The following is a 113,631-nucleotide window of genomic DNA, read 5'->3' as shown; positions in this document are numbered from 1 at the left end:
GAGCCCGCGCGGCGACGATCCGGTTTTTCTCAATACCCTCTGGACCGTGCAGATCGTGCGCGGCTTTGTGCTGTTTGCCTTGACCTTGTTTCTCGCCGTCGCTGCCTGGTATGCGCAATCCATCGATTTCTGGTCGCACAGCTCCACCTACGCCGCACCGGAGTTGCCGATGGTATTGGCCTGGACCGGTCTTACCGCGATCATCTACGGGTTCCAGTCGACGAAAGTCGACCTGGCGGTTCGCGCTTTCCAGCAAAAGAAAGTGGTGATCGCCGAATTTCTTTCCCAGGTGGTCGGCCTGCTGGTGATGTTGGCCATCGGTTACTTCACCCGCTCCATCTGGTCGCTGGTGGCTGCCGGCCTGGCCGCGGCCCTGGCCAGCACGCTGCTTGGGCATCTCTGGTTCGAGGGGCCGTCCAACCGTCTGAAGTGGGAACGTGCCGCGCTCGACGAACTGGTGGTCTTCGGTCGCTGGATACTGTTGTCTTCGGCCGTGGGCGTACTGTCCATGCAGGGGGACCGGATCATTTTCGGCGGCAGCATGACCGTCACCGAAATGGGCGTGTATTCCATTGCCGGACTGATCCTGGGCGCGCTTCAGACCGGTGTATTGAAAGTGGTCGGGTCCGTGGCCCTGCCGGCCTTCGGTGAGGCCTCGAGAACCAACGACCTCGAGCGGCTGCGCAGGTTGTATTACCGCTTCAAGATGATGGTGGACGTTGCGCTGCTGTTTCTTTGCGGATTCCTCTGGGTCACCAGTCCACTCATCATCAAGGTGTTGTACGACGACCGTTACGCCCAGGCAGGCCACATGATGGCCGTGCTTTCGACGTCGTTTTTCGTGATGCGCTACATCGTGGCCAATCAAGTCTGGATCGCCTTGGGGCTCACTAAGTACCAGGCCATCGACAACATCATTCGGGTTGTTTCGTTGTGGGTGCTGGTGCCACTGTTATTGGCTATCGGCGGGGTCGATTACGCGATCTGGGGTGTCGCCCTGCATACGTTGCCGACCTTGGTGCTGGTTGTGTATGTCAATCGTCGCGTGGGTATCCTCGATATCAAGCGTGAACTGATCGTGTTGCCTATGCTGGTGGTGGGGGCCTTGTGTGGTGAGCTGGTGCTGGTCGTTTCCAGGTGGCTTTTCGGTTGAAGCGGTTGGCCAGGGTTTCTTGACGTTGAAGCACCCTTTGAATCTCAGATGCAATCTCGATGCCGTGGAGCCGTGAACGATGAGTGAACGCGAGTTGAATGCCTCTGTCATTAGTCGCAGAGGTCTCATTCGGGCATTTGCCCTGTTAAGCCTGGGGGGGCTGGCGATGAAATTCACCGGGGTTGGGGCCCGGCCTCCTGCAGGAAAATCGAAGTTTGTCGTTATCAACGGGTGGGTGTTACCTGCCGCGCATTTCCGGTAACTGCAAATATGATCAAAGACTACCAAACGCAGAAAGACCTGCGCGATCACTATGATTTCTGCATCGTTGGTGCAGGCCCGGCCGGCATTACGCTGGCCTTGCGTTTGGCCGGCAATGGCTGGCGCGTAGTGCTTCTCGAGGGCGGGGGGCGCGAATATGCGCCGTATTCGCAAAACCTCTACAAGTGTCCTTCCACGGGGCTGGATGTCTTCGCTGAAGAAACCCGCCTGCGCTACCTGGGGGGTACTTCCAACCACTGGGCCGGTCGTTGCCGTCCCTTCGAGCCTTCGGATTTTACCCTGTCCCCTCCGGTGAATTTGCCCGGCTGGCCCATCGCGTTTTCCGAGATGGAGCGCAATCTACCGGCGGCCATGGCCATTCTGGACCTGCCGCTGGACTCGGGATTCAAGACCGTCAACGCGGCCTTTCACAGCGACGAATTCGAAGCCGACCGTTTCCTGCTCAGTCCGCCGACTCGATTTGCACAAAAATATGCCAAGGAGCTCGAGGAGGCCGAGGGCCTGGACGTCTTCATCAATTGCAATTGCGTCGACTTGGATTTCGACAGCAACACAGGTCGCATCACCGCCGTCGTAGTGTCCGATTACGAACGCAATCAAGCGCACATCTCGGCCAGGCAATTCATCCTGGCCACCGGCGCGATTGAGAATGCCAGGCAGTTGCTCAACAGCAAATCCTTGGCCGCCGCTGGCGTTGTCAGCGAGGATGGCCTGGTCGGTCGATGCTTCATGGAACACCTGAACATCGCCCTCGGTACCTTCATCCTCAACAACGGCGAAAGCCGGGAGGCCAGGCAGTTCTACACCAAGGATGCGTTTGTGATCGAGCATCACTCCGGTAAAGGCAATGTCACGGCTTCACTGTTGACGGCCGTGGAAACCTATGGGCGCATGGCGGCAATCAAGGGCTTTTTCGAAAACCTGGCTTGCAAGGCTGGCATGGCGCACAAGATCGAATTCATTGCCAAGTTCAACTGTCCCGGTGACGGCGAGCTCGCCACGATGATCGAGCAGTTTCCCAGCCGCAAGAGTCGCGTCGCGTTGACCGAAGAGCACGATGAGCTGGGGATGAGAAAGGCCAACATCCACTGGGAGCTCGCCCCTGAAGACAGGGAGACGATAAAAAGCATAGGCCTGGAGGTGGCAAAGTGTTTTGCCGAAGAGGGGCTTGGCTATGTCAAGTTGGAGGAAGCGGTGTATGACGTTTCCTTGCCACTGAAGGTCGTGCCGCATGCCCATCACATGGGGACGACCCGGATGGCGACCTCCCCTGAATTCGGGGTGGTCGATGAGAACTGCAAAGTGTTCGGCACCAATAATCTGTACGTCGCTGGCAGCAGTGTGTTTTCAACCGCTGGCGCGAGCAATCCAACCATGCCGCTGTTGCAGCTGACGCTGCGGTTGGCGGATTACCTCAACCATCAAATGGGCCCTGCGACAGGCAGGTATTCTTGAATTTAAAAGTCTTAGGGAGAGCAACCAAATCGGGGTGCCACAAAAACAACAAAACCATGGTGCATCTGGTCTTGGAACCGATGTGAAACGCTGACTTTTGTGAGGCTGACAGGATGATTGGGCTAGCAAGGCGTGCAATAAGTTACTACGCATGGAAAACAGGTCGGGGGAAGGGTTTATACAAGAGGTTTTGTCACCCCACAGGCTTCGAATGGGCAGAGTTCCTGGCGCGCTGGGGAGGAATACACTCGGTCGGCAAGGGCGTGTGGATCAATCCCGGCTGCAACATCCCCGACCCTTCGCTGCTGCGCCTGGGCAACAACGTCGGCTTGTCCGATTGCACAGTGTTCGGGCACGACGGAATCATTGGCCTGTTCGAGGTCAGCGCGGGCAAAACACTCGACTCCGTCGGTGCGGTCGATATCCTTGACAACAGCTTCGTCGGTTATGGCGCTATCGTCATGCCGCGCGTCACAATCGGTCCGAATTCAATCGTCGCCGCCGGTGCCGTGATCACCAAGGATGTTCCGCCCGGAGTCGTGGTGGGGGGTAACCCGGCGAAGGTGCTCTGCACCGTTGAAGATCTGCTCAAGAAAATCGAAGAGCGTTGCGAAGCCTATCCGTGGATAGATCTCATCCGCCACCGCGGCACTCACTTTGATCCGGATTACGAGCCCAAGCTCAGGGCCATGAGAACGCAGTACTTCTTTGGCGAGAAAGCCAATGAGTAACGCGCCACTGGATGTGCTCGTGGTCAACTACAACACGGCGGGACTGTTGCAGCCCATGTTCAATGCGCTGCGCCAGTCCAAGAGTGCCGACCCGGCGCGCTACCTGGTAGTGGACAATGCCTCGGCGGACAATTCGCTGGATTGCCTGGGCAGTATTTGTCCAGAGGCCGTGTTGCTGGCCAATAAAGACAATGTCGGTTTTGGTCGGGCCAATAATCAATTGGTTGAACACCTGGAGGGCAAGTACGCGTTGCTGCTCAACACCGACGCTTTTGTGTCCGACGACACACTGGCCAAGACCCTGGAGTACATGGAGGCTCATCCCGATTGCGGGATCCTCGGTGTACGCCTGGTCGGTCGGGACGGCGAGCTGCAACCCTCCTGCCGCTACTTTCCGACGCCGCTGAATGTGTTCCTCGTGACTGCCGGGCTTGAGCGCTTTTTCCCTTGGGTGAAACTGGTCGACGACCTGGCCTGGGATCATGCCTCGGTGCGCGAGTGCGACTGGGTGCCTGGTTGCTATTACCTGATCCGCCGTGAAGTGATCGACAAGGTCGGCTTGTTCGATCCGCGTTATTTCCTCTACTACGAGGAAGTCGATCACTGCCGGCGCGTGAAGCAGGCGGGGTGGAAGGTGGTCTACTACCCCCATACGACGGTGGTGCATATCGGTGGCGAGAGCGCCAAGTCGGTCGACAAGCTGAATATGGACGGCCGACAGCTACAGACGCTGCAGATCGAAAGCGAGCTGTTGTACTTCCGCAAGCATCACGGTTTGCCGGGGTTGGCCTTGCACATGCTGCTGGTCGGCCTGTGTGACCTGATCCTGGGGCTCAAGGCTTTGTTGAGAGGTCGCGGTCGGGCCGCCATCAAGGCGTGTTGGCAACACACACGTGTGACCTGGGCACTGCTGCGTAAAACCAAACTCGGTAGCCAACCCACACGGTAGGTCAGTCCATGTTCGAAAACATACGTGCGGACTTGCGAGCATACGAGGGTGATTGGGGCGCCCAGGGTTTCTGGGTGATGCTGGTGTATCGCTTCGGGCGTTGGCGCTACGGCGTGCGCCCGGCGCTGTTACGCAAATTGCTCTCGTTTATCTACAAAGTGCTGTTCAAGCTGGTGCAGATCGTGACGGGCATCGAGCTGCCGTGCGAGGTGGTGGTCGGGCGCAATTTCGTCATCGATCATTTCGGCGGCATCGTTATCAGTGGTTATGCGCAGTTCGGCGATGACTGCCGGATCCGCAATGGCGTGGTCGTGGGGCTCAAGAACGTGAAGGAGCCGATCGCCCCGGTGATGGGCAACAACGTCGATATCGGCACCGGCGCCAAGGTGCTGGGCAACATCCGCATCGGCAACAATGTGGTGATCGGCGCCAATGCCGTGGTGTTGACCGATGTGCCTGACAACTCGGTGGCCGTTGGCGTGCCGGCGACCATCAAGCAGCGCAAGCTCGCTGATGCCGAGCAATACTCATGAGCACGGTGGCGACGGGGGTTGGCGTTGTGGTCATCGGTCGCAACGAAGGCCAGCGCCTGGAGCGCTGCCTGGCGTCGCTGGTGGGGGCGGCGCAGCAGATCGTCTATGTCGACTCTGGCTCCACCGATGGTTCGGGACAGATGGCACAAAGGCTTGGCGTCGAAGTGGTCGAACTGGACATGAGCATTGCCTTCACGGCCGCACGTGCGCGCAATGAAGGTTTTGCCCGACTGCAACGCCTGTTGCCGTCGATGCGTCATGTGCAGTTCGTCGACGGCGATTGCGAGGTGGTCGCCAGCTGGCTGCCCCATGCACAGGCCTTTCTTGAAGCCCACCCTGAGGTGGCGGTGGTGTGCGGGCGCCGCCGCGAACGTTTTCCGCAACGTTCCATTTATAACCTGATGTGCGATCTCGAATGGGATACACCAACCGGTGCGACCAGCGCCTGTGGTGGCGATGCACTGATGCGCGTGGACGCCTTCGTCACCGCGGGCGGGTACCGGCCGGACCTGATTGCCGGGGAAGAGCCGGAGCTTTGCGTGCGCCTGCGCGCCAAGGGCTGGAAGGTCTGGCGCCTGGGCGAGGAAATGACCTTGCACGATGCGAGCATGACCCGCTTCGGCCAATGGTGGCGGCGTACCCTGCGCGGCGGTTATGCCTTTGCCGAAGGCGCGTTTTTACACGGGGGCGCACCGGAGCGCCATTGGCGCCGCGAGTCGCGTCGGGCCTGGTTCTGGGGCTTGGGTGTGCCGCTGGCAACAGTGATTGCCACGCTGATGCTGGGCTGGCCCGGGCTGCTGGTGCTGTTGGTCTATCCGCTGCAGGTCGCGCGCCTGGCGAGGCGGGGCGCTGGCCCTGCACGGCAAAACTGGCTACTGGCGTTCTTCCTCGTGCTGGGCAAATTTCCCGAGATGTTCGGGCAGGTCAAGTTTCTTTTGAACAGGTTCGGTGCCGGCAAATCCGCATTGATCGAATACAAGTGAGACTTCGATGGACTATTGGATAATCGTCAAAAGCGTCTTCTCCCTGCACGCTGGCTATTCCCTGAGGGCCTTGAAGAACAAACTCAAGTTTGCGCTGTTGGTGGGCAAGAACTGGGCCGAGTTGAATGTGTTTTTCGGGCGTATGTCCAACGCGCTGGGCGATACCGGTATCGAGAAACTCGGCGGCGATTGCCTGGGCGTCATCCACTGGCCCTACATCAGCAAAAGCTGGAGCTCCCAGGACAAATTGGGCGTCATGGCCTCGCATTACGAGGTGGTCACGAAAAGCTGCCCGCAGCTACTGCTGTTCGGACGCGACGACAGTCTGGTCTTGAGCGACCTGACGGCGTGGTCCGCCGGCTGTACCCTGGTGCTGGACCGCCCGTTCTGGTTCATGCGTGAAGGCGAGCTGGTGCTGAACCTGTTCCAGGGCGATTTGCGCATTGCCTCGATCGCCTTCACCTTGTGTTGCACGGACGGTGAGCTTTGCATCTTCATTGGTGCCGTGCAGGGCATACACAAAGGTATCGAGAGCGACCGATCGCTGGGCATCTACAGGGATGTCACCAAGGACTTCGAAGGCCTGCGGCCCAGGAGTTTTCTGATTGAAGTGATCAAGTACATCGCCGGCAATATCGGTGTCGGAAAAATCTACGCGGTAGGGGATGTCTATCGTCATCATCGCCACCCGTATTTTGGCGCGCATAAAGCCCAGGAGCTGGCCGCCAATTATGATTCGATCTGGCTTGAGCATGGGGCGACACCTTCTGCGCGCGAAGATTTTTTTGAAATTCCCATGGCATCGTCCAGAAAGCCACTGGACACCATTGCTTCAAAAAAACGCGCCATGTATCGCCGGCGCTATGAGTTGCTGGACGATACCTTTGCCAGGATCGACCAGGTGTTGATCGGCAGCTACGCAGTGAATTGACGTGACCGGTTACTGGACTACTGTGGGGGTACCTGCAGTAATAACTTCGACGACATTCAAGCCGGGTGCCCATGCGTATCGCTTATTTCATCAATCAGTACCCGAAGGTCAGCCATAGCTTCATTCGTCGCGAGATCCTGGCGTTGGAGCGCCAGGGCTTTGAGGTTCAACGCATCGCGCTGAGAGGCTGGGATGCCGAGTTGGTGGACGCCGAGGACGAGTCCGAACGCAGCAAGACCCGCTATGTGCTGGAGGGTGGCGTCAAAGCGCTGTTGCGACCTGCGCTGCAGGTGCTGCGTGCCCAGCCGCGGCGGTTCTTTTCGACGCTGTGGCTGGCGTTGCGCATGGGCCGGCGTGCCGATCGGTCCTGGCCGTACCATCTGATCTATTTGCTCGAGGCATGTCGCGTGCTGTCATGGGTACAGGCGTTCGGCGCCCGGCACGTGCATGCCCATTTCGGCACCAACTCGACCGAAGTGGTGATGCTGGTCAACGCACTCGGCGGCCCGACCTACAGCTTTACCGTGCATGGCCCGGAAGAGTTCGACAAGGCGCAGTTCATCCACCTGGGCGAGAAAGTCCGGCGCTCGGCGTTTGTCGCGGCTATCAGCGCCTATGGGCGCAGCCAGCTGTATCGCTGGGTCGAACATGCGCACTGGGCGCGGGTCAAGGTCGTGCATTGTGGCCTGGAGCGGGCCTTCCACGATGTGCCGGCGGTGGCGGTGCCGTCCGCGCCGCGGTTGGTCTGCGTGGGGCGCTTGTGTGAGCAGAAAGGCCAATTGCTGTTGCTTGAGGCCGCGCGCCGCTTGGCCGAGCAGGGCGTGGCGTTCGAGATAGTCCTGGCCGGTGACGGCGAAATGCGCCCGCAAATCGAAGAACTGATTGCCCGGCATGGCCTGCAATCGCGTGTGCGAATCACCGGATGGATCAGCAGCGAACAGGTGCGCACGGAGATTCTCGCCGCCCGGGCCCTGGTCTTGCCGAGCTTCGCCGAAGGTTTGCCGGTGGTCATCATGGAAGCCATGGCGTTGCGCCGGCCGGTGCTGACGACTTATGTGGCGGGCATTCCCGAACTGGTGCGCCAGGGCGAGAACGGCTGGCTGTTTCCCGCCGGCGCGGTGGAAGAGTTGGCGGCGGCGCTGGCGGACTGCCTGGCACAGCCTGTCGAGCAGTTGCAGCGCATGGGCGAGGCGGCTTATCAGCGGGTGCTGGAGCGCCACGATATCGATACGGAAGCGACCAAGTTGGCTCATCTGTTCAAGGCGCAAGCATGATCACATTCCTCAATTGGCTACTCGGCGTAGCGCTGGCGATCATCCTCCTGCCGGTGTTGGTGCTGTTCGTGCAAGTGCTGCTGGCGGGCTTGCCGGTGCGCACACAAGCGCTCGCGCAACGCCCGCGACCTCGGGTCGCAGTGCTGGTGCCGGCCCACAATGAGTCCTCGATTATCCAGGCCACATTGAATTCCCTGCGCCCGCAATTGCAGGAGGGCGACCGCCTGTTGGTGGTCGCCGACAACTGTTCTGACGATACCGCCGCGATGGCCCGTGCGGCCGGCGCCGAGGTTGTGGAGCGCAGCAATGCCCAGCAGCGTGGCAAGGGCTATGCCCTGGATTTTGGCGCGCGTCACCTGGCCAGCGATGCGCCGGACGTGCTGATCATCGTCGATGCCGATTGCCAGGTGAACGAGGGCTTCATCGAGCGCCTGGCCATACAATGCATCGACTCGGGGCGGCCGACCCAGGCGCTTGACCTGATGCGTGCCCCGGCGGGTTCCGGGCTGAAGGTGCAGATCGCCGAGTTTGCCTGGTGCGTGAAGAATCGGGTGCGGCCACAAGGCTGGGCCCGGCTGGGGTTGCCCTGCCAGCTGATGGGCACGGGCATGGCGTTCGTCTGGCGCGACCTGCCCTTGATCACCCTTGCCAGTGGCCACATCGTTGAAGACCTGAAAATGGGCCTGGATTTCTGTCGCAGCGGCAAGCCGCCGTTGTTTTGCCCCGATGCCCTGGTGACCAGCTATTTCCCGCGCAGTGACGAAGGCCTCACGACCCAGCGTACGCGCTGGGAGCATGGTCACCTGGGCGTGATCCTGGGGGACGCGCCAAAATTGCTCGTGGAGTCGCTTGCCCGACGCAACTTCAACCTGCTGGCCATGACCCTGGATCTATTGGTACCGCCGCTGGCCTTGCTGACGTTGTTGTTGGGCGCGGCGTTTACCCTGTCCTGGTTGGTGTTCTGGCTGTTCGGCGCATGGCTGCCGGCGTTGATCGCATCGGTCGGGGTGGGCCTGTTGATGGTGACCATCTTGCTGGCGTGGAGCCAGTTCGGTCGCGCCATCATCGCCTTTTCCGCCTTGCTGTATGCACCATTCTACGCACTGAAGAAAATCCCCCTGTACCTCGGCTTCCTGGTTAAACGCCAGGTTGAATGGGTGCGTTCCAAGCGAGATGACTCCTGATGCGCGCATTGGCCTGGCAGCACAATTGGCAAACGATCATCCAGACACTCAGGGTCATCGCCGATGCCGATCAAGAGCAGCGCCTGATCGAGGCGTTGTCCAGGCCGCAACGGGCGACGGTGCTTGGATTCGTCAATGCCCATGCCATGAACCTGGTTGCCAAGGACAACGCCTACTACCAGGCACTGTCGGCCGCCGACGTGTTGCTGCGCGATGGCTCCGGCATGTCGATCCTGTTTCGCCGAATGGGCAGGGAGCCGGGGCTGAACATGAACGGCACGGATTTCATCCCCAAAATACTGTCAGCCTACCATGGACGGCGCGTGGCTCTGTGGGGCACGCAAGAGCCTTTTCTGGCCAATGCGGCAAAGCATTGCGAGGCTGCATTGGCGGTCGATGTCGTGTCTGTTCACCATGGTTTCGCCGACGTCGAGACCTACCTGGAACTCGCCCGGCAACATCAGCCGGAACTGGTGGTGTTGGGCATGGGCATGCCCAGGCAGGAAGTCGTTGCTGCCCGGCTGGCGGCCAGCGGCGTGCCTTGCCTGATCGTGTGTGGGGGGGCGATCCTGGACTTTCTCGGTGGCAAGGTGAACCGCGCTCCGCAATGGATGCGGGGCCTGGGTTGCGAATGGGTGTTCAGGCTGGTCAGTGAGCCCAAGCGCCTGTTCAGTCGCTACGTGGTCGGTAACCCGATGTTCATATTGAGAACGCTTGCCTGCACAGCGCCGACTGGCGGGTGAGGTCGGGGCGTATGAGCAGGGTTGGCTCTGCAATATCTTGCAAAACTCTGGCATAGCATCTTTACTGCTCATGTAAGCGACGACTTGCTGGCGCGGTAGAGATTTGTTTCGCCTTTTATGCGAATGGCGACGAAAGTTTGACGTCAAGCGCCTTCGAATCGAAGCCTGGTTTTCCGTCTGTTATTCCTTGATTCGAACTTCCGAATAATCTTTCTTTAATTAATTAGTGTTAATACAAAATGAAAGAATATGTAAAGGCACAGTTGCGTCAGTTGATCACGCCGTCGGTACGCTTTGAACTGAGGAAAGCCCACGCCTGGCTGCACGATATTGCCGGCCGAGCCTGTTTCTGGCGCTGGGAATTTGTCAGGTTCAAGCTGCGCGAAGACAGCGCTTACGACATTCTCTATATGGGCCGCAAGGCACAGCGCGAATTTGTGAAAGTTCTCATGGGGGCTGAACCTCAGGTAGCCAATCAGCAAGTCAAGGCGGATAAATCAGGCCGGACGGTGTTTGTCAGTGAAATACCGACGCCGGGCGCACTCTGCGTGCCCCAGTATCTTAGCGCTGTAGTACCTCTGGGCCGGTCGATCGAGGACATCACCGCAAGATACAACTCCGAGTTGCGCCGCAATCTTCGCAAGAATCGCTTGCGCTATCGCCTTAAACAGGCGTTGAACGACGACGAAATCGAAAGTGCCGACCAGGGCATGCTGCAGCCCTATGCCAGTGCAAGGCATGGCACGTCTGCTTCGCAAATCGAGCAGCAGGAAGTGCGAAGGGTGGCGAAAACCGCCGGCCGACTGGACCTGGTGTTGCTGGAAGACGAAGTGGTTGCTTGTCACCTTGGCTGCGTGATTACCCGCGCGGGCAAGCGCTACTGGAGCACGATCCGTTTCGGCTACCCCGAAACTGTCTATTCGGATGCGAAAAAACTACGGGAAATCAACTCGATCACCACCTTCATGGCGCTGGAATGGGCGTTGGAAAACGGCTTTGACTATTACGATATCGGCACCTGCCTGGCGCGCCCGGACGATGGCTTGCTGGAATGGAAAAGACGGCGCGGTGGCGATGTCGATACGCTGAACAACCACGGTTATCTATTTGTCCGGCTGCCCAAGGTGGGTGTGGCGCAATTTCTCTGGGAAACCCCCTTGTTCGCTGTAGAGGGTAAAAAACTGACCCTGCATCTGGGTTTGCCGGACGGGCAAAGTGATGAGGAAGTTGCCGAGCGCTATCGCGAAATGGGATTTGGTGGGCTCGCCAAGGTCTATCTTCATAGCGCCACAGCGCCACAGGAACAATTGCTTGAGACTTTACGCGGTCGCTATGGTCATTTGAAGTCGCCCCCTGTCATGGAAACCATCATTTGCAACTGACTGGAGTTTGATTCTGCGCACAGGGATGACAAGCGCTATTTATATTTAAACGTATTAGAGTGGTAATCCTTATGTCGCAATCGAATATGTTGGTGAGCGGCGCTGGGGCGAAATGGAGTTTTGCTGCGTATAAACACATTTTCAAGGAGCAACTTGCCAGGAAACCGCCGCTGAACCTGCAAAGTGTCGCGTTGAAAACCTGGGAAGTGGCTCCCGCGGATGTATCGATTGCTCCGCCTGCTTTTTACCTGCCCAACCAGCTTGAACGCGTGACCGGGTGGCAGTTTTATCCCTTCGAACATCCCCGTCGCACCATGGAGGGCAACGGTCCCGTCCAGCACGGTCCGACTCGCGCCTTTCTGCTCAAGGACGCCTGGTTGATCGACGGCGCGCTTTACAAAGGTGACGCCAAAACCTGGTTATCGCCCAGGGCCCATTGGTTGCCGAAGATTCGCATAGAAAACGAAATCGACCGCGGGGCGATGTATTGCACCGTGGGTGGCAACACCTGGTTTGGCTCGTGGATGGTGGATGATTGCATCACCTATCCAATGGCCTGCGAGGAGGGCGTGCCGGTGACCACGGCGCTCGCTGAAACCGAGGTTAGCGCCACCAGGCACGGGATACTTCACGCCCCCGGTTATGAAAAGTGGCTGGGCATGAATCCGCTTCGTTTGCGCAACGCATTTTTTCGTGAGCTGGTGATCTTTGACGACATCCCTCAGAACCGCCACAAGCACCTGCGCTTTCGCGCCATGTCTGAAAAGTTGCTGTCACATGTCGATGTCAGCCCGCATCCCGGGGTATTCGTGCTGCGGGGCAACAAAGGCGAGTTGCGCTTGTTGCTCAATGAACTGGAGCTGGCTGAGCGTCTGCGTGAGCGCCGGGGCTTTCGCATCATCGACCCGTCGAAAATGGATGTGGCGAGCATCGTCGCCGCCTGTGCCGGGGCCAGGACTGTGATCGGCATCGAAGGCAGCCAACTCATACACGGCGTCAATGTCCTTGCACCCGGCGGTTCGCTGCTGATCCTGCAACCCCCTGATCGTTTCGTCTGCTTCTTCAAGTACCTGACGGATCGCGACCGGCAAAATTTCGGTTTTGTAGTGGGCACGCCGGACGGCGAAGGTTTCAGGATCGACCCCGATGAGGTCGAGCGCACCCTCGACCTGTTTCCGGCCTGATGCTTCTCAAGGGTTTTCCTTTCTTGTTGATAACCCGGTAACGCTAATCGTCAGCGCTACCGGGTGTTGGATATCGTGCAATACACGACTAGTAGGCATGCTTGCCAGAGAAGGCCGTCACCGTTCGGGCAAGGATGACGAAGTCGAGCCACAGCGACCAGTTGTTGATGTATTCGATGTCCGAATCCACCCGGCGAATCATCTGTTCGATATCCTTGGTTTCACCGCGATAACCACGCACTTGAGCCAGGCCAGTAATGCCTGGCTTGATGTTGTGGCGTGCAAAGTAGTCGGCGATATCGGGTGAATACTGCGCATCGTGCTGGATGGCATGTGGGCGAGGCCCGACCAGGGACATTTCGCCCATCAGCACGTTGAACAGCTGCGGCAGTTCATCCAGGCTGGTGCGTCGAATGAAGGCGCCGACCCGGGTCATGCGCGGATCATTCCTTTGTGCTTGCTTGACCACACCGTCTTCGGGCTGATGGACGACCATGCTCCTGAACTTCCAGATGCGAAAAGGCCCACCACTCCAGCCCATCCGTTGCTGGCGAAAGAACACCGGCCCCGGGCTGTCGAGCTTGATGGCAATGGCGACGATGGCCAGCACTGGCGCGGCCAAAAGCAACAGGAGAAACGCCAGCACGCGGTCTTCAAGGTTCTTGAGCAGCAGGCGCATGCCCATCAGTGGCGTTTCGGACAAGGTCAGCACGGGAATGCCGGCAATCTCGCGAACGCTGTGATTGATCAAGCGCAGGGAAAAGATGTCCGGCACCCAGTTGACCGAGATGTGCTTGTCGAACAACTTCAAATACACATCCTTGATCACCTGCGACCCGTCCAATGGCGTGACGAAGTAGACGGTGCGGATGGAGTGCTGCACGACCAGGTCGTCAAGATCGGAAATATGACCCAGTATCGCCAGGCGGTTGGGGTTTTCCGACCCATCCTTGCCCTGGTCATCGGCCGCCCCGATCAACACGGAGCCGACGACCCGTTCACCCAGCCAGGGATTGTTGCTGATTTTCTGGTGGAGGAAGTCCGCCAGCTCGCCCGAGCCGATGATCAGTGCGTTGTCCCGTTGGGTGGGGTGCGCCAGGAACTTCTTTTGCAGTTCACGCGTCCCGAGGTGCAACAGTAGTTGTGCAAAATAACCAATGACGAACAACTCACCGACCAACAGACGTGAGTACTGTTCGCTCTGTTTCGTAAGAAAGGCCATGGCGACGAGAAAACAAAAGGCGGCGGTCCATGCCTTGAACAGTTTGAAGGCCTTGACGGCGAACCCGACGTTGCTTCGATAAATGGCGTAGTGGTCGTAGACGACGGCCAGTGCCCCCAGCAACAGCAGGACCATGATCACATAGGCCTGCGTGATATAGCCGATGTGATAATCAATCAGGTACCACGCGACACTGGTTACAGCAAGGCTATCGAGACCGGCCTGGATAAAGATACTGGTACTGCTTCTTCGCTGGAGTACGGAACGGCTACTGCTCGGCTCAAAAATCATGATCAGATCCCATTTTTGCTGCCCCCTCGCGCCCAACCCGAACGCGATCCAGGTCAAAACCACCTTCGTTTCAGAGCTTTAGCCTCAACGGCAAGCTACTTATAGTCGAGAAATCCACCGTCCACCGAAATTTGCAGGCAGGGGAAAAAGCGGCATCCCGTGCTATCACTTTAGCAGCAGCGTGGATTCATTCACGCAATGGACGAAGTTTAGTCTGCAGCATTGACGCAGGCGCCGGCCGGCCTGCTTTTGGGGGGATTGGACGACCATCGGTAGCACTTGGATTGCCTGGGCGGGAAGAGCGGATGAGCAGCGCATGGGCAGCGCTGTCAGTTATTCATCCCGTCTTCGATGGCGATGCCTTGGGCGCGCATCTTGCTGATCAGTTCGGCGCGGGTGCCAGGCAGGTTGAGCATGGTTTTGGCGCGCAGTGCCGCCACTTCGTCTGCGCTGTAGGGCTGGTAATCGGCGGGGCGGCTTTTGCCGGCCATGCCGTCTTCGCGCATCAGCCAGTTGAGCAGGTCTGCCAGTTGCGCGTTGTTCAACGCCGATTGCGACATGCCCGGCACGCGTACCAGGAATTCGCGACCGCCGGGGACTTTCAGGAAGTTACCGACAAATCCGGTCATTCGCGGCGTGTCATTGGCCGCCGAGCCCATGCCATTGCCCAGATGGCAGCCGGCGCATTGCAACTGGTAGTTCACACCCACGCTGTAGCCAGCCTCGGCGATGGGCTTTTGCAGTTCCTCGTTGCCCGGCGCGTGACGCTGCGTCGGGTCCGGGATGGCCCGGGCATGGGCGAGTGGGGCGCTCAGGGTGCAGACGAGACCGAGGACCAGCAGCTTGCGCATGAGATGTCTCCATAGAGGGGACCTGTAGGAGCTGGCTTGCCAGCGAAGGCGCCGGGTCAGTCGACAAAAAATGTCACATGTCAGACCGCATTCGCTGGCAAGCCAGCTCCTACAGGGGACCGATGCCGGTGCCAGGGCAATCGGCGGTGGTGCGTGTCAGACCGCCACGCCACGGATGATCGAAACGGTGCAGTGATAGATGTGCGATTTGGCGGCCAGGCACCAGTTCACATCGTTGTTGTTGAACGGGCGGTAGGCCGGTTCTTCACTGTCGTTACGGGTACAGGCGCACTGGGCGCAGCTTTGCTTACCGCAGCAGTCGTTGTACGAAATGATGTAGTCCTTGCCGTCGGCCGGGTTGCGGCAGGTACCGATCCAGGTCACTTGCGAGGCTTCGGTGCCTGGCGGGCAGGAGGTCACCGAACCGCCGCAGCAGCTGCACAGAAAGCCGTCGATGGAGCAGTAGCGCCAGTAGTCGCAGCTGTTCGGATCGCCAGGGTCGCCAGCTTTCGGGTCAGTGGCGGCCAGCGCCTTGCTGGTGCGATCCAGCGGCAGCAGCACGGGCAGGGCGGCACCGGCAACGATCAGCGAGCCCATGCGTGCCAGCAGTTTGCGGCGCGAAGTAGTGTCGGCAACACGGCGCGAGGAGCGCTCGAACAACAGATCCAGCAGTTTCATGAAGGTCTCCCTGCCTTATCAGTGGCTATGGCCGTGGCTGTGGTCATGATTGTGAGAAGGGTTATGGTCGTGGGGCTGGGCATTGAGGTACTGCTGCAGCGTGGCATGCTTCAAGTGCTCGACTTCGAACAGGCTGTCAAGGTGCTCACGGGAATTGACCAGGCCTTTGGCGCGCAGGGTGCCGGACTTGTCGATCAGCGCGGCGTACGGCAGCTTGCCGATCTGGTAGGTCATGCCCACTTCCGGGCCGACTACATAAGTGGCGTCTTCCAGTTTGTGTTCGCGGATCAGTGCTTGCTGGGCGTCCATGTCGCCATCACTGACGAACACCACGTCGAGGGTATTGGCTTGTTCCTTGGCGATGGACTTGATCGCCGGCAGCAGCGATTTGCAGATCGGGCAGGTCGGCGAGAGGAAGAACAGCAGTTGCGATTTCTCACCGGCGTAGCCGAAGTTCACCGGGCGACCATTACGGTCGGCAGCGGTCACTTGCGGTGCGGCCTCGTTCACGGCCACGCCTTTGTCCATCATCAGCGCGCCAGCCGGGGCCAGACGGCCGTGCAGCACGCCAATCTGACGGACCAGGCCCATGACGACAAACGCCACGGCCACCAGCAATACCCAGAGCAGAACGTTGGAAACTATCAAGCCTTCCATTTTGATTACCTACCAATCAATTTGAGCAGAAGAGGGGAGTTCGCCGCCAGGCCATCGGCCGCGGCGTAGATGAGCAGCGCGACGGCGGCAGAGGCCAGGGTCACGAAGCCATCGAACACAGTCATGTCGCGGACAATCGGTGCCACGCAGGCCACCAGCGCCAGCGCCACCAGCACGCTGTTGCGCAGCAGCAGGACCGGGCGCAGCGGTTGCGCCTGGTCGGGACCAGCACAGCCGCAGTCGATGTCGCGACGACCGCGCCACAGGTTGATGCCGATGGCGGCGGTGTACAGCGCCAACAGGCCCGCCGCGCTCAACGCCGCCCAGGGACGGCTGACCGGCACCAACAACGCGAAGGCGATGGCCAGTTCCAGCAGCGCGATCAACCGCGCGCTCGGGCGCACCAGTGCGTCGGGCAGCAGTTGATAATCGGCAAGCTGTTTGCGAAAGCGCGCCGGCGCCCGCACCTTGTGGGTTGCGGCACTGGCCAGCAGCACCGCAATGGCGATGGCGCTGGCAAGGATGAAGATCGGATCTGATTGCATGGCCGAACCTCGTTTAGTAGCTCATGACCTGAGTCGCGGTTTTCGCGACCTTGGCCATGCTGCCGGTGTGCTGGTTGGTCTTGAGGTCGAAGATCTGCAAGCCGCCTTCAACGTCGGTGCCCAGCAGCAGCGGCTTGTCATCGCCGGTGGCCTGCATGCTCCAAACCGGAACCGGTGCTTGCAGGGTGCCGATTTTCTTGCCGGTCTTCAGGTCGAAGGCCCAGATCAGGGTGCTTGGGTCTTCCCACTTCATCGGTTCATGGGCGTCGTGCATCAGCACGTACAAGCGGTTCAGCTTCGGCGCGACTGCCATCAGCTGCCAGCCGCCCGGTGCCCAACCGGCTTTCTTCTCTTCGTCGGTGACCAGCGACCAGCTCGGCAGGATTTTTGGCGTGTCAGCCGAGAAATCCACGGCGCGCACGGTGCCGGTGGTGGTGGTGAAGTAGTAGGTGTCGCCGACGTTGACCGCGCGCTCCACCAGTTTTTCCGCGTTCGGGTCGAAGAACGGCGTGCGATTGCGCGCGGTTTCCTGGCCCTGATCGTTGAGGGTCACCACCTGCAGGCTGCCGTCGCCGCACAGCGAGGCGAAACGACGCTTGCCCACCGGGTAGTTGAGTACGCAACCGGGAATCGCGATTTCCGTGGCAACCGCTTTGGTCTGGGTGTCGACCACGGTCACCGAGGTCGACGGGGTGAAGTTGTAGACGTAGACGAAACGGTCATCGCCGCTGGTCTTCAGGCCGTAGCGCTGGGTCAGCGACTCGGCGCGCTTGTTCGGGATCAATACTTCCCAGGCCGGCGACAGGGTCGAGCTGTCCCACGCGGTCAGCACGTCAGTGCGGGTGCCACGGGTACCGCGCGAATACCAAATGTCGGCGCTGTAGATCAGCTTGCCGTCATGGCTCAGGGCCGAAGGCGCGGCAAAGCCGGTCGGGACCATGCCGAGCACGCGTTTCTGGTCGGGGTCGACCACGGTGACACGCCCGACGACGAAGCTTTCGAACTCGACATCGACGACGAATGCCCGGTGCGGTTCAGCGGGGAAGGCCAAGGTGGTCTGGCCAATGCCGGTGTCGGCGGGCAGGTCCGCGCGGGCACTGTTCAAGCCGAGTACAAGCAGGCTCAGGCCTAGCGCTGACTGTACGGAGATCCTGTTTGTTCGCATAAGGGGAACTTCCTGAATTATTGGTAACGCGGATCGCGGGTGAGTGGGCAGATGACCATCGAATAGTGCCTCGCCCGGCAATCGCGGGAATTGCCCTGCCTGCCAAGTGTTTGTGTATCTGTGCCAGTGTGTGGGGGGGCCTGATCGTTCCCACGCTCTGCGTGGGAATGCCTCAACGGACGCTCTGCGTTCGGCTTTGGATGGGACGCGGAGCGTCCCGGGCTGCGTTCCCACGCAGAGCGTGGGAACGATCAGACTGGGGGAGTTGCCAGGGGAAGGGAAAAGCTGAACACCGCGCCGCAAGGCTCCAGGTTTTGCGCCCAGATATCGCCCCGATGACGGCCGATGATGTTCTTGCACAACGCCAGGCCGATGCCGTTGCCGCTGACTTTGGACGAGAAGAAACCATCGAACAGCTTCTCTTGTGCCTGGGCCTGGATGCCGCGACCGCAGTCCTCGATCCGCACCAGCGCCACGCCGTCGCCGGCGCTGGCATGAATGCGCAAAACCCGGCGTTCGACTGGCAGGTCGGCCATCTCTTCTATGGCGTTGAACGCCAGGTTGAGGATCACCTGGCCAATCAACACCTTCTCGCAACTGACCCGTAGCGGCATGGGTGAGGTCACGACGTCCACGCGTACCAGGCTTGGGTCAGCCCGCAGGCTGATGAAATAGCGGGTTTCGCGCAGCAGCTCGTTGAGATCGATCAGCTCTTCACTTTGCTCCAGCTTCACCACGTAATCGCGCACGCTCTTGATGATCACCGAGGCGTGCTCGATCTGCCGCACGGCGCTCTGCAAACCCCAGGTGACGCCTTGATCGGCGGCGGCCACGGTGCCCAGGCGAATCACCGCGCCCTCGATGAAATTGCGGGTGGCGGCCAGCGGCTGGCTCAGTTCATGGGCGATGGCCACGGCCATTTCACCCATGGCGTTGTAGCGCGCCAGGTATTCGAGTTTCTGCTCGCTGACGCGCCGCGCTTCTTCGGCCTGCACCTGCTCGGTGACGTCGCGAAACAGCAGCAGATGGCCAACCAGGTCATCCTCAATCTCTATATAGCGGCACGTCGCATCATGCCAGCGCCATTCGCCGTCGCGCCGCTGCACTTGGTAATGCACGTTGAACGGCGTGTGTTCCGGGGTCTCATGGGCGAACCGTTGCAACAGGCGCTGGCGCGAAGCTTTATCGCACCAGTCCAGGAAGTTCTTGCCCATCAACGGATGGACTTCACTGCCGAGCAAGTGCGCGCCGGAGTCGCTGATAAAACCGATTTCGCCCTCGGGTCCGAGCACGGCCACGCCCTCGGCCAAATCCTGCATGAACGCCTTGAGCCTGCTTTCGAAACGCTTGAGGTCGCGCTTGACCTTGTCCTCCTTGGAGATGTCGCGGAACTGCACCATCAGCACATCGCGGCCGTCCAGGTGCACCAGGGTCGCCACGGCCTCGGAAAGAATCTCCACACCTTGCTTGGAGCGATAGCACCACTCGATGGCGCGCTGACCGGTGCGCGCGGCACCTTCCAGCCAGCGCAGGCCCACTGAGCGCCGGTACTTCGGTGCGTCGCGGGTCATGTCCGGGGCTTTGAGCGGCGTCAGTTCTTCCAGGGTAAAACCCAGCGCCGCCAGGGCGGCAGCGTTGGCCCAGAGAATTTCCTTGGTGTGCGCATCGTGAAGAATGATGCACAGCGGCATGGCTTCGATCAGCGCATGGAAGTCGTTCGGTTTTGGCAAGTACATCGCAAAGCCCTGTACGGCAGAGGGTTCCAGTATGGCGCTTTATACCCGCTCGCACAGGAGGACGCGCTCAGAGGTAACCGGTGTGCAACTAGGGGATTTCTTTAGCCGGGGGGCTGCACGCACCAATGGTTGCGCTTCGCAGCGGTTTTTACACTGGACCGCATTGTAGGAGCGAGGCTTGCCCGCGAACCAGGCGCTGCGGTCTGTCAGGCAGACCGCGTCATCGTTCTTCGCGGGCAAGTCGGATCGCCGCACCGCTCGCTCCTACAGGTAGAACGGTGCGGTGTCGCCCCACTAACAATAATCAAAACGGAGAATGCCCATGCTGCGTTCAGCGGTTGCGCAACAAGACGCATCGATCGGCGTTGACGAGAATGTCGTCGACAGCCAGGCCTTTGCACAGGTTCTGGATGAAGTGCGCCAGCGCCGCGACGAGTTCGACGCCGGCTCCCATGTGCCTCGGGACATGATCGAGCGTTTCAAGCAAGTGGGTATCTACCGTGCCGCCACGCCAAAATGCTTCGGTGGTGACGCCCTGGCGCCGGCCCTGTTCCTGCAAATGATCGAGCGCATCTCCGAAGCCGACGGCTCGGCGGGCTGGGTCGCCAGCTTCGGCAGCGCCGGTGTCTACCTGGCGGCTTTGCCACGCGAAACACTGGCTGAACTCTATGCGCAAAATCCTGATCTGGTGTTCGCCGGCGGCCTGTTTCCATTGCAGCCGGCCGAAGCGGTTGAGGGCGGCTATCAAGTCAACGGCACCTGGAAATTCGCCAGCGGCTGCAAGGGCGCTGACTTGCTGGGCGTGGGCATTGGCGCTGCGGGCGGCAAGCCACGCACCGCCGTGTTCCGCCCGGAGCAGGTAGAGATCGTCGAAAACTGGGACGTGGTTGGCCTCAAAGGCACCGGCAGCCACGACCTGCGCGTGTCCGACAAGCGTGTGGACGAGCGCTGGACCTTCATTCGCGGTGGCGCCTCGACCATCGACGAACCGCTGTTCCGTTACCCCTCGATTGCCTATGCCGCGCAAGTGCTGGCGGTGGTCAACCTCGGCCTGGCCCGCGCTGCCCTCGATGAAATCAGCCGCATGGCTGGCGGCAGTGGCATCACCGGTGCGCCGAAACTGTCCGACCGCGCCTACGTGCGCATCGAAATCGCCAAGGCCGAAGCCAAGCTCACTGCCGCCCGCGGTTTCTTCTACAACGCCACCGAACAGGTGTGGAACTCGATCCTCGCTGGCAATCCGGTCACCCCGGAGCAGACCAGCCTGTTGCGCTTGTCTGCCATTCACGTGTCCCAGGCCGGCGCCGAGGTGGTGCAAAGCGCCTACAGCCTGGCCGGTACCACGGCCATTTACCTGCGCCATCCGCTGCAACGCTACCTGCGCGACTCGATGGTGGTGACCCAGCACGCCTTCCTCAGCGAAGGGCTGTATGACGGCGCCGGCTCGGTGTTCCTCGGCGTGCAGCCGTTCCCGGGCTACATCTGAAACCTTTCTTTCAAGGATCAATACTCATGACCCAAACCACTCAAGAACCATTGCGCGTCGTCTTCTGCATCGGCATCACCCAGAACTTTTTCGACCTGCCCACCGGCGAAGGCCTGAGCGTGTGGAAAGGCTTCAGCCGGATGATGGGCGACCTGGGCGCGATGCCCGGCATCACCGTGCTCGGAGCGATGGATGACGACCGCCTGATGGTCGGCCCGTCCACTACCTCGCCCTGGACCGTGTACATCATGGCCGACGTCGACTGCCACCAGTCGGTGATCGACGCCTGCAACCTGTTCCGCACCACGCCGGTGAACGAATACAGCCTGTGGCGCTACGCCAAGGTCGAGGCGCGCATCGGTCGCCCACTGACCATCCCTGACGCGGCCAAGGTGTAAGCCATGAACGAGGCTTTGCTGCAGCGTCTGGCAACGCTCGAAGGGGAAAGCGCGGTGCGTCGCCTGATGGCGCGCTACATGGATCTCTGCGACGTGCCGAGGGCGCTGACCCAGGTCAGCGAACTGGCCGAGCTGTTCTGCGTCGATGCGATCTGGGAAGGCGTTGGCCGCGAGACCGCACAAACCTTCGGCCAGCATCGTGGACGCGAGGCCGTGGCAGCGTTTGTCGGCGGTTACCTGCCGCCGTCGGACCACTTCCAGCTGAACCTGCATTACCTCACCAGCGAGTCGATCGTGGTCGACGGCAGCACGGCGCAAGGGCAGTGGATCATGCAGCAGATTTCCACCTATGCCGATCAGCACAGCGAACTGTTCGGCACTCGACTGAACATCGATTTCCGCTGTGTCGACGGCGTGTGGTTGATCGCGCATTTGCGCACACAACGCTTGTTCAGCACTTGTTTGTACAAAAAGGAGCTGGGTGCATGAGTACTTTCATCAGCGAATTTCTCCTCGGTGGCAATGGCAAACGCGTGGCCATCAAGGATTCCATCGACATCGCCGGCTACCCGACCCGCTCCGGCAGCCGTGCCTTTGCCGATGCACCGGTGGCGACGAAAAACGCCGAAGTGGTGGACGCGATTCTCAACGCTGGCTGGCAGATCGTCGGCAAGACCAACCTGCATGAACTGGCGTTTGGTGTCACCGGCATCAACGACTGGACCGGCACGCCAGTCAATCCTCAAGCACCTGATCGGGTGCCGGGCGGTTCCTCCAGTGGTTCGGCATCGGCCGTCGCCGCCGGTTTGGCGGACATCGCCATCGGCACCGACACCGGTGGTTCGGTGCGGGTGCCGGCAGCCTGCTGCGGCATCGCAGGATTGAAGCCGACTTACGGCCGTGTCAGTCGCATCGGCGCGCATCCGCTGCAGTCCAGCCTCGATTGCGTCGGGCCGTTCGCCAAGAGCATGGACGACCTGATCGCCGCCATGCAGGTGATTTGCCCGGGTTTCAACGTGCAAGGCTTGCCAGGTGACGGCGCCAAGGTCGGCTTCCTCGACGTGGCCTGTGACGCGCATCTGCAAGCCAGCCTCGGTGCTGCCGCGGACCGTGCGGGCTGGCGTCGCAGCCACCTGCAATTGAGCGAATTCGAAGCCGCGTTCGCCGCCGGCCTGACCGTGATCAATTTCGAAAACTGGGTCGTGTTTGGTCACCTCACCGGCAAAGGCCTGATCGGCACCGATGTCGAACAGCGCCTGCTGGCGGCGAGTCGCACCACTCGCGATGAGCTGGCTCAGGCGCAAGCCGTGCGCAGCCGTTTCACCCAACAGGTCGACGCGGCGCTCGAAGAGTTCGCGGTGCTGTTACTACCGACCATGCCGAGCCTGCCGCCGACCCTGAGCGAAGCGCGTAGCGGCAGCAAGGCCGTGGCCGGCATGACCCCGCTGGTGCGTCCCTTCAACCTCAGCGGCCATCCGGCGTTGACGGTGCCGGTGGAACTCGATTGCGGCGGGCTGAAAGTCGGCCTGCAGATTGTCGGTCGCAAAGGTCAGGACGAACGGGTCTGCGCCTTTGGTGCGCAGCTGCAAGCCTCAACCCTTTAAATCTAACAAGAAGCCATGAGGAGAACCGCATGAGCACTCATGAATACCGGCTGATCGCAACGTCGAAAAGCCCCGAAGAGCTGGTCCAGCACGACCGTGTCGACGTCTCGCTGTACAACGACCCGGCGCTGTTCGAAGCCGAGTTCGAGAAGATTTTCTACCGCACCTGGGTGTGGGTTGCCCACGAAAGCGAAGTGCGCAACAGCGGCGACTTCAAGACCGCCACCATCGGCCGTCGCCCGGTGATCGTCGTTCGCGACAAGAAGAACAACATCAACGTGCTGGAAAACCGTTGCCGCCACCGCGGTGCGACTGTGTGCGAGAAGCACAAGGGCAACGCCACCGGCTTCACCTGCCCGTACCACAGCTGGTCCTATGGCCTGGACGGCAAGCTGCGTGCGCTGCCGTATCCGGACGGCTACGAAGGCATCCTGGAAAAGTCGGAACTGCCGCTGACCAGCCTGCGCGTCGAGAGCTATGCCGGCATGGTCTTCGCCAGCTACAACGACGAGATCGAACCGCTGGAAGATTTCCTGGGCGGCGCCAAGCACTGGATGGACCTGTTCATGAAGCAGGGCGCCGGTTACCCGATCAAGACCCAGGGCGAACACAAGTTCAGCTTCAAGGGCAACTGGAAGATCCAGCTGGAAAACACCACCGACGGTTACCACTTCCCGATCGTGCACAAGTCGTTCATGTCGTCGGTGGATGAAGAAACCTCGGAAATGCTTTCGTTCATGACCGACGAGCAGGCCGTCACGCACTCGCTGGGCAACGGCCACAGCGTGATGGTGATGGTGCCGGAGCACGTCGATCTCGATCACGATGACGGCACCGAACAGTTGCAGGAGCGCTTTGCCCACGTCACCGAGGAACTGTCGAAAACCCTGCCGGCCGATCAGGTGCGCCGCATCGTGCGCTCGCTGCACGGCGCGGGTTTCAACCTGAACCTGTTCCCCAATGTGGCGATGTCGATGTCGTTCTTCCGCGTGCTGCGTCCGGTGTCGGTCACCGAGACCGAGATCCGCCACGTGGCCCTCGGTATGGACGGCGGCCCGGAAATCGCCAACCGCGAACGCATGCGTATCCACGAACACTTCCAGGGCCCGTTCGGTTTCGGCAGCCCCGACGATGCCGAAGCCTGGGACCGCGTGCAGCGCGGCTCGTACGCCGGCGTCGACGCGCCAATCCTGGTCAACCGCGGCCTGAACCGCGAAATCACCGCTGAAAACGGCGACAAGGTCTCCCACGCCACCGACGAGGGCGGCATGCGCGGAGCCTACGACATGTGGAAAAGGATGATGAGCCAATGAGCAATCAAGACACCCTGAACGGTTTTTCCGGCCCGTTGGCCCAGGCCATCGAATTCATCTGGCGCGAAGCCGAACTGCTCGACCACAAGAACTACGCCGAGTGGGCGACCTTGTGGAGCGAAAGCGGCAAGTACATCGTGCCGATCGACCCGGACACCGAAGACTTCGAAGCGACGCTGAACTACGCCTACGACGACGCACGCATGCGTGACCTGCGTATCGAACGCCTGACCGCCGGTTACTCACCGTCGGCGGTGGACGCGGCGAAAACCATTCGCACGGTCTCGCGTTTCCGCCTGGTCGAAGCCGCTGGCGACATCGTCGAAGTCAACTCGGCGCAATTGCTGTACGCCTACAAGCGCGGCGTGCACACACCGTTCGTGGCCGACCTGAACCACCGCATCCGTTTCACCGATGGCGTGCCGACCCTGGAGCGCAAAGTGGTGCGGCTGATCAACTCCACCGACAGCCTGAGCGCGCTCGGCTTCCTTCTGTGAGGGCAACATCATGAGTCGAGTAGCCCTTGTAACGGGTGCCTCGCGCGGACTGGGCGAGTGCATCGCCCGCCGTCTGCACAGGGCGGGTTATCGCGTTGCCCTGGCGGACGTGCGCCTCGATGGGGTGCGTCGACTGGCTGCCGAGCTGGATGCCAGCGGTGCCAGTGCTGTCGCCATTGAGCTGGATGTACGCAGCAAGTCCGACTTCCAGCATGCCCGTGACGTGCTGGTCGAGCGCTGGGGCGGCTGCGACATCCTGGTGAACAACGCCGGGGTGTCGAAAGTCGCGGCGCTGATGGACATCACGCCCGAAGAGTTCGACGAGTCAATGGCGATCAACCTGCGCGGCACTTTCGTCGCCTGCCAGGTGTTCGGCGCGCACTTCGCCGAGCGTGGTTTTGGCCGCATCGTCAACATTGCTTCCCTGGCCGGGCAGAACGGCGGCACCGCCACCGGCGCGCATTACGCAGCGGCCAAGGGCGGCGTGGCGACCCTGACCAAAGTCTTTGCCCGTGAACTGGCGCCGCAAGGGGTGACGGTCAACAGCATCTCGCCAGGCCCGCTGGACTTGCCGGTGGTGCGCGAAACCGTGGCCCCGGAACGCCTGGAGCAGATTCTGAAAATGATCCCGGCCGGCACCCTCGGCGACCCGGCGTTTATCGCCGACAGTGTGCTGTTGTTGATTGCCGACAACGCCACCTCCGTGACAGGCGCGTGCCTGGACATCAACGGCGGCCTGTTCATGCGCTAAGCCCGAAATAACCCCTACAAATCGAAACAACAGTATTCAGGTGATGCCATGATGAAGGTGAAAATCGAAAGGATCGTCGACGAAGCGCTGGATATCCGTTCCTTTCGCCTCGTGCGCAGTGACGGCCAGCCGCTCGACACCTATGAACCGGGTGCCCACGTCGACCTGACCGGGCCGACCGGGGTGACCCGCCAGTACTCGCTGTGCAGCCCGCCGCAGGATCGCCGCGCCTACCTGGTGGCGGTGAAGAAAGAGCCACAGTCGCGCGGTGGCTCGCAGGCCTTGCATGAGCAAGTGGAAGAGGGCATGGAGCTGGAAATGGGGGCGCCGCGCAACCTGTTCCGTCTCGACCCGATTGCTAGCGAACACGTGCTGTTCGCCGCCGGCATCGGCGTGACGCCGCTGTTGAGCATGGCCTATCGACTGACGGAAAGCGGCCAGCCGTACCGCCTGCATTATTTCGCCCGCTCGGCGCAGTACGCCGCGTTTACCGAACTGCTGGCGACGAATTTCGGCGATCACGTGGAGTTCCATTACGGCGTCGAACCGGGGGATCTGGACCAAGCTTTGAGCGCCTGCCTGGACCGCGCCAACCCGGCGGCCCACGTCTACACCTGCGGCCCGGCACCGTTCATGAACAAAGTGGTGGAAGTGGCCGCGCGCAGTCGCGCCGATGAGGCCATTCACCTTGAACACTTCGCTGCGGACCCGGCGGCCAACAGCGCCCCGGCCGGCAGTTTCGAAGTGCAGCTGGCCAGTTCCGGCGTGGTGCTGCAAGTGCCGGCCAACACCAGCCTGGTGGACGTATTGCAGGCCCACGGCTGCGACATCGACACCGAGTGCCGCGAAGGCATCTGCGGCACCTGCATCGTCGAGGTGCTGGAAGGCGTGCCGGAGCACCGCGACAACTGCCTTTCCAACAAGGAAAAGGCCTCCAATCAGCAGATTTGCGCCTGCGTTTCACGGGCACTTTCCGCTCGTCTGGTATTGGACATTTGACTTAAAGGACGCTGGAAAGCGTGCGCCGGAGCCTGTTGAATGGGCGCCCGGCGCCACCAGGGAGGAGATGGCTGGAAAACCAAACATTTTTACCGAACCGCTCGACGAAGCGGTCGAAAAATAACAACAAAAACGTGAGGCTTTGCGGACATGATTACAGCATCGACGGTGCGCAACGAGGCGTTCGAAAGTTGGTTGAGCCAGGTGAACCAGGCCTGCGGGCGTTTCGACGCCCGGGCGCTGGACACCGACTTCTACGGCCAACTGACAGAATTTCGCAGCGGCGCGATCAACCTCAGTGTGGTCGACATGGCGCACGTGCATCTGTATCGCACCAGCAAGGACGTCAGCACCAGCAGCGACGGCCACTATTACGCGGTGTTCCAGCTGCGCGGCAGCTCGCACCTGGAACAGGGCGACAACCGCACGCAACTGGGCTGTGGCGACATCGCCCTGATCGACGCCAGCCGCCCGAGCGACATGACCTACAACGATGACTCGCGCCAGTTGTCGCTGATCCTGCCGCGTCAGGTGGTGGAGCGGGGTTCGCACTTCACTGCCGTCAACTGCGCCACGCGCATCGGCGCCAACAGCCCCCTGGCGGCGATGGCCAACAAGCTCGTGCTGGAGACGCGTCAGCAGGAAGGGCTGGACATGCAGGAAAGCGAGGCGGTGCTCGACGCCCTGGCCAGCCTGTTGCTGCCGGGGATCAGCGCCCGTGACGGCGCTGCCGATTCCCATGAGCGGCAGTTCCGCAAAATCATCGCCTTCATCGACGCGCACCTCAGCGACGAAGAACTGTGCCCCGAACTGATCGCCCGGGAAGTGGGCATTTCCGTGCGTGGCCTGTACCGGATGTTCTCCAAGCGCGGCCTGGTGGTGGCGCAATACATCAAGCACCGGCGCCTTGATTTTTGCGCGCAAAACCTGCGCCGTGCCGATGTCGAGCAGAAGCTTTCGGCGCTGTGTTACGCCTGGGGCTTCTCGGATTCGAGCTACTTCTCGTCGGCGTTCAAATCGCGCTTTGGCGTGTCGCCGGGTGCCTATCGCAAGCGCTATAGCCAGCACTGACCCCCGCTATTGATGTTGAATGTGCTGGCCCCATCGCGGGCAAGCCCGCTCCCACAGTATCTGCGTCGTACACAGTAGTCGTGCACGCTGGAGATTCCTGTGGGGGCGGGCTTGCCCGCGATGGCGGCCTGACGGCGACTGGAGGAGGTTCAGTGCCGCGCCGGCTCATCCACCGGCAGATGCAGCACCTCGCGCACCAGCATGGCAATGCTGGTCACGCCCATCTTTTCCTTGATCTTGGTGCGGTGCACGTCAACGGTCTTCACGCTGATGTTCAGCTCCCGGGCGATCACCTTGCTGGCCTTGCCATCGATCACCAGCATCAACACTTCACGCTCGCGGCTGGTCAGCAGCGCCAGCTTGCCCTGCAGGTTCTGGCGCTGCTGCTGATCGGCCTGGGCGTGCACGGCGGTCTTGAGCGCCGCCTGGATGCGGTCGATCATCTGCTGCGGGTTGTAGGGCTTCTCGACGAAGTCCAGCGCGCCGTTCTTCATCGCCGTGACCGACATCGGGATGTCGCCATGGGCCGAGACGAAAATGGTCGGCAAGGTGCTGCCGCGCTGGTTGAGGATCTCCTGCAACTGGAAACCGCTGGTTTCCGGCATGCGCACATCCAGCACCAGGCAGGCGGGCTGCCTGGGGTCGTACTGGCTGAGAAATTCTTCGGCGCCGGCGAAGCACTGCGCCTGCACGCTGACCGACTCCAGCAGCCAGGCCAACGAGGTGCGCAGGTCTTTGTCGTCATCAACGATGTAAACAATCGGTTTGCGGGTTTCCATCAGGGGCTGCCACGAAAATTCTAATTATTGTTTTCGCACGCGAACGCGCGGCACGCATCGGCTGTGTTTCTTCCAGCCTGTAAGCAGGATACCCACTGTCGCCGGCCCTTGCGATAAAGAAACCACCTAGTCGACTAGCGGAAACCTAACCTCGCCATGGGGATCGTCAGAATGGTTGCGCCGTGCCCACAGCCTTAGTCTTGTTCCATCACCTACGGGCCGTTTCAAAGCGGTCCTCCTGAAGGAAGGGGCATCGACATGGCCGACCTGAGCCAGCAGCAAATCGACTTTCGCAACGCCATGGCGCAGCTGCCTGCTGCGGTAAACATCATCACCACCAACGGCCCGGGCGGGCGCTGTGGCATCACCGCCAGCGCCGTGTGCTCGGTGACCGACTCGCCGCCCACGGTACTGGTGTGCGTCAACCGCAACAGCGCCACCCACGACGTCTTCCGCAGCAACGGCCGCCTGTGCGTCAACGTGCTGTGTGGCGAACAGGAAGAACTGGCCCGCCACTTCGCCGGCATGACCCAGGTGCCGATGGCCGAGCGTTTTGCCTGGGACCTGTGGGACGACGGCGCAGCCGCCGTGCCGGTGCTGCGCGATGCCCTGGTGCAACTGCAAGGGCGCATCAGCGAGTGCAAGGAAGTGGGCTCGCACTCGGTGATGTTCGTGGAGCTGGACAAGGTTGGCGTGCGCGAACCGCGCGATAGCCTGGTGTATTTCAACCGGTTGTTCCATCGGTTGGAGCATGCTGGGGCGCATTGCTGACAGACCGCGTTATCATTCTTCGCCTGTAGGCGCCAGGCTTGCCGGCGAACCAGGCACCGCGGTGCATCTGTTGCACCGCGTTATCGTTCTTCGCCGGCAAGCCTGGCTCCTACAGATATTCCCGGGCCAACCGACAAGCCCGCTCTATCAACATCGGCGCCATTTCAATCGCCGTCGGCGTGCCCTGGCGGGTATGAATCCAGCCCAGGTAAGTTGTGCCGCGCAGCATCAGGAACAACGCCAGCGTCTTGCGATCCGCCTCGGTCAACGGCTTGACCCTGTGATAACCCTCCAGCAGCGCCGCCTTGATCTGCTCATAACGTGGATCATCCAGGCAGAAATACAGCGCGGTAGCCAGCTCGAACATGTGCCAGCCAAACCCCGCGTCGTCGAAGTCGATCAAGCGCAGGCGCGGGCCTTCGATCAGCAGGTTTTCCGGGACGAGGTCGGCATGGATCATGCCGAAGTTGCCCAGGTGCCGACCGTACTGGCGCAGGTCTTTGCGCGCCGTACGCCGGGCCTGTTGCAGCAGGTCCCGTTGCTCATCGCTGAGCTGTTTCAGCTCCCAGAAACGCCCCCAGAACGGATTGGCCCCGATCAAGCCTTCCTCGTCCCAGGCATGCCGGACAAACTCGTCCGGCTGCTGCCAATCCGTCGAATGCAAATGAATGCGCGCGGCAATCGCGCCGGCCTCGGCAAACAGGAAATCGATTTCGGTATCAGCCTGCACCCCGGACTCCGAGGTGCCGGCCGTGGTGCCCGGCAACCAGGCGAGCATGTCGACATGGCGTTTGCCGATATCGGCGTGGCTCACTTCAATCAGATGGCGCCGGTCCCGGGCGCGAATGATCTGCGGCACGGTAATCCCGGCGCTCTCAAGGGCTTCCATCCATTGCAATTCGGAACGCAGCGCCGCTTCGCAGTGATACCCATTGCGATGAATGCGCAGGGCCACCCGCTGGCCGTCGTGGCGGCGGGCAGAGAACACGGCGTTCTCGCGGAATTTCACCAGTTCGATGTCGCCGAAATCGCCGTCCCAGTGTTGCAGGGCGTGGCGCGCCAGGTCGTGCAACCTTGCGACTTGTTGATCGTGGCTCAGGGTGTGGAATTGAGTCATGGCAGGTCCTCAAATCGCGCTCAGGGCGTGGTCCAGGGTGTCGACGAACAGGTCGGCGTGATCGCGGCTGAACACCAGCGGCGGGCGCAGCTTGAGAATGTTGTCGCCGGCGCCGATCTTGCTGATCAGCACGCCGTTTTCGCGCATGTCATTGACCACCTTGCGCGCTTCCAGCCCGGCCGGTTCCTTGCTGGCGCGATCACGCACCAGCTCCATGGCGAAGAACAGGCCCTTGCCGCGTACATCGCCGATGATCGAGTGCTTGCCTGCCAGTACCTGCAAACGCTGCTGCACATAAGCACCGACGCTTTGCGCGTTTTGCAGTAGCTGCTTTTGTTCAATCTCGTCCAGCACCGCCATGCCGACCGCCGCCGCTACGGGCGAGCCGCCGAAGGTGTTGAAGTACATGGCGTTGCGCCCGAACGATTCCACCAGCGCCTTGTGGGTGATTAGCCCGGCCAGCGGGTAGCCGTTACCCATGGGTTTGCCGAGGGTGACGATGTCCGGCACGACGCCGTGGGCCTGATGACCCCAGAGGTGATCGCCGGTACGGCCGAAGCCCGATTGCACTTCATCGGCGATGAACAGGCCACCGGCGGCGCGGATCAACTCGGCAGCCTTGGCGACGAAACTGGCCGGCACCCGGGGCAAGCCTTCGTTGGCGAACAAGGTGTCGATCAGCAGCGCGGCGGGGCGAATGCCCTGGGCCTGCATCGAGGCGATGGCGGCCGCGATGTTGGCCGTGTATCGCTCGGCCAGCTGCGCCTCGCGGGTGCCCAGCGGCGCCCGGTACAGGCACGGGATCGGCACGGCACGGGCATGGGCGGCGAAGGGTTCCGGCGAGGGCAGGGCGGTGGTGACCTGCGCCAGCGACGCGGAATTACCATGGTAGTTGTAATCGCTGACGATGATGCCGGTGCCGCCGCTGGCGTAGCGTGCCAGGCGTAGCGCCAGTTCGTTGGCCTCGGTGCCGGTGCAGGTGAACATCGCGGTGTCCAGGGGCTGGCCGAAGGTCGCGGTCAGGCGTTCGGCATAGCGCACCACCTGCTCATCGAGGTAGCGGGTGTGAATGTTCAGCGTGGTGGCCTGGCGGTGCATGGCCTCGGTCACGTGAGGGTTGCAGTGACCGACGCAGGGCACGTTGTTGTACACGTCCAGGTAGCGTCGACCGTCGACGTCGAACAGCCATACACCTTCGCCGCGCACCAGGTGCAGGGGCTTGTCGTAGAACAGCGGCGAGGCGCTGCCGAGTACGCGGTGACGGCGTTGCAGGAGAGTGTCAGGCATGGTCTGGAACCTCGATGGGGGCGGTGCGGCGAGTGCGCAGAAGGAAGTTGAAAATACACAGGGCGAACGTCACGCCGAGGGCGATCAGCATGCTCAGGTCAAGCTGGAAGCAGGCGGCGACCACCACCAGCGTCAGGGCCAGGCCCAGCCAGGCGACCAGCTTGCCGCCGATCAGGCGGAAGGGGCGTGGCAGGTCGGGCTGGCGACTCTTGATGCGCAGGTACGCGCCGAAAATGCACAGGTAGCAAACGTTGAGCAGCAGCACGACCGCGAGCATCACCGTGGCCGGATCGACAGTGGACAACGGCAAGCCGATGGCGCCGATCAGCAGCAATGCCGGATACGGCGTGCCGCGTTTGCCGGTCTTGCCCAGCCACTGCGGGAACAGGCCGTCGCGAGCCATCGCGAACAGTTGCCGGGAGGCCGCGTACACCAGGGAGAAGAAAGTGGCGATCAAGCCGAACACGCCACCGCAGCCGATCACCTTGGCCAGCCACGAGCCTTCACCGAACGCGCTGTTGCTGGACATCGCCGCGTACAGCGGGTCGCCCGCCGAGCCCACCAGTTCAACACCGCCGGCGCCCGGTGCGCATACCAGCACCACCAACGCGGTGACCAACAAGGTGCCGATGGCCGCCAGAATGCCGCGGGGCATGGTGCGCCCCGGGTTTTCAGCTTCTTCCGCCGCCGAACCGGTTTGTTCGACGGTGATGAACAGCCAGATCGCGAACGGCACGCAGGCGAAGATGCCGCCGAGGCTGACGGGAGTGGTGACATTGGCCGGCAACACCAGCAGGTTGGCCAGTTCGACATGTGGTGCCATGGCCACGCCGAACGTCAGCAAGGCGACGACGGCAATCACGCCGGCAATGAACGTCAGGCCCATGGCCTCACCTACGCCGCGCAGGTGAATGCCAATGATCACCGCGAACAGGGCGATCTTCACCGGCCAGCCGCCAAGGCCGAAAATCGACTCGGTATAGGCACAAATGAACGTCGCCGCCGCCCCGGTGCCGATGGTCAGGGCCAACGCACAAGCCACCCCGACGAGGTAACCCACGAACGGCCCGAATGCACTTTGCGCATAAACGAACACACCACCGGCGCTGGGCAACGCGGTGGACAGTTCCGCCACGCATAACGCCAGCCCACCGCACAGCAGCGCCATCAACAAGGTGGCGATCAGCATGTTCAGCCAGCCACCGGCCGCCAGGCCAAAGTTCCAGCCGGAAAACTGCCCGGCCACCACCAACGCAATTCCAAGGCCGGCGATCTTTGGCCAGCCCAACGCACTTTTCTTGAGCACAGAAGTCTCCCGCGACCCGAAGGTCGATTTATTGTTTTTAGTGAGAAATGGAGGGGGCAGGCGTTGCACTGCACACTGCCGCTCAAAGGCACCCGCCAAGGTTTTGTGGGGGGTACCCTGAGGTCGGCTTTGATACTACGCCCGGGGGTGCATCAGAGCATGTTGCACGCATGCCATGTGCTTGATTGTGGGTGCCAGAGTTCTTCTGGTTTCGGTGGCTGCAGGAGAGTTCCTTGCGAGCCTGCACGGATTGCAACTTGTGCCAGGCAGGCGTTCCGGTGCTGCCGTCATAGGCTTGGAATCCGTGCCAAGCGGTCATCAAGGTTACCGTCTGTCGTTTTTTTTCGACTGGAAAAGGGCTAGTTCAAAAAGTTCTCATGGAAAAAGCAAGTATCTTCTTACTCCGTCCTACAGCTCGCTGAGCTCAGCACCGCTCGGCTTGTTTCAGTTTTGCAGAAGCTATGTGACGATTTTTTAAAGATTTTAAAAGTATAGTAATTAGATTCATTTTTTTAAACTATAACTCAACAAAAAAACAGCGCCTCCGGCCCCTGTGCGAAACTTCTCGTAAAGTCGAGTGAATTCTCCTACACGTAAAAAATACAGTCTCTTGCGTTCAATACTCGAAGCTATTAGATATAAAGGCGCCACTGAATTCCCGGTGGCACTTTCTCTAACAGTGAGTGTTAGTTATGAACACTGAAAATCTTGGTGAGATTCTTTACTTTGGAGATGAGTCTGATTTTGGCTCATGCCCACACATGGCTGGAGGATCCGGAAGTCAAGGCGGATGTGGGGGAAGCGGCGGATGCGGAGGTGGCGGCGGTTGTAAGGGGGGGAGTGGAGGTAGCGGCGGGTGTGGGGGGAACGCTATAACCGCACCAATATCATCCGATAACGATTAAAGAACCAAAGTGCTATGGATTTTCTGGTATTTGCCAGAAAAGCCAACTGTGAGGGTTTTTATGATGATAAATATACAAAACTATGAAATATTAAATTTTCCTACTGATAATTTGATCGTCTCAAAAAGGGGGGTGTCAAGGATAAACTCACCTGCCTTATTGGCAGCGTTGACGAAACTAAAAAATTATAAAAATATTTCAAAAGTTGCATTCGATGAGATATTGTCGGATCACGGATTAAATCCGGAATGTGCTTATGGGTTCTTAGAAAAAGCACTTTCCATTACGGAGGATTTCAGTGGCTCGTATTTTGAGAAAACCATAGTAGCTCATGACTGGGGAAGAAATACCGAACTAGAAAATTTACTGAGAAGTGAAATAAATACACCTTTGGAATTAAGTGAGATATCAGGTTCGCTCGTAGATATCGTTTCGAATAAGAAATACTACATTGTTATCATGTGCATGTATTACGATTATGATTTTATAAAGAAAACATACTTTGATCTGGTAAGTGCGGCTCCTGAAAGTGCAATCAGTGTTTGTTATTCTGTCGGGAATTCTTATTGCATAAGTCAACCCTATTTGCCGAAGGTCGGGAACCCGTGTCATTTTTGCAGTGTGGATAGGCTGATAAACTATGAGGGATATCAAAGCAGCAGGAATGCTTGGTCAAAGCTCCTACAGTTCTGCAGAAGTAAACATATTGCAGTGCCTGCAAGCCCGTTGAATGTTCTTCAACGCTCATTGTTGGTTGGGGCGTTGATCAGGAAAATAAAGCTGCTGACGAGTTCCGATAGTGAGCTTCGCTATCAGGATAATATCCTCCAGGAAACCCATGTTGATTTTGCAAGTACTTTGGTGAGAGATGCTTCGGTTGCCCATTGGTATATGTGTGACTGCTTGAGGCTGCAAAAATGAAATACATTCCTCATGATTATTATCTTAAGTTCATGGATTCCAATGTTCATGCAGAGACTGTAGGTTTTCATGCAAGGGGGAACTATACAATTCATGACGCTTTCGCGCATGCTACCCGTCTGCACAGTATCAGTGATAAGGATCTTTCCCAGTTGACTGGGAATGAATTACGACTTTATCCAGACATGGACATAACTTTCCCTATTGATCCCAAGGTGAAACCGAATTCGGCTATCTGTCGAAATGAGTCATGTGGAACGTTCTCTAAGGAAAGTATAGAGTTCTCTAGAGTCGAAAAATTGGTATCCCCACTTCTGTGTTCAAGAGAAGATGGCTATAAGAGAGGGTACCCAAGTGGTGGCGCGCTATACCCTGCTGAAGTGTTTATTTGTTCGCTAATGGACGATGACAAAAATTGGCCGTGCCCTGAGAAAATTTTACATCTACTACCTCAGTCAAAAAAGTTTGAAATAGTGCAGGGTACACAGGACGTAGAGGACTTAAAAAAGGCAGTCTTGTCTGCACCGGGTAGCATTGGGTCGCCTAGTGTCGCAATAATTTATGCTGTCTACATACCTAAAACATTATTCAAATATAGATATCGAGGATATAGACTTGCGTTAATGGAAGTTGGCTCAATTTATATGTTGATCGAATTGCAAGCGAAAACCCTGGGTTTGCGGTGTAGGTTGTGGTCAGCATATACCGATACGATGCTGAGCAAAGCAATAGGTCTTAACCCTACACTTTTCTTTCCGGTATGTGTCCACTTTATTGGTGAGCAGCATGATCCTATATAATTCCATTCACGAGTCAGTGTTGCCTGGTGCACTGATTTGTCAACCGTCGTGTTTAGTGTCTTTTCCATCCTCGGTCGAAGTGGAGGATTCTTGGCTAAATGGAGGGTCGGGCATAGGGGATGGTTCCTCATCTATAAAGGCGGCGCTAGGGGAGTATTTTGAGAGGCGACACTTCTATATGGAAGTGATGTCAAATGTTGTTGGAAATATCAATCATTCGCTGACGAGGGTGGAGGCCGAGAAATTTATCGAGGCTTTCTCTCAAACCAATGAAAATGACCTGACATCCGCACAACTTTTTAGCCATTCATATAACTTAACGAAAGTGTTTTGTGCGTCAGATTTTTCTGTTTGTCACATTCCAACTGCATGTATCTCTCTAAATTACCATAAGATCGAAAGCGAAAGCGCAATATACCCCCTGCGAGATACCTGTGGTTGTAGCTTTCATTGGTGTTTTGAAGAAGCGGGTTTTGGCGCGATTAAAGAATATTTGGAAAGGCAATTTCTAGTTAGGTTTTGGCTCACAAGAAAATGCCAAGTTTTAATTGCCAGCGAGAATGTCCTAGAAGCTTTGTGTGAAAGTCGTGCTAAAGCTCTGTATCAGGCGCTTCATAAATCAGGTGAGCTCGCGGTCATAGATATATCTGATGCTGATTATCCCGGCTCATGCATATTGACAGTTTATGGTCAAAAAAATAGAAAGCGACATGTTCAGTATTGCGCAGGGATGTCGTATGCAAAAACACGTGCTGCCGCAATTGAAAAATCAATATACGAGCTGTGGCAAACTTACAGGTTTGTTGATTTATTTTTGGCGACTGAACGTGATATCGACGAGGTAAAGGACCCGTACTTGAAGCATTTTCTGAACTGCAATACCTATGATACATACAAGGAGATAATCCGTATTAATCCTTGCAGTATGTTCGCCTCAGAATCTTGTCCTGATTTTAGCTTCTCAGGTCTTTTAGCTACCCTCAAGGCTCAGCAAGTTGATGGCTATTTGTATGTTGATTCATTGACCATAAATAATGACTCATACTTCTTTTGTAAATTTGTTTCTCCAGATTTTTTTCTGCACATGAATAACTCCAGGGGGATAAATACTCGCAATAAGTACTCTCAAATTTTTAGCGCTCAGATCGTTGCTGAGCGAAAAAACATGATGGTTCCATTTCCATAAAAGGAGATAGCTATGCCAATGTGTACTATGTCAAGATCCCTTGCACTCTCGGGGCTGTTTATAAAGGAGCAGTTAAAAGAACCTGTCGCGCTTTTTTGGATGATTATTTCTCCCGTAGTGACCTATTATTTGCTTGCGTATTCTAGAGGGGGGGGTTCTGCCTCAGAAGTAAGCTACATGGAAAGTACATCCTGGTTTTATGCATATATCTCTTCAAGTGTCGCTTTTTTTGGATTTTCTTTTTACATCGTAGGGAGGAGGGAAAGCGGTTATATCAGATCGTTTGTTTACACGCTCGACGCAAAGATGGTATTTATGGCGGCGCAGTTTTTAGCGTACTCACTGATTGCCTTGATTTACAGCATCACTTTCTATGCTCTGACATATTTTTCTTTCGGGTCCTTTGATGTGTCCGATCTCTGGAGGGTTATTTCTCGTTTTTATATATGCTACATCCTCTTTATCATTCCAGGGATTTTGTTGGGGTTTCTGCCATTAAGTTTTCAGAATACTAGTACGGTTTTCTCAATTGCGTCATTTATAATGCTTGTGCTGGGAATTCTAAGTGTTGGTGACTCGTACCCTGTATTCGACGCTGTTAATGAATTCAACCTTCTATCTGTTGCGAATCAGGTCATGGTTGGAGGTTGCGAAAAATACAGTGTTTTAATTTTATGGATTATTGGCTCGTTTGTAGCGGTCTTTTTATTGTCATTGCGATTCTTGCGTATAAATCCTGTGTGGAGTCGATATTGATGAGTATGTTAGAAACTAAATCCCTTTGTTTTGGTTACTCTGACAAAGTGATATTCAATGACGCGTCTATCAATGTGATTCCTGGGGCCATCACCGGATTGCTGGGGCCAAACGGATCTGGAAAAACTACTTTTTTCGATATCGTTTGCGGGCTCCGAAAAGTGAATGAAGGACAGCTTCTCAACAGGTTTGCCACACAGCTTTATTTATCGCAGACAGTCATGACGCCACCCGTATTTCGTATGTCCGATATTTTTCGAATGACGACGTTGTTGTGCTCACGGACCCGAATCTCGCAAGAGCAAGCCTTGAGGAAACTCACTGCCTGGAGTCCAGAAATAGTTCAACGATATAAAGAAATCTGGTCAAAAAAATCTTCTGTTTGCAGTTACGGTGAAAAGCGTTGGTTTTTTACTCTTTCCTTGCTGGCCATAGAGGCGAGTCTGGTAATACTGGATGAGCCAACCGCTGGAGTGGATCCTGAATTCAGGCATTATATTTGGAAATGCCTGCGGGGAGCGGCAAATGAGGGAACGGCAATTCTGGTGTCGTCTCACAATGTAGAAGAGATTGCAGGTAACTGTGACATCTTTTACATGATCAGTCAGCAACAGTTCAAACCATTCAATTCAGGTGGCGAGTTCGTGAGGCGCTATGGCGCAAGCAGCTTGGACGAAGCTTTTATCCGTGCAGCTGCCGAGCCCGTACGTAAAGCTCTGTAGATGTCCATGCATAAATGCCGATGACTTCGTGCCCGATCAACTGATCGATTCAAATGTCCACCAAGCCCGTTTTCAGTCATGCACTAGCCATGAGGACGCTTTCACTGGCTCGCTCCCGCAGGGATCTACGACGAACACCGGACACGTGTTCGACGATGATCAAATGCAGGTGGCTTGCCAGCGAAGACGATTTGTCAGGAACTCCTCAGTTAAATACGAAAACTCCCCACCAACTGATTCAACCGCGCCGCCTGCTGCTCCAGTTCGGTACAAGCCCGCAACGTCGCCTGCAAATTCTCCACCCCTTGCTGGTTCAGCGTGTTGATCCGGGTGATGTCGACGTTCAAGGCTTCCACCACGGCGGTCTGTTCTTCGGTGGCGGCGGCGACGGACTGGTTGACGTTGTCGATCTCACCGATGCGCTGGGTCACGCTGCTCAAGCGGCTGCCGGCGAGGTTGGCGATGGTGACGCTTTCTTCGCTGTGCTGCTGGCTTTCGGTCATGGTGGTGACCGAGTCGCGGGCGCCCACTTGCAGCTCCTCGATCATCTGCTGGATCTCCAGTGCCGAGGACTGGGTGCGGCCGGCCAGGCTGCGCACCTCGTCGGCGACCACGGCAAAGCCGCGACCGGCTTCACCGGCCCGTGCCGCTTCGATGGCGGCATTGAGCGCCAGCAGGTTGGTCTGCTGGGAGATGCCCTTGATCACTTCGAGGATCTGCCCGATGTTCACGGTCTTGTCGTTGAGCACTTCGATGTTGGCGCACGACGCGCTGATTTTTCCCGACAATTCCTGCATCACGTCAATGGTACGTTGCACCACCTGGCGACCGTCTTCGGCCTGTTGCCGCGCACTGGACGCCTGATGCGAGGCATCGGAGGCGTTGTTGGCGATTTCCTGGGCGGCAGCGCCCAACTGGTTGATCGCGGCGGCCACGCTGGTGGTGCGGGTGGCTTGAGCGTCGAAATTGCCCAGCGATGAATTGGAGGCCTCCAGCACCCGGCGCGCGCCTTCGTTGACGCCATGGGCCGCTGACGACACTTCGCGGATCGACTGGTGGATGCGCTCGACAAAACGGTTGAACGCGGTAGCCAACTGGCCGATTTCATCCCGTGACTGCACTTGCAGGCGCCGGGTCAAATCACCCTCACCGAGGGAGATGTCTTCCATGACCCGAGTCAGCATCTGCAACGGCCGAGTGATGCGCCTTGCGGTGTACCCGATCAGCAACAGGCCAAGCAGGGCCGAGCCGCCACCGAGCAGCAGCTCCAGCGCAGTGCTTTGCACGCCTTGGGCATCGAGTTGCTTTTGCAGGGTGGCGACCGGTGCCAGCAAGACTTCCTGGGGCACGCCGACCAGCACGCCCCAGGGCGCGGCACCGGTAATCGGTGGCAACGGTTCGAGGACCTTGATTTGCTGCGGGTCGACAAACACCTTCGGCTGACCCTGGCGCAAGGCGTCCATCACCTGGGCACTGTCCATCGGTTGCCCGAGGCGGCTGACGTCCTGGCTGTTGGCGGAAATCACGCCGCGGGGGCTGACGATGCTGATCTGGCCATGGCCGTCGAACAGCTGCAGCGCACTGGTTTCGCTGTTCTTCTGCAAGGCGGCGAGGTTGATGTCGAGACCGACCACGGCGATGACGTTGCCGTTGTCCAGCAGCGGGAAAGCGACGCTGGTCACCAGTTTGCGACTGCCCGATGCCTCGTCGAAGTAGGGCTCCAACACGCAGGCCTGGCGAGTGTCGCGGGCGCAGGTGTAGAAGGCGTTGTAGGGGGCGCCGCTGGGCCCCGGCTCGGTGTTGGCCAGCAGGCCTTCATCACCGATCACCGCTTGCAGTTCGCCGGGTTTGTTTTGCACCCAGTACAGGGAGAAGCGTCCGGTCTCGTTGCTGCCCAGCTCAGGCTTGTTGGCGAAGCCGGCATCGGCACCGTCCAGCGCGTCAGGCTCAAAAACGACGTAAAGCCCGAGCAGGTCGGGCTTGTCGATCAGGGCGTGTTGAAGCTGGGTGCTCAGCGCCTGGCGCAGTTGTTGGCGGGTCAGATTGCCCTGATGCTGGAGTTGCCTGAGGTACAGCAAATAACGCGACAATCCCTGGCCGAATTCGTGGGTCTGCATGAAGGTGCGTTGCACTTGCATGGCCTGCACTTTACCCAGGGCCTGCATGTGTTCCCTGGCCGCGTCGGCAAGCATGTCACTGCTGGCCCGGGCCACTTGCTGGCTGCTCTTGTGCGTCTGGTAAAGCGACAGGCCCATCAGCAAACCCACCACCAACACCAGGCAGAGGCCGGCGAGCAGGGTGATCTTGCTCTGGATCGTGAGGAATCTTCTGTGCATGGGAAAGGCCTTTTTCCACGGGGGCAGCGGATGCGCCACTGCCCCGGCATGACTTAGAAAGAGCTGGCGAAAATCAGCTGGCTGTAGAGGTTCTTGTCGTTGTTGCCCAACTGCGTACCACCCTGGTCGGCGCTCTTGTCCGGCTGGAACAGACCGATCAGCGGCATCACCGTGAGGTGGTCGTTGAGGTGCCATTCGGCGTACAGGTCGACTTCGTGGCCATCGGTGTTGCCCAGGTCGCGGTCGATGGTGTCGAAGTTGAAGTACATCGCGCCGACGGTCAGGTTCTCCAGTGGCGAGACGGTGAACTTGAGTTGCTGGATGCGCGAGTTGGTGTTGAACGGGCCGGCGTAGTTGCCCGCCACTTCACCCTGGAACCAGGTGCCGAAGCCACGGCTGAAACCGTAGAACAGAGTGTCGTAGCCTTCCGAGAAACGGCTGTAGCGGTAGCCGGCGTACGGCGTCCATGGCGCCTCGGAAAAGGTCCAGCCGGCTTCCAGGTACCAGGCGTCTTCGGTGGCCGTGTGGGGTTTGTCCTGCTTGGCGTATTCACCGGAGAGGAACAGGTCCTTGACCCCGGCGTTGCCAGTGGCGCGCAGGCTGTAGGTCTTCATGCCATCGCGCTCGAGTTGCGCGGGGGAGGCGAACTGCTCATCGACGTCCGTGGTGTCGATGTAGGTCAAGCCGACGGTCCCGGCCTCGGACACGTGCTCCAGGGTGCCGACGTACATTTCGGTCTTGGCCTGGGCGCGGTTGTTGGATTTCAACCACATCAGGTCACTGCGCCAGCCTTCCTTGCCGCCGATACGCAACACCGCGGTTTCGTCGAAGGCCTTGCGCGCCGCCAGCCAGTAGGCGCCGCCGCGGTTGAACTCGCCGTCGGCCAGGCCTTTGCCCAGGTTCAGTGCATCACCGTTGATCAGGAAGCCGTCGCCGACCATGATGTTCTGGCGGCCGAAAGACAGGTCGATGCCGTCAGCGCCCAGCACGGGAAACAGATCGTTCGAGCGCCAGCCGAGGTAGGCGTCTTCGAACTTGGTGGTGCGTTCCGAACCGTCGGTGAAGCCGGCGGCGTCACCGTCGCCCCAAGTACCGGAGCTGAGCATATTCGCCGCGCCATAGGCGGTGCCGACACCCGCCAGGCCCTGATCGAAGCTCAGGCCGTACTTGATGTAGCCCTCGCGCCACGACGACGAACCTTCGTCGAGACGACCCGACAGGGCGTAGTTTTCCTGGCTGTGGAACACGCCGAAAACCGCTTCCAGGGTGGCGTTCAGATGACTGTCGTCACTGGCGTAGAGTTCGTAGGCGCTCGCCTGGCCGGCACTGATCATCAACGCCAGCGTAGAGAGGCGAAGCAAGGGGGACTTGAGCATGGTGTGGCATCCGTTCTTGTTCTTGAGCGCAGGGTTGCGGTCGCTCCAGATACTAATGCCGGGATTTTTTGCGCCTTGTTGCCTCGGTGCCAAAGAGTTGGTTGTGCTTGCCAGATTGCATGGCAGGGTGACAGTGCACACGTGGGTGCACTGATTGAGAAGGGAAGGTGGCGTTTTTGCGGTTAAAGAGAGCGGGGGCAGAGCACTATCGAATTCTTCTCAGGTTCATGGCCTTCAACTTCCTGAGCATGCCCATGACATCGCGCAGGACAGGCGTCCTGTCGAACAGGGACAGCGCATGCAAGTCCGTGCGCGAGGGTCTTTGATAGCCCAGGTTCCAGGTGAAGTAGTAGGCCTGAACGTCTTTGTTCGAATGAATAAGCGTATTGAGGGCGGCGTCATAGTGCATTGGCCCACCGTCAGGATGCCCTGGCGGGCGCTCCAGGATTTGCAGCAGGAAATCGCGCAACCGGGTAATGCATTTGCCGTTTACCGCATAGAAATGCGACAGATGTATAGGCTGGTCGACGGCTTTCCAGGTGGGCGAGCTTGAGTCGCCTTCAAACGGATGGCCAAAGTAGGCGATGTCCCACTCCATGCCTTCCAGGGACTCGATGGCCTGTTTTCCATAGTGGGAAATGCGCCTGGAAAACTGTATGTCATCCTCCAGGATCAGGATGTTTTTGACATTCAGGCGGATCGCTTCTTCCAGGATTCCCAAGTGACTCATGAAGCAGCCCCTGGCCCCGATGCTCGGGAAGCCGTTTTCTTCACTGGGCGTCACCGCCTGGAAAAAGCTGACTTTTTCATGATCAAAGGGAAAACCGTTGCGCGCGAATTCTTGTACCGTTTCTACGCGGCGATCCTTTCTAGACGCAATGTTGATGATTCTTGCTCGATCGAAATAGTCGGTCACATTCATCCAGCAGTTCCTCGGCGCAGTTGATCAGGGCGGCTGGATTGCAGTATAGGCAGAACTTTGGATCAAGCCTGGCTATCGCTGACCGTGCCGGTGCAGCAGTTTGGCAGAACCGCCAACACAACTGGCAGGCAGGGCAAAACCTGCGTGTCACCGACCACCGACAATCGCGCTCAACCTGCCGAAGCACCAAAACCTCGGCACTTTCAGTGTTGGCGTTCGCCTTGCTTGCGAACCCGCGGATTCTCAAGGTCGTTTCCCATGTTCTCCACCCTGCGTTTGTCCCTCGTTGCTGTGTTGTCCGTCACTCTGGCGCAGGCTGCCGTCGCTGCCGATTGCGCACCGCAGCAGCAGCGTGGCGCCGAAGTGTTCGCCAATGAGTGCGGGGTCTGCCATGCGGTGAGCAAAGGCACGACCGGCATGATGGGGCCGAACCTGGCAGGTGTGGTGGGGCGCAAGTCCGGCTCGCTGGAAGGCTTCAACTACTCGCAAGCCATGCGCAACAAGAACATCGACTGGCAAGCCGAGAACATTGCGCAACTGATCATGCAACCCCAGGCCTATGTGCCTGGCACCTATATGCCCTACATGGGCATGGCCTCGGCAGATGATCGCCAGGCGGTGGTGTGCTTCCTCAAAGAACAACACTAATTGACGCTTTCGCCGGCCAGCCGGCTCGTCCATCTGAATGAAAGGTGATTTATGAGCAACGTTGAAATCCTGCCGCAGGTTGCTGCATTCCTCGATCGCCAACACGGCTGCTTTATCGATGGCCAGTGGGTGTTTGCCGAAGGTCAACACATTGCCGTGGTCAACCCGGCCACCGGGCAAACCCTGTGCGAAACCCTCGACGCGCCCCTGGAAATCGTCGAGCGCGCCGTGCAATCGTCGCATCAGGCTTTCAAGTCCGGCGTGTGGTCGGGCCTGCGCCCGGCGGACCGTGAGCGCATCCTGCTGAACTTCACCCGCCTGGTGGAAGAGCATGCCGAAGAGCTGGCACAGCTGGAAACCCTGAGCCAGGGCAAGTCAATCAACATGGCCCGCGCGCTGGACCTGAACGCCACCGTGGAATTCATGCGCTACATGTCCGGCTGGGCGACCAAGATCGAAGGGCAGACCTTCGATGTGTCGATCCCGCTGCCGCCGGGTGCCAAGTTCACGGCGTTCACCAAGCGTGAGCCGGTGGGTGTCGTGGTCGGTATCGTGCCGTGGAACTTCCCGCTGCTGATCGCCGCCTGGAAACTGATGCCGGCGCTGGCCACCGGTTGCACGGTGATCATCAAGCCGGCGATGGAAACCCCATTGACCGCCATGCGCCTGGCCGAGCTGGCCCTTGAAGCGGGCATTCCGGCCGGTGTGTTCAACGTGGTGACCGGGGGTGGTGCCTCGGTCGGCGGCGTGCTGACTGCGCACCCACTGGTGAGCAAAGTGTCGTTCACCGGCTCCACCGCCGTGGGCAAGAGCGTGGGCGTGGCGTGCATGGAAAACATGACGCGCTTCTCCCTGGAGCTGGGCGGCAAGAACCCGATGATCGTGCTCGCCGATGCCGACATCGAAAAAGCCGTGCAGGGCGCGATCCTCGGTGGCCTGCTGAACAATGGCCAGGTGTGCGCGGCGGCTTCGCGCTTCTACGTGCATCGCTCGATCCACGACAAATTCGTCGAGGCCCTGGCGGCGGCGGTCTCGGCGATGCCGATTGGCGCGGGCATGAACTGCGCGGCGGCGATCAACCCCCTGGTGTCGCGTAAGCAACAGCAGAGCGTGCTCAAGCATATCGAGCTGGCCCGCCAGGAAGGTGCGCGAGTAGTGGCTGGCGGCGAGTTGCTGGAAGGCGAGGGTTTCTTTGTCCAGCCGACCATCCTCGCCGACATCGACCACAGCATGGCCGTGGCGCGCGAAGAGGTGTTCGGCCCGGTGCTGGGCGTGATGCCGTTCGACGATGAAGACGCCGTCATCGCGCTGGCCAACGACAACCGTTACGGGTTGGCCGCCAGCTTGTGGACCAACGACCTGGGCAAGGCGATGAACCTGGTGCCGCGCATCGAAGCGGGTACGGTGTGGGTCAACGCCCACGTGTTGCTCGACCCGGCGATGCCGTTTGGTGGCGTCAAGCAGTCGGGCATGGGGCGCGAGTTCGGGCGTGCGGTGATCGAGGCCTACACTGAGCTCAAGTCGGTGTGCATCGCCCACTGATGCATGAAACGGCCTGGGGCGTGACGCCAATCACGCCACTCACGCCACTGGCGGTTTCGCCAGTTCTATCCCGGCGGCACCCAGCCGCTTGAGAATCTCGAACAGCAGCTCGCTCTTGATCGCGGTGACCATGCGCGGGCTGTTGACGTAACCGGTGACGGTCAGGGTAATGCCTTCAGGCTTGAGTTGGCTGAAACGCACCACCGGTGCCGGCTTTTCCAGAATGGTCTCGTGCTCGCTGAAGGTGTCGTACAGCAGGCTGCGCACTTGCTCGGGGTCGATGTCCAGCGGGAACATCAGTTCAAGGGTTGCCACCCCTTGGGCACTGCCGCCGAGGGTGACGTTGCGCAGGTTCTGCGAGATCAATTGCGAATTGGGTACGATCACGATCGAGCGGTCGGCCAGCTGTATTTCGGTGGCTCGCACGTTGATCCGGCGAATGTCGCCTTCGACCCCGCTGATGCTGATCAGGTCGCCGACTTTCACCGGGCGTTCGGTCAACAGGATGATGCCGGAGACGAAGTTCTTGACGATCTCCTGCAGGCCGAAGCCGATACCCACCGACAGGGCGCTGACGATCCAGGCCAGGTTGGTCCACTTGACCCCCAGCGATGACAGCATCAACAGCAGCACCAGTGCGTAGCCGATGTTGGAGAACAGCGTGCTGAGCGAGGCACACATGCCAGGGTCCATTTCGGTTTTCGGCAGGAACTCGTCGTCCAGCCAGCGCCGTAGCGAACGAATCAGGTAGATGCCGATGATCACGGCGAGTACCGCTTGCAACAGGTTGGCCGGGACGATATTCAGTTTGCGCAGGCCGTCGCCGCCAAGGATGGCGAGGATGTTGGTGGCCAGTTGTGAGAGCGTCGATCCGATCCCACCCACCACCAGGGTAATCAGCGCGATGAGCAACAGGGTGGCGCGGCCGGCACCGGACAGGATGATCGAAATCTGTTCCAGCCGCGTATCACCAATGCCCAGTAACTGTTTCAGGGCCTTGCCGGAGGAGGTGCGGGGGGAAAACAGGTGCTCGCAGCCGTCTTTGAGCAACTGGGTCAGCAAGTAGAAGCCGGCAAATATGATGGAAAACCACACCAGTTCGTAGGTGATGAAGCGCGACAGTGACACGTAGCCGGCGAGCAAGGCCAGGAGTGAAATCACGATCGCAAGGCTGGCGAGCGAATAAATCACCCCGGCCAGCGTCCGGCCACCTTCGGGAGCTATGCCCGCGATTACCATGGCCCGGCGGGTTTTGCTTACGCGCAGCAGCAATGTCGCGATCAATACCGAAACGACCAGTGCGGCCAGACCTCGGACAGCGATCACCAATTCCGGGCTCATGCCGGTGGCATTGGTCATCTGTGCCAGCGACACCATTACCAGTAGTGCGAAGGCCAGGCGTGTGGAGTAGGGTTTGATCGCCAGGGCAAGCGGATCGGCAATGGCCGGCAGGCGCCATGAAGGGTGTTGCGTGGACAGCAGCGCGCGACTCAGGCCAGTAATCAGCACGCAGGTATAGATGACCTTTTCGAAGTCCTGGGAAAACCCCGCCAGTTGTGGCGTCAGCGGCAGGCCGCGGGTGACGGCAAAGAACAGCAACTGCAAGGCGCACCAGGCCGCCAACACTGTGGCCAGTGCCGAAGCCAGGGCCAGGGCGCTACGCCGCAGGCGACCTTCAGGCATGCGATGGACGCACAACCAGGTCAGTCCGCGTTCGGCCAGTTGCCGCCCTACGAACCAAAGCACCAGGGCCATGGCGAGCAACAGGTTGGTCAGCAGGCGATTGCCCGGTTGCCAGGTGGCATTGAGGGTGTCGCCAATCTGTCGCAGGAAGGCGCGGAATTTTTGCCGGTCTTGCTCTGGCGGATTGAGCAGGGGGGCCCAGTACCATGGATTGAGGATGCTCCTGGTCTGCTGGGTCACTTCGGTTTCCAGCAGGCTGCGGCGGATAGCGGCTATCTGGGTCAGCAGTTCGGTGGCGCTGCCTTTGAGCGATGCCAGGGCTTTGAGTTTGGAGTCGACCCGGACTTTTTGTTCGGTCAGTGTGGTTCTTTGCAGGGCGATATCGGGTTGTTCAGTCACGGCATCGGGTGGTGCGGGGCCCAGCACACCCAATTGAGCCTGCAGTTGAGCTTGCTCGGGCAACAGCAGTGCCGACAGGCGATCGACCTCGCGGACCAGCGCCTGAACCAGATCCTGCGGCTCTTCGAGCTGGCTGTAGTTGCTGGCCTGTGATACCTGCTGTTTGAAAGTGCTGAGTTGGCTCTGCAGCGCCTCCAGTTCGCTGTCGGAAACGCTGACGGACGGGGATGTCGTGGCGGGGGTATCGGGTATGGGCGCCGCCGCCAGCCATCCGGCGCTCGGTCCCGACAGCGCGAAAGCGATGAGGATCACTAACTTCAATGCATAACGCATGGGCGTGCTCGACTGGTTGTGTGTCATTGCGCCTATGAGGTTAGGTCATGACTCACGTTATCGAGGCTTTTTTGGACGGATGTGCAACGGTGCAGACGCAACTTAATGGCAAGCCTGTAATGCATCGGATCGTTCAGGTGTAGGCCAGCAATCGGCCGCAGAGGATCACGCTGACCCAGAGCGCGATGGAACACAGGGCCTGCAACCTGGCCACGCCCGGTGCCGGGTGGCCGGTATCCCACGCTGTCACGGAACGGTACACGCCAACATGGAACAACACGGCGTTGAGACCCGCCGTGGCAATCAGGCACAGCTTGAGGATGAATATGTCATTGGAGGCGAAGTCGTGGGGGTGAGCGGAAAACATCATCAGCCCGGCCGGAACGATCAACAGCAGAGCCGCAACGGACCATGGCAGGAGATGGCGGGCGAGGGCCGTCACCTGAATATTGCGCGATACGCCCAGTACCCGCAGATCGAACATCACCACTGAACCTACCAGTATCGCGAAGCCGAGGATGTGCACCACCTCCACCAACGGGTATAGCCACAGATCACCGCGCATGGCTGACCCGAGTGACGAATCATTCAGCCAGTCCATCCAGCCCTGGTTGCTTTCCATTAGCGCAATTCTGTGGTTTTGTCGCCGATCGTGATGCGTTCTGCACGTAACTCATCGGGTTTGTTGCGGTTCTGATAACCGACTACGCTGGCTTGGGTGCCGACCGCCAGCATGTCCTTGGACAGCCCACGGTTCTCCATGCGCGAGGGCGGTGCGAGCACCACGTTCCAGGTCTTGTCAGCCGTCTTGAGGTTTATGAAGCCGTGGGGGTGGGAGTAACCGGACGCTTCGATGGTGCCGCTCAGTTGCAAGGGTTTGCTGGAGTCGTACTCGCTCCAGCCGTGATGGGCGAACGCCGCCGTAGCCACCGACAACAATGTCACGCCAAAGCCCTTGAGCATGATGTTCATGGCGGGGTTCTCCTGTTGCAGAGGTTGCGGGTCGATGTTTTTCAGGATAGTTGGCGCATTTCGGCCGCTGGAACGCCCCGACCAAAAGAATGTTTCAGTCTGTGACGCAGGACTCGCAATGCTCGGAAGGCCTTCGACGGAACCATGTTCTACGCTTACCGCAGATGGCACCCATAAAAACAACGTAAAAGGGAGAGACACCATGTCTGCTTTGTTCCGCCGCGCCAGTCATTGCCTGGCTATGGGCCTTGTCGCCGCCGCATTCACGACGTCGGCGCTGGCGCTGGATACCGTGAAGTTCATGGCCCCCGGTTCCGTCGGCGGCGGCTATGATCAGACGGCCCGGGTGCTCGGCAAAGCCCTGATCGAGGCCAATGCTGCCAAGGCCGTCACCTTTGAGAACAAGGGCGGTGCCGGCGGTACGCTGGGGCTGGCGCAGTTCGCCAACAGCACCAAGGGCGACCCGAATGCGTTGCTGGTGGTGGGTGCGATCATGGTCGCGGGCATCGAACAGAACAAGCCGCAGATCAGCTTGAAAGACGTGACGCCGATCGCCCGGCTGTTCACCGAATACAACGTGATCGCGGTGCGCAAGGACTCGCCGTACAAGACCCTCGACGACCTGATCAAGGACTTCAAGGCCAAGCCGACCAGCGTTACCTGGGGGGGCGGTTCCAAAGGTTCAATCGACCATATCGGCATCGCCGAGCTGGCCGGCAAGCTCGATGTGCCGGTCAACAAGGTCAATTACATCGCCACCGGCGGTGGGGGTGAAATCGTCGCCCAGACCCTGGGCGGTCAGATCAAAGTGCTGACCGGTGGATATGCCGAACTGGGCCAATACATCAAGAATGGCCAGATCCGCGTGCTCGCCATCGGCGCACCCGAGCGCGTGCCCGGGATCGATGCGCCCACCATCAAGGAAAGTGGCTACGACGTGATCATCGGCAACTGGCGTGGGGTCTATGGCGCAGCCGGCCTCACGCCAGAGCAGCGCAAGCAAGTGACCGACGCCGTGCTGGCCGCCAGCAAAAGCAAAGTCTGGCAAGACAACCTTCGAATCAATGCCTGGACGGAGAGCGTGCTGACCGGTGAGGATTTCGGCAAATTCGTCGACGAAGAACACGTGCGGTTGCGCGCGATGCTGGTCAAGGTCGGGTTGCTTTGAAATGACCGGATCGCGCACTGTCGTGCCGACCCAATTGGCCATCGGCGTTGGCCTGATTGTCCTCAGCCTCGTGCTGGCGGTAGGCGCCTGGCGTTTTCCGCCGGAAATGGGCTTCGTCATTCTGCCGGCCTATGTCTACCCCTTCCTGGTCGCGGGGTTTGTTGGGGGGGTGGGCCTGTTGTTGAGCTATCAGGCGGTCAGCGGCGGTTTTCGCGAACTGGATGACGAACCGGCCCCCACCGTGGCGGGCGGCAAGGCCGGCGCAGCCTGGGTCACCGCAGGTTTAATCGGCGTGGCCTTGCTCATCAATCTCATCGGTTTCGTGCTGGCGGCCGGCTTGCTGTTTGCCTGTTCGGCGCGGGGCTTTGGCAGTCGTCATCCGCTGCGCGACCTGGCCATCGGCATGGCCCTGACCCTGCCGATCTACTGGTTGTTCAACACCGGGCTGGGGGTTTCCCTGCCGCCGCTGGTCAACGCCTGGATCTGATCCAAGGAGATCGACAGCATGGACATTCTCGCCAACCTGGCGATGGGTTTTTCCGCGGCGCTGACGCCGATCAATCTGTTGTGGGGCTTCATCGGTTGCCTGCTGGGCACCGCCATCGGCGTGTTGCCGGGGATCGGGCCGGCGCTGACGGTGGCCTTGCTGCTGCCGATCACCGCCAAGGTCGATCCCACGGGCGCCCTGATCATGTTCGCCGGGATCTACTACGGCGCGCAGTTCGGCGGCTCCACCACCTCGATCCTGCTCAATACGCCCGGTGAGTCGTCCTCCATGGTCACGGCCCTGGAAGGTAACCTCATGGCGCGCAATGGCCGGGCAGGGCCGGCGCTGGCCACGGCGGCGATCGGCTCCTTTGTCGCTGGCACCATCGCGACCATACTGCTGACCCTGTTCGCACCGGTCGTGGCCAGGCTGGCGCTGAATTTCGGGCCGGCGGAGTATTTCGCGATCCTGGTGCTGTCCTTCACCACGGTGTCGGCGGTACTCGGCGCCTCGATGCTGCGTGGCTTTGCTTCACTGGGGATCGGATTGACCATTGGCCTGATCGGCCTGGACTCCACGTCGGGCATTGCCCGCTACACCCTGGGCGTGCCGGAAATGGTGGATGGTATCGAGGTGGTGCTGGTGGCGGTCGGTTTGTTCGCAGTCGGCGAAGCGCTGTACAGCCTGCTTTATCAACCTGAGCAAGCGGAGGGCCGGCATCGCCTGACGTCGTTGTGGATGACCCGCGCCGACTGGAAACGCTCGGTGCCTGCCTGGTTGCGCGGTACGTTGATCGGTTTCCCGTTCGGTTCGATTCCGGCTGGCGGCGCCGAGATCCCGACCTTTCTGTCCTATTCCACCGAACGCAAGCTGAGCAAGCACCCGAAAGAGTTTTCGGCCAACAAAGGCCAGGGCGCCATCGAAGGGGTGGCCGGCCCGGAAGCGGCCAACAACGCGAGCGCCACGGGCTCTTTGGTGCCATTGCTGACCCTGGGTATACCGACGTCCGCCACGGCGGCGATCCTGTTGGCAGCGTTCCAGAACTACAACCTGCAACCGGGGCCGATGCTCTTCGAAACCTCCGCCGAACTGGTCTGGACCCTGGTGGCTTCGCTGTACATCGGCAACGTCATCCTGTTGGTATTGAACCTGCCGTTGGTGGGCTTGTGGGTCAAGCTGCTGCAGATCCCCCGGCCGTACCTCAACGCCGGGATCCTGGTGTTCGCCACCATTGGCGTCTACGGCATGCGCCATTCTTCCTTCGACCTGCTGCTGATGCTGGGCATCGGTTGGGCTGGCGTGCTGATGCGGCGCTTCGACTTCCCGGTGGCGCCGGTGATCGTCGGCATGCTGCTCGGCCCGATGGCTGAGAAACAGCTGCGCAATGCCCTGTCCATCAGCGAAGGCGACTGGACGGTGTTTTTGACCCAGCCCATTTCGGCGGTGTTCATGGCCCTGACGCTGTTGGTGCTGGTGGTGCCGTATCTGCTGCATGCCCGTGGTATCAAGTTGCACGAAGACGATTGAGTGCTGCAGCTTTTTTGGGGGGAGGGCGTAGTTGTGCCAGGCGACAACTGTCTTGAAAAACGCCGGAAGCAATCTATGGTGAATTCAATAAAGGCTGATGTCCGACGGGGCCCTTGAGGTGAAAGCGTGCGAAATGAGCTTTTTCGATTTCGACTTTGCCGGCAAGCGCAAGCAAACGCGCAGCGAACGACTCCTTGCCGATGTTGATTGAGCCGTATTGCCCAAAGGCTGGCGGTGGCCGCAAGCCGTATCCGCTGGAAACCATGCTGTTCGCCCTGTCAAAAGGATTTATGTCAAATGTCTAATTCTTTAAATTCAGATCGGCAGGTGTTTGATGCGCAGGTTTCAACGCCATCGATTTCGTTTGTTTGTTGTATTGAAAGTGGTCGGCTTGAAAGTCAAACTCTCCTTATGATCAAAACGCTCAGAAAGTTTGGCGGTCGGTTGGCAAATTGTACAGTGTTTGCAGTAAAGGCGCGTCTGGGTGCACCCCTTTCGCAAGCAACGTTGCGCGCAATGCGCGAGTTGAACGTAACTTACGTCGATGACAGTGCCTATAATGTAGCGCCTTGGTTCAACTATTCAAACAAGCCGGCAGCCGTATATTGGGCGCAATGTAATGCAACCACTGATTTAATTTCCTGGCTTGATAGTGACATTTTGATCGCGTCGGAGCCGTCGGGGCTGCTGTTGGATTCAGGCGTTGATTTTGCCGCCCGTGCAGAATATCTTCCGCCTGCTATTCATGAGGGGGATGCAAAAAATACGCCTTACTGGCAATCGCTGTGCAAGTTATTAGGTGCCAATTTCGATGAGCTTCCCTGGATATCACTGGATAGCCCGGTGGTAAAAATGCGCGCTTTCTTCAACTCAGGTGCCTTTGTCTGGCGTAGAAGCAGTTGTTTTGCTGAAAACTATGTTTCAGCATTCGAAAAGCTACTGAAAAGTAAATTGGCCAGTAGTTCAGGGTCTGCATGGTATGCCGACCAGGTTGTTATTTCTCCCGTGCTGGTAAAGCATAATATCAGCTGGCGCCACTTGAGCCTTGTGGAGCATCACATGGTGTTTCCTGGACATATCGTCGGTCCATCAGCGACACCGTCCATGAAAAATTCAAGCATCATTCATTATTCCGGGTCGCTTTCGGGTGACTCGGAGCCTGCAATGTTGGAGCGACTCATTAATGAAATACCCCATGTCCATAAAGAACTGATGGCGCACAGGGTAGGCAGTGAAGCGCCCAGGAAAAATGTTATTTGGTTCCCGTTACGTGTCTTGAGGAAAATCAGGCTTTGGTATTTCTTGAAATCCCTTGATGTTTCGCAAGCGGGTGTATGACGAAGCGTCGCTGACTTTCAAATGCGTGCTTACAGGTTGTGGGGTGTTACAACCTGCCCGGAAAACCACTGCATAACCTGCGTGCAAGAAGGATGCGCAGCCGCCGAAGGCTGCAGGCACAGCGAATAAATCCCGCGAGTCTTCAATGGCTCGCCAAACGGAATGACCAGCACGCCGCGCTCAATCGACTCGCCGGCCAGGGTCATGTCGGTCATGGCCACGCCCAAACCCCGCGCGGCGGCATCGAGGGCCAGTTCGTCGAGGTTGAAGGGGATATGGCGAAAATTCTCCAGAGTCTTGCCGCCATTGGCGTCCAACCAATGCTTCCAGTCGTTCCTGTCGGCTGAGCGATGCAGCAAGGCGAAGCCCGACAGTTCCTCCAGCGATGCCAGTGCCAGCCCTGGCGCGCACACCGGCACCAGCGCTTCCTCGAACAGCGTCACGCAATCCGCGGCACCGGACGGTTCGGGCAGATAGAGGATGTAGGCGTCGCAGTCGTTGTCCGGTTCCACCACCTCCGTGGCGACGGTCTCGATCGCCAGGGATACCTGCGGGTGATGCCGGTAAAAGTCACTCAGCCTGGGCAGCAGCCAGCGCACGGCCAGTGACACGTGCATGCGGATGCGGAACGGGCGTTTTTGCGGGGCGATCCGGTCCTCGAGGGCCTTTAGGTGTTCAAGGATATGCCGCGCACTGGCGAGCACCTGTTCGCCTTGCGCTGTCAGCTGCAGGCTGCGGCTGGTCCTTTGGAACAGCGAGGCGCCGTAGTGGCTCTCCAATTGCTGGATTTTGCGGCTCACGGCGCTTTGGGTCAGGCACAGCGTTTGCGCCGCCTGGGTGAAGCTGCCCGAATCAGCAACTTCGACCAAGGCCTGCAGGCCCTGGAGCGAGGGAACGTGGCGAATGTTATCCATGCGTTTTCAGAATACCAGGATGATTTAATAACGTTGGTTGTCGTTGCGGTGTCCCTTTAGATTCTAGTCATGGCGGTCACCATCTCCAACCACTCATGCGAATGCTGCATGCGTGGTTGTGAAAGGGGGGCTGCACCACGACAGTCAACGAGGTGACGCATGGAAAACGTATGTGGCTGGATTGCACAAGCCGGGGACAGCCCGTTGCGCGATCCGCTCAAGGGCACGCAGCAGGCTGATTGGCTGGTGATCGGTGCCGGCATCACGGGGTTGTGTGCCGCTCATTCACTGGCGCAATTGCATCCCAGGGCACGCATTGTGCTGGTTGACCGCCAGCGCGCCGCGCAAGGGGCGTCGGCGCGCAATTCGGGGTTCGTGGTCGCCCACGAACACCCCACCCATGCCGAGTTGCAAGGCCGCCCCGGTTTCGCCGGCTTCCAGGTCGACACCTCGATTGCCCGAGCCGCCAGCGACGAGGTGCGCCAGCGCATAACCCGGCATGGTATCGAATGTGATTTCCGTGAATCGGGCTATTTCTTTGCGGTCAGCGATCCGCGCAAGTTGACCGAGGTCGAGGCCAAGTTGCAGACATTGCGCGCGGTGGGAGCCTCTGCCGAGTTTCTGCAAGGTAATGCGTTGAGCCAGAGGCTGGGAACCCGGCACTACGAGGCGGCGATCTGGTGCGGCAATGGTAATGCGTTGCTGCAACCGGCGAAATACGTCAAAGGGCTGCTCGATGCACTGCCGCCGCAGGTCACCCTGTTCGAAAACACCGAAATCAGCGGCCTGCAGCGCCTGGGTAATGGTCGCATCCGCGCCAGCGGCGTGGATGGCTGCGTCGAGGCCAGCAAAGTGCTGGTGTGCCTCAATGCCTTCATTCCCCGTTCCGGTATCCGTGACAGCGGCACCTTCGCCATGGAACTCAGCGCCAGCCTCACCCGGCCCCTGAGCGACGAAGAATTCCAGGCCCTTGGCGCCGTCGAACCCTGGGGCGTGCTGTCGACCCGTCCCCTGGGGGCCACGGTGCGCCTGACCCCGGATCGCCGGGTGATGATTCGCAATACCGCCGAGTACCGCGCCCACGACTTGTCGCCCGGCGAGCTGGCGACCCGGCGCCAGCACCATGTACTGGGCTTGCAGCGTCGATTTCCGCTGTTGGGTGCGCAGGACATTCAATACACCTGGACCGGCCACCTCAGCGCTTCGCGCTCCGGGCAGCCGTATTTCGCCAAGGTCGAGGAGGGCGTGTTCGCCGTGGCCGGGTGCAACGGCTCCGGCGTGGCGCGCGGCACGCTGTGGGGGCGGCTGCTGGCGGAGTTGGCATCGGGTATTGACTCACCCGTTCTGCAACTGGTCATCCAGCGCGCCCAGCCCGGCTGGCTGCCGCCCAAGCCCTTGCTGGATATCGGTGCCATGCTGCGTATGCGCGTAGAGACGGCCCGGGCCAGAAGCGAAATCTAAAACTCCGCCCTTCACTCACAACAAAAGCACTTCAACACGAAGGTGATCGAACATGCGCGTCAATAACGTTTCCCTGGTGGCACTGCTCTCTGCGTTTTGCACCGCCGCCTACGCCGATGAAACCGTGAACATTTCCAACTGGAACGGCTACATCGCCGACGACACCCTGGCCACGTTCACCCGGGAAACCGGGATCAAGGCCACCTACGACATCCATGACAGCAACGAAGTGCTGGAATCGAAGTTGATGACGGGCAATACCGGGTATGACGTGGTCAGCCCGTCGAACCATTTCCTGTCTCGCCTGATCAAGGCCGGTGCGATCCAGAAGCTCGACAGGAGCCAGTTGCCGGGCTGGAGCAACCTTGATCCGGTGCTGATGAAAAAGCTCGAGGTCAACGACCCCGGCAACCAGTACGGTTATCCCTACATGTGGGGCACCGCGGGCATTGGCTATAACGTCGAGAAGATCAAGGCGATCTTCGGCAACACCGACGTCACCCGTTCCTGGAGCCTGTTTTTCGATGAGGCCAATATCAAAAAACTCAGCGAATGTGGCGTGGCGATCATCGACAACCCGACGCAAGTGCTGCCGATCACCCTCAACTACCTGGGCTTGCCACCCCACAGCCATGACCCGGCCGACTACAAGAAAGCCGAACAGGCGCTGCTGAAGATCCGGCCTTACGTCCAGTATTTCCACGCCTCCAAGTACATCAGCGACTTGGCCAACGGCAACGTCTGCGCGGTGATCGGCTTCAATGGCGACATCGTGCAGGCGGCTGCCAGCGCCAGGGAAGCGAAAAACGGCATCGACATCGCCTATTCGATCCCGCAAGAGGGCTCCACGTTGTGGTTCGACATGGTGGTCATGCCCAAGAGCGCACCGCACCCGAAGAACGGCTACACCTACATGAACTACCTGCTGCAGCCCCAGGTGATTGCCAACATCAGCAACAGCATCCACTACGCCAATCCCAATCGCGTAGCGGATGCCGATGTGGTGCCGGCGGTGAAACAGGACCTGGCGATCTACCCGCCCAAATCGGTGATGGACAAGTTGTTCACGGTAGAGGACTTGCCAGCTTCCATCGCCCGCTTGACCACGCGACTGTGGACCAAGTTGAAGACCAATACGTAGGAGGTAGGAGCGAGCATGCTCCGGGCGGCGTTCCGACGATGGTTGTTAACGAAAACGCGTGTTTCCTGGCTGAACGCGGCGCGCTTGAGTCTTTCGCGAGCGTGCTCGCTCCTACAGGGGGTCAGGCCAGCATCGACAGCAAGGCGCCCTGGCGATCCAGTCTGGCCAGGTCGTCGAAGCCGCCGATGTGCGTGTCGTCGATGAAAATCTGCGGCACGCTGCGCCGGCCGCTGCGGCTGAGCATTTCTTCAAGTTTGCCGGGCGTGCGCTGAATGTCGATCTCCTGGGGCGCGACGCCTTTGCCGGCCAGCAGTGCCTTGGCGCTGCGGCAGAAAGGGCAGGTGTCGGTGGTGTACAGGGTTACCGTTTTCATGAAATTTTTCCTCGGCAGCAGGATGGGTCAGGCGTCGATGGCCGGAAAGTCGATCTCGGTCAGGGCGACGTTGTTCAGGTAGTTGGTCAGCGTTTGCGAAGCGACATGGGCGACCACTTCGATGATTTTCCCGTCATCGATTCCAGCGGCGCGGGCCGCGGCAATTTGCTCGCTACTCAAGTGGCCTCGGCTTTCGGTGATTTGCCGGGCGAGCAACGCGTAGGCATCGAGCTGGCCTTCGCGGGCGCTAAGGATCTCCTGGCCGGAAAGCCCCGCCTTGCCGGCAAATAGCGTGTGCGCCGCCAGGCAGTAGTCGCAGCCGTTGACCTGGGAGGTAGCGAGGAAAATCGCTTCCTTCTGTGTGGCGCTCAAGGACGTCTTGCCCAATGCCACCGAGTTCTGCAGGTAGGAGGCCAGTACGGTGGGGGCATGGGCCAGGACCCGGAACACGTTGGGCAGGAAGCCAATTTTCTTCTGCACGCCTTCGAGCAATGGGCGGGTGGTCTCGGTGGCGTGTTCAAGGCTGACAGGGGTAATACGTGGCATGGTGATTCTCCGTAGTCAATGCGCGACAAGCGCTGGGTACGGAGTGGATGCTAGTGAATCGGGCTGGTCTATTGGATGCAAATCGTCGACGATATGCGACAGATCGTCCAGAACTTCCGTCGGAGCTCATTCATGGATCGCTTGTCCACATTGCTTGCGCATTTCGGCGTCAATGCCGGGACCTTTCACAGCGGTGCGTTTTGCGGCACGACGGTGTTCGATGGCAGCCAGACCTGCGGTCATTTGCATTTGCTCCAGGCGGGCGAGTTGGCCCTCAGGCTCGCGGACGAGCGTGAGCTGCACATCACCGAACCGACGCTGATCTTTTTCCCCCGGCCGTATCGCCACCGCCTGCTTGCCGCACAAGACAGCGATACACAGCTGGTGTGCGCGTCCCTGGACTTCGACGGCGGCGCGGGCAACGCCCTCGCTACGGCGCTGCCGGATTACCTGGTGCTGAAGCTGGATGAAATCCCGACCCTGGCCAGCACGCTGCAATGGTTGTTCAACGAAGCCTTCGACGGTACCTGTGGTCGTGAGGCGGTGATGGACCGGCTGTTCGAGCTGGTGGTGATCCTGTTGTTGCGGCACATCCTGAACAGCAGCAATCAGTCGCCGGGCATGATGGCCGGCCTGGCCGATCCTCGCCTGGCGCGCCCCTTGAGCCTCATGCACGAGTCGCCCGGCAAGGCCTGGAGCGTGGCCGAACTGTCGTTAGCGGCCAACATGTCCCGGGCCAGTTTCGCCGAGCACTTCAAGCGGGTGGTCGGGCAGGCCCCGGTTGATTATCTGGTGAGCTGGCGCATCAGCCTGGCGCAAAAACGCCTGCGTGAAGGCAAGCCCATTGCCTTGATCGCCGAGGAGGTTGGTTATGAAAGCCCTTCGGCACTGGCCCGGGCTTTTCGCCGCAAGACCGGGGTCAGCCCCCGGCAATGGCGGGGATAACGGCAAAGGCTCCAGCGCATGTTGGCCGACGGACTGGCGGGCAGCGGGAGCTGTGCTAGCGTCTTGAGGGGGGAATCTCTCGTTTGCGGGCGTCCCGTCGTGTCTACGTCCTACAGGCCATGGGGAGTCAATCAATCAAATGCAGGAAGCGCGCCCAAACCCGACGCTTGATCTGGAGTATTGTGTCGAACGTCCGATATTCATGGACTTCCTGCAGCACGCTGGACGCACGCCCGAAGCCGTTGCCGTGGTTTCTCAAGACGCCACGTGCAGCTACGGCGAACTTGAAGCTATAAGCCAGCGCCTTGCCTGTTTTCTGCTTGAACAGGGCGCGAGAGCATCCGACCGGGTCGTGATCGTCTCCAGTCGCTGCGCCGGCCTGGTCTACGCCATGCTCGGTGCCTCGCGCGCCGGCTTGACGTTTAGCGTTGCCGACATGGCCTATCCCCGTGTGCGCATCGAACAGATCATCCAGGTGCTCAAGCCGACCTTTGTCCTGGTATGTGGCGAGGCCGCCTTCGAGCTCGATCCCCAGCATTCGTCCGTACGCGTGGTCAACATACCGCAGATGCCCGGCGACGCGCTGAAGGCGTTCGCCGTCGAGCCAAGGGCCTTGCCCGAGGTCAACCCTGGAGACCCGGCCTATATCACCTTCACCTCGGGCAGTACCGGCGAGCCGAAGGGGATTGTCACCCATCACGCGCCCTTGGTTCATTTCATCGAATGGCATAGCCAACGTCATTCTTTGACCAGGGACAGTTGCTTTTCCCTGCTGTCGGGGCTCGGCCACGACCCGGTCTACAGGGACGTGTTCACGCCGCTCTCCATTGGCGCGAAAGTCATCATCCCGGCCCAATCGACCGTGATCGATCCAGCGGCATTGGCGAGGTGGATACACCAGCACGGGATCTCCATCATTCACCTCACGCCGCCCCTGGGCAAACTCATCGAAACCGGGGCGAAGATCAGTGGATTGCAGTTCAATGAGCTGCGCTATCTATTCTGGGGGGGTGATGCCTTGAGCAGCACCCTTTACCAGCAAATACGCGCCATCGCCCCCAACGCCGTCAGCGTCAACTTCTACGGCACGACCGAAACGCCACAGGCAATGGCTTACCATCAAGTCGATCCCACGTTCGACAACGCCAAGATCCCGCTGGGTAAGGGGATCGAGGGCGCGCAACTGTTGCTGGTCAATGAAGCCAATCAGTTGGTTGGAGAAGGCGAAGTCGGGGAAATCCTGATCCGCAGCCCGTTTCTGTCCCTGGGTTACTACGGTGACGCGGCAATGACCCGGGAAAAATTCGTGGTCAATCCCTTCACCCGTGCCGAGGGTGATATCTGCTACCGGACCGGCGACCTGGGCACTTATCTCGCCGATGGCAGTGTCATGTTCCACGGGCGCGGCGATAGCCAGGTGAAGATCCGCGGCCATCGCATCGAACTGGCTGAAATCGAAGCCTCGATCTCAAGGCATCCGCGAATCAAACAGTGCGTGGTGCTGGCCAACAACGACCGATCGAACGTGAAACTGGTGGCCTGTTGCGTTTGCGCCAAGCCTGTCTCAGCGGTTGAGTTGCGTGATCACGTAGGACAACAGCTGCCCGACTACATGGTGCCGGCGTTGTTCGTGCACGTGGAGGCGATTCCTCTGACGCCGAACGGCAAAATCGACAAGCGGGCGTTGCAGGCGCTTGTCGACAAGCAGGCGGCACCGCTCAGCGCGAGCCAGAATCTGTCGCCGCTGGCGCTCAAGTTGACGCAGGCCTGGGCCGAGATCCTGGAAGTGCCGCGCATCGATCCAGCGTTGACGTTCGTGGAGCTGGGCGGGGATTCACTCTCGTTCGTCCAGGCTTCGATGGTGCTGGAAGAGCTGATCGGTCATCTGCCCGATCAATGGGAAATGATCCCGGTACTCGAGTTGTGTGAACTGGCAAGCGACACCAAGGCCTCGAGGTTTTCGATCCGGGCAATGGAAGTGCCGGTGTTTATACGCGTGGTTTCCATCGTGTTGATTGTGATGGGGCATTTTCAGGTATCTGCACATTGGCCGATGTTCGGCGAAACAATGGCCCTGTTCCTGGTTTCCGGGTTCAGCCTGGCAAGGTTTCAATTAAAGGCCATCAATGAGTCCGGTAGCGTGCGAACGTTGGTCAAGTCCGTAGCCACTATCGCGGTGCCCACGGTCCTGTACACGGTGTTGGTGCAGGTGGTGTTCGACACGGTGCATTGGCAATCATTGTTGCTGATTTCCAATTGGTATTCGCCCAACCAGATCGGTAACTTCGTCTACTGGTACATAGAAGTACTGGTGCAGATGCTGTTGATCATCGGGTTCGCACTGTCGTTCGAGCGCATCAGGAACATCATCAGTGCAGACCCGTTTCGTTGTTTTGTCATTGCGACATGCGCGTTGGCGCTGGTTGATGTGCTGATCAGTACCTATGTGTTCGATGCGAGCGCGCTGTTCAATCGGGTGCCACAGCATTACCTGCCGATCATGGTGCTCGGCATGGCCATTCACAGTGCCAGTTCAACCAGCCAGAAGTGGATCGTCACTGCCCTTGCCGTCATGGTGGTGGGTTGGCAGGACATGGTAGCGATGATGGGCTTTGGACCGCTGGCCTCCGTCATCTGGAATCATATCGATGTCGCCGTGCCGGCCACGCTCCTGGTGATCTGGGTCCGGTCCATTCCAGTACCCGGTCTGATGGCGCGGGGCATGGCATTGATTGCCTCCTCGACCCTGTATATCTACTTGACGCACTTCCAGTTCCACTCGGTGGCCCGGCGCATCGGCGATTATCCGCTACTCGGGGTGATTTTCGCCGTCATCGGTGGCGTTGCGGTGGCTTATGCCTGGAACAAGGTTGTGCGTTGGGTGTTGTTGCGCGGGAACGGCGACGGCAAGAAGCGTCGCGCGGATAAAATCGAGCGGGTGGCGTGACGGTTCCGTAAACTGGTGTCGCAACAGGCGTTGCTGCATGAATGCCTCGGCTGACATGTTGCGACGCCGCCTTACCACCTCAAGCAAGAGACCCCCATGGCAAACCAAGACCTGACCTTCGTTCCCGATCCCGATGCGGACTCCATCTCTTCCGACGTCGCCGGTTTCGCCGGCATGCTGGTCTCCACCCAGATCCCGACCCGTGCCGATGGCAGCCTTGAACTGGGCGATATCACCCTGCAAAGCGAGTGCACCCTGCAAGCGCTGAAAGTGGCGCTCGAGCGCGCCGGCAGCTCCATGGACCGAGTGCTGCATTTGACCATCTACCTCACCGACATGGCCGACCGCGCTGCTTTCAACGAGGTCTACAAGCGTTTCTTCGCCAAGCCGTGGCCCGTGCGCGCGGCTGTGGGCGTGGCGTCGCTGGCGGTCGAGGGTATGCGGGTGGAAGTTACTGCGATGGCTGCCAAGGCCTGATCATCAAAAGGTCTATGGATGCTTGCGCTTTGATCGTTCCCACGCTCTGCGTGGGAATGCATCCTGTGACGCTCCGCGTCACCGTTGCGCACGGCTCATGTCAGTCAGCGGAACGCAGAGTGTCCCTGGCGGCATTCCTTTGCGGCGCATGGGAACGATCACATCAGGTACATCCGGGAGCCACCTGGCAGTACACGGATGCCCCCCGCTCATTTCACCGCTACAATGCGCGCCTCGACCGTGACAGCCTGACTAAAAAATATTATGTCCCTGCCCAAACATCACCTGGAATTGCTCAGCCCCGCCCGTGACGTGGCTATCGCCCGCGAGGCCATCCTGCATGGCGCCGACGCCGTTTACCTCGGTGGCCCGAGTTTCGGCGCTCGCCACAACGCCTGCAACGAGGTGAGCGATATCGCCGCGCTGGTGGAGTTCGCCCATCGCTACCACGCCCGGGTGTTCACCACGATCAATACGATCCTGCACGACAATGAACTGGAGCCGGCCCGCCAGCTGATCCATCAACTGTACGATGCCGGTGTCGACGCGCTGATCGTCCAGGACCTGGGTGTGATGGAACTGGACATCCCGCCGATCGAGCTGCACGCCAGCACCCAGACCGACATCCGCACCCTGGAGCGGGCGAAGTTCCTCGACCAGGCCGGTTTTTCGCAACTGGTACTGGCCCGCGAGCTGAACCTGCAGGAAATCCGCGCCATCGCCGACGAAACCGAGGCGGCGATCGAGTTCTTCATTCACGGCGCGTTGTGTGTGGCGTTTTCCGGCCAGTGCAATATTTCCCACGCGCAGACCGGCCGTAGCGCCAACCGCGGCGACTGCTCCCAGGCCTGCCGCCTGCCGTACACCCTCAAGGACGAGAAGGGCGGGGTGATTGCCTACGAGAAGCACCTGCTGTCCATGAAGGACAACAACCAGAGCGCCAACATCCGCGCCCTGGTGGAAGCTGGCGTGCGCTCGTTCAAGATCGAGGGGCGCTACAAGGACATGGGCTACGTGAAGAACATCACCGCCTACTACCGTCAGCGCCTGGACGATGTGCTCGAAGACCGCCCGGACCTGGCCCGCGCCTCCAGCGGCCGCACTGCGCATTTCTTCCTGCCCGATCCGGACAAGACTTTCCACCGTGGCAGTACCGACTACTTCGTCAGCGAACGCAAGATCGACATCGGCGCCTTCGACTCGCCAACCTTTACCGGCCTGCCAGTGGGCGTAGTGGAAAAAGTTGGCAAGCGCGATCTGCTGGTGGTCACCCATGAGCCACTGTCCAACGGTGATGGCCTCAACGTACTGGTCAAGCGTGAGGTGGTGGGCTGGCGGACCAACATCGCCGAGCCCAAAGGCGAGTTCGAGGAGGACGGCGAGAAACGCTATCGCTACCGCGTCGAGCCGAACGAGATGCCCAAGGGCTTGCACCAGTTGCGCCCGAATCACCCGCTGAGCCGCAACCTGGATCACAACTGGGCCCAGGCGCTGCAAAAAACCTCGGCCGAGCGCCGGATCGGTCTGTCCTGGTTCGCCCGCTTGCGCGAGGAGCGCCTGGAACTGACCGCCACCAGCGAAGAGGGCATCAGCGCCAGTGTCGCCCTGGACGGTCCGTTCGGCGTGGCCAACAAGCCGCAGCAGGCCCTTGAGCAGCTGCATGACCTGCTGGGTCAGTTGGGCACCACCGAATACCACGCCACCGACATCAAGCTGGATGCACCCCAGGCGTTCTTCATTCCCAACTCGCAGCTCAAGGCTCTGCGTCGCGAAGTGATCGAAGCGTTGACCGTCGCCCGCATCCAGGCCCATCCACGGGGTGGCCGCAAGGCCGAGACCAGTCCGCCGCCGGTGTACCCGGAGTCGCACCTGTCGTTCCTGGCCAACGTCTACAACCAGAAGGCCCGTGACTTCTATCACCGTCACGGGGTCAAGCTGATCGATGCGGCCTACGAGGCCCATGAAGAGACCGGCGAAGTCCCGGTGATGATCACCAAGCACTGCCTGCGGTTCTCCTTCAACCTGTGCCCCAAGCAGGCCAAGGGCGTGACGGGCGTGCGCACCAAGGTCGCGCCGATGCAGTTGATCCATGGCGACGAAGTGCTGACGTTGAAATTCGATTGCAAGCCGTGCGAGATGCACGTGATCGGCAAGATGAAGGGGCACATCCTCGATTTGCCGCAACCGGGCAGCGTGCAGCAGGTCGTCGGGCACATCAGCCCCGAAGACCTGCTCAAGACCATCCATCGCGCGCCCCATTGAGTGACCTTCGAGCGCGCAGTCAAGGCTGCGCGCTCGTCAACTCACCCGGCAGGTCCGCTCACCTCAGGTCGAAGCGGTCAAGGTTCATCACCTTGGTCCAGGCCGCCACAAAGTCCTTAACGAACTTCTCCTCACTGTTACTGGCATAGAATTCCGACAGCGCGCGCAATTGCGAGTTGGAACCGAAGACCAGATCGACTCGCGTGCCCGTCCACTTTTTCTGGCCGGTCTTGCGGTCGACCGCTTCAAACTCTTCCTGGGCCTCCGACACCGGTTTCCATTCCACGCCCATGTCCAGCAGGTTGGTGAAGAAATCCTTGGTCAACGCCTCGGGCCGTGTGGTGAAGACGCCGTGGGCAGTCTGTCCGACGTTGGTCTTGAGCACGCGCATGCCGCCAATCAGCGCGGTCATTTCCGGCGCGGTGAGGGTCAGCAACTGTGCTTTGTCGATCAACAGCGACTCCGCCGATACGCGGTACCTGCCCTTGAGGTAATTGCGGAAGCCATCGGCGATCGGTTCGAGAAAACCGAAAGACTCGACATCGGTCTGTTCCTGGGAAGCGTCCGTGCGCCCCGGCGAGAAAGGCACCGTGATCGTATGCCCGGCATTTTTCGCCGCCTGTTCAACGCCTGCACAACCGGCGAGGACGATCAGGTCGGCCAGGGAGATCTTTTTGCCGCCGGCGTTGAATTCCTGCTGGATGCCCTCCAGTTTCGTCAGGACCCCCGCCAGTTGGTCGGGCTGGTTGGCCTGCCAGAACTTCTGCGGGGCCAGGCGCAAGCGACCGCCGTTGGCACCGCCGCGTTTGTCCGAACCACGGAAACTGGAAGCTGCGGCCCAAGCCGTCGTGACCAGTTGCGAGACCGACAGGCCCGAGGCCAGCACCTTGCTTTTCAGGGCCGCGACGTCGCTGTCGTTGACCAGCGGATGATCGACTTCAGGTATCGGGTCTTGCCACAACAGTTCTTCATTGGGCATTTCCGGGCCGAGGTAGCGCGAGAGCGGGCCCATGTCGCGGTGAAGCAGCTTGTACCAGGCACGGGCGAACGCGTCGGCCAGTTGATCGGGGTTCTGCAGGAAGCGCCGTGCAATCGGCTCATAGATCGGGTCGAAGCGTAGCGCCAGGTCGGTGGTCAGCATGGTTGGGTTGCGACGTTTGGACGGGTCGTGCGCGTCCGGAATGATCCCGGCGCCAGCACCGTTCTTCGGCGTCCATTGATGGGCGCCCGCCGGGCTTTTGGTGAGTTCCCATTCGAAGCCGAACACGTTCTCCAGGAAGTTGTTGCTCCATTTCGTGGGTGTGGTGGTCCAGGTCACTTCCAGGCCACTGGTGATGGTGTCGGGGCCTTTGCCGGTGCCGAACTTGTTCTTCCAGCCCAGGCCCTGTTCTTCGAGGCCAGCGGCTTCGGGCTCGGCACCGACATTGTCGGCGGGGCCGGCGCCATGGGTCTTGCCGAAGGCGTGGCCGCCGGCAATCAGCGCCACGGTTTCCTCATCATTCATGGCCATGCGGCCGAAGGTCTCGCGGATGTCCTTGCCAGCGGCCACCGGGTCCGGGTTGCCTTCCGGGCCTTCCGGGTTCACATAGATCAGGCCCATTTGCACGGCCGCCAGGGGGTTCTCCAGATTGCGTCCTTGCTCGGTACGGCTCTCCTCATTTTCCCCGGGTTCTGCGACGAGCGGGCCTTCGCCGGGTTCTTGCATGGCTTTTTGCGCTTTGTCGTAGCGCACGTCGCCACCCAGCCATTTGTTTTCCGAGCCCCAGTAGACATCCTCGTCCGGTTCCCAGACGTCAGGCCGGCCGCCGGAAAAACCGAAGGTCTTGAAGCCCATGGTTTCGAGCGCGACGTTACCGGTCAGGACGATCAGGTCGGCCCAGGAAATGCTGTTGCCGTACTTTTGCTTGATCGGCCACAGCAGGCGGCGCGCCTTGTCCAGGCTGACGTTGTCGGGCCAACTGTTGAGCGGTGCAAAGCGCTGCTGGCCAGAACCGGCACCGCCCCGGCCATCGCCGGTACGGTAGGTGCCCGCGGCGTGCCAGGACATGCGGATGAACAGCGGTCCGTAGTGTCCGAAGTCCGCAGGCCACCAGTCTTGGGAATCGGTCATCAGGGCGGTCAGGTCACGCTTGAGCGCGGCAAAGTCCAGGCTCTTGAACGCCTTGGCGTAGTTGAAGCCCTCGTCCGCGGGGGTGGACAGGGACGAGTGCTGGTGCAGGATCTTCAGATTCAGCTGGTTCGGCCACCAATCGCGGTTCGTGGTGCCACCACCCGCTGCGTGATTGAACGGGCATTTCGTTTCAGTTCCCATCTGTGAGCTACCTTTGGTCGTGTTCATTCAGCCAGCGTCCCTACAGGTTCGATGGCGGTGAGTGAAATCAATGACTCAGGCTGTTGGCCCAGCAAGTCGATCAACTGATCATCGTGGCCAAATGGGCATCACCGGCACTGGCAAGCGTATTGCCAACGGGATGACCCACGGTGCGCCTAGTCGGTTTCTGACTCCTGCTTTATCTTCTTATCAGGTCTAGGCCGGCCAGACGGCACCGGCGTTAGATAAGGCTAGACCGCCCTTGGGCAGACGGCTAATAGCTGGAGTATTTGTAGCCGATAGGCGGAATCTTTCAAGGCGTCTTTTGGGTCTCATTTTCCTGGTGTCGACCCGGGCGGCCGGGCGCCGCGTTCAAACGACCACCGGCATGGCGAAAGCCGGATCTGTCTGAATCAATTATTTACGTCTGGGCAGTGTCCAGTTCGGTCGTATGAAGTGGCAGGTGTAGCCGTTGGGGTAGTGTTCGAGGTAATCCTGATGCTCAGGCTCCGCTTCCCAGAACGGTCCGGCGGGCTCTATTTCAGTGACCACCTTGCCAGGCCAGAGACCGGAGGCGTCAACGTCGGCTACGGTATCCTCGGCTATGCGTTTCTGTTCATCATCGAAGTAATAGAGCGCAGAGCGATAGCTCGTCCCCAGGTCATTGCCCTGACGGTTTTGAGTGCTTGGGTCATGGATCTGGAAGAAAAACTCGAGGATCTGGCGATAGCTGATCTGCTCCGGGTCGAAGACAATTTCGATCGCTTCGGCGTGGGAGCCATGGTTGCGGTAGGTGGCATTGGGCACATCGCCGCCCGAGTAACCGACCCGGGTGGAGATCACGCCCGGGTAGCGTCGAAACAGGTCCTGCATGCCCCAGAAGCAGCCGCCAGCCAGGATGGCGGTTTCGGTGTTCGTCGTCATCGTTGCGCACCTCCCATCAAAGAGCGGCCTCCATCGGGGAGGCCGTCAGACTCTCAATGCATCTTGCTGTGATCCATGTTGCCGTGATCCATCGTACCAAGTGCCCGGGCCTCGGCGTCTACCGTGATCGATTCTTTCTCGCCCTTGGCGTTTTCCACGGTCAGGGTCAATGGCACTTTGCTGCCTTCCTTGATCTGGCCAGTCAGGTCCATGAGCATGATGTGGTAGCCATGGGGATCGAAGCTCACCGGCTTGCCGGCCGGCAACGCCACGGACTCGACCTGCTGCATGCTCATCACATCGTCTTTCATGCTCGACTGGTGAATCTGCACCATCTTCGCTACCGGCGACTGCACACCGAGCAGCTTGCTATCGGTGTCGGCCTGCAAGGTCATGAAGGCGCCGCTCGAAGGCTGGCCGGCCACCGTCGCCCTGACCCAGGCGTCGTTGACCCGGGTTTGCGCAGACACCTGCCACGCCATGCCGATCAGGGCCATTCCCAGTACAAGCTGCTTGATACGTGGTGCGCAAAACGAAGTCATCAGCAAACCTCCATGACGGTGAGCAGGTCTTCTGCGCACTCTTGAGCGGTAAGGGACGCGGACAGGCCGAGGCGCAAATTGCCACGGGAGTCGAACACGAAGCTGGTCGCGGTATGGGACAGGGTGTAGGTATCGCCGCTTGGGACTTTCTCGAAGAATACGCCGAACTCCTTGGCGGTGGCGGCGGTTTCTTCCAGCGTGCCATACAGCGCCTCGAAACTCGGATCGAAGGCCTTGACGTATTTGTCGAGCATTTGTGGGGTATCGCGCTCGGGGTCCAGGGTGATGAAGACCACTTGCAGGCGCTCGCCATCGCGGCCCATCAGTTTTTTCGCCTGGGCGGCGCGGGCCAGCGTGGTCGGGCAGACCGCCGGGCATTGGGTGAAGCCGAAGAAGATCATCGGCATCATGCCCTGGTAGCTGCCGAGCATCCGGGTTTCGCCCTCGGTGTCCTTGAGCTTGAAGGAGCGGCCCATGATCTTGTCGCTCAGGTCCTTGCCGTACTTGAACGACAGCTTGCTGCTGTCATCGCAGCCAGCAAGCAGGCCGAGGCTCAACAGGCTCATGCCTTGCAGGACCGAACGGCGGGAATACAACGTACTCATGGAAAAAAGCATCCTGTGTAGCGACTGGATATCTACAGTGGCTGATCAATCAGACGAGAAAAAGCGCAGGGATGTTAACAAACTGTTGCCCGTTGGCGCTCAATCGATGGCCAGCCGGTCATGCGCCAAAAGGTCGCGGGGGCTTGAATACATGAAAATACAAATGACCTGAAAGTGGACACATTGCAGATACATCCGTGGGGTTATATCGGGCTGTCCAAATCTCATTGAGAGCACTGCCATGATCCGCAAATTGCAGCAAGCCGCCAGTTTCCTTAGCCAGAGCGCGCGTTTGATGGTGGGCGTTCCCGATTACGACAACTATGTGGCACAGAGGGCGATCAGCCATCCGGGCGAGCCGGTGATGACCTACGAGGCGTTTTTCCGTGAGCGTCAGGACGCGCGTTTTGGGCGTGGGAAATGTAATACGCGGTGTTGCTGAAGTACTCTGCCATATCGCCCTCTGAGCTGCGGGTGTACCCGATCCTCTGTGGGAGCTGGCTTGCCAGCGATGGCGGCCTGATAGCCGACCTGACCTTTATGGATGTACACAGCCCCCTGTAGGAGCCAGGCTTGCCGGCGAAGGCGTCCTGACATTCGATGATTGTCTTACTGGCGTACATATCCATTCCTGCGGTAACGACCACCTAGGGTTTCGCTCTTACAGCGAGTCACTTGGAAGAGCCCCAAGTAACCAAGGGCTCTTGCCCCTGACGTTCGGTGCCTCGCTAAGGCTCGGCATGCCCTCGCTCCGGTCCTGCTCCGTGGGTCGCCGCGATGGGCCATTCATGGCCCAGCGCGGCTAAACCGGCATCCTTGCCGGTTTACCCACTACGCAGAACCGGAACGAAGCCTCTCGATGTGGCAAGAAAATCAAAAGCCAAAGCGAGGCGGCCTGACAGCCGACCTGACCTTTATGGATGTACGCATATCCCCGTAGGAGCCAGGCAACACCCATCAAGGCGGATCAATCTGATCCAGCACCCGATTCGCCGTAATCTCCGCCAGCATCACGCTGTTTGAAATGCCCAGCAGGGCATTGCGCGACCCACCGTCAAGAAGATCCACCAACTGATGAACCATCACATCCACCGAAGCCAGGGTCTCGACCAGATAGACCATCAGGGTTTCGCTGGTGGCATGCGGGTCGACGGTAAACAGCGAGCTTGGTGTACGCGGCGTGGCTTTGATGTCGGCAGACGACGGGAAGTGGAAATCGAGGGCGCGCTCGGCAGCCTCGTTGAGTTTTTTTGAATCGGGTTCGTACGGAGAGGTGGGATCGGTGTCCGGGGGGTTCGGTGACGGCTTTATCATTAGCTAGATCCTTACATGGAGTGCCGCCACTCTTGCTGCTAAACGAAAGTGGAGGCAGCTGTACGCAGGTTAGCAGACCGGGGATCTAGCAAGCCGGCGCGCCCGAAGGCGCCCTGCGCACAGCTACCATCGAGCGCAGACATGGGAATGCCTGACTGATAGAGCCTGTACACCTCACTAGATAACCACGGGCTGCTAAACCCGATCACTGATGGGTAGTGACGCGAATCAAGTTACCGAGCGGCCCCGGGGCGCACAAGCCGGCGGATTCTGGCGTAGTCGTAGGCAACGGCGCAAGGTCTTGTAGCTTTCAAGAGGTGAGTTGTAGGGCAGTTAAACAAGCTCCCTTCGATGATGTTTAAACCGACCGCTGCATGCACTTTTTAAGCGCCGTGCCTGACAACGTGCACCAGTGCGAAGCGGTTTGCCGAGTTTCCCCGCCTCGCGCACCATCAGCCGCCAGGCCCACTCAACCCTCCAGAAACCTGCCTGACTCGCAGCCATCAAGGCGTTTCCACGGCCGTGAACGTATCTGCCAGCGATCTGGCACAAACACTGCATCATCCCCATCAAGCCCATCCGAAAAAGATGGGCAGCCCTCTCGGTCAACGACGATCGACTGGCCGCACAGGTCGTGGGCAATATCGGTGGATCAGGCATGGCCGTCTGGTTTTCAACACCGCAAAAGAACAGGCAAAGACGCCTGGAACCGCAAGGTTTCAGGCGTTTTTTTTTGCTTTTTTTCACCGTGATGGGCTTAGGGCAGGTGTCGTTTATGAATTCCAATGTAGCCAGTTTGAACAAGCTGCAAACGCTGATCGTGATCGGCAATGGCATGGCCGGGCATCATTGTGTCGAGCAGTTGATTGAGCGTGGCGCGCTTGACCGCTATCGGCTGCATGTCTTCAGCGAAGAGCCGATGCGTGCCTACGACCGCGTGCATCTGTCCGAATACTTCTCCGGTCGCGACGCCGAGTCGCTGGCACTCAGTGACGCGGCGCTGTACGAGACACCCGGCGTCACCTTGCACCTGGGTGTGCCGGTGCTGGAAATCGACCGCGCCCGGCGCCAGGTGATCACCGCACAAGGCTGCGTTGACTATGACAAGCTGGTCCTGGCCACTGGCTCTTATCCATTTGTGCCGCCGATCGAAGGCGCCGAAGGCGATTCGCGCCTGGTCTATCGCACCCTGGAAGACCTCGATGCCATTCGTGCCGCGGCAGCCAATGCCCGGCGCGGGGTGGTGGTAGGGGGTGGCCTGCTCGGTCTGGAAGCCGCCAACGCCCTGAAAAGCCTTGGGCTCGAGGCGCACGTGGTGGAATTCGCCCCGCGCCTGATGCCGGTGCAACTCGATGACCTGGGTGGGCTGGCGCTCAAGGCGCAGATCGAGCGCCTCGGCGTCGGTGTGCACCTGTCCCGCGCCACGCAGTCGATCAGCGCCGGCGAGCAGTACCGCTACCGGATGAATTTCGCCAACGACGAGTTCCTCGAGACCGACCTGATTGTGTTCTCCGCCGGTATCCGTGCCCAGGACGCGCTGGCCCGGCAATGCGCGCTGGAGATCGGCCCGCGCGGTGGCGTGGTGATCGACGACACCTGCCTGAGCTGTGACCCGAACATCTACGCCATCGGCGAATGCGCATCCTGGAACGGCAGCCTGTTCGGCCTGGTCGCGCCGGGCTACCAGATGGCGCGCAGTGTCGCCGCGCGCCTGTGTGACGACGCCGCCGAGCCGTTCCAGGGCGCCGACATGTCGACCAAGCTCAAGCTGCTGGGGGTCGACGTTGGCTCCATCGGCGATGCCCACGCCAACACGCCGGGTGCGCGCAGCTATCAGTTCATCGACGAAACGACGGCCAGCTACCGGCGCCTGGTGGTGGATGCCAGCGGTAAACACGTGCTCGGTGCCGTGCTGATCGGCGACAACAGCTATTACGACACGCTGCTGCAATACATGCAGAACGCAATCGCCCTGCCGTCCGAACCGGCCGCGTTGATCCTGCCGTCGTCCGAAGGTGCGCCGACCCTCGGCCCTGGCGCCTTGCCGGAAACGGCGACGGTCTGCTCATGCCACAACGTGACCAAGGGCGCCATCTGCTCGGCCATCGACGGCGGTTGCAGCGACCTTGGTCTGCTGAAATCGCAGACTAAGGCCTGCACTGGTTGCGGTGGTTGCGCCGGGTTGCTCAAGCAAGTCTTCGAGCATGAATTGATTGCCCGTGGAGTCAGCGTCGACAAGAGCCTGTGCGAACACTTCGCCTATACCCGCCAGGAACTGTATGCGCTGGTGCGGGTAGAAGGGGTGATCACCTTCGAGGAACTGCTGGCCAAGCATGGCCGTGGCCACACCGGTTGCGATGTGTGCAAGCCGGCGGTGGGTTCGATCCTGGCGTCGTGCTGGAACCAGCCGATCATGGATCCGTCGCTGGTGCCGCTGCAGGACACCAACGACACCTTCATGGCCAACATGCAGAAAAACGGCACCTATTCGGTCGTGCCGCGCATTCCCGGTGGCGAGATTACTGCCGACAAGCTGATTGCCATCGGCGTGGTGGCGAAGAAATACGACCTCTACACCAAGATCACCGGCGGCCAGCGCATCGACCTGTTTGGCGCGCAGCTGCATCAACTGCCGGACATCTGGAGCGAACTGATTGAAGCCGGCTTCGAAACCGGCCACGCCTACGGCAAATCGACCCGCACAGTGAAGTCCTGCGTCGGCAGCACCTGGTGCCGCTATGGAGTACAGGACAGCGTGCAAATGGCCCTGACCATCGAAGACCGCTACAAGGGCCTGCGTTCGCCGCACAAGCTCAAGTTCGCGGTGTCCGGTTGCACCCGTGAATGCGCCGAGGCGCAAAGCAAGGACGTCGGCGTGATCGCCACCGAGAAGGGCTGGAACCTCTACATCGCCGGCAACGGGGGCATGCGCCCGCGCCATGCCGAGCTGTTCGCCACCGATCTCGATGACGCGACCCTGATCCGCTACATCGACCGTTTCCTGATGTTCTACATCCGCACCGCCGACAAGCTGCAGCGCACCTCGGTCTGGCGCGAAAGCCTGGAAGGCGGCCTGGACTACCTCAAGGACGTGATCATCCACGACAGCCTGGGCCTGGGCGCGGAGCTCGAGTCGCAGATGCAGTTGGTGGTCAATCGCTACGAATGCGAGTGGGCCAACGCCCTCAAGGACCCGGAAAAGCTCAAGCGCTTCCGTACCTTCGTCAACGATAAACGCCCGGATCCGGACATCCATTTTGTCCAGGAGCGCGGCCAGCGCCGGCCGATCATGGCGGCCGAACTCAACCTGATCCCTGTTACCGAGGAGAGTGTCTGATGAACCCGTCCAACACCCAACGCGTTGAAACCGCTGCGTCTGCCGTCTGGCAGTCGGTGTGCAGCCAGCAGGACCTGGTCAATGACTCCGGTGTGGTGGTGTGGCTGGACGGTGCCCAGGTGGCGCTGTTCTACCTGCCGGGCATGGAGGGCAAAAACCTCTATGCCATCGACAACCACGACCCGCAGTCCGGGGCCAATGTCATCGGCCGCGGCCTGGTCGGCAGCATCAAGGGGGATCTGGTCGTTGCGTCGCCTATCTACAAGCAGCACTTTCGTCTTGAAGACGGTAGTTGCCTGGAGTACCCGCAACAGCGTTTGCGTGTCTGGCCGGTGCGGCTGAACGAAGGGGTGGTGGAAGTCGGGGTGGCCTGACATTGCACGCCATTCACATCAGGAGACGGATATGAAGACAGCCGCACAGTTGCTCAAGCTCAAGGTCGTGGAAAACCAGCAAGTGCACAGCATCGAACCGGACGCCATGGTGCTGGAGGCCGTGAAGAAAATGGCCGAAAAGAACGTGGGCGCGTTGCCGGTGATCGAGAAGGGCCGGGTCGTCGGGGTGATCAGCGAGCGCGACTATGCGCGCAAGGTGGTGCTGCTGGGACGTTCGTCAGTTGGCACGCCGGTCAGGGCCATCATGAGCTCCCCGGTGGTCACGGCCGACAGCCAACAGAGCATCGAGCATTGCATGGCGGTCATGACGGACAGCCATTTGCGGCATCTGCCGGTGGTGGAGAATGGCGAGCTGATCGGTTTGCTGTCGATTGGCGATCTGGTGAAAGAAGCCATTGTCGAGCAGGCCGACCTGATTCGGCAGTTCGAGCACTACATTCGCGGGCACTGAAACCAGCCTCGAAATCAGTGCAACACGAAAGGGGACGAATGGGCGGGTAGACGCCTATTCATCCCCTTTTTTTCGCGATCACCCAAGCATCAGAACTTGAACGCCTGTCGACCTACCAATAGCCATTTTCCGCTTTGTTTCTGCCAGATCTGCAAGTTGATCCAGAGGCCGCGCAAAAGGAACTCGGCACGTTCAACAGCGCCTTCAGCCAACTGGAAGATCAGATGGCCACTCTCAGCGAGCTGATCGAAAGCCACACCCAACAGACCATCGAGGGCACCCGGCAAGCGATCAGTAACGCCAATTTCGCCCTCGGCGCCGTGCTGATTGCCAGCCTGCTGTTGCTGCTTGTCCAGGGGCGCTGGGTGATCCTGAGCATCGTGGGGCCGTTGCGCACGGCCAGTCGCATCGCCGACAGCATTGCCCACGGCAATTTGAGTGAGCCAATTGTCGAGACTGACCGCAGGGACGAAGCCAGCCTGTTGATTCGCAGCCTGGCGACCATGCAGCGTGATTTACGCGCCATGATCGAAGTGGTGCGCAGCAATGCCCATGGCGTCAGCGGCATGAGCATTCGACTGAGCGATGGCTGTCACCAGGTGGCCGGCAGCAGCCAGCAGCAAAGCACTGCCGCCAGCACCATGGCCGCCGCTGCCAGCGAAATGACCGCGAGCATCGAGGAAATCACCCGGCATGCCGAACGGGCGCTGGACATGGCCAACCAGGCCGAGGCGCTGGCCAAGGATGGCGGGCGGGTGATCCATCAGGTGGTCAGCGACATGGACGGCATCGCCCGTTCGGCACAGCAGTCGGCGCAGGTGATTCGCACGCTGGACAAGGAGTCCGAAGGGATTTTCAGCATCATCCAGGTGATCAAGGGCATCGCCGACCAGACCAACCTGCTGGCGCTCAACGCCGCCATCGAGGCCGCTCGCGCCGGGGAGCAGGGGCGTGGTTTTGCCGTGGTGGCCGACGAGGTGCGCAGCCTGGCGGGCCGCACCAGTGCCTCCACCCAGGAAATCGCCGCCATGGTCTCGCGCATCCAGCAAAGTACCCATCAAGCGGTGATCAGCATGGAGGAGGGTGTGGCCCGGGTCGACAAAGGCATGGCCGTGACCGCCGACGTCGAGCGCGCCATCCGCGAAATCCTCGAGGCCACGCTCAACACCACGCAACTGGTCAACGACATCAGCCGCACCATCGGCGAGCAGAGCCTGGCCAGCAATGAAATCGCCCCTCAGGTGGAGATGATTGCCGGCATGTCCGAAGGCAACAGCAAGGTGATTGTGCAGACGACGTTGACGACGGATGAGTTGTCGTCGCTGGCGGGGAAACTGTCGCAGTCGGTGGATCGCTTCAGGCTCTGATACAGGCTTTCTTTTTTCTGTCGCTGTCAAGGGCCTCATCGCGGGCAAGCCCGCTCCCACAGGTTGCGCGTCGGATGCGCAATTCAGGTCCAACTCGGACCCTGTGGGAGCGGGCTTGCCCGCGATGGCAATGGTTACTGCCTAAAGATACTTATCCGTCACCGCCCCCTCCGAAGCACTGGAAACAGTCTTCGCATACTTGGCCAACACCCCGCGCTTGTACTTCGATTCCGGCCTTACCCAGCGGCTCTTGCGCTCGGCCAGCTCTGCATCGGACACATCAACCGTGATCTGCCGGGTTTGCGCATCGATGGTTATCCGGTCGCCATCTTCAATCAACGCGATAGGCCCGCCTTCAAACGCCTCCGGCGTAATATGCCCCACCACGAAACCATGGGAGCCGCCGGAAAAACGCCCATCGGTGATCAGCGCCACGTCCTTGCCCAACCCCTTGCCCATCACCGCCGACGTCGGCGAGAGCATTTCGCGCATGCCAGGCCCACCCTTGGGTCCTTCGTAGCGAATCACGATCACGTCGCCGGCCTGCACTTCACCGTTGAGAATGCCGGCCAGCGCGCCTTCCTCGCCGTGGTACACACGGGCCTTGCCTTCAAAGCGCAAGCCTTCCTTGCCGGTGATCTTGGCCACGGCGCCGGTGGGCGCGAGGTTGCCGCGCAGGATCACCAGGTGCGAGTCCTTCTTGATCGGTTGGTCGAAGGGCAGGATCACGTCCTGGCCGGCAGGGTAGTCGGGCACGTTTTCGAGGTTTTCCGCCAGGGTCTTGCCGGTCACGGTCAGCACATCGCCGTGCAGCATGCCGGCCGCGAGCATGCGCTTCATCAAGGGCTGGATGCCGCCAATGGCCACCAGTTCGCTCATCATGTACTTGCCACTGGGGCGCAGGTCGGCCACCACCGGGGAAACCTTGCCCAGCTCGACGAAGTCATCCAGGGTCAGCTCGACGTCCACGGCATTGGCCATGGCCAACAGATGCAGCACGGCATTGGTCGAGCCGGCGAGGGCAATCACCACGCGGATGGCGTTTTCGAAGGCCTTGCGGGTCATGATGTCCCGGGGCTTGAGGTCAAGCTTGAGCAATTCCATGACTTGCTGGCCGGCGCGGAAACTGTCCGAAGCCTTGTCGCTGCCCACGGCGTCCTGGGAACTCGAACCGGGCAGGCTCATGCCCAGCGCCTCGATGGCCGAAGCCATGGTGTTGGCGGTGTACATGCCGCCACAGGAACCGGGGCCGGGAATCGCCACTTCCTCGATCTGCTTGACCTGGATCTCGCTGATGTCACCGCGCGCGTGCTGGCCCACGGCTTCGAACACGGAAATGATGTCGGTGTGGCCGGCGCCCGGGCGAATGGTGCCGCCATAGACGAAGATCGAAGGGCGGTTGAGCCGCGCCATGCCGATCAGGCAGCCCGGCATGTTCTTATCGCAACCGCCCACGGTCACCAGCCCGTCGAAGCCTTCGCAACCGACCACCACTTCGATGGAGTCGGCAATCACCTCGCGGGACACCAGTGAATACTTCATGCCTTCGGTGCCGTTGGCGATGCCGTCGGAAATGGTGATGGTGTTGAAAATCACGCCTTTGGCACCTGCGGCGTTCGCACCTTTCTCCGCTTCGATCGCGAGTTTGTCGATGTGCATGTTGCAGGGCGTGACCATCGCCCAGGTGGAGGCGATGCCGATCTGCGGTTTCTTGAAGTCTTCGTCGGTAAAGCCCACGGCACGCAGCATGGCGCGGGCAGGAGCAGCCTCCACGCCGTCGATCACCTGGGAGGAATATTTGCGCAGATCGTCTTTGTCGCTCATGACTGTTCCCCACATGTTTATCTGATGACCTGTGAGTATAGTCACCACCTGTAGGAGCCTTCGCCAACCGATCCATCACCCGCGGGCCGGCCTTGTCGTGATATTCTTGGCAACAACTTGTTTTGATCTATTCAGTTTTCCTGTCCTCGAGACGGGCGAGCAGAATCACTGTCGCTCAAGTAGCTGAAGCCAAAAAAGATAAAAAGTCAGTTCAGTAGGGACATATAACTGGGGTCGATGCAGTCAGTCGGCCTTGTGTGCCCACCTTCCAGCCGTCATGTGCAACCGTCATGTGTGAGTAGCCGCGGCAGACTTGCCTGAATGCCGTGAACCAGCGGCTCGCGAATACAGTTGGAAGGGTGGATGGCGTTTTATCATAGGTGCTACAGATGTTTAAAAAAGTGAACACGGCCCTGCTGGGGCTGGCCTTGTCGTTGGGGATGACGACAGCCCAGGCCGAAGAAGCCAAGAAAGTCGACGTACTGCTGATTGGCGGCGGCATCATGAGCGCGACCCTGGGTGTGTGGCTCAATGAGCTGGAACCCGGCACTTCGATGGAAATGATCGAGCGCCTGGACGGCGTTGCCCAGGAAAGCTCCAACGGCTGGAACAATGCCGGTACCGGTCACTCCGCCCTGGCCGAGTTGAACTACACCCCGGAAGACGACAAGGGCAATGTCTCGATCCCGAAAGCCGTTGAAATCAACGAAGCCTTTCAGATCTCCCGTCAGTTCTGGGCCTGGCAGGTTCAGCAAGGCGTGCTGAAGAACCCGCGTTCGTTCATCAACTCCACGCCGCACATGAGCTTCGTGTGGGGCGATGACAACATCAAGTTCCTGAAAAAGCGCTACGAAGCCCTGCAGGCAAGCCCGCTGTTCGCCGGCATGCAGTACTCCGAAGACCCGGCTGTGATCAAGAAGTGGGTCCCGCTGATGATGGAAGGGCGTGACCCGAACCAGAAAATCGCGGCCACCTGGTCTCCAATCGGTACCGACGTGAACTTTGGCGAAATCACCCGCCAGTTCGTTGCTCACCTGCAAACCACGCCGAAATTCGACTTGAAGCTGTCCAGCGAAGTGCAGGACATCACCAAGAACGCCGACGGCAGCTGGCGCGTGAGCTACAAAAACCTGAAAGACGGCAGCAAGTCCGAAACCGACGCCAAGTTCGTGTTCATCGGTGCCGGCGGCGGTGCCCTGCACCTGCTGCAAAAATCCGGCATCCCTGAAGCCAAGGAATACGCAGGCTTCCCGGTAGGCGGCTCGTTCCTGGTGACCGAGAACCCGACCATCGCCGAACAACACCTGGCCAAGGCCTATGGTAAAGCTTCGGTGGGCGCACCGCCGATGTCGGTACCGCACCTGGACACCCGTGTGCTGGACGGCAAGCGCGTGATCCTGTTTGGCCCATTCGCGACCTTCAGCACCAAGTTCCTCAAGGAAGGTTCGTACCTGGACCTGCTGACCACCACCACCACGCATAACGTGTGGCCAATGACCAAGGTCGGCATCAAGGAATACCCGCTGGTCGAGTACCTTGCCGGTCAACTGATGCTGTCGGACGAAGACCGCCTCAACGCCCTGAAGGAATACTTCCCGAACGCCAAGGCCGAGGACTGGCGCCTGTGGCAAGCCGGCCAGCGCGTGCAGATCATCAAGCGCGATGAAGCCGCCGGTGGCGTGCTGAAACTGGGCACCGAAATCGTCGCTTCGCAAGACGGCACCATCGCCGGCCTGCTGGGCGCGTCCCCAGGCGCTTCGACCGCCGCACCGATCATGCTGACCTTGCTGCAGAAAGTGTTCAAGGACAAGGTCGCGACCCCGGCCTGGCAGGAAAAACTGCACCAAATCGTGCCGAGCTACGGCACCCAGCTGAACGCCAACCCGCAAAAGGTTGCCGAGGAATGGGCCTACACCGCCAAGGTGCTGGAACTGACTCCGCCACCTGCGATCGGCCAGGTTGTTGCTCCGGCTGTCGAGGCTGAGAAAGCCAAGGCACCGAAAGAGAATGCTGCGGCGGACATGGCGCTGTAACTGATCGCCTGATCAAGAAGCCCACTGAGCCAGGGATGGCCAGTGGGCTTTTTTGTATCCCCTGTCTGTTTCATCTGATCCGTATTTTTCATCGCTTTCTGACGCTGTAATGAAATCAGCCCGAGCCCCACAATGACGGACATTGCGTAGCGGTAGCCGCGGTGCACCGCACTTTTCGAAATGTAGGAGGCTCTATGGGCAAGATGGCGATTTTCCTCGGTGGTTTTCTGGTGTTGACCATTCTGATCGGCGTGCTGGCAACAATTTCACCGGTATGAGGCCTGCGGGTACAAGCGCCTACTTCGCCGGCTTGATGTCCCCGCAGAAAATATCGACGTTGCCGTCTGTCGCTGCGGTGCGCACGACGATGTGATAGTCACCGGCCAGCAACACTGGCAGGGCCACAGGTACGCTTCTGGAGAAGGTCCAGCCGCGAATCGGCTGGCGTTCGGTGTTGACCTTGTCATTCATGGCGTACGCGACGGGGCCAGGTTGTTCGCAGCTGCCTTTGTTGATGAAGCTGTAGAGGCGCAGGGGCAGGGCGGCACCGCTTGGAACACCGCTGATGAAGAAACTGAGGCCGGTTTGCTGGTCCCAGTCGGACAACGCGACATTGCCGATCTGACCGGTGTTCTGCCGGGTGGCAACCAGGGTGACCGACACGCTCTCCCTGGATGAGGTGGCGCAGCCGAACAGGCTGGCGCCAATCATTAGCGCCGCCAGTGAATGTCTGAGCTTCATGGCCAAACTCCTGTGATGAATAACGGCAAGAGGAGATTAGCGGTTAAAGCTCATTTATCGAGTGCTGGCGGCTGTCGATTTCGCCGCGCTCGATGCGCACAGTTGAGAAACCGGTTCTAAACTCTGATCGTCAGCCATCTATCGAGAATCGCTGGCCAAGGAGTGATCATGCCTGCGCGCAAAAGCAAGCCAGCCAAAGCCGGCAAATCCACCGCAGTCATTGAAGAGCCGGTCTTTCGCTCGCGCAAGGAGCGCCTTCACGCCGGTGAACGATTAAGCCAGGACCTGCCACATGCGCTGCACGCCGAATGGAAACCACCGCGCAAGCATCGCGACCCGATCGAGCTGCTGGAAGCGTCCAACCGCTATCGGCTGCCCAACCTCATACCGGTGCGCTACGGGCGCATGTTGCGCAGCCCGTTTACTTTTTTGCGTGGTTCAGCGGGCCTGATGGCGTACGACCTGGCCACGACCCCCACCACGGGGTTCGAGGTGCAAGCTTGTGGCGATTGCCACCTGTTGAACTTCGGCTTGTTCGCCACCCCCGAACGCAACCTGATTTTTGACATCAATGATTTTGACGAAACGCTTCCCGCGCCCTGGGAATGGGATGTGAAACGCCTGGCGGTCAGTTTTGTCGTGGCGGCCCGCGATAACCGGATCAGCGATAAATTGGCAAGGGGCATCGCCATGGAATGCGTGCGTGCTTACCGTGAGCGCTTGCGTAAACTCTCGAAGTTGAGCCCGTTGCAGGTCTGGTATGAGCGCCTGGATGCCCAGGCGATCATCGACACAGCACCCACGGCCGAGATCAGGAAGTTTCGCGAACAAGTGGTGGCGAGGGCCCGGGTGCGGGTCGGCGATTACCTCTATCCGAAAATCAGCAGCGAAGTGGCAGGCCGCCGGCGGCTGATTGATCAGCCTCCGATCCTTTTTCATGTGGATGAACAAGACTTCGTGCATCGAGCTCGTGGCGCGCTGCAGGATTATCGGCTCTCGCTACCCCATGAACGGCGTGTGTTGTTTGATCGTTATCGCCTCGAAGACATTGCCGTCAAGGCGGTCGGGATCGGCAGCGTGGGTACTTATTGTTTCGTTGGCCTGTTCTTTAGTGCGGAAAACCAGCCGTTGCTCCTGCAATTCAAGGAAGCCTGCCCCTCGGTACTGGCACCTTACGCCGGCAAGAGTGAATTCGAGAACGAGGGACAGCGCGTTGTCACCGGGCAGCGACTGATGCAGTCCTCCAGCGACATCTTTTTGGGCTGGACCCGTGGCCAGAACGGTCGTGACTTCTTTGTACGCCAGATGCGCGACATGAAAATGTCGGCCCCTATCGAAGGCATCACGGCAGCGCGCTTGAAGCGGTACGCCCAGTGGTGTGGCCAGACGCTTGCCCGGGCCCACGCCAAATCCGGGGACGCTGCGCTCATCAGCGGTTACCTGGGCAAATCGGATACTTTCGACCAGGCCATCGGCAAATTTGCCGTGACCTATGCCGATCAGAATGCCAAGGACTATGCCGCGCTGCTGGCCGCGTACAGGTCCGGGCGGATCACCGCGCTCATGGAAGAAGAGTGATCCGCGACCGGTCTACCTACCGCCCGTGCGCGGTATCTGCCAGTTGCGCGGTATCGACCCGTACGAAAATCGAGTCGCCCACCGCGGTCAGCACGTCCCCGGCGAAGACTTCGCAGATGACCCGCGTCTTGCGTCCGACCTCACCCTCCACCCGCGCCCGCAGGGTGAGCGGGATACCCATGGGGGTCGGCTTGATGAACTTGATGCCGAGGTTGCCGGTGACGCAATTGATGCGCGGCTTGCTCGCGACTTCGCGGTTTTCCGCGCGGTAGTGATAGGCCATTACCGCCCAGTTGGAATGACAATCGACCAACATGGCGATCAGTCCGCCGTAGACCAGGTCCGGCCAGCCGCAGTATTTGGCATCGGGCAGGTGCTCGGCCATGACATGCACGCCGTCCTCATGCCAGTAGCTCTTGATGTGTAGCCCATGGGGATTGCCGCTGCCGCAGCCGTAACACACGCCATCGGGCGCAGCGGCGTCTTGCAGGGAGGTGTCGTGGTTGGACATGTGTCGATTTTCCGAAAAAATTGAAACCAGTGTTTGGTGTTCCTGTGCCGCTAGATCCGGGCCAGCGCCTGCGCCAAGTCTGCACGCAAGTCTTCGATATCCTCAACCCCCACGGACAACCGCACCAGCGCATCGCCAATGCCCAACTGCGCGCGGGTTTCCACGGGGATGGTGGCGTGGGTCATGATCGCCGGGTGTTCGATCAGGCTTTCCACCCCGCCCAGGCTTTCGGCCAGGGCGAAAATCCGCACGTTCTCCAGGAAGCGCCGGGAGCCGGCGAGGTCAGTGTTCAGGTCGACGGAGATCATCCCGCCGTAGCCGCGCATCTGTTGTCGCGCCAGTTCATGTTGCGGGTGCGAGGGCAGGCCAGGGTAGTAGACGCGGGCGACTTGCGGCTGACGTTCCAGCCATTGCGCCAGTTCCAGCGCATTGCTGCAGTGGCGCTCCATGCGCAGCGCCAGGGTCTTGACCCCGCGCAGGGTGAGAAAGGTGTCGAACGGTCCGGCGATGGCGCCCACCGCGTTCTGCAGGAAACCCAGGCGCTCCGCCAGCTCGGCGTTCTGCCCGACCACGGCGATACCGCCGATGACGTCGGAGTGGCCGTTGAGGTACTTGGTGGTTGAATGCAGCACGATGTCGAAGCCCAGCTCCAGCGGGCGTTGAATCCAAGGGCTGGCAAAGGTGTTGTCGGCCACGCAGATGATGCCGCGGTCGCGACAGGAGCGGGCGATGGCGCCAAGGTCGGTGAGGCGCAGCAGGGGGTTGCTCGGCGTCTCGACCATGACCATGCGCGTGTCGTCCTGCAAGGCGGCTTCGAAGGCGGCGAGGTCGGTCAGGTCGACGAAGCTGAAGCGATGCCCGGCGCTGCGCTGGCGAACCTTGTCGAACAGGCGGAACGTGCCGCCGTAAAGGTCGTTACCGGAGACGATGTGCGAACCGGCGTCGAGCAGTTCCAGCACCGTGGAAATGGTCGCCAGACCCGAGGCGAAGGCAAAGCCCCGAGTGCCGCCTTCGAGGTCGGCCACGCAGCGTTCCAGCGCCCAGCGCGTCGGATTGTGCGAACGCCCGTAGTCCAGGCCCTTATGCACCCCGGGGCTCTGCTGCAGGTAGGTGGAGTTGGCGTAGATCGGCGGCATCAGCGCGCCGGTCGAAGGGTCCGGCGTTTGTCCTGCATGGATCACGCGGGTGGCGAAGCCCCGTGGCGGGGCATTTTCATCGTGCTGACTCATGGCAGGGATCTCCGCAGGTGATTGAGCATGTCGGTTCGGGTGATAAGCCCGTGGAAACCCGAGGCATCCTGGATGATCGCCACCAGTCCCCGGCCCAGTTCCGCTTCCAGGTCCGCCAACGAGGCGCCGGGGGACAAGGTTTGCAGTTTGTCGGTCATGGCGCTGGATACGGTCGCGCGAAAGTGCGTAACGTCTTCATGCACGCCCAGCAGGATGTCGGACTCGTCGATCACACCGACCAGTTGTTTGCCGTTCACCAGCACCGGCAGTTGCGAGACGTCCGCCAGGCGCATGCGCTGGAACGCGGTGAGCAGGGTGTCATCGGGGCCGACGCTGATCACCCGGCCGTCCTCGAAGCGCCGTGCAATCAGGTCGCGCAGGTCGCCGTACTGTTTGCTTTTCAGCAGCCCCTGATCGTTCATCCACTGATCGTTGTAGACCTTCGACAGGTAGCGGGTGCCGGTGTCGCAGACAAAACTGACCACCCGTTTCGGTTGGGTCTGTTCGCGGCAGTAGCGCAATGCCGCCGCCAGCAGGGTGCCGGTCGACGAACCGCCGAGAATGCCCTCGGCACGCAGCAATTGGCGGGCATGGTCGAAGCTTTCCTCGTCGCTGATCGAGTAGGCGTGGCGCACGCTGGACAGGTCGGCGATCGACGGAATGAAGTCTTCGCCGATACCTTCGACGGCCCAGGAGCCCGGCGTGCCGAGGGTACCGCTGCGGCTGTATTCGGCCATCACCGAGCCGACCGGGTCGGCCAGGACCATTTCCAGTTCCGGTTGTACGCGGGCGAAGAACCGGGTCAGTCCGGTGAGCGTGCCGGCCGAACCCACGCCGACCACGATGGCATCGACATCATGCTGGGTCTGCGCCCAGATCTCCGGTGCGGTGCTGCACTCATGGGCCAGCGGGTTGGCCGGGTTGTTGAACTGGTCGGCGAAGAAGGCGTCGGGGATTTCACTGGCCAGCCGCCCGGCAACGTCCTGGTAATACTCCGGATGGCCCTTGCCGACATCGGAACGGGTGATGTGCACCTCGGCACCCATGGCCTTGAGGTGCAGGACCTTCTCGGTGGACATCTTGTCCGGCACCACCAGCACCACCCGATAACCCTTGGCACGGCCGACCAGTGCCAGGCCCAGGCCGGTGTTGCCGGCCGTCGCTTCGACGATGGTGCCACCGGGTCGCAGGCGGCCGTCGCGCTCGGCGGCGTCGATCATCGCCAGGCCGATGCGGTCCTTGATCGAACCGCCGGGGTTCTGTGATTCGAGCTTGAGAAACAGCGTGCACGGTCCGGTATCGAAACGGCTGACACGCACCAGGGGCGTGTTGCCGATCAGTTCGAGTACGGCGGGGCGGGAGTCGTTGGGCATGTCTTCACCTCGTTGCGCTAGCACCATGGATGGACAAAAAGCCGGCGTCGGGTTGTCGCGCCGGTCGTGACAATGTTGTGTCTGGACCATAGGCCGGGATCGCCAGACTCGCAACCGTCCGGGTGAAAGTGCCCCCGACATTGGCAATGCTGTTCACTTAAGCATGGGGTTGTGTATAAAAACTTGGGGTGTACAGGCGTTCCAGATACGCAAGCTCGAGTTTGCGCCGGCGATGACGCGATCTGTTTTACCGTTTCAGCGTTTATTTATCGGCATTGGTCGTGCGTATCAGGTTGTTGCGCAACGCCACGATCGCCTGCTGCATCTGAACGAAATCGTCGGGATCGAGGCCGGTTTGCGGAAAGCCGTCTTCCGTCAGTTCTGCGCGTAGTTGGCGACCTGCGTCGGTCAGGCTGATGCGCACCTGGCGCTCGTCTTCCGGGTCGCGTTGTCGCCGCAGGTAACCCATCGCCTCGAGTTTTTTCAGGATCGGGGTGAGGGTGTTGGATTCCAGGAACAGCTTTTCTCCCAGGCTGCCGACGGTCTGGTCGTCCTGCTCCCACAGCGCGACGAGGGTGATGTACTGCGTATAGGTGAGGCCGAGCCGTTCGAGCATCGGCTTGTAGGCCTTGCCGAAAGCGAGGTTGGTGGAATAGACCGCAAAACACAGGAAGTCGGAGAGCTTGAGATCCAGGGCGGATGTCTTGTCGGTGGTTTTCATGGGTTTTCTCTTGGGGCTGGCTGCGAGACTGAGACTATACATCGTATGCGATGGTGTCGGAAGTGCTCGAAACCCCTGGGCACCTGCCCCGTAACGGCCGACAGCCGGCTCTCCAGGGAAATCCCGGGAGAACCGGCCGGGCGATGCGTTACGCGGTCAGGACATTGATGGCGACGTCAATGTTGCCGCGGGTGGCCTTGGAGTACGGGCAGATCGCATCGGCATTGTGGGCCAGTTCGGTCGCGACTTCATGAGACAGGCCCGGCACCCGCAGGGTCAGTCGGGCCTGGAGAAAGTAGGCGGCGCCGGTCTGGCCCAGGTCGACTTCGATGTCCACGGCCGTATCGGCCGGCAGCGTCACCTTCGCCTGTTGGGCGGCCAGGCCCACCGCGGCGATGTAGCAGGCCGACCAGGCCCCGGCGAACAGTTGCTCGGCCTTGGGATGCGGTTGCACGCCGGTGAACACGTGTGCCGGTGTGGCGCTGCCAAGGGACGACAGTTCGATGTCGAGGTTACCGTTGTGGCCGCGCGAGGTGGTGCCGGCGGCGCTCAGGGTGGTGTGGGTCTTGCCGCTGGCCAGGACTTTTTCGATCTTGCTCATGATGATTTCCTCAGGTTTATCGATTATGTTGTTCGTGTGCGCTAACATCGTATGCGATATTAATTACGCCGTAATAACGTTCAGGGCAACGTCGATATTGCCGCGTGTCGCTTTGGAGTAGGGGCAGATGGAGTCGGCAATGTGCGCCAGTTCCGTCGCGACGTCATGTGCCAGCCCCGGCACGCGCAGGGTCAGTCGGGCCTGAAGGAAGTAGGCCGGACCCGTCTGGCCCAGGTCCACTTCGATGTCGACCGCCAGATCCGCCGGCAGCGCGATGTTGCGTTCTGCGGCCACCAGGCCGACGGCGGCGGTGTAGCAGGCTGACCAGGCCCCGGCGAACAGTTGCTCGGCCTTGGGGTGCGGCTGGGTACCGGCGAACACATGGGCTGGCTGGGCGGCCCCGGGTGTCGACAGTTCGATGTCGAGGTTGCCGTTATGGCCGCGCGAAGTGGTTCCGGCGTTGCTCAGGGTGGTGTGGGTCTTGCCGGTGGCCAGGACTTTTTCGATCTTGCTCATGGGGTGGATCCTCAAGGGTGCGGTCAGGTTCGATTTGGTGTCGTGTGCGCTTAGATCGCATCCGATGGAAATAATATTCCTCCTGATCCCAATCGACGTCAAGGGGTATTTTTACACTTGGACGACGAACGGTCGAAGTCCGTGACTTGGGCTGTTCAAAAAAAATGCCCCGAGCTGTTCAGGCTCGGGGCATTTCATTGACGCTTGACCTTGTGGGTGATGATCAGCTTTGCGGCACTACCCGAGCTTCATTACCAGTGCCTTCGATATAAACACTCTGACCTTTGCTGAGTGCGGCATTGACCGGCTGAGTCACCGACACCAGAACGCCGCTTTTCGTGCGCACGATAATCTGCTGGGCTTGTTGCGGTTGATCGTATTTCTTCTTCTCGGCGTAGTTACCGCCCGCCGCTCCCGCGAGGGCGCCAGCGACCATGGCGACATCTCGCCCTGTGCCCGATCCGATCAGACTACCGATTCCCACGCCCGCGAGTCCGCCAAGAATGGCGCCAACGCCGCTGTCGTGATTGGTCTGCATCTGCGTCATGGTGATCTGCTCGATTTTCCCTGAGCGGATTTCCATCTCGCCTGCGCCACCGCTTCCAGCGTCGACGGCGGCGCAGGCGCAAAGCACTAGACTTACAAGCGTGATCGTTAGCCAGGAAGCGGTGTTTTTCATGTTGAACTCCATCAACCAGGGGAAGCGGTTCATTCAAACGCAGCAACACACGTTAGACGAAGGAGACTAGCACAGGACCCTGCGGCTGCCGCCGGTGCTGCGCACGGCGGCATATCGCTGGTCTGACAGCGCCCTCAGAACGTGCAGGAGGCAGCGCAAAACACCACCCGACCGAACTGCGCGTTGGCGTCCAGCGGCGTGATGGCCAGCAAGTGATCCAGGCGGACCTCCTGCTGGCCGTCAGCCGTTTCAATGCGCAGAAACTCTTCCTTGTCGCTGGAGGTGCGCGTGGTCAACGCCCTGGCGACCAGGCGTGCGCCATCGTGCAGTTCGATGTCCAGTCGATAACCACGCAGGCAGGCTATTTCCAGATAGTCATGCAGGTCGCAGTTCATGGGCTTGTAGGTGTTCATGTCGTTACTCCTGACAACCTTGCAGTTTGAGAATGAAGTAATAACCCTGTTTGCCGATCGCCGCCTGTGGATTGATGCGCACGGCTCGCCTGCTGTTTGACGGTTTCGTATGCGTGCCGGATACGCTGTCCTGGTCGTGATATAGACTCATCAAGAGGCTATTTCGACAGGAGTGACACGCGTGGCAGGACTGCAATGGATTCGCTGATCACCGCCGCAGCGCAGGCGTTGGCGGCGGGCGATCCGCTGGGTGCGCTGGACCGGATCGCGTTGCGCGACGATGCGCCCGCGCTGGCACTACGCGGTATCGCCATGGCGCAACTGGGTGATTTGCCGCGGGCCAAGGCGCTGGTACGCAGGGCCGCACGGGCCTTCGGGTCGAAAGAAGTCGTGGCGCGGGCACGCTGCGTCGTTGCCGAAGCCGAGATCGCATTGGCTTCGCGGGATCTCGGCTGGCCGGTGCAGGCGCTGGAGGCGGCGCGGGTCACGCTACAAGCCCACGGTGACCTGGTCAATGCCGCCCACGCGCGGTATCTGGGCATCCGTCGCTTGTTGCTGATCGGGCGACTCGATGAGGCCCATAGGCAACTCGATGAACTGGACCCGGCAACGTTGCCCCCACCTTTGCGGGCGACCCATGAACTGCTCCTGGCGGGGATCGCGATGCGCCAGTTGCATTCCCAAGCCGCACGGTCCGCGCTCGCCAGGGCCAGACTCGCTGCACAACTCGCGGGGATTGCCGCGCTGTCTGCGGAGGTCGACAGTGCATCAGCCATTCTGAACAGCCCCGCCGCACACCAGCTCGTCCGTGGCGAAGAACAGCCTCTGTTGCTCGACGAGGTGGACGCGCTGCTCGCCTCGACGTCACTGGTGGTGGACGCCTGCCGCTATGTCGTGCGTGGCGCGGGCATGTCGGTTTCCCTGTCCAGGCGTCCAATCCTGTTTTCCCTCGTGCGCGCACTCGCCGAAGCCTGGCCGGATGATGTGCCCAGGGAGACCCTCGTCGCCCGGGCTTTTCATTTGAAACTCAGTGATGAGTCCCATCGAGCCCGGCTGCGGGTTGAAATCGGACGCTTGCGCGCGGCGTTGAAACCCCTGGCTACGGTGACCGCCACCCGGCGCGGGTTCGCCCTGGTTACGCAGGTTTCGCCGGACGTGGTGCTGCTCACCCCACCGGTCGAAGAGAAATATGCAGCGGTGTTTGCCCTGCTTGGTGACGGGGAGTCCTGGTCGAGCTCGGCCCTGGCCCTGGCGCTGGGTAACAGCCAGCGCGGGGTGCAACGCGCGCTCGAAGCGCTGGCAGCCAAGGGCAAGGTGCAGTCGTTCGGACAGGGGCGGGCACGGCGCTGGCTAACCCCGCCGGTGCCCGGTTTCGCGACGACCTTGTTACTCCCGGTTCCGCTGCCCGGTGGCTAGGATGACTCCACCAACCCCTTTGGAGGAACACCGAGATGAAACAGTCAGCCGCCCGGATCCTGCGTGAATATGGCCCCTTCGACGATGTCACTGACGTGCACGGCGTGACCTGGGACGGTCAGCAGGTGTGGTTTTCCACCACCGACAAGCTCCACGCCCTGGACCCCGATACGGGTCACCTGGTGCGCTCGCTCGACGTCGCCGCCCATGCCGGCACCGCCTTCGATGGCAAGCATCTGTTCCAGATTGCCGAGGACCGCATCCAGAAAGTCGACCCTCGCACTGGAGAAATCCTGGGCACGATCCCGGCCCCTGGCGGTGGTAATGATTCGGGGCTGACATGGGCCGAAGGTTCGCTGTGGGTGGGCCAGTACCGCGAACGGAAAATCCACCAGATCGACCCTGAGACCGGGAATATCCTGCGTACCTTGCAATCCAACCGTTTTGTCACGGGCGTGACCTGGGTTGAGGGCGCGCTGTGGCATGGCACCTGGGAAGGCGAGGAGAGCGAATTGCGCCGCGTCGACCCGAGTACCGGCGAAGTGCTGGAAAGCCTCAGGCTGCCGGACGGCATCGGAGTGTCGGGGCTGGAATCCGACGGTGGCGAACGGTTTTTCTGTGGGGGTGGCAGCAGCGGGCGGGTGAGGGTGGTGCAGCGGCCTTGAGGGGTTGATTTGGATTGGGTGTATATCCATTCCTGTGGTAACGGCTACCTGGGGTTTCGCCCTTACGGCGAGTCACTTGGAAAAGCCCCAAGTAACCAAGGGCTCTTGCCCCTGGCGTTCGGTGCCTCGCTCCGGTCCTGCTCCGTGGGTCGCCGCGATGTGATCGTTCCCACGCTCTGCGTGGGAATGCCGCCAGGGACGCTCCGCGTTCCGCTGTCGACGCATGACGTGAGCCCTGCGCAACGGTGACGCGGAGCGTCACAGGATGCATTCCCACGCAGAGCGTGGGAACGATCACGTGTTCACTTGAAATCAGGTCGGCTGTCAGGCCGCCTCGCTTTGGCTTTGGATTTGGGGGCCCCGTTAAACTACGATGGACTTCGTTATGGCGTGCCGAGCCTAAGCGAGGCACCGAGTGGTGGGGCAAGAGCCTTTTGCTTACTTGCGGGCTCATCCAAAAGTGAGTCGCCGTAAGGGCGAAACCATTAGTGGCCGTTACCGCAGCAATGGATATCCCCCCAATCCAGTTCCCAAATAAACCCCTTGCGCTTGCTCATGAGGTGCAACTGGCGTAAACAGAGCGCGCATCGATAGCCGCCGCGAAAGAGGGCTATCGATGCGGGAAATATCACATCTTGTTCAACACGAAAGACGAGGCGAACGTTGGTAGAGCGACGTCAGTTCAGCGGTGCCATGAAGGGTAAAAACCTTCGCTACCTCAAAGACCATGAAGGCCAGTCCGTGCGGGCTCGGGCCGGCTTCCTGCTGCTGGAGCATTGATCGTTCCCACGCTCTGCGTGGGAATGCCGCCAGGGACGCTCCGCGTTCCGCTGTCGACGCATGACGTGAGCCCTGCGCAACGGTGACGCGGAGCGTCACAGGATGCATTCCCACGCAGAGCGTGGGAACGATCACGTGTTCACTTGAAATCAGGTCGGCTGTCAGGCCGCCTCGCTTTGGCTTTGGATTTGGGGGCCCCGTTAAACTACGATGGACTTCGTTATGGCGTGCCGAGCCTAAGCGAGGCACCGAGTGGTGGGGCAAGAGCCTTTTGCTTACTTGCGGGCTCATCCAAAAGTGAGTCGCCGTAAGGGCGAAACCATTAGTGGCCGTTACCGCAGCAATGGATATCCCCCCAATCCAGTTCCCAAATAAACCCCTTGCGCTTGCTCATGGGGTGCAACTGGCGTAAACAGAGCGCGCATCGATAGCCGCCGCGAGAGACGGCTATCGATGCGGGAAATATCACATCTTGTTCAACACGAAAGGCGAGGCGAACGTTGGTAGAGCGACGTCAGTTCAGCGGTGCCATGAAGGGCAAAAACCTTCGCTACCTCAAAGACCATGAAGGCCAGTCCGTGCGGGCTCGGGCCGGCTTCCTGCTGCTGGAGCATTTTTCGTTGCCGGCCTTTACCCAGGCGCTCGATACCATCGTCACCGCCAACCTGCTGCGGCCCGAGCTGTTTTCCACGAAAACCTTCGGTTTGTCCGAAGGGGAAGTCATCAGCGATCTGGGGTTGGTGATTCGACCCGATGCGCGCCTTGACCCGGTGGAAATACAAACGCTGGATCTGTTGGTTGTCTGCGGTGGCTACCGCACGGCCCTCAAGGCCGACGAGGGGTTGACCTGCCTGTTGCGCGGCGCGGCCGAACAGGGCGTTACGCTGGCCGGCGTATGGAATGGCGCCTGGTTTCTCGGGCAAGCCGGATTGCTGGACGGCTATCGCTGCGCCATACACCCGGAGCATCGTCCGGCGCTGGCGGAAATCGCCAGGCTCACCCAGGTCACCAGCGAGGCCTATGTGGTGGATCGCGACCGCCTGACAGCGTCCAGCCCAACGGGCACTTTCTACATGGCCCTGGAGTGGATCAGGGGTTTGCATGACAAGGCGTTGACTGACGGTATCGAAGATATCCTGGCGTTCGAAGCGTCCCGATTCCGGCGCATCAAACCCTCCTTGAATGTGTCCGTCAGTGGCCCGCTGAGGGAGGTGGTCAACCTGATGGACGCCAATCTGGAAGAGCCGCTGGAGATGGAGGCGCTCTGTCTGTATGCCGGGAGGTCTCGCCGGCAGATCGAGCGCCTGTTCAAGGAGCAGTTGGGCACGACACCCCAGCGCTACTACATGGACCTGCGCATCACCGAAGCGCGTCGATTGCTGCAGCACACCACGCTGACCATCGTTGAAGTCTCGGTGGCCTGCGGTTTCGTTTCACCGAGCCACTTCAGTAAGTGCTACAGCGCCTATTTCGGTTACCGGCCGTCCCGGGAAACCCGGCTGGTGAAGTAACGGCTTGCGCAAGTACCCGGCATCGCGACGATGCCCGGTGCAGCGGTCATTGCGCGCCGAACACCATCGTCCAGTAGACCCCTTGATCACTGCGTGCGTCCGTCGCATAGGCCGCACCCACCTGGGTGAACATCGGGTTCATCAGGTTGGCGCAATGCCCGGGGCTGGCCAGCCAGCCGGCCATGGCCTTGTTCGGTGAGCCTTGGCCGGCGGCGATGTTTTCGCCGATCTGCCGGCCACGGAAACCCGCGGCGCGCGCGCGGTCGGCGGGCATGTCGCCATCGGGGTCGCGGTGGGCGAAGTAATTGCCATAGGCCATGGCTTTGCTGTGCCCTTGCGCCGCAGCGCCGAGGCTGGCGTTCCAGGCCAGGGGCCGCGCGGCGGCGAAGCGTTGGCGACCGCACAGGCGCGGTTTGGCCCGGGCGGCGTTGATCTGGGCGAGCAAGGTTTTGCCGACACTGCGCGGATCGCTTACCTGATTGTCCAGCACGGGTCGCGCCAGCACCACTTGCCATTCCCCGCGACTGCGACTGACGCCGCGGCGTACTGGTTGTCCAGCAAGGCGGCGCAATGGTCACTCTGCAGCATCTCGAACGCCTCTTCGGCATCTCGCGCACCCACCACGCGGATGGAACGCACCGCCACGGCCTGGTACCCGGACGCTTTCAAGCGGTCGCGCAAGCCGCCACCGTAGCCGATCGGCAAAGCCAGGCTCGACTTCAGGGCCAGCGGCGACAAGCGTTGGGCGGGACGCCGTGCGCAGTCTTGCGGGTGGGCTCGGTAATCGTTGATGGCGTCCACCAATTGTCGCTCCGCGCCAGCATGGGCGGGGGTGGGAATCAGGGGCAGCGAGGTCAACAGGCACAGCGAAGTGAAGCGCAAGGCGAGGGCGGTAGGGCGCATGGTGCAGACAGCTCTGATGAGATGACAACGATTGGGAGGAGGAAAAATGCCCGTCTAAGACTGGCGTCTTGAGACAAGGTTCAAGGCGGCGCAGAGGCGTTTTGCTTGCCGGATCGTGCGTCCGACGAAGGGTATGGGGGCGGGCCGTGAGCGACCCTGGACGGCGAAGGCGTCATCGAGTATTGCGTTGATCTTTCGGGCGCCATCGCTGGCAGGCCAGCTCCCACAGTTGATCGGGTACAGCCACGAGAGATGGGTCGGCTGTCCGACCGCCTTCGCTGGCAAGCCAGCTCCTACAGTTTGGATTGGGTACATCTGCAGGGGCCTGGTCGGCGGTCAGGCCGTCATCGCTGGTAAGCCGGTCTCCTACAGGTCAGAGGCAGGCGTACACCACCAGCTCCACCAACATCTCCTCCCGAGCCAACCCCGCCACGACGATGGCCGCGCGGTTGGGGTAGGGCGCCTGGAAATACTCGCCATAGACCGCGTTCACCGTCGCCAGGTAGCTGCGGTCGGTGACATAGATCAGCACCTGGGTGACCGCGTCCAGGGTGCTGCCGGCGGCTTGCAGGGTATGACGCAGATTGTCCAGGGTCTGCCGGGTTTGCGCCTCGATACCCCCACTGACGACCTGGCCTTCGCGGTCGATGGGGATCTGCGCGGTGTACAGTGTGCCGTTGCCGACCACCGCCCATTCCAGCGGCGCGCGCGAGGCGAAAAGGTCAGTTTTGATCGCGTGTTTCATTCATTTATTCCTGATGCATTGCAAGGTTCTATTGGGCATCGCTGCTTTCGCCGGCACCGCGCCGACGCGACTCCTCGGTGCTTTCCACCAGCACCCGCTCGCCCAGTTTTTTCAAGCGGGCCCAGACCTCGTCGTCGACGACCAGCCCCTCAGCGGGCTGCGGGTGGGTGGCAGGTTCGGCATCCTCGGCACTGAGTCGCGGCAGCAGCGTGAAGTGCCGGGAGATCAGCACATTGATGCTTTGTTCATCGCTCTGCGCCGGTTGCGGCAGGTCATACACCCGCAGGGTCGGGCAGGTTTGCCCAGCACTGAACGTGGCAACCGTTTCCTGGCGCGCATCGCGCCAGTAGACACAAAAATTCAGTGCCTGCGGGGCACAGCGTGCCAAGTACCCGAGCAGCAAAATGCGGTTGTGACAATGACGAATGCGGATCAACGCGCTGCCGCCACGCAAGGCCTTGCCCACACCCAGCTCGACCGCCTGGGCGGCGCAGCGCAAGACACTTTGGCCGTGGGCATCGAGGGTCAACTGCGCGGCGTCTTCGTAGCAGGTTTCGATCGGGCGATCGACTTCGTCGTGGAGGAAGGCCAAGGCCTTTTTCAACGCGCCGATGCCATCGAGGCCTTGCAATTGCAGGCGCGCGATCATCTCGGCGGCGTCGTCGCAGTCACCGGGGGCGAAGCCGATGCCCTCGAAGGCCTTGCGGCAGATCACCTGGATTTCATTGAGCGAGACGCGCATATCAGTGTTCTCCGGCAGCGGTGGGCAGTGTCGGCATCACGGCGAAATTCCAGTCATCGGCGAAAGGCTGGCCAATCTCACTGACCAGCGGAGCCCCCTGGAACAGGGTGATGCGCACCCAACGACTGGACTTGGGGTCGAACTTGCCGGCGCCGAAGAACGCCAGTTTGCAGCGCAGCAGGTGGATCGGCAGCATGTTGCGGTCCATCAGGTTGGCGCGAATTTCCCCGAAGGCGCAACGGGCCATGCCCTGCAACCGGCACACGGTGCCTTTGAACGACGGCTGGGCGAGCAGGAAATGCGCGGTCAATTGCTGTGGATGTCGTTCGCGGTAGGCCAGCAAGGCGCGGTGGCAACGCTGGAGGTTGTGGGCGATGCCCAGCTGCATTTCCTTTTCCGCGCCAGGTTCCATGGCGCGTTCCCCCAGGCGCGGTTCTTCCTTTTCCGCCGAGCGATACCAGAAGAAGTGATTGGCCCCGGCATCGCCAAGGTCGTAGTCGAGCGCCCAGCGGTAGCGGGTCTCGATCAGGTTGCACAGCGCGTCCAGCGGCATCTCGGCGTTCAGGCGAAAGCCCTCGTTGACCGACATCTGCTCGGCCAGCGGATCGACCTGTTCGGGGTACAGCTCCAGCAGCAGGCTGACCAGCAGTTCCTGGCAGCCGAAGCCGGCGTTCAGTTCGGCCCAACCCTGCAGCCGTGACCACAGATCGGCGCTGACGGGTTGGCAGGCGAACCACTGGCTTAGTTGATCCAGATCGGCCAGGGTCTGTTGGTCGATTGCACTTTGCCGTTGGTCCTCGGTGCTGGTTTGTTGCAGGTGCTGCCGAGCCCGCTGCAACAGTGCCTGGAAACGCTGCGCGCGGGGCACGTCAGCCGGTTGATCCACCACCTTCGCCAGTGCGGTTTCACGGGCAAACACCCACTGGTCCACCAGTTGCGGGTGATTGACCAGGAACGGCGCCATGCCCAGCCCCGTGGAGTTGCCGACCCCCAGGTAGCGTTGCAGCTCGATGTCCAGCCCGACCGCCCGTTGCGGATTGCGCGCCCGGGCCATGTGCTCGATCTGCTCGATGCTGAAATGTCGCAGCAGGTACACGGTGAACATCTGTGCGCTGAACGGTTGGGTGAAGTCGGCATTGCCTTGCAGGCAACTGAAGTCGGCGATGCCGAACTTGCCGTTGCCGTACACGGCGGTGGTGCGATACAGGTAGCCGACCTCGGCCAATTGCCGTGGGTCTGGCTGGCAACCTTCCGCCAGCGCCCCGAGGAAGCGCTCGAAGTTGCGCAGGCTGCGGTTGGCCCGTGACAGCACCAGCACCCGCGCATCGAAACGTCCGGCTTCCTGCAACGGCACGTTGCGCCGCAAGTCGGCCAGTTGCGGCTCGTCGACATCGCCGGCCAGCAGCACGAAGCTGACGTCCCACTGATCGGCGATGACCCGGTCACTGCGTTTTTCCGGCGGCAGGTACATCGAGAAAATCACGCAGTGATAGTGGGCACTGGCGGTGTCGATCCGATAGATCGCCGTGCCGAAGCCCTCGGCGTCGAGATCGAAGCGAGTGCGCTCGATACGCCATTGCTCGTTCATCATCTTGCGCATGCTGCTGCGCACGAAACTCAGGCGGCTCTGGAAGTGACTGCCCAGCCGTTCCAGGTCCATGACCCGGGCGGCGGGGCGCAAGGCCGAAGAGGTGTCTGTGTCGGTGTGCGACATCATTGCGATTCCTGGACTGTTCATTATCAGACTGCCTGTTCCCGAGCCATCTGCCGGGCGATGCGCAATGCATCCCAGAGCGACGGCAGGATCAGCAGCGAAACCGGTACGGCAGTGATGACGATAAAGGATTGCAGCGCCGTGACCCCACCCGAGCCGATGGTGATCAGCACCACGGCGGCCAGGCCCATGCCGATCGCCCAGAAGGCGCGCAGCCATGCCTTGGGCTTGTCATTCGCGGACATCGCCATCGCCACGGTGAAGGCCATGGCATCGCCATTGGTGGCTACCGAAATGAAGCTCAGGAACAGGAACAGCGCCGAGATCAATCCACCCAAGGGCAGGTTCTGGGTCACGCCCAGCAGCAGGTCTTCCGGTTGCGCGCCGTGGGCGGTGACGATGCCCGGGGTTTGCAATTCCATGCCGATGCCGGCGCCACCGACAATGGTGAACCAGAACATGGTCACCAACGGGGCGATGATCGACAGGGTCATGATCACTTCACGGATGGTCCGGCCCCGGGAAATCTTCGCCACGTACAGCGCCACCATCGGCGCGTAGCCAATGAACCAGCCCCAGTAGAACACCGTCCACCAGTCCAGCCATTTCGGGTCGGCACGGAACAGGGTCATCGGGATGAACTGTTCAATGTGCAAGGCAAACGCCGTGGGGAAACCGCCGAGGATGAACGCGGTGGGCCCCAGCAGTACCATGAACACCGCCAGGCCAATCATCAGCCAGACGTTGATCCCGCTGACGAAGCGGATGCCCTCGAGCCCGACCAGGCAGGAGATGGTGTACATCACCGTGACCAGCACGATGGTGATGGACTGCACCATCAGGTCGTTGGGAATGCCCCACACCGAATGCAACGCGCTGCTGATCTGCAGGCCGAGGAAACCGATCGGGCCGATGGTGCCGGCGACCACGGCAATAATCGACGTGGCGTCGGCCAGGGTACCAATCGGCCCCTTGAGTGCACGTTCACCGAACAGTGGATAGAGCAAGGTACGCGGTGCCAGTGGCAAGCCTTTGTCGTAGTGCAAGTGCATCAGCACAATGGCCAGCAAGCTGCCCAATACCGCCCAGGCGAGGAAGCCCCAGTGCACGAACGATTGCGCGAGCGCGGCGTGGCCTGCCGCTTCGGTATGCGGTTGCATGCCGGCGAACAGCGGTGGCGGGCTGGCAAAGTGCATCATCGGTTCCGCCGCCGCCCAGAAGGCACCCCCACCGGCGAGCAGGGCGCACATGATCACCGCGATCCAGTTGAAGGTGCTGGTATCGGGACGTCGGTCGACGCCGCCGAGCCTGACGCGACCGCACTTGCTGAAGCAGATGAACAGGCTCATGGCGAAGGTCGCGAGCATCAGGATCTGCCAGTACAAGCCAAAGAACTTCGTCGACCAGGCGAACAGCGTGTTCACCAGTAGCGACACACCGTCGATGTTGACCAGGGCTGCGATCAGGAAGGCGCCGAGGAAGCCGCCACTGATCAGGAACAGTGGCCAGTCGATGTTTGTTTTCGGCGGCGCAAGGTCCAGTGGCTGGACGTCGCCCTGCAGGGTGTCGGATGTTTTCATGATGCCTCCAAAATACGCGCCTGGGGCTGTGCATCGCCGGTTTGGGGGATGAACGGGAGGCTATTGTTGTTATTTTTCATGCTGTGCTGTCCTCACGGTGTGAAACCAGGGTCAGTAGGTCAAGGGTCAGTTGTGCGCGGTGGTCGCGCTTTCCAGCAGGCGCAACCAGTTGAGTCCCATGATGTTGCGTACCTCGTCCTCGGCGAAGCCTCGGTCGCGCAGGCCCTGGGCGATGATCGGGAAATCGCGGCTGTCGCGGAACCATTGCAGCGGTGATGGCCAGTGGGCGTTGTCCTTTGAGCCTTCGCCATAGTCCTTGTCTTTGCTCCAGCGCCCGTTGCGCATCCATTCGAGCACTTGCAGGGGTTGCTGCTGGCACAGGTCGGTGCCGATGCCGATATGCTCCACGCCCATCAGTTCGGCCGTGCTGGCGACCATGTCGCAGAACGATTCCAGGCTGCAGCCCGACGCACCCTTGAGGTGGAACGGGTAGGTGCTGAAACCGAGCAGGCCGCCGGACTCGGCAATCGCGCGCAGCACGGCATCGGACTTGTTGCGTTTGGCGGCGTGGAAACTCGACGGGTTGGCGTGGGAGATGATCACCGGCCGGCTCGACAGCTCAATGGCTTCAAGGGTGCTGCGCTCGGCGCTGTGGGACATGTCGATGAGCATGCCGACGCGGTTCATCTCGGCGATGACCTGGCGGCCGAAGCGGCTGATGCCGTTGTCTTCGTTCTCGTAACAGCCGCTGGCCAGCAGGCTCTGGTTGTTATAGGTCAGTTGCATGATCAATACGCCGAGCTGGCGGAAGACCTCGACCAGGCTGATGTCGTCTTCGATGGGCGAGCAGTTCTGGAAGCCGAAGAAAATCCCGACGCGGCCCTCCTGATGCGCCAGGCGAATGTCCGAGGCCTCACGAACCGGACGGATCAGTTGCGGCCAGGTTTCGAAGCGGCGGTTCCATTCGCCGATGCGCGACAGCGTTTCCCGGGCATTCTCGTGGTAGGCAATGGTGGCGTGGACCGCGCTCAGGCCGCCGGCCTGCATCTGGCGGAAGATGTCTTCGCTCCAGTTGGAATATTGCAGGCCATCGATCATCAATAAATCGTGCATGGTGATCTCCCGTTCAAGGTCGCACGTAGGTGGTCTTGACCACGGTGTAGAACTCGCGGGCGTATTGCCCTTGCTCGCGCGGACCGAAGCTGGAGGCTTTGCGGCCGCCGAACGGCACGTGGTAATCGGTGCCGGCGGTGGGCAGGTTGACCATCACGCAACCGGTGCGGGCGCGGCGTTTGAAATCGCTGGCATAACGCAGCGACTGGGTGATGATCCCGGCGGTCAGGCCGTATTCGGTGTCGTTCAATACGGCCAGGGCCTGATCGTAGTCACTCACCCGGATCACGCAGGCAATCGGTCCGAACACTTCTTCGCGGTTGATGCGCATCTGGTTGGTGGTATGGGTGAACAGCGCGGGGCGCATGTAGTGCCCGGCCGGTTCCAGGGCGAGCAGCTCGCCGCCTTCGACCAGGGTCGCGCCGTCTTCCTTGGCCAGGCGCAGGTAATCAAGGTTCTGTTGCAGTTGTCGGGCTTCGGCAACGGGGCCGATGTGCACCCCTTGTTCAAGGGCATGGCCGACCTTCAGTTGGCGCATGCGTGCGACCAATGCCTCGACAAACCGGTCATGGATACCATCGCAGACGATCAGGCGCGAAGAGGCGGTGCACTTTTGCCCGGTGCCGAAAAAGGCACCGTTCAAGGCGCATTCGACGGCGATGTCCAGGTCGGCATCATCCAGCACAACCAGGGCGTTCTTGCTGCCCATCTCCAGTTGGCAGCGCACCAGGTTGCCGGCGGTGGCCACCGCGACGCGGCGGCCGGTCTGCAGGGAGCCAGTGAATGTCAATGCATCGATATCGGCCGACTGGATCAGGCTTTCGCCCACCACACTGCCGCTGCCCATCACCAGGTTGAAGGTGCCGGCGGGCAAGGGTTGGCGGCTGATGATCTCGGTCAGGGCCCAGGCGCTGGCAGGCACCAGGTTGGCCGGCTTGAACACCACGGCGTTACCGAAGGCCAGGGCCGGGGCGATCTTCCACGCGGCGGTGGCCATCGGGAAGTTCCACGGGGTGATGATGCCGACCACGCCCACCGGTTCGCGCTGGACTTCGATCTCGATCCCGGGGCGTACCGAGGCGGCCGTCTCGCCCATCTGGCGCAACACTTCGGCGGCGTAGTAGTGGAAGAATTGCGCGCTGCGATGGACTTCACCGATGCCCTCGGCCAGCGGCTTGCCCTCTTCGCGCGAGAGCAGTTCGCCGAGCTCCTGCTTGCGCGTCATCAGCTCGTCGCCGATGGCCATCAGGATCTGCTGGCGTTGTTCAAGGCCGCTGGCCGCCCATTGTGGCTGGGCATCACGGGCGGCGGCGATGGCATCCAGGGTCTGTTCGGCGCTGGCCTGGTGGTAGTGACCGATCAGGTCCTCGACATCCGAAGGACTGTGGTTGGCGATAAAACCCTGGCCTTCGCACCAGTTGCCGCCAATGAAATTTTTGTAGGGTTGCAGTGCCATGGGAACCTCCGATTGCGTTGGTCCCATCTTGAGAGTATTACTCTGCAAATTAAAATTAATAATAAATATGAAATGATAAGGAAAACTAACCGTGCTGCCCGAGCTGAAAATCACTCAACTGCGTTATTTCGTGCTCGTCGCGCAGCTCAAAAGCTTCCACGGCGCGGCCAGGCAGGCGTATCGCACGCAACCGGCGTTGTCGTTGGCGGTGCGCGAACTGGAACAGAAGCTCGGCCAGCCACTGTTCGAGAAGGGCGGTAAAACCGAGCTGACGCCGTTTGGCGCGCACTGCCTGCCGCTGTTCCAGGATTTGCTCACCCATCACGATCGCATCGCCCGGGAAGTGAGCCTGCTGGCGCGGCACGAAATCGGCCAGGTGAGCATTGCCACGGTGCCGTCGGTGGCCAGCCGCTTGTTGCCGAACCTGCTCGCACGGTTCGTGAGCGAGCACCCGAAAATGCAGATCAGCATCCAGGACGGCACCGCCGACAGCGTGCAGCAGCTATTGGTCCAGGGGCAGGTGGACTTTGCCATCAGCAGCGTGTGGGTGGCGGATGACAACATCGAGTTCGTGCCGATCCTGAGTGACCGGGTCGGGGTGGTCTGTCGGCATGATCATCCGCTGGTGGCCAACGGCGGGGCGCTGCATTGGTCGAGCCTGCAAGCCTACCCGCTGGTGCGCAACGGCACCTCGCGGCTGCTGGCGGGAACCGACGCGGCGGGCTTGCTCGACAGCAGCCTGCTGTTCGTCTCCAACATGATTTCGCTGATCGCGATGCTCGAAGAGGGCATCGGCATTACCACGCTGCCGTCCCTGGCTTTTCCCAAGGGCAATGAACAGCTTGTGTTCTTGCCTTTGGCCGAGCCCCGGGTGGAACGCCAGATCGGCATCTTGTGCCGCAAGGGTCATAGCCTGTCGCCGGCAGCGGCGGAGTTGATGGGGTTTCTGAAGGCGCAGATGCAGAACGGTAGGAGCGAGCTTGCTCGCGATGGAGGTCAACGATGACGCGGGAAGCCTGACGCACCGCGGCGCTCTCGGGTTTTTCGCGAGCGAGCTCGCTCCTACAACAGGCCATCCTCCAGCGCCTTGAGGTATTCGGGGCTGTTGCCGATCGAGTTGTGCCCGGTGCCCGGGATCACCTGCAGCGTCGCCACGCCCGGGGGGAAATGGCTGTAGAGCCGACGGGTGCTTGCACCTGGAATCACTTCGTCGTGCTCAGCGGCGATCAGGCGCGTCGGCACCGTGATGTGCTCGGCGTAGCGCCAGGATTCGAATTTATCCTTGAGCAGCCATCGTACCGGTAGCCAGCGGAACTGGTGCTCCGCCAGTTCCTCCAGGCTGTTGTACGGCGTGACCAGCAGCAGTCTCGTTGCCGGCCGATAACTGGCCAGGCGCACCGCAACCCCCGAGCCCAGGCTGCGCCCGACCACGGCTATTTGCGGGTGATCGGCGTAGACCTTGTCGAACAAGGTCATGGCATCGCGGGCAAGCGCTTCTTCGGAGGGGGAACCGCTGCTGCCACCGTAGCCACGGTAATGCAGCAGGTACAGGGCATGGTCGGGGAAGGCCCGGTCGAACTCCGGCAGGCTGCGCGAAACGTCCTCGGCATTGCCGCCGAAATAAATCAGCGCCTTGGGGCCGGCATGCGGGCGCACCGACACCAGCACCTGGGCTTCGTCCACGGGCAACATCAGCAAGGTCCCGGGCGCGTCGACCGCGCGGGGCTGCGGGAAGTAGATGAGCGCGCGCTGAAACACGAACAGGGCCGCGCAGAGCGCCAGGTACAGCGCAGCGGCGATGACGACGAGTAACACCAGGGTACGGGACATTCGGCTAACGTTAGTGGGCGACATTGACGGCTCCGGGGTGCCGTCAAAGTGTAGCTGGCGGCAAAGGAGGGCACCGATGCCCATCGCGCTCAAGTGGCTCAACGTGTTGCCTGAGGAAAGAGCGGCCCTGGCCCTGGGTTTTGCGTTCCATTTCTGCGTGCTGGCCAGCTATTACCTGGTACGACCGTTGCGCGATGCCCTGGGCCTTGAAGGGGGTGTCGACCAGTTGCAATGGCTGTTCACCGCCACCTTCGTGGTGATGTTGCTGATGGTGCCGGTGTTCGGCGCCCTGGCGTCGCGGCTGCCGGCCACCCGCTTCGTGCCGTTGATCTACCGAGTGATTGCCGTGTCGATGCTGGTGTTTGGCCTGTTGATCGGCAACCACGTCGCGCCGGTGACGGTCGGGCGGGTGTTTTTTGTCTGGATCAGCCTCTACAACCTGTTCATCGTCTCGATTTTCTGGAGCGTGCTGGTCGACCGCTTCTCCAGCGAGCAAGGGCGCCGGCTGTTCGGCTGCATCGCGGCTGGCGGTACCCTGGGCACCTTCATCGGGCCCTTGCTGGCGGCGACCATGGCCACTCGTCTGGGTCCGCTGGCGTTGACCGTCGGTGCGGCGCTGTTGCTGGAACTGGCCGTACGTTGCTATCGGGGGCTGCTGGCGAAGACGCAATCGCAGCAGGGAAACCGATTATTGGACGAACGGCGTCTGGGTGGCAGCATGCTCGCCGGGATCACGCTGATCCTGCACTCGCCTTATCTATTGGGGTTGGTGGCCTTCATGCTGCTGCACACCAGCGCCGCGACTTTGTTGTATTTCGAGCAGGGACGGATCGTCGCTGGCAGCTACGCTGATGTAGGCAGCAGGACGCAATTTTTCGCCATGGTCGATTTGCTGGTGTCGGCGCTGACCTTGATCTGTCAGTTGCTGCTGACGGCGCCGTTGATTCGTCTGCTGGGCATCGGCGGCGCGCTGCTGGCGTTGCCCCTGGCGACAATCGTGGCGTTTTGCGCCATGGCACTGGCGCCGGTGCCGGCCAGCGTGGCACTGGCCCAGGGGCTGCGCCGCGCAGTGGAGTTCGCCATTGTGCGGCCGGCGCGTGAGGTGCTGTGGACGGTGGTCAGCCGTGAAGAGAAGTACAAGGCCAAGAATGTGATCGAAACCCTGGTCTATCGTGGCGGTGACGCTGCCAGCGGTTGGTTGTCGGCCGGTTTGACGGCCCTGGGCGCAGGCTTCGGCCTGGTCGCGCTGGCGGTCGTGCCGGTGGCGGGAGTGTGGGGCGGGTTGTGCCTGTGGCTGGCCAGGCGCCAGGCGCGAATGGCCGAAGCTGGACCACAGGAGCCGGGCCACCGGTGAGGGAAACGTCATGAGCCATGCGCAAGGTTTGACCCGCAGGCAAATACTCACGCTGGCTGCCGCCGCTTCGGCGGTCTTCACGCTCGGCCCGAGCGGTGCGCAAACCTCGCCAGCGGCGGGAACAGGAGGCAAGACCATGATGACCCGCGTCATTCCTTCCAGCAAAGAGCCTTTGCCCGCTGTCGGCCTGGGCACCTATCGCGGCTTCGATGTGGCGCCTTCTGATCCTGCGTACCGCAGCTTGCCCGCCGTGCTTGACGCGTTGTTCGACAAGGGCGGCAAGGTCATCGACAGCTCGCCCATGTACGGCCGCGCCGAGCAGACCACCGGTGAGCTGTTGTCGATTCACGAGCCACGATCACCGGCATTCCTGGCAACCAAGGTGTGGACCCGTGGCCGCGAGGAAGGCATTGCGCAGATGGAACAATCGTTCAGTCTGCTGCAGACCGACCGCATCGACCTGATGCAGATCCACAACCTGCTGGACTGGCAAACCCACCTGCCGACCCTGCGCCAGTGGAAGGAAGAAGGGCGCATTCGCTACATCGGCATCACCCATTACACCGCGTCGGCCTATGACGAAGTGGAGGCAGTGCTCAAGGCCGAGCCACTGGACTTCCTGCAGATCAACTATGCGCTGGATGACCGCGGCGTGGAGAAACGCATCCTGCCACTGTGTCGCGACCGCGGCGTGGCGGTGATCTGCAACCGGCCGTTCGGCGGCGGTAACTTGATCGCGCGGTTGAAGGGTAAACCGTTGCCCGGCTGGGCCGCCCAAGTCGGGATCAAGAGCTGGCCGCCCCTGGCCCTCAAGTTCCTGTTGTCGCATTCGGCGGTGACCTGCGTCATCCCCGGCACCGGCAACCCGCGCTACATGACGGAAAACGCCAGCGCCGGTTTCGGCCCGATGCTCACCGATGCGCAGCGTCATCAGTTGATCGCCTTGGTGGATTGACGTTAACGCAAGTTTTGCCAGGCAGGTTCCTGACTACACTGATTGAGGTTCGAAAAAACTGAGCATGCAAGACATCCCCGACCATTACACAAAAGGAGATCGAACATGACTATCCGCATTGGCGATGAGGCACCGGATTTCACCGCCGACAGTACCGAAGGGCCGATCCACTTCCATGAATGGATCGGCGACAAATGGGCCATCCTGTTCTCGCACCCGAAAGACTTCACCCCAGTCTGCACCACCGAGCTTGGCTACATGGCCCGATTGAAGCCCGAGTTCGACAAGCGCAACACCAAGATCGTCGGCTTGAGCATCGACCCGGTCAGCGACCACCGCGCCTGGGTCGGCGACATCGAGGAAACCCAGGGCCATGCGGTCAACTATCCGATGATCGGTGACGACAACCTGGTGGTGGCCAAGCTCTACGACATGATTCACCCCAATGCCAGCGGCGGCCAGCGCACCGCCGTGGACAACGCCACGGTGCGTTCGGTGTTCATCATCGGCCCGGACAAGAAGGTCAAGGCGATGCTGATCTACCCGATGAGCGCCGGGCGTAATTTTGACGAGGTGCTGCGCCTGCTCGACTCGCTGCAACTGAACGCCAAGCACACCGTCGCCACGCCGGTGAACTGGCGTCCGGGGGAGGACGTGATCATTCCGACGTCGGTTTCCGATGAGGATGCGAGGAAGAAGTATCCGGATGGGTTCAAGACCCTGAAACCGTATCTACGGGTGGTGCCGCAGCCGAAGTAGGTCCCGGCGGCTGGGCTGTACACCGCTCCTGCGGGGACGGTGTGCAGGGGGTTGTGTTTAAAAACTTGGGGTGTACATATCCATTCCTGCGGTAACGGCCACTTATGGTTTCGCCCTTACGGCGAGTCCCTTTTTCAAACGCCAAAAAGGAACCAAAAGGCTTTGCCCCACCACTCGGAGCCTCGCTTAGGCTCGGCACCGAGCGCCAGGGGCAAGAGCCCTTGGTTACTTGGGGCTTTTCCAAGTGACTCGCTGTAAGAGCGAAACCATAGGTGGCCGTTACCGCAGCAACGGATATACACCCAATCCAAAAGCCTCCAAACCTAAAAGGAGGTGCACAGGACGGCCCTCAATCAAACCAGATATTTACGAAACCACCCCAGCGTCCTCTCCCACGCCAGCTTCGCCGCCGCCTCGTCATAACGCGGCGTGGAGTCGTTGTGAAAGCCATGGTTGGCGCCGGGATAGATATAGGCTTCATAGGTCTTGCCGCCGGCCTTCAGCGCCTGCTCATAGGCGGGCCAGCCTTCGTTGATTCGCGTATCCAGTTCACCGAAGTGCAGCATCACCGGCGCCTTGATCCGGGGCACGTCCTTGGCGTCCGGTTGCCGGCCGTAGAACGACACGGCGGCGCCCAGTTCCGGGTAAGCCACGGCTGCCGCGTTGGTGACGCCACCGCCATAACAGAAACCGGTGATGCCGACTTTTCCACTGGCGTCGGGGTGCTTCATCATCCACTCGACGGCGGCAAAGAAGTCGTTCATGAGCTTTTGCGGGTCGACCTTTTCCTGCAGCGCACGGCCCTTGTCGTCGTTGCCGGGGTAGCCGCCGACCGAGCTCAGGCCATCGGGGGCAAGGGCGATGAAACCGGCCTTGGCCAGGCGCCGCGCGACGTCTTCGATATAAGGGTTGAGTCCACGGTTTTCATGTACAACCACCACCGCCGCGACCTTGCCGGCGGCTTTTGCCGGACGCACCAGATAGGCACGCACCTGCCCGTTGCCCTTGGGTGAGGGGTAGGTGACGTACTCGGCGATGATGTCCGGGTCGGTGAATTCGACCTGTTCGGCGAGGGCGTAGTCCGGGCTCAGGGACGCCAGCAGCGCGCTGGCGGTCAAGCCACCCAGGGTGAACAGCGCGGCGCGGTCGAGAAACTCGCGTCGGTTGATCAGGCCATGGGCGTAGTAGTCATAGAGTTCCAGCAATTGTGGGGAAAAGTCTTTTGCGGTGAGGCGGGTCATAAGGCGCTTCCTCTTCCAAATATCATTACAGGCACTGCGCCCCGGCTTTCGCCACTTGTGCATCCTGTTCGGCCTTGACCCCGGACACCCCGACCGCGCCGATCACCTGGCCGTCGACCGTGATCGGCACCCCGCCTTCGAGGGAGGTCAGCAGTGGGGCCGACAGAAAGGCCGTACGCCCGCCATTGACCATCTCTTCATAGCCTTTGGATTCACGACGGCCCAAGGCCGAGGTGCGGGCTTTTTCAATGGCGATGTAGGCACTGATGGGCGACGCGCCATCGAGGCGTTCGAGGGCCAGGGGATGGCCGCCGTCATCGACTACGACAATGGTCACCGGCCATTGGTTGGCCTGGGCCTCGGTGCGCGCGGCAGCGAGTATCTGACTGACTTCAGCCTGGCTCAGGACGGCTTTATGGTTCATGGCGTTCTCCATTGGGCGCTATTGGGACAGGGCGTCTTCGACCAGTTCGATCCAGTGCCGCACGGGGGTTCTGCCCGCACCGTCGAGGTGCGACTGACAGCCGATGTTGGCGGTGACGATGACTTCAGGGTAGCCGCTTTCCAGGGCATTCATCTTGTTGTCGCGCAGTTGCCGGGCCAGTTCCGGTTGGGTCAGCGAATAGGTGCCCGCCGAACCGCAGCACAAATGGCTGTCCGGAACCGTGGTGAGATTGAATCCCAGGCGGATCAGCAGCTTTTCCACCGCGCCACCGAGTTTTTGCGCGTGCTGCAAGGTGCAGGGGCAATGGAACGCCACGCGGTGGGCGTTGTGGATGCCCAACTGTTCCAGCGGTTCGCCCTGCAACACTTCCACCAGGTCCCGGGCCAGTGAGCTGACCCTCCTGGCTTTGTCGGCATAGGCTGGGTCGCGTTCGAGCAGATGCCCGTAATCCTTGATAAAGGCACCGCAACCGCTGGCGGTTTGCACGATGGCCTCGACGCCTTGTTCAATGCCCGGCCACCAGGCGTCGATGTTGTGCCGGGCGCGATCGAGGCCGGCGGCCTGGGCGTCCAGGTGATAATCCACGGCGCCGCAACACCCGGCCTCGCGGGCCGGCATGACGCTGATGCCCAGCCGGTCCAATACCCTGGCGGCGGCCACGTTGGTATTGGGCGACAGTGCCGGTTGCACGCAACCTTCGAGCATCAGCACCTGCCGGGCATGGCGCGGTGCGGGACGCTGCTTGGGTGCCGGGAGGTTGCGCGGCAGTTTGCTTTGCAGGGTGCCGGGCAGCAGCGCGCGCAATGTCTGGCCGCTGTTGACCAGGTGCTTGAACAGGTCTGGATGCGGCACCAGCGTACGCAGCCCCTCGCGCAACAGGCGCTGGCCGATCGGACGCGGCACCGCCGCATCGACCACGGCCCGGCCGATGTCCAGCAAGTTGTGGTAATCGACCCCCGAAGGGCAGGTGGTCTCGCAGTTGCGGCACGACAGACAGCGATCCAGGTGCTGCTGGGTCTTTTCCGTGACTTCGTTGCCTTCCAGTACCTGTTTGATCAGGTAGATGCGTCCGCGCGGGCCATCGAGTTCATCGCCGAGCAATTGATAGGTCGGGCAGGTGGCGTTGCAGAAACCGCAGTGCACGCAGGTGCGCAGGATGCTGTCGGCTTCTTCGGCACGGGGCAATCGGCGGGCGCGTTCGCTCAAGGTGGTCTGCATGGTTCATAACTCCGCGTACAGGCGTCCGGGGTTGAAGATGCCCTGGGGGTCGAGTTGCTGCTTGAGGCTCTGGTGGTAGCGCAGCAGCGCGTCGGGCAGCGGCTGGAAGGGCGTATCCGTGAGCCCGTGGCTGTAGCAGGTGACGTGCCCGCCAGCCTCGGCGACGACCTGGCGAATGAACCTGGCCTGGGCATCGGACTTGAGCCAGCGCTGGGCGCCGCCCCAGTCGATCAGTTGCCGACCGGGCAGGGACAGGCGCGGTGTGTTGTGGGGCACGGACAGGCGCCACAGTGGCTGGTCTTCGTCGAAGAATGCCAGGCGCTGTTCGTTGAGATCGGCCCAATACGAAGGGTCGAGCACCTCGCCGCCCAGGCGATCATGGGCCGCCGCCACCGAACCTTCTCCGCCCTCGAGCCGCAGGTGCAGGCGCTCACCGTCATGACACGCGGCGCTGATCGGCAACGGTTGCTGGCCCCATTCCGCCAGGCGCAGCAGGGCATGTTCGGCGCTCATCTGCAGGCTAATGCTCAGGGCCCGCCGGGGCTTGGGCAGGACCTTGAGCGAAACCTCGGTGATCAGGCCCAGGGTGCCGTAACTGCCGGCCATCAGGCGCGACAGGTCGTACCCGGCGACGTTCTTCATGACCTTGCCACCGAAGCGCAAATGCTTGCCTAACCCGGTGATCACCCGCGTGCCCAACACGAAATCCCTGACCGACCCCGACCATGGCCGACGCGGCCCGGACAGCCCGCAAGCGATCATGCCGCCGACGGTGGCGTCATCGCCGAAGGCCGGGGGTTCACAGGGCAACATCTGCTGCGCGGCGTCCAGCACGTTGGCCAGTTCCGCCAGTGGCGTGCCGCAGCGCGCCGTGATTACAAGCTCTGTCGGGTCATAGCGCACGATGCCCCGGTGCGCTCGTGTATCGAGTATTTCCCCCGCCGTCACGCGGCCAAGGAACGCCTTGCTGTTGGCGCCCTGAATGCGCAGGGGCGTCGCGTTGGCCAACGCCTGGTTGACCTGCTCAAGCAGCGCAACGCTGTCATCGAGATCAGCAGGTGGGTGCATCAGAAACGCTCCAGGTCAGGGAAGGGCAATTGCCCGGCGTGCACATGCATGGCGCCAAACTCGGCGCAGCGGTGCAGGGTCGGGATGTTCTTGCCGGGATTGAGCAGGCCGCCGGGGTCGAATGCCGCCTTGACCGCATGGAACAGGGTCAGCTCATCGCTGTTGAACTGCGCACACATCTGATTGATTTTTTCCCGGCCTACACCGTGTTCACCGGTAATGCTGCCGCCGACCTTCACGCACAGCTCGAGGATCTTGCCGCCCAGGGCTTCGGCGCGGTCCAGTTCACCCGGTGTATTGGCATCGAACAGGATCAGCGGGTGCATGTTGCCGTCGCCGGCATGGAACACGTTGGCCACCCGCAGGCCGTACTCGGCCGAGAGTTCGGCGATGGCCTTGAGCACCCCCGGCAGTTCACGGCGCGGGATGGTGCCGTCCATGCAGTAGTAATCCGGTGACAGGCGGCCCACCGCCGGAAAGGCGTTCTTGCGTCCGGCCCAGAAGCGCACGCGTTCTGCTTCATCCTTGGCCTGGCGCACTTCAGTGGCGCCGGCCTGTTGCAGTACCTGGCGCACGCGGTCGCAATCGTCACGCACGTCGGCTTCGACACCGTCGAGTTCGCACAGCAGGATGGCTTCGGCCTCCACCGGGTAACCGGCGTGGATAAAGTCTTCGGCGGCGCGGATGGCCAGGTTGTCCATCATCTCCAGGCCGCCCGGGATGATGCCGGCGGCAATGATGTCGCCCACGGCGCGGCCGGCTTTTTCCACAGAGTCGAACGCCGCCAGCAGCACCTTGGCGGACTGCGGCTTGGGCAGCAACTTGACCGTGACCTCGGTAATCACGCCAAGCATGCCTTCGGAGCCGGTGAATAAGGCCAGCAGGTCAAGGCCTGGAGAGTCCAGGGCGTCGGAGCCCAGGGTCAGGTGTTCGCCGTCGACGGTGAGGATGTCGACCTTCAGCAGGTTGTGCACGGTCAGGCCGTATTTCAGGCAATGCACGCCGCCGGCGTTTTCGGCGACATTACCGCCAATCGAGCAGGCGATTTGCGATGACGGGTCTGGCGCGTAGTACAGGCCGAACGGTGCGGCGGCCTGGGAAATCGCCAGGTTGCGCACCCCCGGCTGCACCCTGGCGGTACGGGAGGCGGGGTCGATCTGCAGAATCTGGTTGAAGCGAGCCATCACCAGCAGCACGCCTTTTTCCAGGGGCAATGCGCCGCCGGACAGGCCGGTCCCGGCGCCTCGCGCGACCACCGGGACCCGGCGTTCATGGCACAGGCGCAATACGCCCTGAACCTGGGCAATCTCGCGCGGCAGCACCACCAGCATCGGCGTGGTGCGGTAGGCGCTCAGCCCGTCGCATTCGTATGGCTTGAGTTCTTCGCGCTGGTGCAAGATCTCCAGATCGGGCAGCTGTGTGCGCAAGGCCTGCAACAAGGCGGCCTTGTCGACATCTGGCAGAGCGCCATCAACGCGTTCATCGTAGAGAATATTCATAGTCGTTTTACGATACTCCGTTCATGAAAGCCCGGGAAATCAATGGCCGCCCACCACCATATGACTGAACGGCGCGACGTACGCTTGCAAGGTCACCAGGCCACCGACCAGGATCGCCAGGACGATCGAGTGGAAAAATACATAGCGCAGGATTTCCCCTTCATGGCCGTACCAGCGGGTGGCGGTGGAGGCGACTACGATCGACTGGGCGTCGACCATCTTGCCCATGACCCCGCCGGAACTGTTGGCGGCCGCCATCAACACCGGGCTGAGCCCCAGTTGCTCGGCGGTCACTTTTTGCAGGCCGCCGAACAGCACGTTGGAGGCGGTGTCCGAGCCGGTCAGGGCCACGCCGAGCCAGCCCAGCAGGGTGCCGAACATCGGATAGAAAATCCCTGTCGCGGCAAACGCCAGGCCCATGGTCGCGTCCAGCCCCGAGTAGCGGGTCAGGAAGCCCAGGGCTAGCATCGCGGTAATGGTGATCAGTGAGTAGCGCACCACCCATAGCGTGCGCAGGTACTGGTGAACCAGCTGCGGGATGGAGTAGCCCATCAACAGCCCACCGAGGATCGCCGACAGCAGGATGCCGGTGCCGGTGCTGGTGAACCAGGTGAACTTGTAGATCGCTTCTTCGGTTTTGGGCGCGGGCACCACGGGCGGAACCTTTTCGATCTGCTGGTGAATCGTGGTGAAAGTCAGGATCGGGGCGAAAATCGGGTTCGCTTCGCGCAGCGGTTTACCCTGGGGGTCGAGTTTGGCCGTGCTGGTGGCCGGATCGATCGCGGGGCGGGTATCGAACATGTTCTTGAAGCCTTGGGTGCCCCAGGCGAAAACGAAGACGGTGAGGATGATCCACGGCATCCAGGCGCGCATCACCGCTGGCTTGGCGTCGCTGGCAAAGGTGGCGCTGGCGACTGGTTTTTCGTCGTGCTCTTCGGCGATGGCCGAGTTGTCGACGCGCCCGGACAAGGCGGCGGAGGTATGCACGCTGGCCGGTTTCCACACCTTCAGGAAGCCCGTCAGGCAGGCCATGGAGATGAGGGCGGCGATCACGTCCACCAGCATCGGTCCGTGATAGTTGGACACGATGAACTGCGGAACGGCAAAGCTGATGCCGGTCACCAGGATCGCCGGCCAGATTTCCAGCATCTTGCGCCAGCCGGCGAAGGCCCAGATCAACCAGAAGGGCACGATCACCGAGAAGAACGGCAGTTGCCGACCGACCATCATCGACAGCTCCATTTCATCGAGCCCGGTGACTTTGGCCAGGGTGATGATCGGCGTACCCAGGGCCCCGAAAGCCACGGGTGCGGTGTTGGCGATCAGCGCCAGGCCCGAAGCGGCCAGTGGTGAAAAGCCCAGGCCGATGAGGATCGCCCCGGTCACCGCCACCGGCGTACCGAACCCCGCGGCGCCCTCGAAAAAGGCGCCGAAGCAAAAGGCGATCAGCAGCAGCTGCAGGCGGCGATCGTCGGTGATCCGCGCCAGAGAGTCCTGCAGCACTTTGAAAGAGCCGTTCTCGGTCGTCAGCCGGTGCAGGAAAATGATGTTCAACACAATCCAGCCGATGGGTAGCAAACCGTTGGCGGCGCCGTACAACGCGGCCGACCCGGCCATGCCGGCGGGCATGCCGAAGGCGAAAATCGCGATCACCAGGGCCGAGGCCAGGGCAAGCAGTGCCGCCAGATGTGCCTTGACATGGAAGAACGCGAGGGCTGCCAGCATCACCACCACCGGCACGGCGGCCATGAGGGTCGAAAGCACCGGGTTGTTGAACGGATCGTAGATTTGCTGCCAGACCATGTTCCACCTCTGCTTTTTTGTTGTTGGGAGTGCAGCCCCTTGGGGGGAGGTGGCCTCTAGTATAGGTGGCATTGCGCCGCTGTCAGGGCGCGGTCGCCGTCGCCTCGAACAGCGCTTGGGAGGCGGCTGAGCTAGCATTGCCGATAGGTCGAAACCAGCCGCGGGAGGAGAACAGCAATGACTGAGCGCCATATCGAGCACAAGGAGACGCTTTCGAACGGATGCAAAATCAAGGTCACGGCCGAGATCCTGAAGGACGGCTCGTTGGGCATGTTCATCGGTGTCTACCGACCGGATGGCTCGGTCATTGACGAAAACCACGATCCAAAACCGCATATGCTGGACATGGAAGCGGCGATGGACTGGGGAATTGACATTGCCAAGGGCATCGGCAACAGCCAGAGAACCTTGTAACGCACGGGGATTGGGTGTGCCGCTATCGTTTGCAGGAGCGAGCATGCTCGCTCCTGCAAGGGGGGTTAATGCTTGAACATCACATGCCGAACAACGGTGTAATCCTCCAGCCCATACATCGACATGTCCTTGCCATACCCCGACAGCTTCTGCCCGCCATGGGGCATTTCGCTGACCAGCATGAAGTGCGTGTTGACCCAGGTGCAGCCGTACTGCAAGCGCGCCGACAGGCGATGGGCGCGGCCGACGTCGGCGGTCCATACCGATGACGCCAGGCCGTAGTCCGAATCGTTGGCCCAGCCCAGTACCTGCGCTTCATCGCTGAATCGGGTCACCGACACCACCGGCCCGAACACTTCGCGACGCACGATCTCGTCGTCCTGCTGGGCGTCGGCCAACACGGTGGGTTCGAAGAAGTAGCCGTTGCCCTCCACGGCCTTGCCGCCCGTGATCAGACGAATGTGTGGCTGCGCCACGGCGCGTTCGACGAAACCGGCGACGCGGTCGCGGTGTTGCGCGGTGATCAATGGGCCGAGTTCGGTCGATGGATCGTCCTGCAA

At 60.6% G+C, this 113,631-nt stretch carries 102 protein-coding genes and 5 pseudogenes (1 of these 107 only partly in view); 55 read left to right on the top strand and 52 right to left on the bottom strand.

Translation table 11 applies throughout. The annotated features are described in order from the left end of the window. From ACIO0C_RS09165 to ACIO0C_RS09110, 12 genes are all read left to right on the top strand, one after another. Positions 1–1,153, top strand: partial view of an oligosaccharide flippase family protein gene (locus ACIO0C_RS09165; protein ID WP_401310595.1) — the 3' portion only. Its footprint begins 230 nt before the window's first position; 1,153 of the gene's 1,383 nt are visible here — the last part of the coding sequence; its start codon lies off the left edge, out of view; it ends in the stop codon at positions 1,151–1,153. A 270-nt stretch (positions 1,154–1,423) separates the two neighbouring features. Continuing rightward, on the top strand, positions 1,424–2,890 hold the full coding sequence (locus ACIO0C_RS09160; RefSeq protein WP_401310592.1) for a GMC oxidoreductase: 1,467 nt from the start codon (positions 1,424–1,426) through the stop codon (positions 2,888–2,890). A 113-nt stretch (positions 2,891–3,003) separates the two neighbouring features. Then, complete coding sequence (locus ACIO0C_RS09155; protein WP_008062136.1) at positions 3,004–3,621, top strand: acyltransferase; 618 nt, start codon at positions 3,004–3,006, stop codon at positions 3,619–3,621. Next, positions 3,614–4,570 carry a glycosyltransferase family 2 protein gene (locus tag ACIO0C_RS09150; RefSeq protein ID WP_401310589.1) on the top strand — a complete coding sequence of 319 codons (957 nt, stop codon included), beginning with the start codon at positions 3,614–3,616 and terminating at the stop codon, positions 4,568–4,570. The genes ACIO0C_RS09155 and ACIO0C_RS09150 overlap by 8 nt, the downstream gene beginning before the upstream one ends. An 8-nt stretch (positions 4,571–4,578) precedes the next feature. Next, complete coding sequence (locus ACIO0C_RS09145) at positions 4,579–5,103, top strand: serine O-acetyltransferase (protein WP_008062132.1); 525 nt, start codon at positions 4,579–4,581, stop codon at positions 5,101–5,103. A gap of 5 nt (positions 5,104–5,108) precedes the next feature. Then, positions 5,109–6,086, top strand: coding sequence for a glycosyltransferase (locus tag ACIO0C_RS09140; RefSeq protein ID WP_401310913.1), 978 nt, complete (start codon positions 5,109–5,111; stop codon positions 6,084–6,086). Between the two features lie 7 nt (positions 6,087–6,093). After that, positions 6,094–7,017 carry a DUF535 family protein gene (locus ACIO0C_RS09135; RefSeq protein ID WP_401310585.1) on the top strand — a complete coding sequence of 308 codons (924 nt, stop codon included), beginning with the start codon at positions 6,094–6,096 and terminating at the stop codon, positions 7,015–7,017. Positions 7,018–7,088: 71 nt separating this feature from the next. Beyond that, entirely contained in the window at positions 7,089–8,291 is a 1,203-nt protein-coding gene (locus ACIO0C_RS09130; RefSeq protein ID WP_401310582.1) for a glycosyltransferase, read from the top strand. Beyond that, positions 8,288–9,475 carry a glycosyltransferase family 2 protein gene (locus ACIO0C_RS09125; RefSeq protein WP_401310580.1) on the top strand — a complete coding sequence of 396 codons (1,188 nt, stop codon included), beginning with the start codon at positions 8,288–8,290 and terminating at the stop codon, positions 9,473–9,475. The genes ACIO0C_RS09130 and ACIO0C_RS09125 overlap by 4 nt, the downstream gene beginning before the upstream one ends. Beyond that, positions 9,475–10,218, top strand: coding sequence for a WecB/TagA/CpsF family glycosyltransferase (locus ACIO0C_RS09120; protein ID WP_401310577.1), 744 nt, complete (start codon positions 9,475–9,477; stop codon positions 10,216–10,218). The genes ACIO0C_RS09125 and ACIO0C_RS09120 overlap by 1 nt, the downstream gene beginning before the upstream one ends. A gap of 239 nt (positions 10,219–10,457) precedes the next feature. Continuing rightward, the gene (locus ACIO0C_RS09115) at positions 10,458–11,600 is read left to right on the top strand and encodes a hypothetical protein (protein ID WP_401310575.1); all 1,143 of its coding nucleotides are present in this window, start codon (positions 10,458–10,460) and stop codon (positions 11,598–11,600) included. A gap of 71 nt (positions 11,601–11,671) precedes the next feature. Further along, positions 11,672–12,784, top strand: a complete 1,113-nt coding sequence (locus ACIO0C_RS09110) for a glycosyltransferase 61 family protein (RefSeq protein ID WP_401310572.1) — start codon at positions 11,672–11,674, stop codon at positions 12,782–12,784. Positions 12,785–12,872: 88 nt separating this feature from the next. On the opposite strand, the gene ACIO0C_RS09105 is transcribed toward ACIO0C_RS09110, so the two are convergent. From ACIO0C_RS09105 to ACIO0C_RS09075, 7 genes are all read right to left on the bottom strand, one after another. Continuing rightward, the gene (locus tag ACIO0C_RS09105) at positions 12,873–14,297 is read right to left on the bottom strand and encodes an undecaprenyl-phosphate glucose phosphotransferase (RefSeq protein ID WP_401310569.1); all 1,425 of its coding nucleotides are present in this window, start codon (positions 14,295–14,297) and stop codon (positions 12,873–12,875) included. 329 nt (positions 14,298–14,626) lie between these two features. Beyond that, the gene (locus tag ACIO0C_RS09100) at positions 14,627–15,148 is read right to left on the bottom strand and encodes a cytochrome C (protein WP_401310566.1); all 522 of its coding nucleotides are present in this window, start codon (positions 15,146–15,148) and stop codon (positions 14,627–14,629) included. A gap of 156 nt (positions 15,149–15,304) precedes the next feature. Beyond that, positions 15,305–15,826, bottom strand: a complete 522-nt coding sequence (locus ACIO0C_RS09095) for a methylamine dehydrogenase light chain (RefSeq protein ID WP_008062110.1) — start codon at positions 15,824–15,826, stop codon at positions 15,305–15,307. Positions 15,827–15,844: 18 nt separating this feature from the next. Next, positions 15,845–16,483 (bottom strand): methylamine dehydrogenase accessory protein MauD, encoded by a 639-nt coding sequence (mauD, locus tag ACIO0C_RS09090; protein ID WP_401310563.1) that lies wholly within the window; start codon positions 16,481–16,483, stop codon positions 15,845–15,847. 5 nt (positions 16,484–16,488) lie between these two features. Next, positions 16,489–17,028 (bottom strand): MauE/DoxX family redox-associated membrane protein, encoded by a 540-nt coding sequence (locus ACIO0C_RS09085; protein ID WP_401310560.1) that lies wholly within the window; start codon positions 17,026–17,028, stop codon positions 16,489–16,491. A 13-nt stretch (positions 17,029–17,041) separates the two neighbouring features. Next, positions 17,042–18,193 (bottom strand): amine dehydrogenase large subunit, encoded by a 1,152-nt coding sequence (locus ACIO0C_RS09080; protein WP_401310558.1) that lies wholly within the window; start codon positions 18,191–18,193, stop codon positions 17,042–17,044. Between the two features lie 251 nt (positions 18,194–18,444). Further along, positions 18,445–19,929, bottom strand: a complete 1,485-nt coding sequence (locus ACIO0C_RS09075; RefSeq protein ID WP_401310556.1) for a sensor histidine kinase — start codon at positions 19,927–19,929, stop codon at positions 18,445–18,447. A 322-nt stretch (positions 19,930–20,251) separates the two neighbouring features. On the opposite strand from ACIO0C_RS09075, the gene ACIO0C_RS09070 reads away from it, so the two are divergent. From ACIO0C_RS09070 to feaR, 9 genes are all read left to right on the top strand, one after another. Further along, positions 20,252–21,415: an acyl-CoA dehydrogenase family protein gene (locus ACIO0C_RS09070; protein WP_401310553.1), complete on the top strand. Its 1,164-nt coding sequence runs from the start codon at positions 20,252–20,254 to the stop codon at positions 21,413–21,415. A 26-nt stretch (positions 21,416–21,441) separates the two neighbouring features. Beyond that, positions 21,442–21,813 carry a hypothetical protein gene (locus tag ACIO0C_RS09065; protein ID WP_401310551.1) on the top strand — a complete coding sequence of 124 codons (372 nt, stop codon included), beginning with the start codon at positions 21,442–21,444 and terminating at the stop codon, positions 21,811–21,813. Positions 21,814–21,816: 3 nt separating this feature from the next. Then, a complete protein-coding gene (locus tag ACIO0C_RS09060) occupies positions 21,817–22,302 on the top strand; it encodes a nuclear transport factor 2 family protein (RefSeq protein ID WP_401310548.1) in 486 nt (161 codons plus the stop codon). Next, on the top strand, positions 22,299–23,417 hold the full coding sequence (locus tag ACIO0C_RS09055; RefSeq protein WP_401310545.1) for an amidase: 1,119 nt from the start codon (positions 22,299–22,301) through the stop codon (positions 23,415–23,417). Before ACIO0C_RS09060 ends, ACIO0C_RS09055 begins: the two co-directional genes overlap by 4 nt. Before the next feature lie 29 nt (positions 23,418–23,446). After that, the gene (locus tag ACIO0C_RS09050; protein WP_401310542.1) at positions 23,447–24,730 is read left to right on the top strand and encodes a Rieske 2Fe-2S domain-containing protein; all 1,284 of its coding nucleotides are present in this window, start codon (positions 23,447–23,449) and stop codon (positions 24,728–24,730) included. Then, positions 24,727–25,227 carry an aromatic-ring-hydroxylating dioxygenase subunit beta gene (locus ACIO0C_RS09045; protein ID WP_323608482.1) on the top strand — a complete coding sequence of 167 codons (501 nt, stop codon included), beginning with the start codon at positions 24,727–24,729 and terminating at the stop codon, positions 25,225–25,227. The genes ACIO0C_RS09050 and ACIO0C_RS09045 overlap by 4 nt, the downstream gene beginning before the upstream one ends. Before the next feature lie 10 nt (positions 25,228–25,237). Beyond that, positions 25,238–25,978, top strand: coding sequence for an SDR family NAD(P)-dependent oxidoreductase (locus ACIO0C_RS09040; RefSeq protein WP_401310538.1), 741 nt, complete (start codon positions 25,238–25,240; stop codon positions 25,976–25,978). Positions 25,979–26,026: 48 nt separating this feature from the next. Then, complete coding sequence (locus ACIO0C_RS09035; protein WP_401310535.1) at positions 26,027–26,977, top strand: PDR/VanB family oxidoreductase; 951 nt, start codon at positions 26,027–26,029, stop codon at positions 26,975–26,977. Between the two features lie 150 nt (positions 26,978–27,127). Further along, entirely contained in the window at positions 27,128–28,048 is a 921-nt protein-coding gene (gene feaR, locus ACIO0C_RS09030) for a transcriptional regulator FeaR (RefSeq protein ID WP_401310532.1), read from the top strand. A 149-nt stretch (positions 28,049–28,197) separates the two neighbouring features. Here the strand turns inward: feaR and ACIO0C_RS09025 are convergent, their stop codons facing one another. Further along, positions 28,198–28,827 (bottom strand): response regulator transcription factor, encoded by a 630-nt coding sequence (locus ACIO0C_RS09025; RefSeq protein WP_401310529.1) that lies wholly within the window; start codon positions 28,825–28,827, stop codon positions 28,198–28,200. 258 nt (positions 28,828–29,085) lie between these two features. Here ACIO0C_RS09025 and hpaC point away from each other — a divergent pair, with 258 nt between their 5' ends. Continuing rightward, positions 29,086–29,598, top strand: coding sequence for a 4-hydroxyphenylacetate 3-monooxygenase, reductase component (gene hpaC / locus ACIO0C_RS09020; protein ID WP_401310526.1), 513 nt, complete (start codon positions 29,086–29,088; stop codon positions 29,596–29,598). Between the two features lie 109 nt (positions 29,599–29,707). Here the strand turns inward: hpaC and ACIO0C_RS09015 are convergent, their stop codons facing one another. From ACIO0C_RS09015 to ACIO0C_RS09005, 3 genes are read right to left on the bottom strand one after another with little or no spacing between them, the layout of a single operon-like run. Next, entirely contained in the window at positions 29,708–30,715 is a 1,008-nt protein-coding gene (locus ACIO0C_RS09015; RefSeq protein WP_401310523.1) for a phosphotransferase enzyme family protein, read from the bottom strand. A gap of 9 nt (positions 30,716–30,724) precedes the next feature. Continuing rightward, positions 30,725–32,002: an aspartate aminotransferase family protein gene (locus ACIO0C_RS09010; RefSeq protein ID WP_401310520.1), complete on the bottom strand. Its 1,278-nt coding sequence runs from the start codon at positions 32,000–32,002 to the stop codon at positions 30,725–30,727. After that, complete coding sequence (locus ACIO0C_RS09005; protein WP_401310517.1) at positions 31,995–33,308, bottom strand: amino acid permease; 1,314 nt, start codon at positions 33,306–33,308, stop codon at positions 31,995–31,997. The genes ACIO0C_RS09010 and ACIO0C_RS09005 overlap by 8 nt, the downstream gene beginning before the upstream one ends. 914 nt (positions 33,309–34,222) lie before the next feature. On the opposite strand from ACIO0C_RS09005, the gene ACIO0C_RS09000 reads away from it, so the two are divergent. The 5 genes from ACIO0C_RS09000 to ACIO0C_RS08980 are packed head-to-tail and all read left to right on the top strand — an operon-like array spanning position 34,223 to position 38,598. Beyond that, complete coding sequence (locus ACIO0C_RS09000; RefSeq protein WP_401310514.1) at positions 34,223–35,134, top strand: McbB family protein; 912 nt, start codon at positions 34,223–34,225, stop codon at positions 35,132–35,134. Next, positions 35,131–35,934: a SagB/ThcOx family dehydrogenase gene (locus tag ACIO0C_RS08995; RefSeq protein ID WP_401310512.1), complete on the top strand. Its 804-nt coding sequence runs from the start codon at positions 35,131–35,133 to the stop codon at positions 35,932–35,934. The genes ACIO0C_RS09000 and ACIO0C_RS08995 overlap by 4 nt, the downstream gene beginning before the upstream one ends. Next, positions 35,921–37,120 carry a YcaO-like family protein gene (locus tag ACIO0C_RS08990; RefSeq protein WP_401310509.1) on the top strand — a complete coding sequence of 400 codons (1,200 nt, stop codon included), beginning with the start codon at positions 35,921–35,923 and terminating at the stop codon, positions 37,118–37,120. The genes ACIO0C_RS08995 and ACIO0C_RS08990 overlap by 14 nt, the downstream gene beginning before the upstream one ends. Before the next feature lie 12 nt (positions 37,121–37,132). Continuing rightward, entirely contained in the window at positions 37,133–37,876 is a 744-nt protein-coding gene (locus ACIO0C_RS08985) for an ABC transporter permease (protein ID WP_401310506.1), read from the top strand. After that, entirely contained in the window at positions 37,876–38,598 is a 723-nt protein-coding gene (locus ACIO0C_RS08980) for an AAA family ATPase (RefSeq protein WP_401310503.1), read from the top strand. Before ACIO0C_RS08985 ends, ACIO0C_RS08980 begins: the two co-directional genes overlap by 1 nt. A gap of 209 nt (positions 38,599–38,807) precedes the next feature. Here ACIO0C_RS08980 and ACIO0C_RS08975 read toward each other — a convergent pair. The 4 genes and pseudogenes from ACIO0C_RS08975 to ACIO0C_RS08960 form a co-directional block, all read right to left on the bottom strand. After that, positions 38,808–39,407 (bottom strand): annotated as a pseudogene (locus ACIO0C_RS08975) (methyl-accepting chemotaxis protein); the annotation flags it as partial. 255 nt (positions 39,408–39,662) lie between these two features. Then, positions 39,663–40,715 (bottom strand): annotated as a pseudogene (locus ACIO0C_RS08970) (HAMP domain-containing protein); the annotation flags it as partial. A gap of 272 nt (positions 40,716–40,987) precedes the next feature. Next, positions 40,988–42,310 (bottom strand): hypothetical protein, encoded by a 1,323-nt coding sequence (locus ACIO0C_RS08965; protein WP_401310500.1) that lies wholly within the window; start codon positions 42,308–42,310, stop codon positions 40,988–40,990. A gap of 205 nt (positions 42,311–42,515) precedes the next feature. Next, complete coding sequence (locus ACIO0C_RS08960; protein ID WP_401310497.1) at positions 42,516–43,232, bottom strand: glycosyltransferase family 25 protein; 717 nt, start codon at positions 43,230–43,232, stop codon at positions 42,516–42,518. A 258-nt stretch (positions 43,233–43,490) separates the two neighbouring features. Between ACIO0C_RS08960 and ACIO0C_RS08955 the strand changes: the two genes are divergently transcribed. Both ACIO0C_RS08955 and ACIO0C_RS08950 read left to right on the top strand, forming a co-directional pair. Further along, positions 43,491–43,880, top strand: a complete 390-nt coding sequence (locus ACIO0C_RS08955) for a c-type cytochrome (protein WP_401310494.1) — start codon at positions 43,491–43,493, stop codon at positions 43,878–43,880. A gap of 51 nt (positions 43,881–43,931) precedes the next feature. After that, positions 43,932–45,422 carry an aldehyde dehydrogenase family protein gene (locus ACIO0C_RS08950; protein ID WP_401310491.1) on the top strand — a complete coding sequence of 497 codons (1,491 nt, stop codon included), beginning with the start codon at positions 43,932–43,934 and terminating at the stop codon, positions 45,420–45,422. Between the two features lie 39 nt (positions 45,423–45,461). Here the strand turns inward: ACIO0C_RS08950 and ACIO0C_RS08945 are convergent, their stop codons facing one another. The 3 genes from ACIO0C_RS08945 to ACIO0C_RS08935 all read right to left on the bottom strand — a co-directional run bounded on the left by ACIO0C_RS08945 (position 45,462) and on the right by ACIO0C_RS08935 (position 48,809). After that, positions 45,462–47,837, bottom strand: coding sequence for a DUF3772 domain-containing protein (locus ACIO0C_RS08945; protein ID WP_401310488.1), 2,376 nt, complete (start codon positions 47,835–47,837; stop codon positions 45,462–45,464). 133 nt (positions 47,838–47,970) lie between these two features. Further along, on the bottom strand, positions 47,971–48,459 hold the full coding sequence (locus ACIO0C_RS08940; protein WP_401310485.1) for a DUF6644 family protein: 489 nt from the start codon (positions 48,457–48,459) through the stop codon (positions 47,971–47,973). Beyond that, positions 48,459–48,809 (bottom strand): DUF6152 family protein, encoded by a 351-nt coding sequence (locus ACIO0C_RS08935; RefSeq protein WP_401310482.1) that lies wholly within the window; start codon positions 48,807–48,809, stop codon positions 48,459–48,461. The genes ACIO0C_RS08940 and ACIO0C_RS08935 overlap by 1 nt, the downstream gene beginning before the upstream one ends. Before the next feature lie 202 nt (positions 48,810–49,011). On the opposite strand from ACIO0C_RS08935, the gene ACIO0C_RS08930 reads away from it, so the two are divergent. From ACIO0C_RS08930 to ACIO0C_RS08920, 3 genes are read left to right on the top strand one after another with little or no spacing between them, the layout of a single operon-like run. Beyond that, positions 49,012–49,977, top strand: coding sequence for a Bug family tripartite tricarboxylate transporter substrate binding protein (locus tag ACIO0C_RS08930; RefSeq protein WP_401310479.1), 966 nt, complete (start codon positions 49,012–49,014; stop codon positions 49,975–49,977). A gap of 1 nt (position 49,978) precedes the next feature. Further along, positions 49,979–50,464, top strand: a complete 486-nt coding sequence (locus ACIO0C_RS08925) for a tripartite tricarboxylate transporter TctB family protein (protein WP_401310476.1) — start codon at positions 49,979–49,981, stop codon at positions 50,462–50,464. An 18-nt stretch (positions 50,465–50,482) separates the two neighbouring features. Then, positions 50,483–51,991 (top strand): tripartite tricarboxylate transporter permease, encoded by a 1,509-nt coding sequence (locus tag ACIO0C_RS08920; protein WP_401310473.1) that lies wholly within the window; start codon positions 50,483–50,485, stop codon positions 51,989–51,991. A gap of 73 nt (positions 51,992–52,064) precedes the next feature. Here ACIO0C_RS08920 and ACIO0C_RS08915 read toward each other — a convergent pair whose 3' ends face one another. Further along, positions 52,065–52,256, bottom strand: a complete 192-nt coding sequence (locus ACIO0C_RS08915; RefSeq protein WP_401310924.1) for a hypothetical protein — start codon at positions 52,254–52,256, stop codon at positions 52,065–52,067. 32 nt (positions 52,257–52,288) lie between these two features. On the opposite strand from ACIO0C_RS08915, the gene ACIO0C_RS08910 reads away from it, so the two are divergent. Continuing rightward, on the top strand, positions 52,289–53,329 hold the full coding sequence (locus ACIO0C_RS08910; protein WP_401310471.1) for a hypothetical protein: 1,041 nt from the start codon (positions 52,289–52,291) through the stop codon (positions 53,327–53,329). 29 nt (positions 53,330–53,358) lie between these two features. Here ACIO0C_RS08910 and ACIO0C_RS08905 read toward each other — a convergent pair whose 3' ends face one another. Then, positions 53,359–54,243: a LysR family transcriptional regulator gene (locus tag ACIO0C_RS08905; protein WP_401310468.1), complete on the bottom strand. Its 885-nt coding sequence runs from the start codon at positions 54,241–54,243 to the stop codon at positions 53,359–53,361. Between the two features lie 159 nt (positions 54,244–54,402). Here ACIO0C_RS08905 and ACIO0C_RS08900 point away from each other — a divergent pair, with 159 nt between their 5' ends. Then, complete coding sequence (locus ACIO0C_RS08900; RefSeq protein WP_401310465.1) at positions 54,403–55,704, top strand: NAD(P)/FAD-dependent oxidoreductase; 1,302 nt, start codon at positions 54,403–54,405, stop codon at positions 55,702–55,704. 52 nt (positions 55,705–55,756) lie between these two features. Continuing rightward, positions 55,757–56,845: a polyamine ABC transporter substrate-binding protein gene (locus ACIO0C_RS08895; protein WP_401310462.1), complete on the top strand. Its 1,089-nt coding sequence runs from the start codon at positions 55,757–55,759 to the stop codon at positions 56,843–56,845. 121 nt (positions 56,846–56,966) lie between these two features. Here the strand turns inward: ACIO0C_RS08895 and grxC are convergent, their stop codons facing one another. Further along, complete coding sequence (gene grxC, locus ACIO0C_RS08890; RefSeq protein ID WP_401310459.1) at positions 56,967–57,218, bottom strand: glutaredoxin 3; 252 nt, start codon at positions 57,216–57,218, stop codon at positions 56,967–56,969. 27 nt (positions 57,219–57,245) lie between these two features. Beyond that, positions 57,246–57,764 carry a carboxymuconolactone decarboxylase family protein gene (locus ACIO0C_RS08885; protein ID WP_401310456.1) on the bottom strand — a complete coding sequence of 173 codons (519 nt, stop codon included), beginning with the start codon at positions 57,762–57,764 and terminating at the stop codon, positions 57,246–57,248. A gap of 132 nt (positions 57,765–57,896) precedes the next feature. Here ACIO0C_RS08885 and ACIO0C_RS08880 point away from each other — a divergent pair, with 132 nt between their 5' ends. From ACIO0C_RS08880 to ACIO0C_RS08865, 4 genes are all read left to right on the top strand, one after another. Beyond that, positions 57,897–58,709: a cupin domain-containing protein gene (locus tag ACIO0C_RS08880; protein ID WP_401310453.1), complete on the top strand. Its 813-nt coding sequence runs from the start codon at positions 57,897–57,899 to the stop codon at positions 58,707–58,709. A gap of 139 nt (positions 58,710–58,848) precedes the next feature. After that, complete coding sequence (locus tag ACIO0C_RS08875) at positions 58,849–61,656, top strand: amino acid adenylation domain-containing protein (protein WP_401310450.1); 2,808 nt, start codon at positions 58,849–58,851, stop codon at positions 61,654–61,656. A gap of 96 nt (positions 61,657–61,752) precedes the next feature. Then, a complete protein-coding gene (locus ACIO0C_RS08870; protein WP_033044524.1) occupies positions 61,753–62,133 on the top strand; it encodes a RidA family protein in 381 nt (126 codons plus the stop codon). A gap of 264 nt (positions 62,134–62,397) precedes the next feature. Further along, positions 62,398–64,395 (top strand): U32 family peptidase, encoded by a 1,998-nt coding sequence (locus ACIO0C_RS08865; protein WP_401310446.1) that lies wholly within the window; start codon positions 62,398–62,400, stop codon positions 64,393–64,395. Between the two features lie 58 nt (positions 64,396–64,453). On the opposite strand, the gene katG is transcribed toward ACIO0C_RS08865, so the two are convergent. The 4 genes from katG to ACIO0C_RS08845 form a co-directional block, all read right to left on the bottom strand. Next, complete coding sequence (gene katG / locus ACIO0C_RS08860; protein WP_401310443.1) at positions 64,454–66,706, bottom strand: catalase/peroxidase HPI; 2,253 nt, start codon at positions 66,704–66,706, stop codon at positions 64,454–64,456. A 417-nt stretch (positions 66,707–67,123) separates the two neighbouring features. After that, entirely contained in the window at positions 67,124–67,630 is a 507-nt protein-coding gene (gene msrA, locus ACIO0C_RS08855) for a peptide-methionine (S)-S-oxide reductase MsrA (RefSeq protein WP_401310440.1), read from the bottom strand. 53 nt (positions 67,631–67,683) lie between these two features. Next, positions 67,684–68,172, bottom strand: coding sequence for a copper chaperone PCu(A)C (locus ACIO0C_RS08850; RefSeq protein ID WP_401310437.1), 489 nt, complete (start codon positions 68,170–68,172; stop codon positions 67,684–67,686). Further along, entirely contained in the window at positions 68,172–68,777 is a 606-nt protein-coding gene (locus ACIO0C_RS08845; RefSeq protein ID WP_401310434.1) for an SCO family protein, read from the bottom strand. The genes ACIO0C_RS08850 and ACIO0C_RS08845 overlap by 1 nt, the downstream gene beginning before the upstream one ends. Before the next feature lie 241 nt (positions 68,778–69,018). On the opposite strand from ACIO0C_RS08845, the gene ACIO0C_RS08840 reads away from it, so the two are divergent. Next, positions 69,019–69,219 carry a YbdD/YjiX family protein gene (locus tag ACIO0C_RS08840; RefSeq protein ID WP_033044098.1) on the top strand — a complete coding sequence of 67 codons (201 nt, stop codon included), beginning with the start codon at positions 69,019–69,021 and terminating at the stop codon, positions 69,217–69,219. Positions 69,220–69,734: 515 nt separating this feature from the next. Here the strand turns inward: ACIO0C_RS08840 and ACIO0C_RS08835 are convergent. Beyond that, entirely contained in the window at positions 69,735–70,091 is a 357-nt protein-coding gene (locus tag ACIO0C_RS08835; RefSeq protein WP_401310431.1) for a DUF6124 family protein, read from the bottom strand. A 775-nt stretch (positions 70,092–70,866) separates the two neighbouring features. On the opposite strand from ACIO0C_RS08835, the gene nirB reads away from it, so the two are divergent. From nirB to ACIO0C_RS08815, 4 genes and pseudogenes are all read left to right on the top strand, one after another. After that, complete coding sequence (nirB, locus tag ACIO0C_RS08830; protein ID WP_401310428.1) at positions 70,867–73,428, top strand: nitrite reductase large subunit NirB; 2,562 nt, start codon at positions 70,867–70,869, stop codon at positions 73,426–73,428. After that, on the top strand, positions 73,428–73,802 hold the full coding sequence (gene nirD, locus ACIO0C_RS08825) for a nitrite reductase small subunit NirD (protein WP_401310425.1): 375 nt from the start codon (positions 73,428–73,430) through the stop codon (positions 73,800–73,802). The genes nirB and nirD overlap by 1 nt, the downstream gene beginning before the upstream one ends. Positions 73,803–73,833: 31 nt before the next feature. After that, the gene (locus ACIO0C_RS08820; protein ID WP_401310423.1) at positions 73,834–74,274 is read left to right on the top strand and encodes a CBS domain-containing protein; all 441 of its coding nucleotides are present in this window, start codon (positions 73,834–73,836) and stop codon (positions 74,272–74,274) included. 158 nt (positions 74,275–74,432) lie between these two features. Beyond that, positions 74,433–75,641 (top strand): annotated as a pseudogene (locus ACIO0C_RS08815) (methyl-accepting chemotaxis protein); the annotation flags it as partial. 141 nt (positions 75,642–75,782) lie between these two features. Here ACIO0C_RS08815 and ilvD read toward each other — a convergent pair. Then, positions 75,783–77,465 carry a dihydroxy-acid dehydratase gene (ilvD, locus tag ACIO0C_RS08810; protein WP_401310420.1) on the bottom strand — a complete coding sequence of 561 codons (1,683 nt, stop codon included), beginning with the start codon at positions 77,463–77,465 and terminating at the stop codon, positions 75,783–75,785. Between the two features lie 389 nt (positions 77,466–77,854). Here ilvD and mqo point away from each other — a divergent pair, with 389 nt between their 5' ends. After that, positions 77,855–79,498, top strand: coding sequence for a malate dehydrogenase (quinone) (gene mqo, locus ACIO0C_RS08805; protein WP_401310417.1), 1,644 nt, complete (start codon positions 77,855–77,857; stop codon positions 79,496–79,498). A 297-nt stretch (positions 79,499–79,795) separates the two neighbouring features. Here the strand turns inward: mqo and ACIO0C_RS08800 are convergent, their stop codons facing one another. Further along, the gene (locus tag ACIO0C_RS08800) at positions 79,796–80,239 is read right to left on the bottom strand and encodes a hypothetical protein (RefSeq protein WP_401310414.1); all 444 of its coding nucleotides are present in this window, start codon (positions 80,237–80,239) and stop codon (positions 79,796–79,798) included. Positions 80,240–80,407: 168 nt separating this feature from the next. Between ACIO0C_RS08800 and ACIO0C_RS08795 the strand changes: the two genes are divergently transcribed. Further along, a complete protein-coding gene (locus ACIO0C_RS08795; RefSeq protein ID WP_401310411.1) occupies positions 80,408–81,817 on the top strand; it encodes a DUF2252 domain-containing protein in 1,410 nt (469 codons plus the stop codon). 16 nt (positions 81,818–81,833) lie between these two features. Here ACIO0C_RS08795 and ACIO0C_RS08790 read toward each other — a convergent pair whose 3' ends face one another. The 8 genes from ACIO0C_RS08790 to ACIO0C_RS08755 form a co-directional block, all read right to left on the bottom strand. After that, positions 81,834–82,328, bottom strand: coding sequence for a PaaI family thioesterase (locus tag ACIO0C_RS08790; RefSeq protein WP_401310408.1), 495 nt, complete (start codon positions 82,326–82,328; stop codon positions 81,834–81,836). 50 nt (positions 82,329–82,378) lie between these two features. Next, positions 82,379–83,557, bottom strand: a complete 1,179-nt coding sequence (locus tag ACIO0C_RS08785) for a trans-sulfuration enzyme family protein (protein WP_401310405.1) — start codon at positions 83,555–83,557, stop codon at positions 82,379–82,381. Next, positions 83,554–84,930, bottom strand: a complete 1,377-nt coding sequence (locus ACIO0C_RS08780; protein ID WP_401310402.1) for a pyridoxal-phosphate dependent enzyme — start codon at positions 84,928–84,930, stop codon at positions 83,554–83,556. Before ACIO0C_RS08780 ends, ACIO0C_RS08785 begins: the two co-directional genes overlap by 4 nt. Before the next feature lie 262 nt (positions 84,931–85,192). Beyond that, positions 85,193–85,651, bottom strand: a complete 459-nt coding sequence (locus tag ACIO0C_RS08775; protein ID WP_401310399.1) for a MarR family winged helix-turn-helix transcriptional regulator — start codon at positions 85,649–85,651, stop codon at positions 85,193–85,195. Between the two features lie 148 nt (positions 85,652–85,799). Beyond that, entirely contained in the window at positions 85,800–86,252 is a 453-nt protein-coding gene (locus ACIO0C_RS08770; RefSeq protein WP_401310396.1) for an Ohr family peroxiredoxin, read from the bottom strand. 63 nt (positions 86,253–86,315) lie between these two features. Continuing rightward, positions 86,316–86,768, bottom strand: a complete 453-nt coding sequence (locus ACIO0C_RS08765; protein ID WP_401310393.1) for an Ohr family peroxiredoxin — start codon at positions 86,766–86,768, stop codon at positions 86,316–86,318. Positions 86,769–86,991: 223 nt separating this feature from the next. Next, complete coding sequence (locus ACIO0C_RS08760) at positions 86,992–87,447, bottom strand: glycine zipper 2TM domain-containing protein (protein WP_180207047.1); 456 nt, start codon at positions 87,445–87,447, stop codon at positions 86,992–86,994. Positions 87,448–87,581: 134 nt separating this feature from the next. Continuing rightward, the gene (locus tag ACIO0C_RS08755; protein ID WP_401310389.1) at positions 87,582–87,860 is read right to left on the bottom strand and encodes a Rho-binding antiterminator; all 279 of its coding nucleotides are present in this window, start codon (positions 87,858–87,860) and stop codon (positions 87,582–87,584) included. A 195-nt stretch (positions 87,861–88,055) separates the two neighbouring features. Here ACIO0C_RS08755 and ACIO0C_RS08750 point away from each other — a divergent pair, with 195 nt between their 5' ends. The 4 genes and pseudogenes from ACIO0C_RS08750 to ACIO0C_RS08735 all read left to right on the top strand — a co-directional run bounded on the left by ACIO0C_RS08750 (position 88,056) and on the right by ACIO0C_RS08735 (position 92,232). Beyond that, positions 88,056–89,276 carry a helix-turn-helix domain-containing protein gene (locus ACIO0C_RS08750; RefSeq protein ID WP_401310911.1) on the top strand — a complete coding sequence of 407 codons (1,221 nt, stop codon included), beginning with the start codon at positions 88,056–88,058 and terminating at the stop codon, positions 89,274–89,276. Positions 89,277–89,311: 35 nt separating this feature from the next. Next, complete coding sequence (locus ACIO0C_RS08745; protein WP_401310386.1) at positions 89,312–89,941, top strand: glutamine cyclotransferase; 630 nt, start codon at positions 89,312–89,314, stop codon at positions 89,939–89,941. 663 nt (positions 89,942–90,604) lie between these two features. Then, positions 90,605–90,718, top strand: a pseudogene (locus ACIO0C_RS08740) (GlxA family transcriptional regulator); the annotation flags it as partial. Positions 90,719–91,221: 503 nt separating this feature from the next. Beyond that, positions 91,222–92,232 carry a GlxA family transcriptional regulator gene (locus ACIO0C_RS08735; RefSeq protein WP_401310383.1) on the top strand — a complete coding sequence of 337 codons (1,011 nt, stop codon included), beginning with the start codon at positions 91,222–91,224 and terminating at the stop codon, positions 92,230–92,232. A gap of 46 nt (positions 92,233–92,278) precedes the next feature. Here ACIO0C_RS08735 and ACIO0C_RS08730 read toward each other — a convergent pair. The 7 genes and pseudogenes from ACIO0C_RS08730 to ACIO0C_RS08700 all read right to left on the bottom strand — a co-directional run bounded on the left by ACIO0C_RS08730 (position 92,279) and on the right by ACIO0C_RS08700 (position 100,485). After that, positions 92,279–93,135 (bottom strand): annotated as a pseudogene (locus ACIO0C_RS08730) (CAP domain-containing protein). A gap of 373 nt (positions 93,136–93,508) precedes the next feature. After that, positions 93,509–93,880 carry a RidA family protein gene (locus ACIO0C_RS08725; protein WP_401310380.1) on the bottom strand — a complete coding sequence of 124 codons (372 nt, stop codon included), beginning with the start codon at positions 93,878–93,880 and terminating at the stop codon, positions 93,509–93,511. A 28-nt stretch (positions 93,881–93,908) separates the two neighbouring features. Continuing rightward, complete coding sequence (locus tag ACIO0C_RS08720; RefSeq protein ID WP_401310377.1) at positions 93,909–94,622, bottom strand: DUF3726 domain-containing protein; 714 nt, start codon at positions 94,620–94,622, stop codon at positions 93,909–93,911. 1 nt (position 94,623) lies between these two features. After that, complete coding sequence (locus ACIO0C_RS08715) at positions 94,624–96,339, bottom strand: hypothetical protein (RefSeq protein ID WP_401310374.1); 1,716 nt, start codon at positions 96,337–96,339, stop codon at positions 94,624–94,626. 23 nt (positions 96,340–96,362) lie between these two features. Continuing rightward, positions 96,363–97,916: a BCCT family transporter gene (locus ACIO0C_RS08710; protein ID WP_401310371.1), complete on the bottom strand. Its 1,554-nt coding sequence runs from the start codon at positions 97,914–97,916 to the stop codon at positions 96,363–96,365. A gap of 126 nt (positions 97,917–98,042) precedes the next feature. Further along, positions 98,043–99,029: a dipeptidase gene (locus ACIO0C_RS08705; protein ID WP_401310369.1), complete on the bottom strand. Its 987-nt coding sequence runs from the start codon at positions 99,027–99,029 to the stop codon at positions 98,043–98,045. Positions 99,030–99,042: 13 nt separating this feature from the next. Next, the gene (locus ACIO0C_RS08700; RefSeq protein WP_401310366.1) at positions 99,043–100,485 is read right to left on the bottom strand and encodes an aldehyde dehydrogenase family protein; all 1,443 of its coding nucleotides are present in this window, start codon (positions 100,483–100,485) and stop codon (positions 99,043–99,045) included. Positions 100,486–100,576: 91 nt separating this feature from the next. Between ACIO0C_RS08700 and ACIO0C_RS08695 the strand changes: the two genes are divergently transcribed. After that, entirely contained in the window at positions 100,577–101,491 is a 915-nt protein-coding gene (locus tag ACIO0C_RS08695) for a LysR family transcriptional regulator (protein ID WP_401310363.1), read from the top strand. A gap of 56 nt (positions 101,492–101,547) precedes the next feature. Here ACIO0C_RS08695 and ACIO0C_RS08690 read toward each other — a convergent pair whose 3' ends face one another. After that, positions 101,548–102,339 carry an alpha/beta hydrolase gene (locus tag ACIO0C_RS08690; protein WP_401310360.1) on the bottom strand — a complete coding sequence of 264 codons (792 nt, stop codon included), beginning with the start codon at positions 102,337–102,339 and terminating at the stop codon, positions 101,548–101,550. Between the two features lie 52 nt (positions 102,340–102,391). Here ACIO0C_RS08690 and ACIO0C_RS08685 point away from each other — a divergent pair, with 52 nt between their 5' ends. From ACIO0C_RS08685 to ACIO0C_RS08675, 3 genes are all read left to right on the top strand, one after another. Then, positions 102,392–103,669, top strand: coding sequence for an NTP/NDP exchange transporter (locus ACIO0C_RS08685; RefSeq protein ID WP_401310357.1), 1,278 nt, complete (start codon positions 102,392–102,394; stop codon positions 103,667–103,669). A gap of 10 nt (positions 103,670–103,679) precedes the next feature. Beyond that, positions 103,680–104,624 carry an aldo/keto reductase gene (locus ACIO0C_RS08680; protein WP_401310355.1) on the top strand — a complete coding sequence of 315 codons (945 nt, stop codon included), beginning with the start codon at positions 103,680–103,682 and terminating at the stop codon, positions 104,622–104,624. Positions 104,625–104,729: 105 nt separating this feature from the next. Beyond that, the gene (locus tag ACIO0C_RS08675; protein ID WP_020796455.1) at positions 104,730–105,383 is read left to right on the top strand and encodes a peroxiredoxin; all 654 of its coding nucleotides are present in this window, start codon (positions 104,730–104,732) and stop codon (positions 105,381–105,383) included. 353 nt (positions 105,384–105,736) lie between these two features. Here the strand turns inward: ACIO0C_RS08675 and yghX are convergent, their stop codons facing one another. The 6 genes from yghX to ACIO0C_RS08645 are packed head-to-tail and all read right to left on the bottom strand — an operon-like array spanning position 105,737 to position 112,657. Beyond that, complete coding sequence (gene yghX, locus ACIO0C_RS08670; RefSeq protein WP_008065924.1) at positions 105,737–106,624, bottom strand: YghX family hydrolase; 888 nt, start codon at positions 106,622–106,624, stop codon at positions 105,737–105,739. 25 nt (positions 106,625–106,649) lie between these two features. After that, positions 106,650–107,048 (bottom strand): heme-binding protein, encoded by a 399-nt coding sequence (locus ACIO0C_RS08665; protein ID WP_401310350.1) that lies wholly within the window; start codon positions 107,046–107,048, stop codon positions 106,650–106,652. An 18-nt stretch (positions 107,049–107,066) separates the two neighbouring features. Then, entirely contained in the window at positions 107,067–108,287 is a 1,221-nt protein-coding gene (gene glcF / locus ACIO0C_RS08660; RefSeq protein ID WP_401310347.1) for a glycolate oxidase subunit GlcF, read from the bottom strand. 3 nt (positions 108,288–108,290) lie between these two features. Further along, on the bottom strand, positions 108,291–109,355 hold the full coding sequence (glcE, locus tag ACIO0C_RS08655; RefSeq protein WP_401310344.1) for a glycolate oxidase subunit GlcE: 1,065 nt from the start codon (positions 109,353–109,355) through the stop codon (positions 108,291–108,293). Continuing rightward, entirely contained in the window at positions 109,355–110,854 is a 1,500-nt protein-coding gene (glcD, locus tag ACIO0C_RS08650; RefSeq protein WP_401310341.1) for a glycolate oxidase subunit GlcD, read from the bottom strand. The genes glcE and glcD overlap by 1 nt, the downstream gene beginning before the upstream one ends. Positions 110,855–110,893: 39 nt before the next feature. Then, positions 110,894–112,657, bottom strand: a complete 1,764-nt coding sequence (locus ACIO0C_RS08645; protein WP_401310339.1) for an L-lactate permease — start codon at positions 112,655–112,657, stop codon at positions 110,894–110,896. Positions 112,658–112,834: 177 nt separating this feature from the next. Here ACIO0C_RS08645 and ACIO0C_RS08640 point away from each other — a divergent pair, with 177 nt between their 5' ends. Then, entirely contained in the window at positions 112,835–113,071 is a 237-nt protein-coding gene (locus ACIO0C_RS08640; RefSeq protein ID WP_401310336.1) for a hypothetical protein, read from the top strand. A 65-nt stretch (positions 113,072–113,136) separates the two neighbouring features. On the opposite strand, the gene ACIO0C_RS08635 is transcribed toward ACIO0C_RS08640, so the two are convergent. Further along, positions 113,137–113,631, bottom strand: a 495-nt coding sequence (locus tag ACIO0C_RS08635) for an aldehyde dehydrogenase family protein (protein WP_401310333.1), incomplete at its 5' end; no start/stop codon positions are given.

The sequence above is a fragment of the Pseudomonas sp. NPDC087336 genome, from assembly GCF_044744285.1.
Lineage (GTDB): Bacteria > Pseudomonadota > Gammaproteobacteria > Pseudomonadales > Pseudomonadaceae > Aquipseudomonas.
This window is presented reverse-complemented; position numbering and strand designations above follow the sequence as displayed.

Excerpts from the sequence above, each read along its gene's own strand:
- ACIO0C_RS09160 (WP_401310592.1), top strand. The coding sequence starts at position 1,424 with ATGATCAAAGACTACCAAACGCAGAAAGACCTGCGCGATCACTATGAT.
- ACIO0C_RS09155 (WP_008062136.1), top strand. The coding sequence starts at position 3,004 with ATGATTGGGCTAGCAAGGCGTGCAATAAGTTACTACGCATGGAAAACA.
- ACIO0C_RS09150 (WP_401310589.1), top strand. The coding sequence starts at position 3,614 with ATGAGTAACGCGCCACTGGATGTGCTCGTGGTCAACTACAACACGGCG.
- ACIO0C_RS09145 (WP_008062132.1), top strand. The coding sequence starts at position 4,579 with ATGTTCGAAAACATACGTGCGGACTTGCGAGCATACGAGGGTGATTGG.
- ACIO0C_RS09135 (WP_401310585.1), top strand. The coding sequence starts at position 6,094 with ATGGACTATTGGATAATCGTCAAAAGCGTCTTCTCCCTGCACGCTGGC.
- ACIO0C_RS09130 (WP_401310582.1), top strand. The coding sequence starts at position 7,089 with ATGCGTATCGCTTATTTCATCAATCAGTACCCGAAGGTCAGCCATAGC.
- ACIO0C_RS09125 (WP_401310580.1), top strand. The coding sequence starts at position 8,288 with ATGATCACATTCCTCAATTGGCTACTCGGCGTAGCGCTGGCGATCATC.
- ACIO0C_RS09120 (WP_401310577.1), top strand. The coding sequence starts at position 9,475 with ATGCGCGCATTGGCCTGGCAGCACAATTGGCAAACGATCATCCAGACA.
- ACIO0C_RS09115 (WP_401310575.1), top strand. The coding sequence starts at position 10,458 with ATGAAAGAATATGTAAAGGCACAGTTGCGTCAGTTGATCACGCCGTCG.
- ACIO0C_RS09110 (WP_401310572.1), top strand. The coding sequence starts at position 11,672 with ATGTCGCAATCGAATATGTTGGTGAGCGGCGCTGGGGCGAAATGGAGT.
- ACIO0C_RS09105 (WP_401310569.1), bottom strand. The coding sequence starts at position 14,297 with ATGATTTTTGAGCCGAGCAGTAGCCGTTCCGTACTCCAGCGAAGAAGC.
- ACIO0C_RS09100 (WP_401310566.1), bottom strand. The coding sequence starts at position 15,148 with ATGCGCAAGCTGCTGGTCCTCGGTCTCGTCTGCACCCTGAGCGCCCCA.
- ACIO0C_RS09095 (WP_008062110.1), bottom strand. The coding sequence starts at position 15,826 with ATGAAACTGCTGGATCTGTTGTTCGAGCGCTCCTCGCGCCGTGTTGCC.
- mauD (WP_401310563.1), bottom strand. The coding sequence starts at position 16,483 with ATGGAAGGCTTGATAGTTTCCAACGTTCTGCTCTGGGTATTGCTGGTG.
- ACIO0C_RS09085 (WP_401310560.1), bottom strand. The coding sequence starts at position 17,028 with ATGCAATCAGATCCGATCTTCATCCTTGCCAGCGCCATCGCCATTGCG.
- ACIO0C_RS09080 (WP_401310558.1), bottom strand. The coding sequence starts at position 18,193 with ATGCGAACAAACAGGATCTCCGTACAGTCAGCGCTAGGCCTGAGCCTG.
- ACIO0C_RS09075 (WP_401310556.1), bottom strand. The coding sequence starts at position 19,929 with ATGTACTTGCCAAAACCGAACGACTTCCATGCGCTGATCGAAGCCATG.
- ACIO0C_RS09070 (WP_401310553.1), top strand. The coding sequence starts at position 20,252 with ATGCTGCGTTCAGCGGTTGCGCAACAAGACGCATCGATCGGCGTTGAC.
- ACIO0C_RS09065 (WP_401310551.1), top strand. The coding sequence starts at position 21,442 with ATGACCCAAACCACTCAAGAACCATTGCGCGTCGTCTTCTGCATCGGC.
- ACIO0C_RS09060 (WP_401310548.1), top strand. The coding sequence starts at position 21,817 with ATGAACGAGGCTTTGCTGCAGCGTCTGGCAACGCTCGAAGGGGAAAGC.
- ACIO0C_RS09055 (WP_401310545.1), top strand. The coding sequence starts at position 22,299 with ATGAGTACTTTCATCAGCGAATTTCTCCTCGGTGGCAATGGCAAACGC.
- ACIO0C_RS09050 (WP_401310542.1), top strand. The coding sequence starts at position 23,447 with ATGAGCACTCATGAATACCGGCTGATCGCAACGTCGAAAAGCCCCGAA.
- ACIO0C_RS09045 (WP_323608482.1), top strand. The coding sequence starts at position 24,727 with ATGAGCAATCAAGACACCCTGAACGGTTTTTCCGGCCCGTTGGCCCAG.
- ACIO0C_RS09040 (WP_401310538.1), top strand. The coding sequence starts at position 25,238 with ATGAGTCGAGTAGCCCTTGTAACGGGTGCCTCGCGCGGACTGGGCGAG.
- ACIO0C_RS09035 (WP_401310535.1), top strand. The coding sequence starts at position 26,027 with ATGATGAAGGTGAAAATCGAAAGGATCGTCGACGAAGCGCTGGATATC.
- feaR (WP_401310532.1), top strand. The coding sequence starts at position 27,128 with ATGATTACAGCATCGACGGTGCGCAACGAGGCGTTCGAAAGTTGGTTG.
- ACIO0C_RS09025 (WP_401310529.1), bottom strand. The coding sequence starts at position 28,827 with ATGGAAACCCGCAAACCGATTGTTTACATCGTTGATGACGACAAAGAC.
- hpaC (WP_401310526.1), top strand. The coding sequence starts at position 29,086 with ATGGCCGACCTGAGCCAGCAGCAAATCGACTTTCGCAACGCCATGGCG.
- ACIO0C_RS09015 (WP_401310523.1), bottom strand. The coding sequence starts at position 30,715 with ATGACTCAATTCCACACCCTGAGCCACGATCAACAAGTCGCAAGGTTG.
- ACIO0C_RS09010 (WP_401310520.1), bottom strand. The coding sequence starts at position 32,002 with ATGCCTGACACTCTCCTGCAACGCCGTCACCGCGTACTCGGCAGCGCC.
- ACIO0C_RS08995 (WP_401310512.1), top strand. The coding sequence starts at position 35,131 with ATGAAATACATTCCTCATGATTATTATCTTAAGTTCATGGATTCCAAT.
- ACIO0C_RS08990 (WP_401310509.1), top strand. The coding sequence starts at position 35,921 with ATGATCCTATATAATTCCATTCACGAGTCAGTGTTGCCTGGTGCACTG.
- ACIO0C_RS08985 (WP_401310506.1), top strand. The coding sequence starts at position 37,133 with ATGCCAATGTGTACTATGTCAAGATCCCTTGCACTCTCGGGGCTGTTT.
- ACIO0C_RS08980 (WP_401310503.1), top strand. The coding sequence starts at position 37,876 with ATGAGTATGTTAGAAACTAAATCCCTTTGTTTTGGTTACTCTGACAAA.
- ACIO0C_RS08965 (WP_401310500.1), bottom strand. The coding sequence starts at position 42,310 with ATGCTCAAGTCCCCCTTGCTTCGCCTCTCTACGCTGGCGTTGATGATC.
- ACIO0C_RS08960 (WP_401310497.1), bottom strand. The coding sequence starts at position 43,232 with ATGAATGTGACCGACTATTTCGATCGAGCAAGAATCATCAACATTGCG.
- ACIO0C_RS08955 (WP_401310494.1), top strand. The coding sequence starts at position 43,491 with ATGTTCTCCACCCTGCGTTTGTCCCTCGTTGCTGTGTTGTCCGTCACT.
- ACIO0C_RS08950 (WP_401310491.1), top strand. The coding sequence starts at position 43,932 with ATGAGCAACGTTGAAATCCTGCCGCAGGTTGCTGCATTCCTCGATCGC.
- ACIO0C_RS08945 (WP_401310488.1), bottom strand. The coding sequence starts at position 47,837 with ATGCGTTATGCATTGAAGTTAGTGATCCTCATCGCTTTCGCGCTGTCG.
- ACIO0C_RS08940 (WP_401310485.1), bottom strand. The coding sequence starts at position 48,459 with ATGGAAAGCAACCAGGGCTGGATGGACTGGCTGAATGATTCGTCACTC.
- ACIO0C_RS08935 (WP_401310482.1), bottom strand. The coding sequence starts at position 48,809 with ATGAACATCATGCTCAAGGGCTTTGGCGTGACATTGTTGTCGGTGGCT.
- ACIO0C_RS08930 (WP_401310479.1), top strand. The coding sequence starts at position 49,012 with ATGTCTGCTTTGTTCCGCCGCGCCAGTCATTGCCTGGCTATGGGCCTT.
- ACIO0C_RS08925 (WP_401310476.1), top strand. The coding sequence starts at position 49,979 with ATGACCGGATCGCGCACTGTCGTGCCGACCCAATTGGCCATCGGCGTT.
- ACIO0C_RS08920 (WP_401310473.1), top strand. The coding sequence starts at position 50,483 with ATGGACATTCTCGCCAACCTGGCGATGGGTTTTTCCGCGGCGCTGACG.
- ACIO0C_RS08915 (WP_401310924.1), bottom strand. The coding sequence starts at position 52,256 with ATGGTTTCCAGCGGATACGGCTTGCGGCCACCGCCAGCCTTTGGGCAA.
- ACIO0C_RS08910 (WP_401310471.1), top strand. The coding sequence starts at position 52,289 with ATGTCTAATTCTTTAAATTCAGATCGGCAGGTGTTTGATGCGCAGGTT.
- ACIO0C_RS08905 (WP_401310468.1), bottom strand. The coding sequence starts at position 54,243 with ATGGATAACATTCGCCACGTTCCCTCGCTCCAGGGCCTGCAGGCCTTG.
- ACIO0C_RS08900 (WP_401310465.1), top strand. The coding sequence starts at position 54,403 with ATGGAAAACGTATGTGGCTGGATTGCACAAGCCGGGGACAGCCCGTTG.
- ACIO0C_RS08895 (WP_401310462.1), top strand. The coding sequence starts at position 55,757 with ATGCGCGTCAATAACGTTTCCCTGGTGGCACTGCTCTCTGCGTTTTGC.
- grxC (WP_401310459.1), bottom strand. The coding sequence starts at position 57,218 with ATGAAAACGGTAACCCTGTACACCACCGACACCTGCCCTTTCTGCCGC.
- ACIO0C_RS08885 (WP_401310456.1), bottom strand. The coding sequence starts at position 57,764 with ATGCCACGTATTACCCCTGTCAGCCTTGAACACGCCACCGAGACCACC.
- ACIO0C_RS08880 (WP_401310453.1), top strand. The coding sequence starts at position 57,897 with ATGGATCGCTTGTCCACATTGCTTGCGCATTTCGGCGTCAATGCCGGG.
- ACIO0C_RS08875 (WP_401310450.1), top strand. The coding sequence starts at position 58,849 with ATGCAGGAAGCGCGCCCAAACCCGACGCTTGATCTGGAGTATTGTGTC.
- ACIO0C_RS08870 (WP_033044524.1), top strand. The coding sequence starts at position 61,753 with ATGGCAAACCAAGACCTGACCTTCGTTCCCGATCCCGATGCGGACTCC.
- ACIO0C_RS08865 (WP_401310446.1), top strand. The coding sequence starts at position 62,398 with ATGTCCCTGCCCAAACATCACCTGGAATTGCTCAGCCCCGCCCGTGAC.
- katG (WP_401310443.1), bottom strand. The coding sequence starts at position 66,706 with ATGGGAACTGAAACGAAATGCCCGTTCAATCACGCAGCGGGTGGTGGC.
- msrA (WP_401310440.1), bottom strand. The coding sequence starts at position 67,630 with ATGACGACGAACACCGAAACCGCCATCCTGGCTGGCGGCTGCTTCTGG.
- ACIO0C_RS08850 (WP_401310437.1), bottom strand. The coding sequence starts at position 68,172 with ATGACTTCGTTTTGCGCACCACGTATCAAGCAGCTTGTACTGGGAATG.
- ACIO0C_RS08845 (WP_401310434.1), bottom strand. The coding sequence starts at position 68,777 with ATGAGTACGTTGTATTCCCGCCGTTCGGTCCTGCAAGGCATGAGCCTG.
- ACIO0C_RS08840 (WP_033044098.1), top strand. The coding sequence starts at position 69,019 with ATGATCCGCAAATTGCAGCAAGCCGCCAGTTTCCTTAGCCAGAGCGCG.
- ACIO0C_RS08835 (WP_401310431.1), bottom strand. The coding sequence starts at position 70,091 with ATGATAAAGCCGTCACCGAACCCCCCGGACACCGATCCCACCTCTCCG.
- nirB (WP_401310428.1), top strand. The coding sequence starts at position 70,867 with ATGAATTCCAATGTAGCCAGTTTGAACAAGCTGCAAACGCTGATCGTG.
- nirD (WP_401310425.1), top strand. The coding sequence starts at position 73,428 with ATGAACCCGTCCAACACCCAACGCGTTGAAACCGCTGCGTCTGCCGTC.
- ACIO0C_RS08820 (WP_401310423.1), top strand. The coding sequence starts at position 73,834 with ATGAAGACAGCCGCACAGTTGCTCAAGCTCAAGGTCGTGGAAAACCAG.
- ilvD (WP_401310420.1), bottom strand. The coding sequence starts at position 77,465 with ATGAGCGACAAAGACGATCTGCGCAAATATTCCTCCCAGGTGATCGAC.
- mqo (WP_401310417.1), top strand. The coding sequence starts at position 77,855 with ATGTTTAAAAAAGTGAACACGGCCCTGCTGGGGCTGGCCTTGTCGTTG.
- ACIO0C_RS08800 (WP_401310414.1), bottom strand. The coding sequence starts at position 80,239 with ATGAAGCTCAGACATTCACTGGCGGCGCTAATGATTGGCGCCAGCCTG.
- ACIO0C_RS08795 (WP_401310411.1), top strand. The coding sequence starts at position 80,408 with ATGCCTGCGCGCAAAAGCAAGCCAGCCAAAGCCGGCAAATCCACCGCA.
- ACIO0C_RS08790 (WP_401310408.1), bottom strand. The coding sequence starts at position 82,328 with ATGTCCAACCACGACACCTCCCTGCAAGACGCCGCTGCGCCCGATGGC.
- ACIO0C_RS08785 (WP_401310405.1), bottom strand. The coding sequence starts at position 83,557 with ATGAGTCAGCACGATGAAAATGCCCCGCCACGGGGCTTCGCCACCCGC.
- ACIO0C_RS08780 (WP_401310402.1), bottom strand. The coding sequence starts at position 84,930 with ATGCCCAACGACTCCCGCCCCGCCGTACTCGAACTGATCGGCAACACG.
- ACIO0C_RS08775 (WP_401310399.1), bottom strand. The coding sequence starts at position 85,651 with ATGAAAACCACCGACAAGACATCCGCCCTGGATCTCAAGCTCTCCGAC.
- ACIO0C_RS08770 (WP_401310396.1), bottom strand. The coding sequence starts at position 86,252 with ATGAGCAAGATCGAAAAAGTCCTGGCCAGCGGCAAGACCCACACCACC.
- ACIO0C_RS08765 (WP_401310393.1), bottom strand. The coding sequence starts at position 86,768 with ATGAGCAAGATCGAAAAAGTCCTGGCCACCGGCAAGACCCACACCACC.
- ACIO0C_RS08760 (WP_180207047.1), bottom strand. The coding sequence starts at position 87,447 with ATGAAAAACACCGCTTCCTGGCTAACGATCACGCTTGTAAGTCTAGTG.
- ACIO0C_RS08755 (WP_401310389.1), bottom strand. The coding sequence starts at position 87,860 with ATGAACACCTACAAGCCCATGAACTGCGACCTGCATGACTATCTGGAA.
- ACIO0C_RS08750 (WP_401310911.1), top strand. The coding sequence starts at position 88,056 with ATGGATTCGCTGATCACCGCCGCAGCGCAGGCGTTGGCGGCGGGCGAT.
- ACIO0C_RS08745 (WP_401310386.1), top strand. The coding sequence starts at position 89,312 with ATGAAACAGTCAGCCGCCCGGATCCTGCGTGAATATGGCCCCTTCGAC.
- ACIO0C_RS08725 (WP_401310380.1), bottom strand. The coding sequence starts at position 93,880 with ATGAAACACGCGATCAAAACTGACCTTTTCGCCTCGCGCGCGCCGCTG.
- ACIO0C_RS08720 (WP_401310377.1), bottom strand. The coding sequence starts at position 94,622 with ATGCGCGTCTCGCTCAATGAAATCCAGGTGATCTGCCGCAAGGCCTTC.
- ACIO0C_RS08715 (WP_401310374.1), bottom strand. The coding sequence starts at position 96,339 with ATGATGTCGCACACCGACACAGACACCTCTTCGGCCTTGCGCCCCGCC.
- ACIO0C_RS08710 (WP_401310371.1), bottom strand. The coding sequence starts at position 97,916 with ATGAAAACATCCGACACCCTGCAGGGCGACGTCCAGCCACTGGACCTT.
- ACIO0C_RS08705 (WP_401310369.1), bottom strand. The coding sequence starts at position 99,029 with ATGCACGATTTATTGATGATCGATGGCCTGCAATATTCCAACTGGAGC.
- ACIO0C_RS08700 (WP_401310366.1), bottom strand. The coding sequence starts at position 100,485 with ATGGCACTGCAACCCTACAAAAATTTCATTGGCGGCAACTGGTGCGAA.
- ACIO0C_RS08690 (WP_401310360.1), bottom strand. The coding sequence starts at position 102,339 with ATGTCGCCCACTAACGTTAGCCGAATGTCCCGTACCCTGGTGTTACTC.
- ACIO0C_RS08685 (WP_401310357.1), top strand. The coding sequence starts at position 102,392 with ATGCCCATCGCGCTCAAGTGGCTCAACGTGTTGCCTGAGGAAAGAGCG.
- ACIO0C_RS08680 (WP_401310355.1), top strand. The coding sequence starts at position 103,680 with ATGAGCCATGCGCAAGGTTTGACCCGCAGGCAAATACTCACGCTGGCT.
- ACIO0C_RS08675 (WP_020796455.1), top strand. The coding sequence starts at position 104,730 with ATGACTATCCGCATTGGCGATGAGGCACCGGATTTCACCGCCGACAGT.
- yghX (WP_008065924.1), bottom strand. The coding sequence starts at position 106,624 with ATGACCCGCCTCACCGCAAAAGACTTTTCCCCACAATTGCTGGAACTC.
- ACIO0C_RS08665 (WP_401310350.1), bottom strand. The coding sequence starts at position 107,048 with ATGAACCATAAAGCCGTCCTGAGCCAGGCTGAAGTCAGTCAGATACTC.
- glcF (WP_401310347.1), bottom strand. The coding sequence starts at position 108,287 with ATGCAGACCACCTTGAGCGAACGCGCCCGCCGATTGCCCCGTGCCGAA.
- glcE (WP_401310344.1), bottom strand. The coding sequence starts at position 109,355 with ATGCACCCACCTGCTGATCTCGATGACAGCGTTGCGCTGCTTGAGCAG.
- glcD (WP_401310341.1), bottom strand. The coding sequence starts at position 110,854 with ATGAATATTCTCTACGATGAACGCGTTGATGGCGCTCTGCCAGATGTC.
- ACIO0C_RS08645 (WP_401310339.1), bottom strand. The coding sequence starts at position 112,657 with ATGGTCTGGCAGCAAATCTACGATCCGTTCAACAACCCGGTGCTTTCG.
- ACIO0C_RS08640 (WP_401310336.1), top strand. The coding sequence starts at position 112,835 with ATGACTGAGCGCCATATCGAGCACAAGGAGACGCTTTCGAACGGATGC.